The organism is Embleya australiensis (genome assembly GCF_051903075.1).
Lineage (GTDB): Bacteria > Actinomycetota > Actinomycetes > Streptomycetales > Streptomycetaceae > Embleya.
The window spans coordinates 576,715-692,057 of sequence record NZ_CP182423.1 but is presented as its reverse complement, the minus strand read 5'-3'; the positions used below and the strand labels follow the sequence as shown (position 1 = coordinate 692,057).

88 protein-coding genes and 1 pseudogene (2 of these 89 only partly in view) are annotated in these 115,343 nt (G+C 70.7%); 46 read left to right on the top strand and 43 right to left on the bottom strand.

Translation table 11 applies throughout. From position 1 onward, the window contains the following. From ACMXN5_RS33270 to ACMXN5_RS33255, 4 genes are all read left to right on the top strand, one after another. On the top strand, nt 1-350 hold the final stretch of the coding sequence (locus tag ACMXN5_RS33270) for a FecCD family ABC transporter permease (protein ID WP_439678609.1). Its footprint begins 736 nt before the window's first position; the window shows 350 of its 1,086 coding nt (coding positions 737-1,086); its start codon lies off the left edge, out of view; its stop codon occupies nt 348-350. Next, on the top strand, nt 347-1,162 hold the full coding sequence (locus tag ACMXN5_RS33265) for an ABC transporter ATP-binding protein (protein WP_439678608.1): 816 nt from the start codon (nt 347-349) through the stop codon (nt 1,160-1,162). The genes ACMXN5_RS33270 and ACMXN5_RS33265 overlap by 4 nt, the downstream gene beginning before the upstream one ends. Next, entirely contained in the window at nt 1,159-1,911 is a 753-nt protein-coding gene (locus ACMXN5_RS33260) for a (2Fe-2S) ferredoxin domain-containing protein (RefSeq protein ID WP_439678607.1), read from the top strand. Before ACMXN5_RS33265 ends, ACMXN5_RS33260 begins: the two co-directional genes overlap by 4 nt. A gap of 207 nt (nt 1,912-2,118) precedes the next feature. After that, nucleotides 2,119-2,688 carry a GNAT family N-acetyltransferase gene (locus ACMXN5_RS33255; RefSeq protein ID WP_439678606.1) on the top strand — a complete coding sequence of 190 codons (570 nt, stop codon included), beginning with the start codon at nt 2,119-2,121 and terminating at the stop codon, nt 2,686-2,688. A 71-nt stretch (nt 2,689-2,759) separates the two neighbouring features. On the opposite strand, the gene ACMXN5_RS33250 is transcribed toward ACMXN5_RS33255, so the two are convergent. Further along, the gene (locus tag ACMXN5_RS33250) at nt 2,760-3,410 is read right to left on the bottom strand and encodes an SDR family NAD(P)-dependent oxidoreductase (protein ID WP_439678605.1); all 651 of its coding nucleotides are present in this window, start codon (nt 3,408-3,410) and stop codon (nt 2,760-2,762) included. 346 nt (nt 3,411-3,756) lie between these two features. Here ACMXN5_RS33250 and ACMXN5_RS33245 point away from each other — a divergent pair, with 346 nt between their 5' ends. Both ACMXN5_RS33245 and ACMXN5_RS33240 read left to right on the top strand, forming a co-directional pair. Then, the gene (locus tag ACMXN5_RS33245) at nt 3,757-4,719 is read left to right on the top strand and encodes a LysR family transcriptional regulator (RefSeq protein WP_439678604.1); all 963 of its coding nucleotides are present in this window, start codon (nt 3,757-3,759) and stop codon (nt 4,717-4,719) included. A gap of 298 nt (nt 4,720-5,017) precedes the next feature. Beyond that, entirely contained in the window at nt 5,018-5,482 is a 465-nt protein-coding gene (locus ACMXN5_RS33240; RefSeq protein WP_439678603.1) for a GNAT family N-acetyltransferase, read from the top strand. Between the two features lie 94 nt (nt 5,483-5,576). Here ACMXN5_RS33240 and ACMXN5_RS33235 read toward each other — a convergent pair whose 3' ends face one another. Then, nucleotides 5,577-6,362: a TetR/AcrR family transcriptional regulator gene (locus ACMXN5_RS33235; protein WP_439678602.1), complete on the bottom strand. Its 786-nt coding sequence runs from the start codon at nt 6,360-6,362 to the stop codon at nt 5,577-5,579. A gap of 71 nt (nt 6,363-6,433) precedes the next feature. On the opposite strand from ACMXN5_RS33235, the gene ACMXN5_RS33230 reads away from it, so the two are divergent. Both ACMXN5_RS33230 and ACMXN5_RS33225 read left to right on the top strand, forming a co-directional pair. Next, nucleotides 6,434-7,294: an SDR family oxidoreductase gene (locus ACMXN5_RS33230; protein WP_439678601.1), complete on the top strand. Its 861-nt coding sequence runs from the start codon at nt 6,434-6,436 to the stop codon at nt 7,292-7,294. Between the two features lie 479 nt (nt 7,295-7,773). Beyond that, entirely contained in the window at nt 7,774-8,379 is a 606-nt protein-coding gene (locus tag ACMXN5_RS33225) for a dihydrofolate reductase family protein (RefSeq protein WP_439678600.1), read from the top strand. A 369-nt stretch (nt 8,380-8,748) separates the two neighbouring features. Here the strand turns inward: ACMXN5_RS33225 and ACMXN5_RS33220 are convergent, their stop codons facing one another. Together ACMXN5_RS33220 and ACMXN5_RS33215 are read right to left on the bottom strand one after the other, a co-directional pair. Then, nucleotides 8,749-9,438 carry a hypothetical protein gene (locus tag ACMXN5_RS33220; RefSeq protein ID WP_439678599.1) on the bottom strand — a complete coding sequence of 230 codons (690 nt, stop codon included), beginning with the start codon at nt 9,436-9,438 and terminating at the stop codon, nt 8,749-8,751. A gap of 1,017 nt (nt 9,439-10,455) precedes the next feature. Continuing rightward, entirely contained in the window at nt 10,456-11,253 is a 798-nt protein-coding gene (locus tag ACMXN5_RS33215; protein WP_439678598.1) for an SIR2 family NAD-dependent protein deacylase, read from the bottom strand. A 905-nt stretch (nt 11,254-12,158) separates the two neighbouring features. On the opposite strand from ACMXN5_RS33215, the gene ACMXN5_RS33210 reads away from it, so the two are divergent. From ACMXN5_RS33210 to ACMXN5_RS33200, 3 genes are all read left to right on the top strand, one after another. Next, a complete protein-coding gene (locus ACMXN5_RS33210; RefSeq protein WP_439678597.1) occupies nt 12,159-13,085 on the top strand; it encodes an endonuclease/exonuclease/phosphatase family protein in 927 nt (308 codons plus the stop codon). 1,066 nt (nt 13,086-14,151) lie between these two features. Continuing rightward, on the top strand, nt 14,152-14,364 hold the full coding sequence (locus tag ACMXN5_RS33205; protein ID WP_439678596.1) for a DUF1737 domain-containing protein: 213 nt from the start codon (nt 14,152-14,154) through the stop codon (nt 14,362-14,364). Between the two features lie 297 nt (nt 14,365-14,661). Continuing rightward, entirely contained in the window at nt 14,662-15,882 is a 1,221-nt protein-coding gene (locus ACMXN5_RS33200; RefSeq protein WP_439678595.1) for a HEAT repeat domain-containing protein, read from the top strand. Between the two features lie 263 nt (nt 15,883-16,145). Here the strand turns inward: ACMXN5_RS33200 and ACMXN5_RS33195 are convergent, their stop codons facing one another. Beyond that, nucleotides 16,146-16,337, bottom strand: a complete 192-nt coding sequence (locus tag ACMXN5_RS33195) for a hypothetical protein (RefSeq protein WP_439678594.1) — start codon at nt 16,335-16,337, stop codon at nt 16,146-16,148. Nucleotides 16,338-17,447: 1,110 nt separating this feature from the next. On the opposite strand from ACMXN5_RS33195, the gene ACMXN5_RS33190 reads away from it, so the two are divergent. Beyond that, nucleotides 17,448-18,023 carry a hypothetical protein gene (locus ACMXN5_RS33190; protein WP_439678593.1) on the top strand — a complete coding sequence of 192 codons (576 nt, stop codon included), beginning with the start codon at nt 17,448-17,450 and terminating at the stop codon, nt 18,021-18,023. A 101-nt stretch (nt 18,024-18,124) separates the two neighbouring features. Here ACMXN5_RS33190 and ACMXN5_RS33185 read toward each other — a convergent pair whose 3' ends face one another. After that, nucleotides 18,125-18,349 (bottom strand): hypothetical protein, encoded by a 225-nt coding sequence (locus tag ACMXN5_RS33185; RefSeq protein WP_439678592.1) that lies wholly within the window; start codon nt 18,347-18,349, stop codon nt 18,125-18,127. Further along, complete coding sequence (locus ACMXN5_RS33180) at nt 18,343-18,549, bottom strand: DUF6229 family protein (RefSeq protein ID WP_439678591.1); 207 nt, start codon at nt 18,547-18,549, stop codon at nt 18,343-18,345. The genes ACMXN5_RS33185 and ACMXN5_RS33180 overlap by 7 nt, the downstream gene beginning before the upstream one ends. Nucleotides 18,550-19,073: 524 nt before the next feature. Between ACMXN5_RS33180 and ACMXN5_RS33175 the strand changes: the two genes are divergently transcribed. From ACMXN5_RS33175 to ACMXN5_RS33160, 4 genes are all read left to right on the top strand, one after another. Then, the gene (locus tag ACMXN5_RS33175; RefSeq protein WP_439678590.1) at nt 19,074-19,631 is read left to right on the top strand and encodes a hypothetical protein; all 558 of its coding nucleotides are present in this window, start codon (nt 19,074-19,076) and stop codon (nt 19,629-19,631) included. A gap of 127 nt (nt 19,632-19,758) precedes the next feature. After that, nucleotides 19,759-20,145, top strand: coding sequence for a hypothetical protein (locus ACMXN5_RS33170; RefSeq protein WP_439678589.1), 387 nt, complete (start codon nt 19,759-19,761; stop codon nt 20,143-20,145). 262 nt (nt 20,146-20,407) lie between these two features. Beyond that, nucleotides 20,408-21,397: a phospholipase gene (locus tag ACMXN5_RS33165; protein WP_439678588.1), complete on the top strand. Its 990-nt coding sequence runs from the start codon at nt 20,408-20,410 to the stop codon at nt 21,395-21,397. 327 nt (nt 21,398-21,724) lie between these two features. Further along, the gene (locus tag ACMXN5_RS33160; protein ID WP_439678587.1) at nt 21,725-21,967 is read left to right on the top strand and encodes a hypothetical protein; all 243 of its coding nucleotides are present in this window, start codon (nt 21,725-21,727) and stop codon (nt 21,965-21,967) included. Between the two features lie 884 nt (nt 21,968-22,851). Here ACMXN5_RS33160 and ACMXN5_RS33155 read toward each other — a convergent pair. Beyond that, entirely contained in the window at nt 22,852-23,856 is a 1,005-nt protein-coding gene (locus ACMXN5_RS33155; protein ID WP_439678586.1) for a YdcF family protein, read from the bottom strand. A 46-nt stretch (nt 23,857-23,902) separates the two neighbouring features. Here ACMXN5_RS33155 and ACMXN5_RS33150 point away from each other — a divergent pair, with 46 nt between their 5' ends. Continuing rightward, nucleotides 23,903-24,025 (top strand): hypothetical protein, encoded by a 123-nt coding sequence (locus ACMXN5_RS33150; RefSeq protein ID WP_439678585.1) that lies wholly within the window; start codon nt 23,903-23,905, stop codon nt 24,023-24,025. 186 nt (nt 24,026-24,211) lie between these two features. On the opposite strand, the gene ACMXN5_RS33145 is transcribed toward ACMXN5_RS33150, so the two are convergent. Both ACMXN5_RS33145 and ACMXN5_RS33140 read right to left on the bottom strand, forming a co-directional pair. Further along, nucleotides 24,212-25,012 carry a hypothetical protein gene (locus ACMXN5_RS33145; RefSeq protein ID WP_439678584.1) on the bottom strand — a complete coding sequence of 267 codons (801 nt, stop codon included), beginning with the start codon at nt 25,010-25,012 and terminating at the stop codon, nt 24,212-24,214. 287 nt (nt 25,013-25,299) lie between these two features. Continuing rightward, nucleotides 25,300-25,938, bottom strand: a complete 639-nt coding sequence (locus ACMXN5_RS33140) for an ATP-binding protein (RefSeq protein WP_439678583.1) — start codon at nt 25,936-25,938, stop codon at nt 25,300-25,302. A gap of 445 nt (nt 25,939-26,383) precedes the next feature. Between ACMXN5_RS33140 and ACMXN5_RS33135 the strand changes: the two genes are divergently transcribed. The 6 genes from ACMXN5_RS33135 (at nt 26,384) to ACMXN5_RS33110 (ending at nt 33,460) form a co-directional block, all read left to right on the top strand. Next, nucleotides 26,384-27,253: an RNA polymerase sigma factor SigF gene (locus ACMXN5_RS33135; protein WP_439678582.1), complete on the top strand. Its 870-nt coding sequence runs from the start codon at nt 26,384-26,386 to the stop codon at nt 27,251-27,253. Between the two features lie 263 nt (nt 27,254-27,516). Continuing rightward, the gene (locus ACMXN5_RS33130; RefSeq protein ID WP_439678581.1) at nt 27,517-29,052 is read left to right on the top strand and encodes a hypothetical protein; all 1,536 of its coding nucleotides are present in this window, start codon (nt 27,517-27,519) and stop codon (nt 29,050-29,052) included. A 225-nt stretch (nt 29,053-29,277) separates the two neighbouring features. Continuing rightward, entirely contained in the window at nt 29,278-29,880 is a 603-nt protein-coding gene (locus tag ACMXN5_RS33125) for an RNA polymerase sigma factor (RefSeq protein WP_439678580.1), read from the top strand. Continuing rightward, nucleotides 29,877-30,872 carry a hypothetical protein gene (locus tag ACMXN5_RS33120; RefSeq protein ID WP_439678579.1) on the top strand — a complete coding sequence of 332 codons (996 nt, stop codon included), beginning with the start codon at nt 29,877-29,879 and terminating at the stop codon, nt 30,870-30,872. Before ACMXN5_RS33125 ends, ACMXN5_RS33120 begins: the two co-directional genes overlap by 4 nt. 379 nt (nt 30,873-31,251) lie before the next feature. After that, entirely contained in the window at nt 31,252-32,217 is a 966-nt protein-coding gene (locus ACMXN5_RS33115) for a PDR/VanB family oxidoreductase (protein ID WP_439681330.1), read from the top strand. Between the two features lie 37 nt (nt 32,218-32,254). Next, a complete protein-coding gene (locus tag ACMXN5_RS33110; RefSeq protein WP_439678578.1) occupies nt 32,255-33,460 on the top strand; it encodes a cytochrome P450 in 1,206 nt (401 codons plus the stop codon). Between the two features lie 51 nt (nt 33,461-33,511). Here ACMXN5_RS33110 and ACMXN5_RS33105 read toward each other — a convergent pair whose 3' ends face one another. From ACMXN5_RS33105 to ACMXN5_RS33085, 5 genes are all read right to left on the bottom strand, one after another. Continuing rightward, nucleotides 33,512-34,522: an aldo/keto reductase gene (locus tag ACMXN5_RS33105; RefSeq protein ID WP_439678577.1), complete on the bottom strand. Its 1,011-nt coding sequence runs from the start codon at nt 34,520-34,522 to the stop codon at nt 33,512-33,514. A 163-nt stretch (nt 34,523-34,685) separates the two neighbouring features. Continuing rightward, nucleotides 34,686-35,393 carry a helix-turn-helix transcriptional regulator gene (locus ACMXN5_RS33100; RefSeq protein WP_439678576.1) on the bottom strand — a complete coding sequence of 236 codons (708 nt, stop codon included), beginning with the start codon at nt 35,391-35,393 and terminating at the stop codon, nt 34,686-34,688. Between the two features lie 578 nt (nt 35,394-35,971). After that, nucleotides 35,972-38,713: an amino acid adenylation domain-containing protein gene (locus tag ACMXN5_RS33095; RefSeq protein ID WP_439678575.1), complete on the bottom strand. Its 2,742-nt coding sequence runs from the start codon at nt 38,711-38,713 to the stop codon at nt 35,972-35,974. Nucleotides 38,714-38,953: 240 nt separating this feature from the next. Then, nucleotides 38,954-39,778 carry an SDR family oxidoreductase gene (locus tag ACMXN5_RS33090; RefSeq protein WP_439678574.1) on the bottom strand — a complete coding sequence of 275 codons (825 nt, stop codon included), beginning with the start codon at nt 39,776-39,778 and terminating at the stop codon, nt 38,954-38,956. A gap of 18 nt (nt 39,779-39,796) precedes the next feature. Next, entirely contained in the window at nt 39,797-40,495 is a 699-nt protein-coding gene (locus tag ACMXN5_RS33085; RefSeq protein WP_439678573.1) for a thioesterase II family protein, read from the bottom strand. Between the two features lie 491 nt (nt 40,496-40,986). On the opposite strand from ACMXN5_RS33085, the gene ACMXN5_RS33080 reads away from it, so the two are divergent. The 8 genes from ACMXN5_RS33080 to ACMXN5_RS33045 all read left to right on the top strand — a co-directional run bounded on the left by ACMXN5_RS33080 (nt 40,987) and on the right by ACMXN5_RS33045 (nt 69,239). Further along, the gene (locus ACMXN5_RS33080; RefSeq protein WP_439678572.1) at nt 40,987-47,442 is read left to right on the top strand and encodes an amino acid adenylation domain-containing protein; all 6,456 of its coding nucleotides are present in this window, start codon (nt 40,987-40,989) and stop codon (nt 47,440-47,442) included. Beyond that, on the top strand, nt 47,439-63,329 hold the full coding sequence (locus ACMXN5_RS33075; RefSeq protein ID WP_439678571.1) for an amino acid adenylation domain-containing protein: 15,891 nt from the start codon (nt 47,439-47,441) through the stop codon (nt 63,327-63,329). Before ACMXN5_RS33080 ends, ACMXN5_RS33075 begins: the two co-directional genes overlap by 4 nt. A gap of 119 nt (nt 63,330-63,448) precedes the next feature. Then, a complete protein-coding gene (locus tag ACMXN5_RS33070; protein WP_439678570.1) occupies nt 63,449-63,943 on the top strand; it encodes a toxin-antitoxin system HicB family antitoxin in 495 nt (164 codons plus the stop codon). A 44-nt stretch (nt 63,944-63,987) separates the two neighbouring features. Further along, nucleotides 63,988-64,866 carry a DUF4097 family beta strand repeat-containing protein gene (locus ACMXN5_RS33065; protein WP_439678569.1) on the top strand — a complete coding sequence of 293 codons (879 nt, stop codon included), beginning with the start codon at nt 63,988-63,990 and terminating at the stop codon, nt 64,864-64,866. Between the two features lie 2 nt (nt 64,867-64,868). Further along, the gene (locus tag ACMXN5_RS33060; RefSeq protein ID WP_439678568.1) at nt 64,869-65,795 is read left to right on the top strand and encodes an ABC transporter ATP-binding protein; all 927 of its coding nucleotides are present in this window, start codon (nt 64,869-64,871) and stop codon (nt 65,793-65,795) included. 211 nt (nt 65,796-66,006) lie between these two features. Continuing rightward, a complete protein-coding gene (locus ACMXN5_RS33055) occupies nt 66,007-66,855 on the top strand; it encodes an ABC transporter permease (RefSeq protein ID WP_439678567.1) in 849 nt (282 codons plus the stop codon). Between the two features lie 252 nt (nt 66,856-67,107). Next, nucleotides 67,108-68,709, top strand: a complete 1,602-nt coding sequence (locus ACMXN5_RS33050; protein ID WP_439678566.1) for a tryptophan halogenase family protein — start codon at nt 67,108-67,110, stop codon at nt 68,707-68,709. Next, nucleotides 68,706-69,239, top strand: coding sequence for a flavin reductase family protein (locus tag ACMXN5_RS33045; protein WP_439678565.1), 534 nt, complete (start codon nt 68,706-68,708; stop codon nt 69,237-69,239). Before ACMXN5_RS33050 ends, ACMXN5_RS33045 begins: the two co-directional genes overlap by 4 nt. 82 nt (nt 69,240-69,321) lie before the next feature. Here the strand turns inward: ACMXN5_RS33045 and ACMXN5_RS33040 are convergent, their stop codons facing one another. From ACMXN5_RS33040 to ACMXN5_RS33010, 7 genes are all read right to left on the bottom strand, one after another. Next, nucleotides 69,322-70,071: an AfsR/SARP family transcriptional regulator gene (locus ACMXN5_RS33040; RefSeq protein ID WP_439678564.1), complete on the bottom strand. Its 750-nt coding sequence runs from the start codon at nt 70,069-70,071 to the stop codon at nt 69,322-69,324. Nucleotides 70,072-70,234: 163 nt separating this feature from the next. Continuing rightward, the gene (locus tag ACMXN5_RS33035; protein WP_439678563.1) at nt 70,235-71,278 is read right to left on the bottom strand and encodes a methyltransferase; all 1,044 of its coding nucleotides are present in this window, start codon (nt 71,276-71,278) and stop codon (nt 70,235-70,237) included. Between the two features lie 36 nt (nt 71,279-71,314). After that, nucleotides 71,315-72,508, bottom strand: a complete 1,194-nt coding sequence (locus ACMXN5_RS33030) for a cytochrome P450 (RefSeq protein ID WP_439678562.1) — start codon at nt 72,506-72,508, stop codon at nt 71,315-71,317. Nucleotides 72,509-72,596: 88 nt separating this feature from the next. After that, complete coding sequence (locus tag ACMXN5_RS33025; RefSeq protein ID WP_439678561.1) at nt 72,597-73,790, bottom strand: cytochrome P450; 1,194 nt, start codon at nt 73,788-73,790, stop codon at nt 72,597-72,599. Between the two features lie 1,314 nt (nt 73,791-75,104). Continuing rightward, entirely contained in the window at nt 75,105-76,301 is a 1,197-nt protein-coding gene (locus tag ACMXN5_RS33020) for a barstar family protein (protein WP_439678560.1), read from the bottom strand. After that, nucleotides 76,234-78,009 (bottom strand): tetratricopeptide repeat protein, encoded by a 1,776-nt coding sequence (locus tag ACMXN5_RS33015; RefSeq protein WP_439678559.1) that lies wholly within the window; start codon nt 78,007-78,009, stop codon nt 76,234-76,236. The genes ACMXN5_RS33020 and ACMXN5_RS33015 overlap by 68 nt, the downstream gene beginning before the upstream one ends. Nucleotides 78,010-78,587: 578 nt before the next feature. Next, nucleotides 78,588-78,770 (bottom strand): hypothetical protein, encoded by a 183-nt coding sequence (locus tag ACMXN5_RS33010; RefSeq protein WP_439678558.1) that lies wholly within the window; start codon nt 78,768-78,770, stop codon nt 78,588-78,590. 679 nt (nt 78,771-79,449) lie between these two features. Here ACMXN5_RS33010 and ACMXN5_RS33005 point away from each other — a divergent pair. Next, a complete protein-coding gene (locus tag ACMXN5_RS33005; protein ID WP_439681329.1) occupies nt 79,450-79,866 on the top strand; it encodes a DUF4232 domain-containing protein in 417 nt (138 codons plus the stop codon). A gap of 9 nt (nt 79,867-79,875) precedes the next feature. On the opposite strand, the pseudogene ACMXN5_RS33000 reads toward ACMXN5_RS33005, so the two are convergent. Both ACMXN5_RS33000 and ACMXN5_RS32995 read right to left on the bottom strand, forming a co-directional pair. Further along, nucleotides 79,876-80,259: pseudogene (locus ACMXN5_RS33000) on the bottom strand (DUF6283 family protein); the annotation flags it as partial. A gap of 1,021 nt (nt 80,260-81,280) precedes the next feature. Then, nucleotides 81,281-82,546 (bottom strand): phosphatase PAP2 family protein, encoded by a 1,266-nt coding sequence (locus ACMXN5_RS32995; protein ID WP_439681328.1) that lies wholly within the window; start codon nt 82,544-82,546, stop codon nt 81,281-81,283. A 1,246-nt stretch (nt 82,547-83,792) separates the two neighbouring features. On the opposite strand from ACMXN5_RS32995, the gene ACMXN5_RS32990 reads away from it, so the two are divergent. Then, nucleotides 83,793-84,068, top strand: coding sequence for a peptidoglycan-binding domain-containing protein (locus tag ACMXN5_RS32990; RefSeq protein WP_439678557.1), 276 nt, complete (start codon nt 83,793-83,795; stop codon nt 84,066-84,068). Nucleotides 84,069-84,143: 75 nt separating this feature from the next. On the opposite strand, the gene ACMXN5_RS32985 is transcribed toward ACMXN5_RS32990, so the two are convergent. Then, entirely contained in the window at nt 84,144-84,488 is a 345-nt protein-coding gene (locus ACMXN5_RS32985; RefSeq protein ID WP_439678556.1) for a LysM peptidoglycan-binding domain-containing protein, read from the bottom strand. A gap of 1,013 nt (nt 84,489-85,501) precedes the next feature. On the opposite strand from ACMXN5_RS32985, the gene ACMXN5_RS32980 reads away from it, so the two are divergent. Genes ACMXN5_RS32980 through ACMXN5_RS32970 form a run of 3 tightly spaced genes read left to right on the top strand, consistent with a single transcriptional unit; the run spans nt 85,502 to nt 87,393 of the window. After that, entirely contained in the window at nt 85,502-86,167 is a 666-nt protein-coding gene (locus ACMXN5_RS32980) for a heavy metal-binding domain-containing protein (RefSeq protein WP_439678555.1), read from the top strand. Next, nucleotides 86,145-87,008: a heavy metal-binding domain-containing protein gene (locus ACMXN5_RS32975; protein WP_439678554.1), complete on the top strand. Its 864-nt coding sequence runs from the start codon at nt 86,145-86,147 to the stop codon at nt 87,006-87,008. The genes ACMXN5_RS32980 and ACMXN5_RS32975 overlap by 23 nt, the downstream gene beginning before the upstream one ends. After that, the gene (locus tag ACMXN5_RS32970) at nt 87,001-87,393 is read left to right on the top strand and encodes a hypothetical protein (RefSeq protein WP_439678553.1); all 393 of its coding nucleotides are present in this window, start codon (nt 87,001-87,003) and stop codon (nt 87,391-87,393) included. The genes ACMXN5_RS32975 and ACMXN5_RS32970 overlap by 8 nt, the downstream gene beginning before the upstream one ends. A gap of 115 nt (nt 87,394-87,508) precedes the next feature. Here the strand turns inward: ACMXN5_RS32970 and ACMXN5_RS32965 are convergent, their stop codons facing one another. From ACMXN5_RS32965 to ACMXN5_RS32945, 5 genes are all read right to left on the bottom strand, one after another. Continuing rightward, nucleotides 87,509-87,664 (bottom strand): hypothetical protein, encoded by a 156-nt coding sequence (locus tag ACMXN5_RS32965; RefSeq protein WP_439678552.1) that lies wholly within the window; start codon nt 87,662-87,664, stop codon nt 87,509-87,511. A 113-nt stretch (nt 87,665-87,777) separates the two neighbouring features. Then, nucleotides 87,778-89,502, bottom strand: coding sequence for a thiol reductant ABC exporter subunit CydC (gene cydC, locus ACMXN5_RS32960; protein ID WP_439678551.1), 1,725 nt, complete (start codon nt 89,500-89,502; stop codon nt 87,778-87,780). Next, nucleotides 89,499-91,148 carry a thiol reductant ABC exporter subunit CydD gene (cydD, locus tag ACMXN5_RS32955; protein ID WP_439678550.1) on the bottom strand — a complete coding sequence of 550 codons (1,650 nt, stop codon included), beginning with the start codon at nt 91,146-91,148 and terminating at the stop codon, nt 89,499-89,501. Before cydD ends, cydC begins: the two co-directional genes overlap by 4 nt. 129 nt (nt 91,149-91,277) lie before the next feature. Next, the gene (locus tag ACMXN5_RS32950) at nt 91,278-92,351 is read right to left on the bottom strand and encodes a cytochrome d ubiquinol oxidase subunit II (protein ID WP_439678549.1); all 1,074 of its coding nucleotides are present in this window, start codon (nt 92,349-92,351) and stop codon (nt 91,278-91,280) included. Between the two features lie 190 nt (nt 92,352-92,541). Then, entirely contained in the window at nt 92,542-93,837 is a 1,296-nt protein-coding gene (locus ACMXN5_RS32945) for a cytochrome ubiquinol oxidase subunit I (protein WP_439678548.1), read from the bottom strand. A gap of 283 nt (nt 93,838-94,120) precedes the next feature. Here ACMXN5_RS32945 and ACMXN5_RS32940 point away from each other — a divergent pair, with 283 nt between their 5' ends. The 3 genes from ACMXN5_RS32940 (at nt 94,121) to ACMXN5_RS32930 (ending at nt 96,885) form a co-directional block, all read left to right on the top strand. Beyond that, a complete protein-coding gene (locus ACMXN5_RS32940; protein ID WP_395795312.1) occupies nt 94,121-95,044 on the top strand; it encodes a LysR family transcriptional regulator in 924 nt (307 codons plus the stop codon). 255 nt (nt 95,045-95,299) lie between these two features. Next, complete coding sequence (locus ACMXN5_RS32935; RefSeq protein WP_439678547.1) at nt 95,300-95,623, top strand: 2Fe-2S iron-sulfur cluster-binding protein; 324 nt, start codon at nt 95,300-95,302, stop codon at nt 95,621-95,623. Nucleotides 95,624-95,631: 8 nt separating this feature from the next. Then, entirely contained in the window at nt 95,632-96,885 is a 1,254-nt protein-coding gene (locus tag ACMXN5_RS32930) for an NAD(P)/FAD-dependent oxidoreductase (RefSeq protein ID WP_439678546.1), read from the top strand. Between the two features lie 1,119 nt (nt 96,886-98,004). Here the strand turns inward: ACMXN5_RS32930 and ACMXN5_RS32925 are convergent. Beyond that, nucleotides 98,005-98,175: a DUF5670 family protein gene (locus tag ACMXN5_RS32925; protein WP_380002274.1), complete on the bottom strand. Its 171-nt coding sequence runs from the start codon at nt 98,173-98,175 to the stop codon at nt 98,005-98,007. A 368-nt stretch (nt 98,176-98,543) separates the two neighbouring features. Here ACMXN5_RS32925 and ACMXN5_RS32920 point away from each other — a divergent pair, with 368 nt between their 5' ends. Beyond that, on the top strand, nt 98,544-99,074 hold the full coding sequence (locus tag ACMXN5_RS32920) for a phosphatase PAP2 family protein (protein WP_439678545.1): 531 nt from the start codon (nt 98,544-98,546) through the stop codon (nt 99,072-99,074). A gap of 197 nt (nt 99,075-99,271) precedes the next feature. Next, nucleotides 99,272-99,592 (top strand): hypothetical protein, encoded by a 321-nt coding sequence (locus ACMXN5_RS32915; RefSeq protein WP_439678544.1) that lies wholly within the window; start codon nt 99,272-99,274, stop codon nt 99,590-99,592. Nucleotides 99,593-99,810: 218 nt separating this feature from the next. Here ACMXN5_RS32915 and ACMXN5_RS32910 read toward each other — a convergent pair whose 3' ends face one another. Continuing rightward, complete coding sequence (locus tag ACMXN5_RS32910; protein WP_439678543.1) at nt 99,811-100,362, bottom strand: hypothetical protein; 552 nt, start codon at nt 100,360-100,362, stop codon at nt 99,811-99,813. Between the two features lie 509 nt (nt 100,363-100,871). On the opposite strand from ACMXN5_RS32910, the gene ACMXN5_RS32905 reads away from it, so the two are divergent. Further along, complete coding sequence (locus tag ACMXN5_RS32905; protein ID WP_439678542.1) at nt 100,872-101,267, top strand: hypothetical protein; 396 nt, start codon at nt 100,872-100,874, stop codon at nt 101,265-101,267. A 37-nt stretch (nt 101,268-101,304) separates the two neighbouring features. Here the strand turns inward: ACMXN5_RS32905 and ACMXN5_RS32900 are convergent, their stop codons facing one another. After that, nucleotides 101,305-102,153, bottom strand: a complete 849-nt coding sequence (locus ACMXN5_RS32900) for an SDR family NAD(P)-dependent oxidoreductase (protein ID WP_439678541.1) — start codon at nt 102,151-102,153, stop codon at nt 101,305-101,307. Between the two features lie 104 nt (nt 102,154-102,257). Here ACMXN5_RS32900 and ACMXN5_RS32895 point away from each other — a divergent pair, with 104 nt between their 5' ends. The 3 genes from ACMXN5_RS32895 to ACMXN5_RS32885 all read left to right on the top strand — a co-directional run bounded on the left by ACMXN5_RS32895 (nt 102,258) and on the right by ACMXN5_RS32885 (nt 104,184). Next, a complete protein-coding gene (locus tag ACMXN5_RS32895; RefSeq protein ID WP_439678540.1) occupies nt 102,258-102,863 on the top strand; it encodes a CGNR zinc finger domain-containing protein in 606 nt (201 codons plus the stop codon). Continuing rightward, nucleotides 102,835-103,398, top strand: coding sequence for a hypothetical protein (locus ACMXN5_RS32890; protein WP_439678539.1), 564 nt, complete (start codon nt 102,835-102,837; stop codon nt 103,396-103,398). The genes ACMXN5_RS32895 and ACMXN5_RS32890 overlap by 29 nt, the downstream gene beginning before the upstream one ends. A 240-nt stretch (nt 103,399-103,638) precedes the next feature. Then, complete coding sequence (locus tag ACMXN5_RS32885; RefSeq protein WP_439678538.1) at nt 103,639-104,184, top strand: hypothetical protein; 546 nt, start codon at nt 103,639-103,641, stop codon at nt 104,182-104,184. Nucleotides 104,185-104,633: 449 nt separating this feature from the next. On the opposite strand, the gene ACMXN5_RS32880 is transcribed toward ACMXN5_RS32885, so the two are convergent. Then, nucleotides 104,634-106,010 carry a VWA domain-containing protein gene (locus ACMXN5_RS32880; RefSeq protein ID WP_439678537.1) on the bottom strand — a complete coding sequence of 459 codons (1,377 nt, stop codon included), beginning with the start codon at nt 106,008-106,010 and terminating at the stop codon, nt 104,634-104,636. A 232-nt stretch (nt 106,011-106,242) separates the two neighbouring features. On the opposite strand from ACMXN5_RS32880, the gene ACMXN5_RS32875 reads away from it, so the two are divergent. Next, nucleotides 106,243-106,416, top strand: a complete 174-nt coding sequence (locus tag ACMXN5_RS32875; RefSeq protein ID WP_380005935.1) for a CsbD family protein — start codon at nt 106,243-106,245, stop codon at nt 106,414-106,416. Nucleotides 106,417-106,527: 111 nt separating this feature from the next. On the opposite strand, the gene ACMXN5_RS32870 is transcribed toward ACMXN5_RS32875, so the two are convergent. The 9 genes from ACMXN5_RS32870 to ACMXN5_RS32830 all read right to left on the bottom strand — a co-directional run. Next, nucleotides 106,528-108,174, bottom strand: a complete 1,647-nt coding sequence (locus ACMXN5_RS32870; RefSeq protein WP_439681327.1) for a SpoIIE family protein phosphatase — start codon at nt 108,172-108,174, stop codon at nt 106,528-106,530. Beyond that, on the bottom strand, nt 108,174-109,949 hold the full coding sequence (locus ACMXN5_RS32865; protein WP_439678536.1) for an ATP-binding response regulator: 1,776 nt from the start codon (nt 109,947-109,949) through the stop codon (nt 108,174-108,176). Before ACMXN5_RS32865 ends, ACMXN5_RS32870 begins: the two co-directional genes overlap by 1 nt. A 2-nt stretch (nt 109,950-109,951) precedes the next feature. Next, on the bottom strand, nt 109,952-110,950 hold the full coding sequence (locus ACMXN5_RS32860) for an ATP-binding protein (protein WP_439678535.1): 999 nt from the start codon (nt 110,948-110,950) through the stop codon (nt 109,952-109,954). Between the two features lie 68 nt (nt 110,951-111,018). Further along, nucleotides 111,019-111,453 (bottom strand): anti-sigma regulatory factor, encoded by a 435-nt coding sequence (locus ACMXN5_RS32855; protein WP_439678534.1) that lies wholly within the window; start codon nt 111,451-111,453, stop codon nt 111,019-111,021. Further along, nucleotides 111,450-111,848 carry an STAS domain-containing protein gene (locus ACMXN5_RS32850; protein WP_078980827.1) on the bottom strand — a complete coding sequence of 133 codons (399 nt, stop codon included), beginning with the start codon at nt 111,846-111,848 and terminating at the stop codon, nt 111,450-111,452. Before ACMXN5_RS32850 ends, ACMXN5_RS32855 begins: the two co-directional genes overlap by 4 nt. Next, a complete protein-coding gene (locus tag ACMXN5_RS32845; protein WP_439678533.1) occupies nt 111,845-112,729 on the bottom strand; it encodes an STAS domain-containing protein in 885 nt (294 codons plus the stop codon). Before ACMXN5_RS32845 ends, ACMXN5_RS32850 begins: the two co-directional genes overlap by 4 nt. Before the next feature lie 145 nt (nt 112,730-112,874). Next, nucleotides 112,875-113,708 carry a DUF1295 domain-containing protein gene (locus ACMXN5_RS32840; RefSeq protein WP_439678532.1) on the bottom strand — a complete coding sequence of 278 codons (834 nt, stop codon included), beginning with the start codon at nt 113,706-113,708 and terminating at the stop codon, nt 112,875-112,877. Between the two features lie 103 nt (nt 113,709-113,811). Continuing rightward, on the bottom strand, nt 113,812-115,086 hold the full coding sequence (locus ACMXN5_RS32835; protein ID WP_439678531.1) for a class I SAM-dependent methyltransferase: 1,275 nt from the start codon (nt 115,084-115,086) through the stop codon (nt 113,812-113,814). Further along, on the bottom strand, nt 115,083-115,343 hold the 3' end of the coding sequence (locus tag ACMXN5_RS32830; protein ID WP_439678530.1) for a DUF1365 domain-containing protein. 522 nt of this gene lie beyond the right edge of the window; 261 of the gene's 783 nt are visible here — the last part of the coding sequence; its start codon lies off the right edge, out of view; its stop codon occupies nt 115,083-115,085. The genes ACMXN5_RS32835 and ACMXN5_RS32830 overlap by 4 nt, the downstream gene beginning before the upstream one ends.

Genomic DNA, 115,343 nt, shown 5'->3' with positions numbered 1-115,343 from the left:
CCGCGGCCCGTTCCGTCGGCGTCCACGTCGAACGCACCCGCTGGGCCCTGGTCGCCGCGGCCGCGCTGGTGACCGCGTGCCTGGTCGCCAACACCGGCGTCATCGGGTTCGTCGGTCTGGTCGTACCCCACGTCGTCCGCCTGGTGTGCGGCCCGCGCCATGCCCTGCTGCTGCCCATGTCCGCGCTCGTGGGTGCGTCGCTGCTCGTGGGCAGCGACATCGTGGCGCGCTCGGTGCTCCCGGACCAGGAGATCCCCGTCGGCGTCGTTACCGCCGGGCTCGGAGCGCCGTTCTTCGCCTGGCTGCTGTGGCGCCAAGCCGCCGGGCGCGCGGCGGGGGACCGGCCGTGATCGTCGCGAACCCGGTGCGGCTGCGGGCCGAGAACATCGGGGCACGCGTCGGCGGCGCGACACTGCTGACGGAAGTGACGCTCGGCTTCGCTCCCGGCAGGACGACCGGCCTGCTCGGGCCCAACGGCGCCGGCAAGACGACGCTGCTGCGGACCCTGGCCGGCCTGCGCCGGCCACAGAGCGGCCGAGTTCTGCTCGACGGCGACGACCTGTACGCCCTCACCGCCCGCCGCCGCGCGCGACGGGTGGCCTTCATGGAACAGCAGGCCGACACCGCGCTGCCGCTGACGGCCCGCCAGGTCATCGACCTGGGGCGCACGCCGCACCGCGGTCGATGGCCCGTACTGCCCGGCCCGGCGACCACCCACGAGCAGTCCGTGCTCGCCGAGGCCGTCGCCGCCACCGACGTCGACGCACTGCTCGACCGGACCTGGTCGTCCCTCTCCGGCGGCGAGCGCCAACGTGTGCAACTCGCGCGCGCCCTGGTGCAGGAACCCGGAGTACTCCTGCTGGACGAACCCACCAACCACCTCGACCTGCGCCACCAACTCGGTTTCCTCGAAACCGTGCGCGGACTCGGCATCACCACCGTCGCCGCCCTGCACGACCTCGAACTGGCCGCCGCCTACTGCCACGACGTCGCGGTGCTGCTCGACGGCCGCCTGGTGGCCCACGGGCCCGTCGCCGAGGTGCTCACCTCCGCCACGATCGCGCGCGTGTACGGCGTCGACGCGACCGTGGAGCGGCACCCCCTGCACCACCGCCCGCACATCCGGTGGAACGGCCTGCTTCCCGAGAGGATCGAGTCATGAACCAAGACCGTGCCGGCGCCCCCGCGAAGCCCGCTTCGGGCCGGGCGACGGTCCTGGTCGGCATGTCCGTCACGGAGGCCGACCGCCGGCCCGAACTGCTCGCGGCCGCCGCGCCGTCGAGCGCCACGACGGCGTTCCTGCAACAGGGCGAGCCGTCCCTGTCGGCCGAGTTGACCAGACTGGCCGACGCGGGCACCGAGACCGTCGTTTTGATCGGAGTCCGCCTCGGGCCGACCGGCCCGGGACACTCCTGGCTGCGGCGGATCGCGGCGTACTGGTGGCGGGAGCGCACCGGCCATCGCCCCGAGGTGCTCGTCGCCACCCGGCTCGCCGACTCCGCGGCCGCCGTGAGCGCGGCGGCGGCAGCCGTCACACCGATCACCGGGGAGGAACCCGGCCTGACCTCCCCGGCCTGGGAGGAGGTCCCCGGCCACCGGCACCAGGTCCTGGTATGCCGCGGGCCGCGCTGCACGGCCAAGGGCGCGGACGAGAATCTGCGCTCACTGGCGCGGCAGCTCATGGAACACGGCCTCGGCGACGACGATGTGCTCGTGCTGCAAACGGGATGCCAATTCCCTTGCAACCAGGCCCCATTGGTCACCGTGCAGCCCGACGACGTCTGGTACGGCCACGTGGACCCGCCGACGATCACCGCGATCGTGACCGACCACCTCATCGCCGACCGCCCACTCACGACCCACCGCCTCCCACGCCACCGAAAGGCCCCGAGAACCCACCCGGAAACCTGACCCGCCCGCACGACGAGCGGCGCCCGACGGCAGCGGCCTGGATCCGGTCGTGGGGAACCGCGTCGCGGTGGCCGGGAACACCGTCGCCGGTGACGACCCGGACGGCGTTGCCGCATCCCGCCCGGCTTCGGGCTCGGAGTGGCCGGCCGCGGTCGCAAGCGGCGAAATGCGGTGGACGGGCGGGCGGTTGTCGCCGATGATCCGTGGGTGACCAACCCCGATGACGCCGTCCGACCCGTGTCCGTCACCCCCGAGCGGCAGATTCGCTGGGTCTCGTTGACGGGCCGACCGCTGACCTGCCTGGTGGCCGGCGATCTGGTCGGGGCCCGCGCGCAAACCGGTCTGGTCCTGCCCGAGTTCTTCGTGTCCGAACGAGCGCGCCGCCTGTGGCGAGAGCGCTTCGACCAGGTGACCGCCGACCCGGCGAGCGCCCCGTGGGTGGCCCGGGCCGCGGTCTCCGAACCGGACGGTGCGGTGGTCGGCTACGCCGGCTACCACGGCCCGCCGAACAAGGACGGCATGGTCGAGATCGGCTACACGGTGGTACCGGAGGCCCGCCGCCGAGGCTACGCCAGGGCGATGCTGCGCTCACTCCTGGTCCGCGCGGCCGAGGAGCCCGGCGTGCGCGTCGTCCGGGTCACCATCTCTCCCGACAACGTCGCATCGCTCGCCACCATCCGAGGCTTCGGCTTCGTCGAGACGGGCGAGGACATCGACGAGAAGGACGGCCTCGGGATCATCCACGAGGTACCGGCCGACCACATCCTGGGAACCTGACCGATCCCGCTCCGTGCCGCACCGCGCCGTCGGTGAAAGGCGGTCCGGTCTCGGCCGGTCTCGGTCCGGACTCAGCGGGCGAACAGGACCACGCGTTCCCACTGTTCGGGCGTGCGCAGGTGCAACTCCCAGTAGGCGTCGGCGATGAGATCCGGGTCGTACGGTGTGCCGGGTTCGACCATGTCGCAGACGGTGACCGTGGTGACGTGGACGCCAGCCGGGCCGAACTCCCGGCCGATCAGTTCGGTGGCCGTACGAACCCCGGATTTGCCGAGCGACAGGCTGATCCGGGCCGCGTCCGGTTCGCGCATGCCGCCCGTGAGGATGATCGTCCCGTGTCCGGCCTCGGCCATCGCCGGACCGACGTGTGCGGCGGTGGCGAGGGCACCGACCACGTTGATGGCGAAAGTGTCCAGGAGTTCGGCGGAGGACAACTCGCCCAGGCGATCCGCGCGGATCACGCCCGCGTTGTAGACCAGTGCGTCGGGGACGCCGTGTGCTGCGATCGCCGCGTCGAGCGCGGTGTGCAGGGACGCCTCGTCGGCCGCGTCGGCGGTGAACCCGAGGGCTCGACCACCGTCGTCCCCGACGGCGGCCACCACTTCGTCGACCGTGCCCTGCCCGCGTGCGACGACGGCGACGGGCAGGCCCTCGCGCGCGAAGCGACGTGCGACCGACCGTCCGATGAGTGGTCCGGCGCCGACGATGATCAGTCCTGCCATGGGGCGTGCCTCCGTGTCGGGGGTGGGCGACGCGGGCGGGCGAGACGGCCCGCGCCGACGATGGCGAGAGACGGCTTCGCGAGCCCTGTGGGGTGCGGAACGGATGTCGCGGCGCCGAACGACGTCGCGACCTCTCGGCCGACGACCGCCCCGGCTTCGCGGCCAAGCGGCCACGCGAAGCGCGACCCTCCGGCCACACGGCCACACGGCCACAGGGCCATACGGCTTTGCGTCCGGGGGAGTTCGCGCATTCCCGGCGGGTGTGCCATCTCTCGGAGACAACGGTCGTCGACCCCGATGCTTAAGGCAAGCGACAAGATCTTCACACCACGTTAAGCTCGACTGCATGCTCGATATACGGCGGATGCGGGTGCTGCTCGCGGTGATTTCGGCGCAGTCGATCACCGCGGCGGCGCGCGGTCTCGGCTACACGCCCTCCGCGGTCAGCCAGCAGATCGCCGCCTTGGAGCGCGAGGCCGGGCTGCCCCTGCTCGAACGCACCCCGCGGGGTGTGCGACCCACCGAGGCCGGCCGGGCGTTGAGTGCCTACGCGGCAGACATCGGCGTCCGGATCGACGAGGCGGAGGCGGTGCTGGCCGACCTGCGGGCGGGGCGTTCCGGGCGCGTCGCGGTGCGCTACTTCGCCGGCGCCGGCGCCGTGCTGGTGGCCCCCGCCGTGGCCGCGCTGCGTCGGGAACGCCCCGGGATCCACGTGGACTTGCGGCTCACCGATCCCGACGACCCGCTGCCCGAGGTACGGGAGGGGCGGGCCGATCTCGCCCTGGTGCTCCGGGCCGGGCCGACGCCGGTGGTCGAGGGCGTACGGTTCACTCACCTGTGCACGGACAACTTCCGCGTGGTGCTGCCGGACGCACACCCCCTGGCCGCCCGCGACGACCTCGAGCTCGCCGACCTGGCCACCCACCCCTGGGTCGGCAGTGCCCCGCCGGGGCCCTGTCTGGACGCTGTCCTCACGGTCTGCGCCGCGGCCGGTTTCAGTCCCGCGTTCGCGGTCCGGAGCGAGGACTACGTCACCGCACAGGCATTCGTCGCCGCGGGCCTGGGCGTCAGCCTCATCCCCGGCCTGGGGCTGGGCGACCGCCCGTACCCGGGGGTGACGGTGCGCGACCTGCGCGACCCCGGGGCGGTTCGTGGCGTGTACGCCGCGATGCGCGACCGCGCCCCCGCCCAACCCGCCTCGACCGCGATGCTGGAGGCGCTTCGTGCCGCCGCCACCCGGGGTAATCGGCCGGGCGTCGACGGATCGAAGTCTGCGGTAGCGGAGGGCCCCGCGGGATCCCCGTCGTAGTCGATGCGGCCCAGCAGGAGGCCCGCGGAGTCCCGCCCGGCCCCGGGGCGTCGACCCGCACCGCATTGGGGAGTTCGCCGCTGAGCGGGCCGGACCCCCGGCCGATTCGGGCGGTAACCCCTCCGACCTCCCGCCCCACCCGCCGGCTGCGTCCGCCGCGCGACCCGCACGTGGCCGAAGGGGCGTGAACCCGGTACGGGTGGCATTCACCGCCGGGGCTGTCCCGATGGTGACGTTTGCACTGGTCACCGGCCCAAATAGGGATGCCCATCCACCCGGAGGCTTGTATGAATACCCCATGTCGATTCGAGTGCAGCTCGCCGACCTGGACCACGCGAACTGGGAGGAGGTGGCCGACCTGACGGTCTCCCGGGAACAACGCGACTTCATCGCACCGAACGTGTACTCGATCGCGGAGAGTCGTTTTCTCCCCGGCTTCGTGACCAGGGCGGTGCTGCACGAGGGGCGTGCGGTGGGTTTCACCATGTACGGACCCGATCCCGACGACGGGGAGATCTGGCTCTACCGCCTGATGATCGACGAGGCCCACCAGGCGCGGGGGTTGGGACGTGCCGCGCTTCGGGAAGTCGTCGCGCACGTGGGGGAGATGTTCTCGGCACCCCTGCTCCGGCTCGGTGTCCGTGCGGACAACGTCGCGGCCAAGGCGCTGTACGTCTCCGCCGGATTCGTCCCCACGGGCCAAGTCTTCGGAGACGAGGAGATCCTGGACCTGCGCCTCTCCGATGAGCGTGGGGCCCACTGAACCGTCGCGTCCCGTGTGGGTATGACCGTGCCGGCCGGGATGTGGACGTACACGATCGTTTCGTCTCGCGGGTGAGTTCACCGCGTCGGTCGGGTCAGTCGCGTCTTCCGTGCCGACCGTCGTGCCGGTGTTCGTCGTCGGAGGCGATGGCCGTGATGCCGTCGAGCAGGGCGCGCAGGCCGAGGTCGAAGGCGTTCGCCCTGGCCTGGGCGGCGTCGCGGTCGAAACCGCCGTCGGCCCACGACCGGGCGATGGCGGGGTAGCGGGTCGGGTCGAAGACCTCGTCCCAGAAGACCTGCCGGGCGGACCACCAGTCGTCCTCCGACTCGCCGCTCACGGCCGAGGCATGCGCGTGTTCGGCCCGGGCTGCCGCGGCGGCGTCGACGAAGGTGACGATCGCGTCGACCGCGGCCGATACCTCGGGTGGCGACAGGTCCGTTCGGGAGAGTGCGGCCAGCAGGTGGTTCTGCCGGGCGAACAGGCCCGGGCCCAGGGGTGGGCGGACGGTGGACACACTGCGGAGCCACGGGTGTCGGGCGTAGAGCGCGAGGGTTTGTTGCGCGTAGCGCGTGACCCGGGCACGCCACGAGCCCGAGTCGTGGAGGTCCAGGGACTGCCAGGCCGCGTCGACCATGAGGTCGATCAGTTCGGCCTTGCCGGGGACGTGCGTGTACGGCGTCATCGTGCCGACGCCCAGGGCGGCGGCGACTCGGTCCATGGTCATGGCATCGATGCCGTCCTCGTCGGCCACCGCGATCGCCGTGGCCACGATCGCGGGCAGGGTGACCTTGCGTGGCCTGCCGCGGCCCGACCTGGCCCCGTCCTGGTGCCACAACAGCCGCAGGGTCTCGCGGGGATCGCCCTGGCCGCTGCGTTCCATCGCGCCTCCTCATTTTCCGTAGAGTGTACGATAATCTTTATCCGTAGGACGTACGGAAAAAGAGGTGGAAGATGCGAGTACTGGTGACGGGTGCGACGGGGACGGTGGGCCGGCTGGTCACGGCCGGACTGCGAGACGCCCGGGTACAGGTCAGGGTGATGACGAGGGATCCCCGAAAGGCGCCCGCCGGAGTGGACGTGGCGAAGGGCGACCTCACCCGGCCCGAGGAGCTCGGGCCGGTATTGGCCGGGGTGGACAGGATGTTCCTCTTCCCGGAACCGTCCACGGCCGAAAAGGTGGTCGAGGCCGCCAGGCGTGCAGGCGTGCGAAGGATCGTCGTGCTCTCGTCCGGCGCGGTGACCGGCGGCTTCGACACGACGTTCCACCCGGTCGTGGAACAGGCCGTCGAACGGTCCGGTCTGGAGTGGACGCACGTTCGGCCCGGCGAGTTCGCGGCGAACAAACTTGCGCTCTGGGGCCCGTCCATTCGCGCGGAACGCGTCGTGCGGGACACGAACCCGGACAGCGGGTGGTTTCCGGTACACGAGCAGGACATCGCCGACGTGGTGATCCAAGCGCTGCTGGAGGACGGACACACGGGGAAGGCCTACGACATCAACGGTCCCGAACTGATCAGCCTGCGCGACCAGGTGCAGGCGATCGCCGACGCGCTCGGCGAGGAGGTGCGCTTCGAGGAACTGACCCCGCTGCAGGCCCGCGAGGTCTATCGGGCGATGGGAGGCTTCGCCGCGGAAGCCGCAGACTTCCTGCTGGGCTTCACCGACTACGACGGGAACCCCGCGGACCCCTCGGACAACGCGGACTTCGATCCGTCGACGCTGGGGCCGTTGCCCACCGCGCAATCCGTGACGGGCAAGCCGGCACGGACCTTCGCGCAGTGGGCACGGGACCGCGCGGAGGACTTCCGCTAGCGCGTGTCTTCGAACTCCCTTCGGGCTCCGCGGCGGGAACGCGGCGAGGAGCCCGAAGGGCGGACGCCGTGCGTCGGCGCTGCCCACGCGGGCCGCGACCGGCCCGCGCCATCGCTGTAGCCGATCTCGGCGGCGATCCGCCGAATCGTCACGGCCGGCCATCGGCTCGCCATGCGACCGGCGGCGTCCAGGATCTTGGAATCCCCGGCCCGTCAACGGGAGTCGAGAAGCATCGAAGACAAACCGACACTCACGAACGTGCGCGCAGGCGCCCCTAGGTTCGTTCGAGGCGACCGTCGGGTGACGCCGCCCGTCGCGGGGAGTGCCCATGTGGGGCTCCTGGCCCTTCGAAGCAGCGCCGATACGCCAACCCGAGCGGCAGCGGGGTCACGGATTTTCTCGATATCCCACGGCGCGGCCGATGAGTTTGTGGCTCCCGGCCGGTCCAAGCTCGTGACACCCTGAGAAAGGACACCACCATGTCGGAGCTTCTCGTCGACTTCATCACCTCCCTCGACGGCTACGCGTCGGGGGAGGGATGGCCCGGATTCTGGGGCCTCGAAGGCCCGGACTACCTCGCGTGGCTCAGCGAGCAGCCCAAGGCCACCTACCTGATGGGAGCGAACACCTACCGCCTGATGTCGGGCTTCGCCGCAGGCGAGGTCCCCGACGACCAGGCCGAGTTCAGGCCCGAGGAAGAGGCGTCCGTCGACGAACTCACACAAGCGTCCAAGGTGGTGTTCTCCTCCTCCCTCGAGAACCCACTGACGTGGGCCAACTCCACTCTCGTCCGCGACGACGCCGTCGAGGCGGTCCGAGCCATGAAGTCGAGCGGCTCGGGGCTCCTCAGCACGATCGGCAGCCTCAGCCTGTGCCGGTCCCTGCTACGAGCCGGACTCGTCGACCGCTTCCGGGTCGTGATGTTCCCGGTGATCACCGGGGCCACGGGCGAAGAACGCATCTACGACGGCTATCCGGACGTCGCCCTCGAGATGATCGATCACCGCACCTTCGACGGCCGCATCCAACTGGTCGAGTACAAGCCCCGCGTACTCGACCACCCCCCACTCGGCGCCCCCGCGTGACCTCACGCCGTCCCGGTCCGGACGCCACCGGCCCGGCACCGGCGCCCGCGAAGCAAACCGTGTCGCCCGGTGCGGACGCGCCGGGAAACCGGCCGACCTGCCCCGCCCAGCGGGAGCGGCAAATGCGCCCCCGGCGACTTCGTCGACGACCCGCTCGACGGTGTGCGGCCTGGGTGGCGCTCTCCAAGCGTTCCCCGCGACTTGGCACATCGCCCGGCGGGCAGCGGTCGCCCGGACGCTCGCGCTTTCGGGGAAGCATCCGCCGACGTCGCGCAGCCCACGTCCACGAGCCCGGGTGCCCGTGACGAGGCCGGGGCCGGATCCGTACGCCGAACGGGCAGACGGCGGCCGGGGTGGCGCGGACCGATCCTAGGCGGGCCGGTAGGGCCGGACCAGCCGTCCCGGCCGCGAGGGCAGAGGATCGCGCAGCCTGGCCACGTACCGCCGATAAGCCCGTGCCTCGGCCGATTCGCCCACGACGGCGGCGAGGCGGTCGGGGAACATCACGCTTCCCGCGTGCAGTTGGGTATTCGTCCCGAACCGGTTGCCGTGCAGGCGGCCGGTCACCAACCGACCCCGGTGCCAAGGGGTCAACCTGGACCCGCCGGCCACGACCGGGCCGCGGTTGACCTGGAACCAGACCTCACGCCGGTTGCCGAACAGCACGACGCTCTCCCGGAGATCACGCACGTCGGTGTACACCTCGAAGTCCCAGTCGCCCGGAGCCGCCCCCGAGCCGTAGCAGCCGCGAAGGTGGTGCAGGAACCGGGACAACTCGACAGGTGCTCCGAACGGAATCACCGCGTCGGCACAGGGCTCACCGGCGCTGAAATAAACTCGGAACTCCAAGCCGTACAGCCGCCCTTGCACCTTCCTCCGGACCCAGAGCGAGAACATGTCCGCGTCGTCACGACTGGACCGGCTCACCGCACGGACCCGCCGACTCAGGTGCTCGAACGACAGCGTCTCACGATCGACCAACAGACCGGGGATACGATCGATCGAGCCATGGAGCAGATACAGACACATCAGGTCCACCGGATGTGTCTCGTGTGCCACCCGGGTAAAAAATCCGTCGGAAAAACCGTCCCGCACACCTGTCTCCAGCCGTCCCGCCCGCGGCCGCGTCGTGGGCACGGGGTGAATCTACGGCGCCCAGCGCCGCCCGCGCGGTCGGAGCCCCCAGCCGCAACACCGACCGACCCAACCCCACCCAGCCCTGGGACTGTTCCCCCCGCAGCGCCTCCGATAGCGGCCCGCTTCGCCCTTTCGAGCGCATCCGCAAGACTCCACCGCTGCTCGCCCCACGGCTCGGCGAGCACCACGTACGGCCGGCTCCGGAGTGTCGGGCCCGGTCCACGAACACCCCGATCTCGGCCTTGGCATCACCCTAGGCTTCTTCTCGGCCACGGGCTCGAGCGGACGAAGGCCCACCTCACAGCCCACCCGTCGCCGTCTGCACCGGTGGTGCTGAGCCGTCTGCGGGAGCTCGAATCGGAGGGCGCGTTCGAGGGTTTCTCGGTGCAGGAGCTGTCGGCCGGCTACGACGGGTACTACCAGGACGAGTGAGCTCGGCGGGTGGCTCGCTCGCTCCTGATCGGGTCGGTCTCCGCCGGCTCGACGCCCGCGCCGGGGCGGAGGAGTCCATCCCGGTCGAGAAAGGGGACGTCCGCGGAACTCGCCGCCTCGCGCCGGTGCGCGAAATGCCCCGGCCCTCGGGAGCGCCGCGTCGATCGGGACGTGCGGCGTTCACTCCGGTACCGGGCGGCGGCCGGCTCCGACCCGACCCCCGGAGTGGTGCTCGACGGTGCATCGCCACGGCGGGACCGATGACGGCCCGGCGCCCGCCGGCCCCGGTTGCCGATCGGCACCACCCGCGTTCTCGATCTGCACAGCCATCCTCCACGGGCGACGCCGACCAACACACCGCCTCCACCGTCCCGGTCGACATCACCATGTGCCTCGCGCGCATCCCCACGCCCGAATCCGCCCGCTGCCCACCGAGCTTCGAGCGCGGTTCACCGATCGGATCGTCGTCGGCCGACGGCGTGGCCGGGCCCGGTGGACGCGGCCGGCTCACCGGGTCGGCGCTCCGCCGGCCACGAGCGCGGTCACCAGTCGCGGCACGAGCACCTCGACGTCGCCCCGCAACACGGTGCCTGCGGCGTCGTCGTACGGTGTGGGTTCGGCATTGACGATCATCAACTCGACACCGCACGCGATCGCGGTGGCGCACAGGTCGGCGGCCGGCCGCACCCGCAACGACGTTCCGATCACAAGCAACACCTCGGCCGCCCGCACGGCGTTCGCCGCACGCCCGAGGAGGTCGCGGTCAGGGTGTTCGCCGAACAGGACCACATCCGGCCGCAAGGTCCCCTTCCCACACGCCGGGCACGGAGGCTCGTGCACTTTGGCCCGGACCGCGCGCAGCGCGTCCGCCATCGGCACCCGGCATCGGCATCGCACGCAGCGGGCCCGAGCCAGGCTTCCGTGCAGTTCGAGCACGCACTCGACGGGGCTGCCCGCCATCCGATGCAGTCCGTCGACGTTCTGTGTGGCGACGACCGCCCGAAGCCGGGCGAGCGCCCGGTGCGCCGCGCCCGGTCGGGCGTGGGCCACACCGGTCGCGGCCAGGTCACGCCACACACGTGCGCGCACACCCGGGTCGGCGGCGTACCGCTTGCGGTGGGTGTCCTGTTCCCGCGCCGGATCACGGGTCCACACGCCGTGCGGACCACGAAAGTCGGGGAGACCGGAGGCGGTGGAGATGCCCGCCCCGGTCAGCACGGCGAGCCGGCGCACCCCGCGTCGCCCCACCTCGTCCATCCGGCCGCCGAGTTCGTCCCCGTCGGACTCGATTGCGATCGTGTTCACGATTACGAACTCTCCCTGATGAGGCGGTCGACGAGGAGACAGGGACCACGCGTGAAAACCGGATTTCGCCGGACCCGCCGCGCACGAACGGCGTCGGTGGGCATCTCACGTGTCGCGGTGCGGCGATGTATTCGCGCAGGACGGCCGATGGCGCGGTACCCGCCCGAGTCTGCTCATCGAGCGGCGCCGGCGCATCCGAAATTCCGGCCGGGCGGCGCAGACCCCTACGTCGTGTGCGTTCCTCCACCGCGAAGTCGCCGCCCGGCGAGGGAACTACGAGAGTGGCCGAAGACTGCCCTACCGCGACGAACTCCACTGGCCCCGAAACCTGCGCGCGACCCCCAGGCCGCACGGCACTCTCGAACAGGTCCTACATGGCGCCGACCGCCACCTACACGTCGGACACCTGGTTCGCCTCGTCGGACCCCTGCCCTGCCTGCTCGCAATCGTCGGCGAAAACGACCGCGCTCCGCGCTCGCTACGCCGACTCCCGGACCTCCCGGCGGCCGAACCGACACGGCAAAGCGCTGCCCTTCGATCGCTTCTTGGCCGGCCGGAGTCGACTGCGGGCCGGTGTGGGGACCGCAGCCCCGGTGGCCGACCCCATCCCGTCGCGGGCTGCCGCGAACAATCCGCCGGCGGGCCCCACCGCCGACGGTAAGGATCGCGGCAGGTGGCGCGTGGTGCGTGGTGCGTGGCGCTCGGCGACCAATGTCCCCGGCGGTCATCGTTCGTCGCATGGTTGTCGGTCGCGCCTGCACGGAATCCGGAAATGCTCGTGTGATCATCAAGGGAAAGTCGATGGGTCGATGTCCTCGCCGGCGACGTCGAGACAACCGACCGTGTCGCGAACTCCGTGTGTCCCAATGTCGGTTGCCGGCGAAGTGCGCCATGAAAGGACATCCGTGCGCGCCAGACCGCTCGTGCTCGCCGTATTGGCGCTCTGCCTGCTGCCCGGATTCTCCGCAACCGCCGCACAGAGCCCCACCACAGACACCCGACCTCCCCTGCACTTTCTTCAATACAACATCTGTGGTGGCTGGAGCGGTTGTACCGAGGATCCCTCGATAGGGGGAGAGGTCACCCGCCGAGTCGCGAAGGTCGAACAAGAGATCACCTCCTGGAACAGCGACGCGGTGTTCCTGAGCGAGGTATGCGGTGTGCAGTTCGAAACCCTCCTGGCCGACCTCGGTCCACGCGGCTACACCGGCGTCTTCCATAGCCAACTGGACGAGGGTTCCGGCTGTCGGCCCGACAGCCGAGGCGAATCCCCCGAAGGCATCGCGGTTCTCGTCAAAGGCCCGGTCGGCCCGGGTACGTTCCACAACCTGACGACCCCGAACACCACACGCGAACAGTTCGGCCTGCTGTGCACCGACACCGCGCTGCGAGATCGCCGCGTCCACGTGTGCAGCGGACATCCCAGCCCCGACGACGTCGGCGTGGAACAGAACCGAAGGCTCGCCGCAATCGTCGACGACGTCGTGCGCTCGGGCATGCCGGTGATCGTCGGCGGGGATCTCAACCTCACGCCCGACCATCCGGGCCTGGACGGCATGTACTCCCACACCGGAGGCCACGGGCGATTCGTCGAGGTCGACGACACCAACAAGGCGTACTACACCCCGAACTGCCCGCCCACCGCCGCGCAATGCCGCAGCGGCGCGCCCACGTTCGCCACCGCGAAGGCCACACCGGTCAAAATCGACTACGTATTCGTCAGCGCCGCGCACTTCGTCGACCGCGCCGGCACCGTCACCGGCCACGACCCCACAATCACGGATCACGACGCCTTGCGCGGCCAGGCCGCGTGGGCCCCGACATCAACGTAAGCGATGGTCGACGACCGCCGGAATCCGAGCCCACACACATGCCGACGAACCGCACCACCCTCGTCGTACACACCCTCCCCAAAGTCCGGCTCTGGGACTGCAACCCAACCTCGGCACAAACCTGCTCCTTGATCGACGGCAGGATCATGGCGGCCCCGACCGAGATCTCTCACATGTGCCTCGACCGGTCCTTCGACACGGACCCACCGGCGAAGGCGAGACGTTTCAGCGTCGCCCACGGGCGTGCTTCCTCGACGCCCGTATCCGTCACACTCATCGAACCGCGCCCCAACCGCGCCCCCACCACACGCCGGACGCCGTCGAGGCCCGCCGGCACACGGGGTGGCGCCGGGCCCGCCGACGGGCCGATACTCGCCCGGCTGATCAGCGGATGTGGCACGATGCCGGCGTCACATGGCACGAGTACCCCTGGCCGACTGCCGGACGGCGTTCATAGCCTCCTCGCATGGCGCATGGACTTCTCACTGGACCTTCTTCACCCCTCGGCCGAGGGTGTCCTCGCCACCGCGCACGCGCCCTCGCCGCACCCGAGCCGGGACGGATGTGTCGACTTCGCGCACAACGTGGAGACACCGTCGCGGAACGGGAGAGCCGACCCACGGGCAATATCCATTCATGGGCCCGTCCCGGCCGGTCGTCGACGCGAACGTCGAGCCCCCGGCCCGGTCCACCGCATCCATATCCTCGCCCCGAGCCAAATGATCGACCCGCCACCGTGACCGTCCCGCCACCCCGGCCCCTCCCACACGGCGAACAACGGGAATCCGCCCCGAAGCCGCACCCGCGAGCCGCCCATGGGCCTGAGGGCAATTCCACGCACCACCACAGCCGATCCCGAAGCCACGCCCGCCCCGCTCGTCCCTCCTCGTCCAACCCGAGAGAAAGCGAGACCCCCCACCGTGAGCATCAGCCATCGCCCTTCACACATTCGCGCGACCGCCCCCGAGCCGGCCGTGGCACCTGCCCAGCGCCCCGGGAAGCCACGACATCGGGACGGACCGTCCCACCGAATCGGTGGGCGGGCACGCCGGGAAGGTTCCTCCTCATGAGCACGCCGCCCGACGGATTGCCGATCTATCGCGTCATCACCGGGCCGGACGACGTCGGGTTCTGTCGGCGGGTGAGCGAGGCCATAACCCTTGGCTACGCGTTGCACGAAGGGCCCGCCGTCACCTTCGACGGCGAGAATGTCATCGTCGCCCAGGCATTGCTCTGGCCGACAGAGACAGCAACGAATCCCGAAAAAGCCCCGCAGTAATCCCAATCGGCAGGCGACATACAAACGGGGCCACGGCGGCGAGGCGCCGGAGGCTCGCGCCGTCTGGGGATCCCTCCAGCCGGGTTCGTTCGGCTTCACGCGAGCGGATGGAGACATGAGAAGAACTCGCCGAGCCCGGATCCGCTGGGTATCGTGCTCGAACTCGGGCCCGGTTCCTTGCTGTGTGGTGCCGACGCGGAGGAAGAGCCGAGCCGATCCGCCGGCATCCTGGTTTCGGTCCCGAGCATGTGGTGGGTTAAGGATGCGGCTTGTCGAAGCGGAGGGGAATCCTTGGGCGTGGAGCCACTGATAGCCGCGGTGCGCAGTGGGGACGCGAGGCTGACGGGCGCGTTGTTGGACGCGGGTGCCGATCCCGACGCTGTCGACGAGCGCGGCACTCCGGCGTTGTGCCTGGCGGTGGACGCCTTCGACCTTCCCATGGTCGACGTGCTGCTCGCGCAGGCTCGTCCGGACCACGCCGGGCCGGACGGTCGCACGCCGTTGTTGCGCGCGATCGACCGGGGCGCCTGCGAGATCTTGGACAGTCTCATCGGGGGCGGTGCGAAGCTGTGGGTCGCGGATGCCGAGGGGCGTGACGCCCTTGCGTTGGCCCGGTACTGGCACGAGACGGGCGTCGAGACGGAGTTGCGCCGCAGAAGCGGTTCGGCGCAGGTCGCGCGCAGAACCGTTCGGCGGTTGTACTCCGGGACGTCCTGTGCGGAACTGTCGTCGGGGGGCCTGACGGTCAGGGACGGACACACCGCCGTCCTCACTTCGTTGGAGCCGCTGTACGGGATCCGTCCGTCCTTCGAGGAGTTGCTCTCGCGTGCCCTGGCGGAACCCGATGTCGACCACGAGGTGTGGTGGGCGACGGTGTACACGCTCGTGAAGCGTCACGACCCGACCGTGTGGGACGCCGCCATCGGCCTGTGCGACCGATCGGACCCGTTGGAGCGGCGCTTCGGCGCGGACGTGCTCCGCTGCACGAACCTGTTCGACGAAGACGAGGGCACCCCGTACGACCGGCCGCTCGTCGACCTGTTCCTGCCCTGGGCGGCACACGAGCCGGATCCCCGCGTGGCCCGGATCCTCACCGCCGGCCTGGTCGACACCCAGGACCCACGCACCGACGAGGCACTTCGCGTACTCTCCCGCCACGTCGACGCCGAAGTCCGGTGGCGGGCGACGAACGGCCTGGGCACCGCAATCGAAAGGAGGAGCCCCGAAGCACTGCCCGCGGTGATGGAGCGAATCAAGGACACGGATGCGACGGTCCGCCAACTGGCCTGCCGCGCCCTCGCCTTCGCCCCACCGGACACCCCCGACATCACGGATCTGCTCGCGGCACGCCTCACCGACCCGGTCGAGTACGTACGTGTGGAGGCTGCGGCACGCCTGGCCCTGCGCGACGACCCCCGCGGCGACGAGACCCTCCAGCGCCTGGATCCCGCCGACGAGGACTCCCCTTACCACTGGCTGCTCTACGACGTGTACCGACACCGCGCCGGATACCGCTGACCCCGTTGCGACCCTCGGCCACCCCGAAGGCCGGCTGGTGGTCCCGCGGCGGTCACGGTCGCCTCGAATGGGGGAGGAGCCGTATCCGTAGCGGCCTATCGTGGCGTCGGCCGCGGCGACGGGAGTCCGAGAGCTTGGCAAGAGCGCCCTCCGCCGCGTTCGCGTACTGGATCCGCCGGCTCACGATCCCTCCCCATCGGACGGCCGTACCGGATCCCCCAGACCGTCGGTCACCCCGGTGTAGTCACCGGCCCTGATCCCGATCAGGTCCTCCTCGGACTCGGCGTGCGCCTCCGCGGGCGGGTGGCGATCTCGTAGACGGCCAAGTGCGGTTGGGGGGAGCGCAGGAGGGTGTCGTCGGCGGCGAGGTTGGTGACGGGTCTGGGGAACCAATCGGTCTCCGTCCCGGATTCCGCGTCGAAGGTCCTTACATCGTCGAGCAGTTGCTCGTCCACGCCGAACCCTCAGACCGCGAGCCGTCGGGCGTCGAGCCAGACTCGGGGGCATCCCAGGACTCGAGCCTGGAGGCGAGTTCACGGCGGGTGGGGTGCAGTCCGGTGGCGGCCTCGGTCGTTGCGTCCACGTCGCGGGTCGGTTCCTCGATTCGGGTTGCTGCGCCGGGAGTTGGTTGCGCCAGCGGGGGTGGCCGGGTGCTCGAGAGGGGATGGCGCCGGGGAGCCGGAAGGCGGTCGTGCGGGGGCGCCGGCGGGCGCGTCCGCGGTGCCGTCCAAGACGCCGGAGGGCAAGTCCATAGGGGAGTACAAGCCGGACGACTTCGACCCGAACAAGAACAAGAACAGCGACGTGCCGCGCGACAAGGCGTTGGGCACCGGGGCGTCCGGGTCGACGCTGTTCGTCTTCGGGCACCGCCGTGAAGATGCTGGACATCGCGACGGGACGGGGGATCGGCAAGGTCACGCCGCCGGCGCCGGGCCTGAAGCCATGTGCGATGACCAAGGGCGTCAACAAGGACGGCGTCGGTGGGATCGCGTGGACCGTGTACGACGACGGCACCGGCACGGGCGTGTGCAAACAGCTGTCGTTCGTGGATACCCGGAAAGGCGGGAAGGTCCTGCGGACCGTCGAGTTCGCGGGCAGGAAGCGCAAGGACGGCAGCCCCTGGTACTGGTACTCGGCGTCCGTCGGATTCGTCGGCGACGACCTGGTCGCGGTTGTCAGCGACTCGAACCAGCGGGGTTCGAGCGGCCGGGCTCTGACTGGGTCACGCGCCGACCGGCCCCGGCGAGGGATCACCACCCGCGCGCCCCGATCCGGGAGGCAGCCCGGTGGGACAGGTCGAAGCAGGCGCGTAGGGGCGGTTCGCCGGGCCGAGTTCGGCCGGGCCGTCCAGATCAGGAGGGCGGCGATGCGCGGCGCGAGTGGCGGGCCGGCGATACGCGACGCCCATGACGTACTTGCCAAGAATCGACTGTGTGTCCGAACTCCTGTGCCTCGTCGATCCGTTCCACCACACTTGGCGCCCTGCGACGAGAGTCGGCGAACGATCCGCCCCGCACCACACCAGGCCGAGGCGGAAACAACCCATCCGATGGAAGGGGAGGCAAGTGACCACGAGCCACGAGTGGAACGACCACACGATCGTGCGCATCGACGCGGAGGACGACCGCGTCCGGACCGCCGACGGATTCGGGTACGACGCGTACCTGCGAAAGAACCTGCCCGAGTGGGACGACGCGGTCGACGACGTGGGCGAGTTCGTCGCCTGGGCATGGCGCGTGGCGACCGAACCGATCATGGAACCGGGGTACGTCCGGCTCCGCCCCGACATCGCGCAGATCCGGATCGAGGTCGACTACGAGGAAGGCGGACCGATCGCCGTGGCCGTGCTGCCGATCCGTCACCAGGCGTTGGCCCGCAGGCCCCGCGCCGGAGACTGGGCCGTCGACGTGCACGACGCCGGAGCCGGGCCGTATCAGTCGGTCGGCGAACCGAGCCGCAAGAGCCCGGTGGTGGTCGCGACCGCGACCGTCGTCGTCCCCGCGGGCGGCTGGGAACTGCCGAGGCTCCCCCGAAAAGAGGATCCCGGTGTGTACACCCGGGCCCGCGAGGCGATCGACGCCCTGGTTCGAGGCATCAACACCGACCTGGCCCCGCTGGTCGCCGACCTGTACGCCCCCTGACGACGAACACCCACCGCGTCACTCGTACGCGGACGCCGCGGCGCGCGTGATCGCGTTGATCCGGATGCTCAGGTCGCCATACTCCGGCGCCACGGCCTCCATCAGACCTTGGAGCGCGCTCGCCGAGTAGGCGGCCCCGGCGGCCGGACCACGTCCACCGCCGAGGAGGACGCGACGACCACGACCCCGCCCCCGCGGGCGATCAGGTGCGGGATCTCGTACTTCATCGCCGGGAACACGCCGCGCGCATTGATCGCCGGTACGTCGTCGAACGTCGTCCGGGACGCGGCGACGATCGTGGTGCGGAGATCCGTCCGGTTCAACAACACGTGTGGGTACGGGAGACCGAGCACACCGTGCCGCAGGTCTGGGCGGCGACGTCGATCTCGGTCAGTGCGCGCTCGGTCGCCGAGCCTCCGACGTAGCGGGAGCCGGCCGGGTTCGGCAGACCCCGGGGCGCTTCGGCACCCCTGCGCCAAGCGTCGATGATCTCGCGGACGGGGATCTCGTTCGATGTCGTGCGCATGGCGACACCTCTCATCCGATCCGAAACACAGTACGGAAACCACACCGTAACGCCAGGACACGATGGAAAGAACCTCGGACGAGCGGGAGTCGACGGCGAGGTCGTTTCGCCTCCCGGGCGCTCGACCGTGCCGGCATCCGGCCCGTCACCGTCGTCCGGCACCCACGCAGCCGCCCCCCGCCCATCCGGACCCGTCCGTCATTGCGCACGACGCCGCCGGCGCGGACGTGTGCCGGGAGTCGGGCGCGGCCACCGGCGGTCGTCACGCGCCGGACGGCTTGCCGGATGCCGCGGACGTCGCTCGGTGACGTTGCGTGTGCCGTCCTCGTCGTCCCGCGGCCGGCGGCCCGTACACCGCTTCAGCCTTTCGGGTGATCAGCCGTAACTCCCCTCCGGGTCCGCGTCGTTGCACGACTGCGGTGTCCGCCGCGAACCGACGATCCACGTGTCCGCGCCCGAGGATGGCAATGGTGGGGCCGGGCCCCTCCGCCGCCACGGACACATCCCATCTGCGAGGTTGACCCATGAACCGCACACGACTTCTGGGCCTGGGGCTTCTCGGTCTCGCGGCCGTGCCGGCGTTCGTCGTGGCCGGCGTCGCGAGTCCGGCCGAATCCGCCGCGCGCGCACTGCCGGTGCCCGTGGTGCAGACCTGTACCGGGTTCCAGACCGAGACGTTCACTCCGGGGTTGAACTCGACGCTGCGTCAGGTCGAGGGGGAGGGCAGTGGCGAGTTGACGTCCTGCCTGCCGTTCGGTGGCGCGCTGCCCGCCTCGGGCCGCGTCACGTCCACCCTGTCGGGGTTGATGAGCTGTGACGGGGGCACCCGCACGCGCACGACGACCATCACCTGGGACGACGGCGGCATCAGCACGCTCGAGGAATCCGGCGGCGTCGAAACCCCGGTCGGCGGGGGGCGGTCGGCGGTCTTCAGGGGCAAGGTCCGGTCCGGACGTTTCGCCGGCGACACGACGGTCACCACTCGGACGCTGTCACCGTTGCCCAAGCCACAGTGCGCGACCGAAGCGGGCCTCACCGAAGCCGGCGGGCCACTCGTGGTGGAACTCACCCACCTCTCCTGATCCGCCGGCAGGCGCCACGGCCTCCGCCGGTGCCGCGACGCCGGGCGACGTACCGGGCGCGGTCGGTCTCCTCCGTGACGGTTCACCGGCCCTTGACCTCAAGTGAACTCGAAGTTGCAGTCTCGCCATGAGTACCGAACACACATATGTGCGGCGGCTGTTGACGGCCATCGCGTTGGCCGTCGCGGTGTTGGTCGCGGGATCCTCGGCGCCGACGTCGGCTGCGGGTACGCGGCCGGTTCCGGTCGAGGTGACCGCCTCGGCGACCGAACCGAGTCTCCCGGAGGCGGGCGCCGTACGGCCGGGGACGACGACCTTCCGGGTGCGCAACGTCGATTCCGAGGAGCGCTGGATCGGGCCGGCCTGCGGTCCGGATTCACGCCGGAGACGTTCGTGGACCGGATGCGGCGGGCCGTGCACGCTCCGGCCCCGGATCTCGTCGACCGCCAAACTGCTCGTGGTCAATGCCATGGGCCGCGGCTCCCGTCGGGAACGGCACGGCGGCCGTACGTAATCCCGATGCAACCTGAAGCGTGACCGCGGCGTGACGTTTGTGGATGCTCGCGTCGAGAACCCGGCGCCGGCAGCCGACTCGTCAACTGCCCACGAGGTTGCGGTGATCACGATTGGGACCCCGATCGGCTCATCGAGCGAGCGTTTTCGCCGCACCCCACGGCAGCCGATCCGGCGCGCCCCGCGCGCGACGCCGACGCCGACGTGAATGTCGACGACCCATGGTTGTGCGCTTCGGCAAGCCGATACGAAGGAGTGGTTTCTTGACCCCCCACCTGTGGCGTGTCACCCGCCCACGGACGTTACTGGCGCTGATGGCCGCCCTGTGTGCCCTCCTCGCCACCACCGCACTCGGGACGACTCCGGCGGCAGCGGCCGATCAGCGTCAGGCGATCTATGACATCGCGCATCGCGTCGACACACTCGACGGCGTGGACGCCGCGATCAACCACGGTGCGAACGCCATCGAGATCGATGTCTGCGCCTGGTGGAATCCGAACGAGTGGCGTGCCTGGCACGACTGTTCGTCGGCCGGTGAGAATCGGTTGGGCCCCAGTTTCGACTCGATGATCGACCGGATTCTGTCCAACGCCAATCGTGGGCGCCGGCTGGCGCTGGTGTGGCTGGACATCAAGGACCCGAACTACTGCGGGGAGGCGCCGAACCGCACGTGCAGTGTCGCCGGACTGCGGGACAAGGCGCAGCGCCTGACTGGGGCCGGGATCCAGGTGCTCTACGGCTTCTACGAGTACCACGGCGGCAACACCCCGGACGTCGGCGGCAGGGGCTGGAAGAGCCTGGAGGGCAGGCTCGGCCCACTGGAGGGCATCACCACGACCGGGACCCGCGACCAGGTCCAAAACGCTTTCGCCCGATCCGGTTCCGGATTCCCGGCCGGCCGGCGGGCGATGGACTACGGCGACAGCGACATCTCCAAGGGGTTCGGCAACTGCACCGAGGCCACCTGGAACACGTGCGCCGAATTGAAGAAGGGCGCGGCGGACCGCGCGGCCGGACGCCTCGCGGCCACCCTGTCCTGGACGACCACCTACAACGACCCTTGGTACGTCGACAAGCTCCTGGGTGACGCACGCGTGGACGGCATCATCGCGGGTTACGGGGCCTACACGGGGGTGCGCGACTACGACGACAACTGGCAGTGCGGCAACGCCGTGAAGATGGTTCGTGACTGGGTGAACGCACACAGCGGCACCCATCGCATGGCGAACAGCAGCGATCGCATGTTCAGGTAGCACCATGCGGTCCGGGGCCGGACGAATACCGTCGCGCGCCCCCGGACGGGCCGTCGGCCGCCATCCGGCCGACGGCCCTCCCGAGCGCCGATGGGTGGCGGGATCCATGTGCGGCACCGGTCGTGGCGGCTCCGGCGCCGCGCGAGGCACCCGCCGTACCGGACGCGTGCCGCCGCGCCGAATTCTCCCGATCGCGCGATTGGCGAACACCCTTGCGGGACAAAGCGCTTGGCCGTCGGCCAATTTGCGTGATTGCTTGCCCCCGCTTTCCGCCCACATGAACCATGAGTGCGCACGAGTGCCCGATCACGAAAGGAAGCGGTGGACATGTCGAGCCTGAAGCGACGTACGGCGGGCCTGCTCCTCACGGCGACGGCCGCCCTCGGAGTGGTCTCCGCGGCGGCGAGCCCGGCCCAGGCGGGCGGCGGCGTGTACGTCGCCACGTATCGCTATCTGTACGAGTGCCAGAACGAAGGGAACCTGTACATGCACTACATGGGGGCAACTTCGTACTCGTGTCCCGGCAACGGGGCGAACGGTTTCTCGCTGTACGTGTACTACGCGGCCTGACCGACTCCGAACCCGTCGCGAGCGCCTGCCGCGAGGGTGATCCTCGGCACGTCCGTGCGACCGGCCACCCAGGCGGTGATCGCCGCGTCCGGTTGTTCAGGGCGAGGTCGCCCTCGCCGCACACCATGGGCCCCCAGGAGACGTCGAGTCGGTCGTTGCCGACGCGAATCACGTGAGCATGAGCAGACGCCTCGGGTTCTGGTGGTGGGCCGCGCCGACGTGGCGCGGATCGGTCTCGCGCCGGTCCCCGGCAGGGATTTCCTCAGGCGTTCCTCGAGGCGAGCGCCGAGCCCCCGAGCTTGCGATGGCGGGAACACGCGGCGGCATTGCGAGCGGTGTCCATGGGCGGGTCGGGCGCCGGATGGACCACCCGAGGCACTCCTCCCCACCGTGCTCACCGAAGCCTCACGCCAATGGCATTCCGGATACGACGGCCAACTCCTCCCACCGTCAAGGCCCACCTCGCCGGCGGGCGTCCGCCGACAGGCGGCCTGATCGCAGTGCTGCGGCGGATGGCGGAGGTCCGGTACCTGTACAGCGACGAACTCGCCCGGCTGCCGGCGCGTGTGGACGGCCCCGTACTCAGTCCGGGCGAGGCGTGGGCCGACTTGGTGATGGCCGACGGCGAGGCGTGGGAGCGAACCGGTCGGGACGTGCCGGCCGAGGTCGGTGTGGACGCGGCCACTGCGGCCATCCTGCGGTGGTTGGCGCAGGTCGGGCGCCCGCGCACCCTCATGTTGGTGACACCGCATGGATGGGACGTCAAGGGGGAGGCTGTTCCCCGACGACGGACGCGTGCTCCTCGTCGCGGACGAGGCACGCTCGCACTGCCCGACGGCGGTACCGACGACGGGGCGACGTGTAGCGCGCCCTCCGGGCGTCGGTCAGCGCCACAGCCACGCGGCGACTCCGGAGACCGCGATGAGCAGGCACACGCCGAGGTTGACGACCTTGTAGGTCAGGAACACCGCGACGAACTCGCGGATGGTCGCGCTGGGTTGGAAGTACTTCGCCGTCGGCGCGCCGACCACCTGGCCGCGGACTCCGGTACGTCGGGCGGTCAGTGCGGCACGGAAGACGTGGAAGTTGTTGGTGATGATCACGCACCGGTAGTCGGGATCGATCTTCGTCATGATCGTCTTGCTGAAGCGCAGGTTCTCCTCGGTGTTCCGCGAAAGGTCCTCGCGCACGATTCGCTCCGCGGGTACGCCTTGGGCGATGAGATAGTCGGCCATCGCGTGCGACTCCGGCAGATCTTCGTCCGGGCCCTGGCCGCCCGACGTGATGAGCATGGGCCGGTTCCCACGCGCGACCTGGGCGTCGTAGAGCCTTCGCGAGCGATCGAGTCGGGCGGCCAGCAGGGGCGGGACCGTCTTGCCGCCGACCAGGCCGGAGCCGAGTACGACCACGAAGGCCACCGATCGGCGCACCCGCAACCGTTCGTAGAGGAAGGCGTAGCCCAGGAAGCACAGCAGAAGGAAGGACACGTAGCCGACCACCAGCACCACGGTGCCGGCGATCACGATCAGGGTGCGCGAGCGGATGAACAGGGCGGTCACGAGCAGGACGATCACGCCGACGATGGTCAGCCCGGCGAGCAACGAGAGCAGGTTCGCGAGACGAACTCCCTCCTTTCGCACCATCGTTACGCCGTTCGACACCAGCGCGCCGGCCAGCAGGAGCAGGCCCAGGGCCGGTAGGAACAGGAGCAGGAGCGTCACCACGTCGGCGAAGCGCTCAGGCATACGATGCAGTTCGCCGAGCAGCCCGACGATCAGGGCGACGACGGACAGGCCGAGGAGAACGGCGTTGCCGAAGCGGCGTCGGTCGCGGACGACTCCGACGAGGCAGAACAGGAAGAACAGCGCGGCGAGAAGGTAGGCGAGCACCGCCGAAGCCTACGGACGAACGCGCCACGGTTGCGACGAGGTCGCGGTGTACAAGGCCGTGGACATGTTCGACGACCCTGATGCCGCGGCCCGGCTGCTTCGTGCTGCCGACGCCGACGCGGAACTCCTCGGCCCGACCTTCGGCGCGCCCCTGGGGTCTGTGGTCTGACGCGGGCGCGGTCGGCGGCCGACCGCGCCCGCGTCAGCCGGCCCAGTCCGTGAACCCGACCGTCGACGGCATCGTGTCGCCGCCGTGCGCGATCTCGCCCCCGCGCTCCGCGAGCACCGGACCAGGGCCCCGCAGGCGACCTCGTGTCGGGCCTCTCCGCGAAGTGTTCGACCGCGCACGCGGGGCTCAGCCCGCGGCGGGGGTCTCACCGGTCAGGGTGGGCAGGTTGACGGTGGTTTCCGGGCCGGGGGCGGTGACGGTCACCGGCTTGTTATGTTCGCTCCAGTCGATCGTTCCGCCGTCCGTGGGGCTCTTGTTCTCCATGCGAACCGGAGCGGGATCGCCCTTCGCCGGAACGTACAGAAGAGTCTCGCCGTCCTGGGGATCAGTGTCGGCGAAAACGACCATCCGCTTGCCGTTCACGTCCGCTTCCGGTCGGCGCTGGACGGTGGGGCCCCAATCGCTCACGGTCGATTTGATGTCGCCCAGGTTCGCGATCGCGGTGATGTCCTTGAACCTGGGGTCGTCGGCCTTGAGCTTGACGTGCTTGTCCTGGAGCAGAGCGACCACGTTCGGGTCGCTCACCTTCGCGTCCTTGGTCCAGAAGTCCGCGCCGGCCTTGAGATACATGTCCGGCCCCAGCCGCATCACTTCGACGGTCCGACCCGAGGCGGTCAACGTTCCGGAGTAGTTTTTCGTGACGTTGTCCACGCGCAGGTCCAACCGGGTCTCCCCGTTCCGGCCGTGCACAGTGCCCACGGTGTGCACCGTCTTGGTCGCGCTTGCGGACGCCTGGACCTTCGTGCGCAGCGTCGCGTCGTCCAGCTTGGAGTTGTCGTCCTCGGCCGAGCCCGAGTTCTTTCCGGGATCGGTACTCGACGTGCCGGGTGGCGGTGCGGCGGTATCGCCCGCCGGGGCGGTCTTCTCGTCGTCCTTCGTGTCGTTACCACAGCCGGCGAGCAGCAGCAGTCCCGCAACGGAGGCCACCGCCAGTCCACGGGTCCGGGCATTGATATTCGTGTTCATTGCATCCCCCAGATCGATCGCATCTGATCGCAAGTAAGCCGTTGCTGCCCGCAGTTCGAGGATGTATGCCGACCGGTGAACCCGCTGCGGCGTGCAACCCGGCGGCGCTCGACGGTACTCAAGGGATGCCAGAGGTGCTCTTTGAGAGCCGAAGAGGTGGTGCGGTTTTGGCAAGCTCACCAACCGGGGCGGAGCCACCGACCGCGTACGCTGCTTTCGGCCCCGGCAGGCGTGTCCTCCGCGCGGGGTCAGAGCGCGGCGAGGACGTCCACCAGCATCAGGCGTGAACCGCCGCGCTGGATCCGCCGCATCGCCGCCGGCACCCACCCGCGCACCGAGGAGTCGCCGCGCCGCCGTACCCATGCCCCCGATCGACGTGGCACTGCCGCTCGGCGGGCCACCGCCGGACCCGCCCGACGCATCGAGCCAAGCGCCGCCCGGATCGTGGCGGCCCCGAGTCCGGCGCGCACCGGACGCGGATGCCGGCGCGCGTCGGGGTGGGGGGCGACCAAGTCGGCCCAGACGGTCTTGCCGCCCCGGTGTTTGCGAATGCCCCAGTCGGTGGTGATGGTATCGAGGATGTGCAGGCCGAACCCACCCTGGTGTTCGGGACCGGTGTCGCGTCGGGTCGGCGTCCGGGGATCGGTGTCGGTGACGGACAACCGCACCCCGCGCGCGGTCCGGCGCACGGTCAGGATCACTTCCCCGTCGGTATGCAACTGCGCGTTGGTCAACATCTCCGACAGGACGAGGACGGCTGTAGCCACACGATCCTCGTTCCAACCCCAGTCGGTGAGGGTGGCTCGTACATACCGACGGGCCTGGGCACAGGCCCCGGTGCGTCGCGGCACGCGCCTGCGGACGAGGGTTCGACGACGCCCGGGCATGACCTTTCTCACAGGGACGTGGGTCGATGGTGGACGGTGCCGCAGTGCGACCCCGGCCCACGCACACGGACAAGGACGCGGACGCGGAACGACTCGCCCACGTCCTTGTCCGGACGATCAACGAGCGCGGAGTCGAAGCAGGAATCCGCGGATCCATCCCAGAGCCCGTGACCTGCTCGTTCGTACACCATCGACCAACCTCTCCCCGAAATCGACACCGTCGTGCCCGCACACCTGCCCGGCCCCCGGCGCCTCAAGCGTCACCCGGTCGAGCGGTTCGGCACTCGGCGCCGTGAATGCCGCATTTCGGATGTCGGCCCCCGTGGGGCGAGGGACGCGGCACTGCCGTCGGCGCAGAATCCGGCCCCCTGAACGGGTGTACGTCCCGCAGCGTGGGGCACAATGCTCCGGCCCACCGCCGGTCCGAAAGCAGGAGGACGCCGACATGAACCGCACCGCCGCGACCGCCTTCCCGGTCCCCGACACGACTGCGACCGCCGCCGAGGACGGCGCGTTCGCCGAACTGCCGATCGTCGACGACCCCGGCAGCGTCTCGGCGACCGACGCGCGGGCGATGTCGAAGATCTTTTTCGACCGGCTGCGGGTGTTGGAAGAGGGCACACACGAATACCAGTACGTGCGCAACACCCTGATCGAACTCAACCTCCCTCTGGTGCGATTCGTCGCGGGGCGCTTCCGCTCGCGCCCGGAGACCGCGGAGGAAATGGTCCAGGTCGGCACTATCGGCCTGATCAAGGCCATCGACCGCTTCGATCCCTCCTACGACGTCGAGTTCCCGACCTTCGCCGTCCCCACCATCTCCGGCGAGATCAAGCGCTTCTTCCGCGACACCTCCTGGGCCGTGCACGTCCCACGACGCCTGCAGGAACTGCGTCTGGAACTGGCCAAGGCCCGCGACGCGTTCACCACCGAACACGACCGCGAACCGACCCCCGCCGAACTCGCCGACAAGCTCGGCATCGGCGTCGAGGAGGCCGTCGAGGGCCTGACCGCCGCCGCGGGCTATACGGCCGCCTCCCTCGACGCCCCGGCCGGCGACGACGGCCCCACCGAAGTCCACGCCTCGCGCGCCTCGTTCGTCGACCCCGGATACGACCTCGCCGAAAACCTGCACACCCTCAAGCCGCTGATCGCGGCGCTCCCGCAGCGCGAACGCGACATCCTGTCCATGCGCTTCGGCCAGGACCTGACACAGTCCCAGATCGGTGAACGCCTGGGCATCTCCCAGATGCACGTCTCCCGTCTCCTGTCCCGCACCCTCGCGGGACTGCGCACCCAACTCCTCGCCGACTGAACCCCCGCGGAGCGTGTGGCCCGCGCATCCGATCGCGGCCCGCCCGGCAGCCGGCCGGGGACCGACCGAGGAAACAAGTTCGACGGCGATGAGCTGCACCGCACACCCCCGTATCGCGAACTCGTCCGGCATGGGACGACGCTCCCGGCGGACCTCCGAGCCGGGCCTGCGCCGATGCTCGTGTTGTCGGTGCCTTCCGTCAGCATGACGCTCGGAGGCCCGAGTCGAGGACGCGCGGCCGGTGACGTTTCGGGGGAGGGTTCGTGCGGACGGTGTTCGAGGGTTCGGTGGACGTGGCGTACATGCAGATGTACGTCGACAGCCGCGCGCAGTGGTCGGCGATCGAGGAGGACCACTGTGCGGGGCAGGTCAACGGTCTGTGCGGTGCCGCGGTGGAGGGGTATCTGTTCCTGACGACCGGAATGCACACCGGCAGTGTGGGGCTGACCATCGAGGTCCACGACGGCCCGCCCGAGGTGGACGGGCGGTGGGAGGATGTGGTCGAGGCCCCCTTCACCCCGCAGAGCCGCACCGTGCGGCTGGCGCAGTGGGGCGACGCGGACGCGTGCGAGTTCGAACTCGACCCGGTCGACCATCGTGTGCGCTATTGCGCGATGGGGATGGACGAGGCCAACGCCCACGGCGTGGTCTTCGCCGGCGAACCGCCGGTCGACCGCTACCTCCTGCAGTTCTGGCTCGCGCCCGCGGAACCGGACCGCGTGGTCAGGCAGACCAGCGACCAGGCGGCCTACTGGAACAGGATCGCCCGGGACCGGCCACCACCGCCGACGCCCGACGAGCGGGCGGCGAAAGCGCGCGCGGCCCGCGAGGAACAGGCCCGCGAGAGGGCGGAGCGTGTCCGGGAGTACGAACTGCGCGAGTGGGCGGGCCGGTTGCCGACGGAGCGATTGCGGCGGGTGGGCGGAAACGTCCACGGCATGCGGATGCTCGACGTGCACCTCGTCCACGCCATCGCGCGCATCGACGACGGGACGCAACGCGCGATCGCCCGCTGGGCGGCCCATCGCGCCTATGCCCTGGCGGGGCTCGCCGACATCGACTGGATCGCGCCCGCGTTGGCGGCACTCGACGCGGGCGCACCGCTGCCCGCGCCGTTCGACGACCCGACCGAACCGTGGCGGCGCCTGCTCGAGGACCCGAACGTGCCACACACCACGATCACCCTCCCCGACGGCACCACCCACAACGCCCTCCAACAGGCGTTCGCCTTCCCGGCATTGCTCGGCGCCGCCGAGCCGGACTCCCTGCGGGCCGCCCTCGACGCGCTGAGCGCAGCAGCGTACGCACACGGCACCGACCACCGCGCCTTCCTGGACGAGGTCCGCGACACCTGGCCCGCCCTCGGCGTCGTACCACCCGCACCGGCGGAACCACCCCCGCCGCCGCTCCCGTTCCCGCCCATCGCCGAAGACGCGTCCGCCGATACCGCGCCGGCCCGCTGGACTCCGCCCGCCGAAGCGCCACCCACCGCTTCGGCGCCCGACCCGAAAGCCCCGCCACCCCCACCCGGACACCGCCCACCGACCACCCCTCCCGGCGCGCCCCCCAACGCACTGCGGCCGCCCCGCGGGGGCCTCGCGTCGCCGGTCCCGGCCCCAGGCCCCCGCCCCGCCGGCGCAGCCAGGTCGATGGACGGGGTTCGGATCGTCCTCGTCACAACGTCTGCGGAGCCGCCCGCAGCTGCCGAGCCGTCCATGAAGAACAGCCCGGCGGGCATCCCGAACAAGGACATCGACACCACCACCGGCGGCGAGGAAGAGCCCTACGACATCGACTGAACACAGGAGCGGATCTCTGCCGCTTCCGGCGCATCCTCGACATCGACATTCACGCCGGACGCGGGATCGATCGGCGACGCCCCGGCCCAGGCCCGCCCGGCCGCGAGTGACCTCGGCTTTCGTCTCCCTCGTCCTGCGCCGAACCTCCGACCACCTGCGGCCTTCGAGTACGGACGGTTGTGCGATCCTCGGGAACCCGAGGTGGCCCGTCGGACAAGACAGGGTGTGACCATCACCGCGATATCCGACCGCGAGTTGTGGGAGAGGGCGTGCGCGGGTGATCCCGAGGCGTTCGGGGTCATCTTCGACCGACACTCCCGTGCGATCTTCAACTACCTGTCCCGCCGTACCGCTTCGTGGGTCGAGGCCGAGGATCTGACGTCTGTCGTCTTCCTGCAGGCATGGCGTCATCGAAGCGCCGTCACCCTGGACCGGGACAGCGCGCTGCCGTGGCTGCTGGGCATCGCCCGCAACACCGCCGCCAATGGCGGGCGGGCTCGTCGTCGCTATCAGGCGCTCAAGGAGCGCCTTCCCACGCCGTCACCGGTCCCCGACCATGCCCAGGACGTCGCCGATCGCGTCGACGAGGAACGCGTCCTCGTCGCGTTGCGCGGATCCGTCGCCCGCCTGCCCGCGCACGAACGCGAGGTGATCGAACTGTGTGTGTGGAGCGGACTGGACCATCAAGCCGCCGCCACCGCACTGGGCGTGGCCGTGGGCACCATCAAGTCGCGTCTGCATCGCGCGCGCCGCCGACTCGGCGACGACCTGCGTGAACACGCACCGTCCTCCCGCAACACCCACGCCATCGCCGAGGAGACATCGTGAAGTCCTCGAACACGATCCCGGCCGAGCGGGAGCTGCCGCACAGCGCAGCCCGCCGCGCCGAACTGCTCGCCCTCCTCCCCCTTACCGACTCCCAGTCGTCGCGACTGCCCACGACCCGACGGCGAATTCAGGATCGGCTGATACCGCCGCGCCGGGTACTGCTGCCACTGGCCGCCGCGGCGACGGTCGCGGGCCTGGTCACCGGCGTCCTGCTCGGGATCTCCGGCGACGACCGGGCCACCCGGGTCCCGGGACCGGCAGGCTCGCCGTCGGCAGGGCCCTCTGCGACAGGCCCCGAGCCCTCCGTCGTGGGTCGCCGGCTGCCGCTCGGGCAGGTGCCTGTGCCCGCCGAGATCGCGGTGTCGGATGCCGATGCCGCCCGATTCGTCGCCGCGTGTGCCCTCTCCCGATCCACCCCCACCGCCGCGAGCGGATACCGCCCGTACTTCACGGTGCGCAGCCCGCAGGCCGGCGAGCCCGGGCACATCTACGCCGTCGCGGTCGACCCGGCCGGACGGCATGCGTTGCAGTGTTCGGGTTCGACGTCGCCCGTGGCCCAGTGGGCCCAGTCGGATTTCGAACTGCTGACGGGGACCATCGAGGTGGACAACAGCGGCGGTACCAAGTCCGGTTCCAGCTGGACCGATTACGCGGCAGGCCGCTACAACGCCCCCGTGGCGCGGATCACCATGGACCGGGGCAGCGGCGAGCGCGCGGCGATCATGTCGGGCGGCGTCTGGTACGCGGCGGAGACCGTCGGGTACACGCACGAGGCCGCCGACGCGTTCCAGGCCGGGCGAACTCCCCGGATCCGCGGCTACGACGCGGCGGGCAAGCTGGTGTGGGACTCCGACCGCGACATCCCGAAACCGGGGTCGGCGGAATGTGTCCGCACCCCCGATGGCCGGGTGCTCAACTACAAGGGCCGCGCCGAACCCGACCCGGCCACATGCCGCCCGGCACTGCCCTGGACCGCCGGCGACCGATCCTGACCAGGTGGCGGTCCCGCGCCTTGGGCGTCGCGCTCTCGTGGTCGACCGCGCTGCGGATGCGGCTCCCGCTCCCGTCGTCGCGGGGTTCCGCGGGTCCTGAGGGTGGGCGACTTCGCCCTCGAGCGCCGGCATCGCTACGCGACCATCCCGACGGACGCGAAGACCGGCGAATGGATCGGCGCCCTGCCGGTGGTCTACCGGGACGGCTTGCTCGCCTACCGACAAGGCACAGTAACGCGCTTGCGGAGTATGTGAGTTCGGGATGGCCCCTGCGCATTTCGGCCTTCGCGCGCACATCACCTGGCCCCGGCGTCCACGAGACAGTATGTTTTTCCAACCGACTTCTCGGGAGGAACATGTGCTCCGAACAACACAGTTGGTGGCCGAAGCCCCGACGGAATCCACGGCCGGGTCCACCGCGCTCGAAGTGGTCACCAAGGAGACCGTGGCGGACGGCGTGGTCGCCCTCACGTTACGCCGCCCCGGCGGCCTGCGGCTGCCGGATTGGGCACCCGGCGCACACATCGACCTCGTCCTGCCCGACGGCACCACCCGCCAGTACTCGTTGTGCGGGGACCGCTGGGACGCATACACCTACCGCGTCGCCGTCCTGCGCGAAGCGGACGGTCGCGGCGGATCGGTCCACGTGCACGACGGCCTCTCGCCCGGCGATCTCGTCGGCCTCGGCGGGCCGCGCAACCATTTCCCCCTCGTACCCTCCGAGCGCTACCTCTTCATCGCCGGCGGCATCGGGATCACCCCGCTGCTCCCGATGATCCGCCAGGCCCGGATCGTCGGCGCGGACTGGCGGTTGCTCTACGGCGGCCGCAGCCGCACGTCGATGGCCTTCGCCGACGAACTCGCCACGCACGGCGAGCGGGTGCACATCCGCCCGCAGGACGAGTACGGTCTCCTCGACCTGGACGCGTGGCTGGGCGAACCCCGACCGGACACCAGGGTCTACGCGTGCGGGCCCGCCGCGCTCCTGACCGCGGTGGAGAAGCGTTGCCGGGCCTGGCCGCCGTACGCGCTGCGCACCGAACGGTTCTCCACCTCGTTGTCCGCTCCCGTGCGCGACCTGCCCTTCGACGTCGAACTGCCGTGCTCGGGGCGCACCGTCACCGTCTGGCCGCAGGTGTCGGTGGTGGACGCGCTGCGCGAGGCGGGGGTGGACGTGCTCACCTCATGCGGCCAGGGCACCTGCGGCACGTGTCTGACCCCGGTCCTGGCCGGACGCCCCGACCACCGGGACACGGTGCTCACCGACGACGAACGCGCCGCCGGGGCCTGCATGTTGCCGTGCGTGTCCCGCTCCCTCGACGAGCGTCTGGTCCTGGACCTGTGACGCGCCGGAACCGATTCGACATCGAAGGAGAAATCCGGTGACCGACACCACCGCCGGCACGCTGCCCGTCGTCGACGACGACCCGTACGCCCTCGACGTGCTGGAGGCCCCCTCGCCCCTGCACGCCCGGCTCCGGGACGCGGGCCCCCTGGTGTATCTCTCCCGCTACGACGTGCACGCCGTGGCCCGGTACGCCGAGGTGCACGAAGTGCTCTCGAACTGGCAGGGGTTCGAGTCCGCCGCCGGTGTGGGCCTGAGCGACTTCCGGCACGAGAAGCCGTGGCGAACTCCCAGCCTGTTGTTGGAGGCCGACCCGCCGCACCACGACGCCCCGCGTCGGGTCCTGCGCAACGTCCTGGGGCCGCCGGCCCTGGCGGCGCTGCGCGAGTCCTGGCACGCCGAGGCCGGCGAACTCGTGGATCGGGTGCTGACCCGGACCCGGTTCGACGCGTTCACCGACATCGCCCAGGTCTTCCCCCTGCGGGTGTTCCCCGACGCGGTGGGCATCGGGCGCGACGGCCGGGAGAACCTGCTCCCCTACGGCAACATGGCGTTCAACGCCTTCGGTCCGCGCAACGACCTCGTCGCCGCCGATGCCCCCCGCGTGCCGGAACTCTCCGCCTGGGTGAACGCCGCGTGTGCCCGAGAGGCGCTGTCCGAGGATGGGTTCGGCGCCCGGATCTGGGCCGCGGCCGACCGCGGCGACATCACCCACGAGCAAGCCCCGCTGGTGGTGCGGTCGTTGCTCACCGCGGGCGTCGACATCACGGTGCACGGCATCGGCGCCGCCCTGCTCGCCTTCGCGACCAACCCGCGCGCGTGGGCCGCGCTGCGGGAGAACCCGCGACTGGCCCGCGTCGCGTTCGACGAGGCGGTGCGCTGGCACACCCCCGTACAGAAGTTCTTCCGCACCACCACGCGGGAGATGCGCATCGCCGGCACCACCATCCCCGCGGGCCGCAAGGTCCTCACGTTTCTCGGGTCGGCGAACCGCGACCCGCGGCGCTGGGTCGATCCCGACGTCTTCGACCCGACCCGGGACCCGTCCGGGCACGTAGGATTCGGCATGGGCCTGCACCACTGCGTCGGGCAGCACGTCGCCCGCCTGGAGGCGGAGGCGGTACTGACCGCCCTGGCCGCCCGCGTCGAGCACATCGAACTCGCCGGGCCGGTACGCCGCCGTCCCAACAACATCATGAACGCGCTCGCCTCCGTGCCGGTCACCGTCACCCTCGCCCGCTGACCCACTCACCGCCCGGTGGCACCCCGTCGCCGTCCCTCACTTCCGAGGGGTTCAGTATGCGGCGTCCAGTTTGGCGCGCTGCTCCCCGGTCAGCTCCAGATCCACGGCCGCCAGACTCTCCTCCAGTTGCGCCACCGAGGACGCGCCGACCAGGGGGATGACCCGTATCTCGCCGCCGATGAGCCAGGACAGCACCACCTGGTTGGGGGTTGCCCCGGTTTCCTCGGCCACCTGGTGCAGCGCGGCGAGGCGGGCGGGCGTGCCCGCGTGGTCGAATCCGGCGTCCAGGGGCTTGTCCCGGCGTACGTAGCCCCCGCCCAGCAGCGGGGAGTAGGCCACCAGCGCGAGGCCGGGCTCGGCCCGTACATAGCTGAGCAGGTCACCGGAGACCGTGCCGATCTCCCCGTCCGGGGAGCGCCTGCCGGGCAGGTCCCCCCGTCGCCGCAGGTAGCTGTGGTGGTACTGGAGAACCTCGTAGCCGGGCAGGCCGGCGTCGGCGGCCAGATTCCTGACCCGCTCCACGCTCCACGCCCAATGGTTGCTGGCACCCAGCAGGCCGACCGTGCCGTCTGCGACCAGTGCGCCGAACGCCTCGACGATCTCCTGCCACGGCGCGTCCGGGAACCCGATGTGCGCATACAACAGGTCGAGCCTGTCCACGCCGAGGCGCTCGCGACTGGCGGCCGAGGCCTCGCGGATCACCTTGGCGTTCACCCCCTCGACACCGTCCGAGGGGACCAGCCTGCTCGTGGAGCCGGTCGGCTTCGTGGTGGCGGTCGGCCGGCCGCCGAGCTTGGTGGCGATGGTGATGTCCTCGCCGACGCCGCGGCTGCGCCGCCAGCGGCCGAGCAGCGCCTCGCTTTCCCCGCCTCGACTGCCGGTGTTCCAGTACGCGTAGTTGTTCGCGGTGTCGATGAACGTGCCGCCCGCCTCGACATACCGATCGAGAATCGCGAAAGACGTCTCCTCGTCGATGGTCGTGCCGAACAACATCGCGCCGAGACCGAGCACGCTCACCTCACGCCGCGTCGCCGGATCGGCGCCGATGGTGCGGTATTTCACGGGAGTTCCCTCTCATTCGGCCTGGCCGGTGGCACCGTGGACAGCACTTCCGCAACGTGCTCCGGATCGAAGGCCGGAGAACGCAGCGGCGGTTGTCATGTTGATGATCATCACGGAGTCGTGCCGCGGCGGCGTAGAAGATTCTTGTGCGCATTCAGCGTGTTCACTCAACCGGGCCGGCCGGTCTCAGCATCGCCCGGACCGCGCTTGGCACCTGTCCCGTGTGCTGCTTGAACACGCGGGTCAGGTGGGCCTGGTCGGCGAAGCCGTAGTCGGCGGCCAGTGTCCGCAGTGAGGAGTGTCCCTCGGCGAGGTCTTCGACCACGGCGCGGACCCGTAGCTGGTTGCGGTAGTGGTTGAGGGTCTGCCCGGTGACCCGATGGAACACCCTGCTGAGGTGGAAGGGGGAGCAGCCCACCTGGCGGCCGAGTTCCTCCAGGCTCACCGTCGGCGGCCCGTCGATGAGCACCGCCCGCGCGTGTTCGACCAGCCTGCGGTGTGCCCGGACAGTGGCGGCGCGCCGCCCGGTCCGTGCCGGAGCGTGCGGGGTGGGGGCCGTGGCGAGCAGGTGATGCACCCGCTCGGCGACCTCGAAGCGGTCGATCCCGGCCCGGCAGGCGGAGACCAGTCGCCGGTGGGCCAGATCGAGCGCGGCGGTAACCGGTACGACGGGATTCCGGGCCGGTGGCAGGGGGAGGTCACCGTAGACGTCCTGGCCGAGATCGAGCATCGTGCTGATGTCGCGGGTGTGAGCCGGGTGGGCGAAGGCCACCTCATCGCCCTGGCGGAGCACAAATCCCGTGACCGGATCGGCGAACTCCTCACGGCCGTTGACCCGCGCCAAGAACCCACCGGAGCGAACCAGCAGCATCCGCGTGACCCCGGCTTCGGGCTCGGAAACCAAAATCGGCGGACGAAACGACCGCCGATCGTCACAACAGATGATCTCGACAACGCCGAGGGACGAACCCTCCGCCAAAGGACGTCCGATCCCCGGCCCGTCACCCAGGGTCTCCCGACACATGGCGGCCACCCGCCCCAGACCCTCGATCCCCTCGGCGCCACCCACGGATCCACACAGCAAGGGCCCACTCGGCCGTATTCCCCGGACGCCCCGGCCCGCGCCCGCCTGCCCCGCGGACCGCGGGTCCCCGAACGACGTGTCGGGGAAAAGCCGTGTGACGGAAGATGCCCTGGACGATATTGCCGGGACGGCCGAGTATCCGGGCGATCTCCGTGCAATTCGCAAGGGTTGTGGCGACGGCGCGGAATGGGCTTCTTCTCGGGTGTGTACTCGTGAACTCCCGGTGGTGCTTGTTCATCGACCGAGCCGGGCGTTTCCGGAACTCGGATTCACTCCGACGTTTCGATGCGGGCAGGACCGACTCGGTCCGGAACGGGCAGGTGGGCGGACCTCGCCATGAGCATGTCGTGCCCCTTTCCGGGGGCTTACACGGCGTCGGCGGGAATTTCCGGAGGGTTTGCGTGCGGGATCGCGTCGGGGTCGTGTCGTGACGCCTCGAGTCGTTGTTCGACCAGGGCGATGAACCGGCCGGCGTTCGAGTTTCTGTAGAAGTCGCGGGTCGAGACGCGGGGGAGTCGCCGTTCGCGCATCGAGGTGAGTACCTGGACCACGAGCAGGGAGTTGCCGCCCATTTCGAAGAAGTTGTCCTCCCTGGTCACCCGGGTCCTCAGGCAGCGGCTCCAGATGTCCAGGACCGCCGCGGCGAGCCCGTCGGGCTCGGCCGTAGGCAGGGGATCGGAGGCGACCGGGTCCGGCCGGTGGTCGGGGGTGCCGACGGTGGGTGCGGGGAGTCGGGCCAGGTCCGGCTTTCCGTTGTCGGTGAGTGGGATGGAGGGGATCTCGGTCAGGGTGGTGGGCGTCATGTAGTCGGGGAGGATGCGTTTGGCGCGATCGAGGACCCGGCGGGTGTCGGAGCCTGTCGTGAGGACGACGTAGGCGTCGATGCGACTGGTCGCCGGATCGCCGGGTGTGGCCTGGTTGACGACCACGACGGCCGCGCCGACCTCGGGATCGGCGGCCAATACCGAGCGAATCTCGTCCAGTTCGATGCGGTGTCCGCGAATCTTCACCTGACTGTCGAGCCGGCCGAGGTGGTCGAGTCGCCCGTCGGGACGCAGCCGGCCCTTGTCGCCGCTGCGGTAGAGACGCTCGCCCGTCACCGGGTCGAGAATGAAGCGCTGCGCCGTCAGATCCGGTCGACCCAGGTATCCGAGCGCCACCCCCGCTCCGCCGACGTGGATCTCGCCCGCCGGACCGGGAGGCAGCACCCGCCCGTGTTCGTCGCGCACCGACACCGACCAGCCCGGCAGCGCGCGGCCGACCGAGCGCGAGCCCGCCACGACGTCGGCCGGGGTGATCGTCTGCGCGGTCACATGCACCGTGGTCTCGGTGATGCCGAACATGTTCACCACGCGGCAACGGGTATGCGAATGACGCGCGAACCAAGGACCCAGTACGGCCGTGTCCAGGGGCTCACCTCCGAAGATCAGCAGTCGCACGGCCAGTTCGTCGGTCGCCCGTCGGTCCGTGCGGGCGAGTTGGGCGAAGGCCGAGGGGGTCTGGTTCAGGACGGTGACCCGCTGCTCGACCAGCAGTCGGTGGAACTCCTCGGTGTCGCGCGCCACCCAGTACGAGACGATGACCAGTCGTCCCCCGGTGAGCAGGCAGCCCCAGATCTCCCAGACCGAGAAGTCGAAGGCGCTGGAGTGGAAGAGCGTCCAGACGTCGTCCGGGCCCAGGGAGAAGTCCGCGGCGGTCGCGGCCAACAGGGCGGTGACGTTGCGGTGCGGGACGACGACGCCCTTGGGGCGGCCGGTGGAGCCCGAGGTGTGGATGACGTAGGCGGGGGCGTCGTGGTCGTGCGCCGTATGGTCGTCGTCGGGACCGTGGACGGTAGCGAGGTCGGCGGCGGCGATCACGTCCGCCGGTCGCCGCACCAGGACGTCGCCCTCGGCGGGGAACGCCTCGATGTCACCGGCCAGCACCACGCGCAGGCCCGCGTTCGCCACGATGTAGCGCAGGCGTTCGGGGGGATACCCGGCGTCCATCGGCACATAGGCGCAGCCCGCCTTCAGGACGCCCAGCATGGCGACCACGAGGTGGGTGTTCCGGTCCAGGCAGATGCCGACCATGCCGCCGGCCGTGATGCCCGACGCGCGCAATCCGGCGGCCAGGGCGTCGGCCCGCTCGTCGAGTTGACGGTAGGTCAGTTCACCGTCGTCGGCCACCAGAGCCACGGCGTCGGGGTGCCGCCGGGCCACCGTCTCGAACAGGCGGTCGATCCGAGGGGTATCGCCGGGGGGAACGCCCGCGCCGCCCAGTCGCAGGATCCGCTCGACGTGCGCCGGGTCCACGAGCGGCGGCGGGGACGACAACGGCGCGTCGGGGTCGGCGGCCGGCCCCGTGGCCAGGCGCACCACACTCGCGCAGAAGTCCTCGGCGACCTCCGGGGCGATCGTGCCTTCGTCGAACCGGCACCAGCCCTCGAACGAGCCGTCCGCGCCCTCGACGCCGTGTACGGTCATCGGGAAGGCCGGTGTCAGTGTGGGCAGATATGTGCGGTCCACGCGCGCGGGGGTGATCACCACCCCGACCGGCGGGAGCGTGCCGCCGGGGCCGGCGGGCACCTCGTCCGGATCGCCGATCTCGGGATCGGCCACCCCGCCGTATCCGGCCAGGGTGCGGGCAACCGCCGTACGCACCGCGTCCCCGCCCCCCGCGCCCGCGGGCAGCGCCAGTTGGCGCGAGCCGATCGTGCCGGCGCGGCGTGGATCGCCCAGTCCCCAATCCACCCTGGGCCACCGGCCGCTCGACGTCGACGCGTTCGTGGGCGGCGGGAGTGCTTCGCCCGGTTCGGCGTCCGACACGACCACGTCGGCGACCTCGTGCAGGGCCGCGAGCGAAAAGCGCCCGCGCGCCGCGACCAGGACCAGATCCGCGGTCGCGTCGGCATGGCGCACCAGTACGACGCGCAACGGGAACGGGCCCTGCCGCACCGGGCGCAGCGCCTCGCGCCGGACCCGCGCCCGCGCGCCGGGGGCCTCGCGCGGAACGGGTACGTTCACCTCGGCCAGGGGCAACCGATCCGGCGCGCCCCACCGCCGGCCCGCCCGGTCCAGTCGTCGACGGATCTCCTCGCCGCTCGGGACCGGGTCGCGCAGCCGCACGACCAGACTGTGACAGTCGCGTCCCGGTCGGGACGATGCCGACGACCCGGGTGCGTCGACCCGATCAGCCGTGGGCAGCGGTCCGTGCGTAGCTGTCGCCATCGTGCGGTTCTCCTGCCGTTTCCGAGTGTGGTTCGCGAATGCCGTCGTCGCGACCGGCGTGCGATTCGCCGTTGCGATCCGTGGCCGATTCGTGTGCCGAGGCCGGGAGTCGGTGCGCGCCGGGCCGTGTTCCCGGTGTCAGCGACTGGTGAAGCCCGCGTCGACGGTGAGGACGGTGCCGGTCACCCGGCGGGAGTCGGCGCCGGCCAGCCAGAGCGCGGCCCCCGCGACGTCGGCCGGTTCGACCAGTGCGTTCATCGGCTGATCGCGCAGGAAGATCTCCTCGTGTTCGTCGACCGGGACGTCGAGCGAGCGGGCGATCTCCGCCAGCATGCGGCCCTCGACCAGGGGATCGTCCCGTACCGAGCCGGGGCACAGCGCGTTGACCCGAATCCGGAAGGGGGCGTAGTCCAGTGCCGCGGCCTTGGTCAGGCCGATCAGGCCGTGCTTCGCGGTGACGTAGCCGGCGAAATTGCGGTATCCGACCAGGCCCGCCGTGGAGGAGACGTTGACGATGCTGCCGCCTTGCCGTTCGATCATCGACGGTACGACGGCCTTGATCATCCGCCACGCGCCGGTGACGTCGACGTCGAGCATCAATGCCCAGTCGGCCTCGCTCACTTCGTGCAGCGGCAGGCCGGACGGCGCGGCGATGCCCGCGTTGTTCACGAGCACGTCGATCGTGTGGAAACGTTCCAGCGCGGCGTCGACCGCGCCGCGCACACCGAGCGGATCGCGAACGTCCACGGCGGCGGGGAGCACGGCGGCGCCCTGTTCCTCGCACAACTTCGCGGTGTGCGCCAACTGGCTCGCGCTGCCCAGTGGATACCCCACCCCCGGCAGGTCCTCGGCGATGTCCAACAGCACCAGGTCGGCGCCCTCGCGGGCGAACCGGACGGCGCATTCCCGACCGAGGCCGCGGGCCGCCCCGGTGATGACGGCGGTCTTGCCGTGTAATGCCATGCCCGTGGTCTCCGTTGTTCAGGCCCCCACGATCGTGCGCAGCAGCGCTTCGGGGGAGTCGGCCAGATACATGTGCCCACCCGGCAGTTCGACGTATCGGAACTCGCGCTTGGTGACCTCGCGCCACTGCCGCGCGTGTTCGCTCGACACCAGGGCGTCGTCCGCGCCGCGCAGCGAGGTGAACGGGATGTCGATGGGCTCGTTCGAGGAGGGTCGGTAGTCCTCGTGCATGGACACGTCCGCGCGCAGTACGGGCAGCAGCAACTCGCGCAGATCGGGGTCGTCGAACGCCGCGTGTCGATATCCGGCGAATTCCTGTACGCGTCCCAGGAATTCGTCGTCGTCGAGCCCGGTCGCCCGACGGTCTCGGCCGCTCCACGGTCCCGGAGAGCCGCTGACATAGACGTGGTCGGGCCCCCGGTGACCCAGTCGGAGGAGTTCGCGGGCGATCTCGTGGCACAACACGGCCCCCAGGCTGTGCCCGAAAAGGGCGAAACGTTCCGCCCCTTCGGTGTGATCGACGACTCGGGGCGCGAGCCACGCCGCGGCCTCGAGCACATCCGTGAACGGCTCGTCCAGGAACAGCTCTTCGCGGCCGGGCAACTGCACCGGTAACACCTCGATGCCATGGGTCGGAATCTCCGCCCAGGCCCGGAAGAAGCCGGCTCCGCTTCCGGCGAACGGCAGACACACCAATGAAAACGGCTTTGCCGACATGGAATCCTCCTGCATTCCCGAACCGTCGACCGCGAACTGTGGGCACCGTTGGCCGGCGTCTGTCCCGTCGACGGGACGTCGCGTGGTTCGGCTGGTGGGACGGCCGGATCGGGCGGTCGATGGATTGCCCGACATCGGCAATCGATGATCCCGCGCGCATTCCGCACTGGCAAGGAACACCGGGGCCGACCAGTCGAATTGCGAACCGCGGGGTCGGCTTGACGTGCGCTTGACCCACGCGGACACAGGTACGAAGGTGAGAAGTCCGCAGAGTGCGACGGCGCGGTCTCTTTATCGGCGATATCGATGTGGGTGCGGCCCGATTCGGCCCCCGGACCGATGTCGTGGACGGCAGTGCGGCGGAAATCGTCGCCCCGGTTCACTTCTTCTTCGGATGGGTGATGCGTGTGCAGGGTCCGATGGAGCGGCACCTCGTGTGGAGGACATTCGACGAAACGGTCGAGCCGCTACCCGACGCGACGATTTCCACGATGTTCGAACGAAAGGCGGCTGCGGTACCGGACGCGCCCGCGGTGGTATGCGGCGACGTGTCGCTGACCTACCGCGAACTCGACGAACGCGCGAACCGGCTCGCGGGCGCGTTGACCCGGCGCGGCGTGGGACCGGAGTCGATCGTGGGCGTGCTGCTGCCGCGTTCGGTGGATCTCGTGGTGGCGCTGCTCGCGGTGCTCAAGGCGGGCGCCGCGTACCTGCCGGTGGACGCCACGTACCCGGCGGAGCGGATCGAGTTCATGCTGCGCGACGTGCGACCGGTGCTGGTGCTGACCGGGGCGGGAACCGCGGCGACCGTCCCGCCCGAGTTCGGCCCGACCGTGACAACCGACGAACTCCTGCGCAATACACCGCCGTTCGACCTCGCGGGAAGACAAAGCCAGTGGCCGGCGAACCTCCTCGCGTACGTGATGTACACCTCCGGCTCGACCGGCACCCCCAAGGGCATCGGCGTGACCCACCGCGACGTGGTGGGCCTGGCACTGGACCGACGCTTCCGCGGCGATGCCCAGCGCCGGGTGCTGCTCCACTCGCCGTTGGCCTTCGACGCCTCGGTCTACGAACTGTGGGTTCCGCTGCTCACCGGGGGACTGATCGTGGTGGACCCGGCGGGGCAACCGGACCCCGCCTCGCTGGCCGCGTTGGTGGCCGAGTACGACGTCACCGCGAGCTTCCTGACCGCCGCGCTGTTCGATCTGCTGGTCCGCGAGGACGCGCGGTGCCTCGCCGGCTTCCGGGAGGTGTGGGTCGGCGGTGACCGGGTCTCGCCGGCGGCCGTGCGCGCGGCCCGGCAGGCGTGCCCGCGGACGCTCTTCGTCAACGTCTACGGGCCGACGGAGACCACGGTGTTCGCGACATGCGCGTCGGTGGCCCCCGAGAGCGCGTTGGACGGGGAGATCCCGATCGGTCGCCCCATGGACCACATGCGAGCGTACGTGCTCGACGACACGCTGTCCCCGGTCGAGGAGGGCACGCCCGGCGAGTTGTACCTCGCGGGCGTCGGAGTCGCGCGCGGCTACCTCAATCGACCTTCGCCGACCTCGCAACGCTTCGTCGCGTGCCCGTTCGGACCGGCCGGCGAACGGATGTACCGCACCGGCGACGTGGTGACCCGGTCCGCCGACGGAGAACTGGAGTTCAAGGGGCGCGCCGACGCGCAGGTGAAGGTGCGCGGGTTCCGGATCGAGCCCGGTGAGGTGGAAGCGGTGCTGCTGGCTCACCCGAAGGTCACCCAGGCGGTGGTGATCGCCCGCGACGGGGTCGGCGGCGCCCGGCAACTGGTGGGATACGTGGTCCCGCGCGACGCCGGCGTCGACGACATCGCGTTCGACGCCGGGTTCGCCACGGGGGAGTTGCGCGAGTTCGTGGCCCGCAGGCTGCCCGAGTTCATGGTGCCCGCGGTGATCGTGGTGCTCGAACGCATGCCGCTGACCCCGAACGAGAAGCTGGACCGCGCGGCGCTGCCCGCACCGGAGTTCATCGGCACCACCTATCGCGCGCCGAGCACCCCCCGGGAGGAACTGCTCGCCTCGGTCTTCGCCGAGGTGCTGGGGCGGGCCCGGATCGGCGTCGACGACGACTTCTTCACCATCGGCGGGGACAGCATCCAGTCGATCCAGGCGGTCTCCCGAGCCCGCGCCCGGGGTCTGGAGATCAGCGCCCGCCAGATCTTCGAGTGCCGCACCGTCGCGGAGCTGGCGGAGGTGGCGACCACCGACGAGCATGCCGGCGCCGACCCGTTGCCCGCCGAGCCCGAGGACGGCGGCCTCGGTTGGCAACCCCTGCTGCCGGTGGCGCGCTGGATCGGCGAACTCGGGCCCGGTTTCGACCGGTTGTCCCAGGCGATGGTGCTGGCGCTCCCCGAGGGCATCGACCGTGCCGGGCTGGTCGCGACCGTGACCGCCGTCCTGGACCGGCACGACCTGCTGCGCGCGCGACTGGTCTCCGACGGACTGGTGGTCGCGCCCCCGGGCACGGTTGCGGCGGACCCGCTGATCCGCCGCGTCGAGTGCGCCGGGAACTGGGCGGGGCAGGAGTGGCACCGCCTGCTGGTTCGCGAACTGGACGCCGCCGCCGGGGAACTGGCCCCCTCGGCGGGTGTCGTCGCGCGGCTGGTGTGGTTCGACCCGGTCGGCTCGCCCGAACCCGGGCGGCTGCTCGTGGTGTTGCACCACATGGTCGTCGACGGGGTGTCCTGGCGCATTCTGCTGCCCGACCTGGCCGCCGCCTGGGAAGGGGTACGCGCCGGGAACACGCCGACGCTGCCCGCCGTGCCCACCTCGGCGCGCCGCTGGGCGCACGCGCTGGCGGACCAGGCGTCCTCGCCGGAGCGGGTGGCCGAACTGCCGGTGTGGCGCTCGATCGTGGCCGGCCACGACCCGCTCCTCGGCAGCCGCCGGCTCGATCCGGCGGTGGATGTGATGGGCACCGTGCACAAGACGCGCGTGCTGCTGTCCCCGACGGTCACCGAGGCGCTGCTCACCTCGATCCCCGCCGCGTTCCGCTGCGGCGTCAACGACGGGCTGCTGGCCGCACTGGCACTGGCGGTGGCCCGCCGCCGCCGGGACCGAGGCGGCTCCGAGACCTCGACGTTGCTGCGGCTGGAAGGGCACGGCCGCGAGGAGGAGACGGTCCCGGGCGCCGACCTCTCGCGCACGGTGGGCTGGTTCACCAGCGTGTTCCCCGTGCGCCTGGACGTGACGGACGCCGACCTGGACGAGGCGTTCGCGGGCGGTCCGGCCGCCGGCCGGGTGCTCCAGGCGGTCAAGGAGCAAATCCTGGCGATCCCCGGCAAGGGCATCGGCTACGGGCTGCTGCGCCACCTCAACCCCGACACCGCCGCCGACCTCGCCCCATTCCCTCTCGGGCAGGTCGGCTTCAACTACCTCGGCCGGTTCTCCGGCGCCGACATGCCCGAACACCTGAGCGGCCTGGGCTGGACGCAGACCGCCGAACTGGCCGAATTCGCCGAACTGGCCGAACTGGACGCCGGACACGACCCGAGGATGCCCGCGCTGTCCGAAGTGGACATCAACGCCGCGGTCGTGGACACCGACCGGGGCGCTTGCCTGGGCGCGCTGTTCGGCGCCCCGACCGGGGTGCTCGCCCCCGAGGACCTGCGCGAACTGGCCGACCTGTGGTGCGCGGCCCTCGAGGGCCTGGCCCGGCACGTCGCCCGGCCGGGCGCGGGCGGACTGACGCCCTCGGACGTGCCGCTGGTGTCGGTGAGTCAGGACGAGATCCGGACCTGGGAGCGGCGCCACCCGGGCCTGGTCGACATCTGGCCGCTGACCCCCCTCCAGGAGGGGTTGCTCTTCCAGACCCTGCTGGACGACTCCGCCGTCGATCCGTATCGGGTGCAGTACGCGCTGCACCTGTCCGGGCCGGTGGACCCCGCCCGGATGCGTGCCGCCGCGCAGGCGCTGCTCGACCGACACGCGGCGCTGCGCACCGCGTTCGTCCCCGACGCCGCCGCCGGTCCGGTCCAGCTGGTCGTCGAAGGGGTCGCGCTGCCCTGGCGCGAGGTGGACCTGCGCGATCTCGACGAGGCGGCGCGCGACGAGGAGTTCGCCCGACTGCTCGCCGAAGACCTGGCCGGGCGCTTCGATCCGGCCGTACCGCCGCTGCTGCGGCTGACGCTGGTCACGCTGGGGCCCGACCGCGCGGAACTGGTGCTGACCGCCCACCACGTGTTGTTCGACGGCTGGTCGTTGCCGGTGATGACCCGCGATCTGCTGCGGCTGTACGGCAACGGCTCGGACGCCACGGCACTGCCCCGCGCGCGCGGCTACCGCGACTTCCTGAGCTGGCTCTCCCGCCGCGACCGGGACCGATCCGCGCGCGCGTGGGCGGCCGAACTCGACGGGTTCGACGAACCCGCCCTGATCGCCCCCCGGGCCACCCCGGGCGCGGACACCTTCACCGGCATCGGTCAGGTCGACGTACCGCTGACCGGCGAGCAGGCGCGTGCACTCGCGCGGCGCGCGGCCGAACTCGGACTCACCCTCAACACCGTCGTGCAGGGCGCCTGGGCCGTCGTGCTGGGCCATGCCACCGGCCGCACCGACGTGGTCTTCGGCGCCACCGTGGCCGGCCGACCCCCCGCGCTCATCGGCGTCGACTCCGTGGTCGGCCTGTTCCTCAACACCGTCCCGGTCCGCGCGCGCTGGAGCCCGGGACAGAGCCTGGCCGCACTGATGACCCGCCTTCAGGAGCGTCAGGGCGCGCTGCTCGACCACCACCACCATTCGTTGACCGACATCGGCCGGGCGACCGGATCGAGCCCCCTGTTCGACACCTACATCGCCTTCGAGTCCTTCCCGCTGGATCGCTCCGGCATCACCGAGGCGGGCCGCGAGGCCGGGATCACCGTCACCGGACTGCGACCGGTCACCGCCACCCACTATCCGCTGACCGTGATGGCCTTCCCCGACGACTCGGCCACGTTGCGGCTGGTCCTGCAATACCGCCTCGGCGTGTTCGACCACGAGCAGGCCACACGCGTCGCGGCCCGCTTCGCGCGCGTGCTGCACCAGGCGGCGGCCGATCCCGAACACCCCGTCGACACGGTGGACCTGCTCGAACCGGCCGAACACGACCTGCTGCGCGGCTTCCACGACACGGGCGCGGCCACACCACAAACGACCATCCCCGAACTGTTCGAGCGACAGGCCGCCGCGACCCCGGACGCGATCGCGGTGGTGTCCGGCGAGACCTCGCTGACCTATCGCGAACTTCGCGAGCGGGCGCGGCGCCGCGCCGACGCGCTGATCCGCCGCGGGATCGGCCCCGGGTCGGTGGTGGCGGTGGCCCTGCCCAGGTCGGCCGACCTGGTCGTGGCACTGCTCGCGGTACTGCGATCCGGCGCCGCCTACCTGCCGATCGATCCGCAATACCCCAGCGCGCGACTGGAATTCGTACTCGCCGACGCCGCCCCGTCGCTGATCCTCGTCGACGCCCCGACCGAAACGATTTTGCCCCCCACGAACCTGCCCGTGCTGCGCCCGGAGCAGGCCGACCGGGAGGCCGACACCCCCGCGCGCGGCATCCCGCCGCGGCCGGACGACGTGGCCTACCTGATGTACACGTCCGGGTCGACCGGCACACCCAAGGGCGTGGCGATCACCCACAGCAACGTGACCAACTGCGTGCCGGGCCTGGTCTCGTGCCTCGGCGTACCGTCCGGGACGCGGATGCTGGCCGGAGCTTCGGTCAACTTCGACGTGTCCGTGTTCGAGATCTTCACCACCCTGTGCACCGGAGGCACCGTCGAGGTCATCCGCGACGTCTTGGTCCTGGCCGAACGCGACACCCAAAACCGCGATTCGGGCGTGGTGATCAGCACGGTCCCCTCGGTGTTCGCCGAACTGCTGGACCAGACCGCGGACCGGATCCGGGCCGAGGCCGTGGTGTTCGCCGGCGAGGCGCTGCCCGCCTCGCTGGTGCGCCGCACTCGCGAGGCGATCCCGGGCGTGCGGGTGGTCAACGCCTACGGGCAGACCGAGACCTTCTACGCCACCACCATCGCGCTGCCCGAGGACCGCGTCGGTACGGCCGGCGCGCCGATCGGCACACCGCTGGCGAACGTGCGCGCCTACGTGCTCGGCCCCGGGCTGCTCCCGGTCCCACCGGGCGTGCGCGGCGAGTTGTACGTGGCCGGCGCCACCGTCGGGCGCGGCTACCACGGCCGTGCGCGGTCGACCGCGGAGCGCTTCGTGGCCGACCCGTTCGGGCCGCCGGGCGCACGCATGTACCGCACCGGCGACCTGGCCCGCCTCACCGATCAAGGCGTGCTCGAATACCTCGGGCGCGTCGACGTCCAGGTGAAGATCCGCGGCGTACGGATCGAACCGGCCGAGATCGAGGCGGTGCTGACCGCGCACCCCGGTGTCGGCCACGCGGTGGTGGTGGCGCGCGCGGGCCGCGACACCGGCCGCGGGAGTCACCTGGTGGCCTACGTGGTGCCGAGCGCGGGCGTGGCTCCGACGAGTGGCGAACTGCGCGGCTGGGCCGCGAGCAGGCTGCCCGACTTCATGACCCCCACCGCGTTCGTCGTCCTGGAGCGCTTCCCGCTGCTCCCCAACGGCAAGCTGAACCGCGACGCGCTGCCCGAACCGGAGTTCCTCGGCGCCGAATACCGCGCGCCGCGCACCGCTTCGGAAGCGACGCTGTGTCGGCTGTACGCCGAGGTCCTCGGTGTCGACCGGGTCGGCATCGACGACAACTTCCTGGCCCTGGGCGGACATTCGCTGCTCGCGATCCGCCTTGCCGGCCGCATTCGCGCGGAACTGGGCGCCGACCTGCCGATCAGAACCGTCTTCATGACCCCCACGATCGGCGAGCTGTCCGGTGAACTCGCCACCGCCACCGCCACCACGGCCGGCCCCAGACCCCGGCTGCGCAAGATGACCGTTCGAGGAGTGGATGCCAGATGATCCCGTTGTCGTTCGCGCAGCGCCGGTTGTGGTTCATCGACCGGTTCGAGGGCCCGTCGGCCACCTACAACCTCCCATTCGTGCTCAGGCTCGAAGGCGCCCTCGACTTACCCGCGCTGCGTGCCGCGGTGCGCGACGTGGTCGATCGGCACGAGAGTCTGCGCACGGTGTTCGTGGTGGACGACGAAGGCGTGCCCACACAGCGGGCGCTGCCCTCGGCCGACGCGGCGCCGGAGGTGCCGGTCGTCGAGACGGCACCCGACGCGGTCTCCGCAGCGCTGGCCGAGGCGGTCGGTCACCGGTTCGACCTGTCCGCCGAGATCCCCATCCACGCCCGCGTGTTGCGCTGCTCCGCCGAGGAGCACGTGCTCGTCCTCGTCGTCCACCACATCGCCGCCGACGGCGAATCGATGGCCCCGCTGGCGCGCGACCTGACCACGGCATACCGGGCCCGCGCCGGGGGACGGGCGCCGCAGTGGCTCGAACTGCCCGTACAGTACTCGGATTACGCGCTGTGGCAGCGGGAGTTCCTCGGCGACGAGCACGACCCCGACAGCCTTCTGGCCCGCCAGCTCGGCTACTGGCGCGCCGAACTCGCCGGTGCGCCCCAGCAGATGCGACTGCCGACCGATCACCCGCGCCCGGCGAAGGCGAGCCATCACGGCGACGCGGTCGAGTTCGCGATCGACGCCGACCTGCTCGCCGCCGCCACCGAACTGGCCCGCACCAGGGGCGTGACGGTGTCGATGGTCATGCAGTCGGCGGTGGCCACGCTGCTCCACCACCTCGGCGCCGGCGACGACGTCACCATCGGCTCCACCATCGCCGGCCGCGGGGAAGAGGAACTCGCCGACATGGTCGGGTTCTTCGTCAACACCTGGGTGCTGCGCGCGGACCTGTCCGGAAACCCGTCGGTGGAGCGCGTGCTCGAACGGGTCCGGGACAAGGCCCTCGGCGCCTTCGACCACTCCGACGCGCCGTTCGAGCGGCTGGTGGAGGCGCTGAACCCGGAGCGGTCCACCGCCTACCATCCGCTGTTCCAGGTGATGTTCACCTGGCAGAACAACGCCCGCGTCGACCTCGACCTTCCCGGCCTGAAGGCGCGCCTGTCCGCCGTCCCGACCCGCACCTCGAAGTTCGACCTGGAGTTCAACTTCGCCGAGGACGCGGTCGACGCGGGCATGCTGTGCACTCTCGAATATGCGACCGACCTGTTCGAGCGGGACACCGTCGTCGCCATCGGCGAGCGATTCCTGCGGGTCCTGCGGCAGTTCACCACCGATCCGACCCGGCCGGTGGGCGCGGTGGACGTACTGGCCCCGAACGAGCGCGAATTGTGGGCCGCATACGACGACACGGCGATGCCCACCCCGGCGCTCGGCGTCCCGGAACTGGTGCGACGCACGGTCGAGCGGGTTCCCGACGCGATCGCCGTGGTCTGTGGCGAGCGGCAGTTCACGTACCGGGAGTTGGACACCCGGGCGAACCGGCTGGCGCACGAGCTGGTCCGGCGCGGCGCGGGTCCCGAGACGCTGGTGGGGCTGGCCCTGCCCAGGTCGGCCGATCTTGTGGTCGCCCTCCTCGGCATCCTCAAGTCCGGCGCCGCCTACGTGCCGATCGATCCCCGCTATCCCAGCCGGCGACTGGATCGCATCCTCGACGAGGCCCGCCCCGGGCTGTTGCTCACCGACGCCGACACCGCCCCGACACTGCCCCACGCGGACATCCCGCGCGTGCTCCTGGACGACCTGGCCCTCGACGGCGCCGACCCGGGCACCCCCGCTTCCGCGCCCCGACCGGACAACGTGGCCTACGTGATGTATACCTCCGGTTCCACGGGCACGCCCAAGGGCGTCGCGATCACCCACCAGGGCGTGGTCAACGGCGTGCTGCGGTTGGCGTCCTCGGTCGGAGTGGGCCCCGGCTCGCGGATGTGTGCCGGGACGTCGATCAACTTCGACGTGTCGGTGTTCGAGATCGTCACCACCCTCGGCGTCGGCGGCACCGTCGAGATCCTGCGCGACGTGCTCGCGCTGGGCGAGCGGCCGGCCGGGTCGGGCGGGGTGATCAGCACCGTGCCCTCGGTATTCGCCGAAATCGTCGATCACCTGCCGCCCGGCTCCACCGCGGACGCCGTGGTGTTCGCCGGCGAAGCCCTGCCCGCCACGCTGGTGCGCCGGGTCCGCGAGGTGTTCCCCGGGGTGCGCGTGGTCAACGCCTACGGACAGAGCGAGAGCTTCTACGCCACCACGTTCGCGATCCCCGGCGACATGGCGTGGCAGGCCGACGGGAGCGTGCCGATCGGGACGCCCCTCGGCAACATGCGCACCTACGTGCTGGGTCCGGGGCTGCGACCGGTACCACCGGGAGTGGTGGGCGAACTGTACGTCGCGGGCGCGGTCGGCCGCGGCTACCACGCTCGCGCCGCACTGACCGCAGAGCGCTTCGTGGCCGACCCGTTCGGTCCGCCCGGTCAGCGGATGTACCGCACCGGCGACCTGGCCCGGCGCGCCGCGGACGGCACCCTGGAGTACGCCGGGCGCGACGACGCGCAGGTCAAGGTCCGCGGATTCCGGATCGAGACGGGTGAGGTCGAAGCCGCCATCACCGCGCATCCGGGGGTCACGCATGCCGTGGTGACCACCCACGACCGGCCGGGCGGGCGGCAACTGGTGGGCTACGTGGTACCGGTGGGCGCGGGGGGCATCGGTACGGTGGACTCGCTCGGCGGCGCCGCGAGCCTGAGTCGGCTCGACGTCGACCTGACCGTGGGCGTCTCGGTCGCCGAACTGCGCGCGTTCGTCGCCCAACGGCTGCCGGAGTTCATGGTCCCCTCGCTCTTCGTGGTGCTCGATCGCCTGCCACTGGCGGCCAACGGGAAACTGGACCGGACGGCGCTGCCGGAACCGGTGTTCGCGGGCGGGGAATACCGCGCGCCCCGATCGGCCACGGAGTCGGTGCTGGCCGAGGTCTACGCCGAAGTGCTCGGGGTGGACCGGGTCGGCATCGACGACGACTACTTCGCGATCGGCGGGGACAGCATCCGCTCGATCCAGGTGGTCTCGCGGGCGCGGACGCGCGGCGTGGAGATCACCCCTCGGGAGATCTTCGAGAGGCGCACGGTCGCCGAGTTGGCCGCGCTCGCGAGCGAACGAGTCGGCTCCCGGGCCGTGTTCGAGGAGCCGGCCGGCGGCGGCGTGGGCCTGCTGCCGCTGCCGCCGATCGGCCGTTATCTGCTCGAACTGGGCGGCGGCATCGACCGGTTCTCGATGTCGATGGTGGTGGATCTGCCGTCGGACATCGACGAGGCGGGACTGCTCGGCACGCTCGGCGCGGTCCTGGACCACCACGACGTGCTGCGGTCGCGGCTCGTGGCGGACGGCCTGCGCGTCGAGGCTCCGGGGACGACGACGCCGGCCACGCTCGTGCGACGAGTGGTTCGCTCGGGACCGTGGCAGGAGCAGGCGGAGAAGGAACTCGACGCGGCCACGGGCCGGTTGGCTCCGACCGCCGGAGTGATGGCGCAGTTCGTGTGGTTCGAGGCGGGCGACCTCGAGGGTCCGGACCGGCTGCTGATCGTGCTGCACCACCTGGTGGTCGACGGAGTGTCCTGGCGAATTCTGCTGCCCGACCTGGCCGCGGCGTGGGCGGCGGTGCGCGTCGGCCGGGCGCCGGCGCTGCCTCCGGTGCGCACCTCGGTGCGGGGCTGGACGCACGCGCTCGTCGAGGAGGCGCCGCGCCGGGCCGAGGAGTTGCCGCTGTGGCGCTCCGCGGTGGCCGGCCCCGACCCGCTGCTCGGGGCGCGACCGCTCGACCCGGCGCAGGATGTGACGGCCACCGGGGACCACGTCTGGGCGCGGTTGCCGGTGGGTGTGACTCAGGCGTTGTTGGGTCGGGTGCCGATGGTGTTTCGGGGTGGGGTCAACGACGCGTTGTTGGCGGGGTTGGCGTTGGCGGTGGCGCGGTGGCGGCGTGGTCGTGGGGTGGTGGAGTCGTCGGTTCTGGTGCGTTTGGAGGGGCATGGTCGGGAGGAGCATGTGGTGCCGGGTGCGGATTTGTCGCGCACGGTGGGGTGGTTCACGAGTATGTTCCCGGTTCGGTTGGATCTGGCGGGTGTGGATGTCGAGGAGGCGTTCGCGGGTGGGCCGGCGGCGGGGGCGGCGGTCAAGGCGGTCAAGGAGCAGCTCCTGTGTGTTCCCGACAAGGGTTTGGGCTATGGGCTCCTGCGTTATCTGAACGAGGACACCGGTGCCGAGTTGGCGCAGCTGCCCGGTGGGCAGATCGCGTTCAACTACCTGGGCCGGTTCTCGGCGGCCGACATGCCCGCCGAACTGCGCGGCCTGGGCTGGTCGCAGACCCCGGGCACCGCCGAACTGGTGGCGACCCCCGACCCGGACATGCCCGCACTGTCGGTGCTCGACGTGAACGCGCTGGTCACCGAGACCGACGAGGGCGCCCGCCTGGACGCCCGATTCGGATTTCCCACCGGGGTGCTCACCGCCGAACAGGTACGCGAGTTGGCCGACCTGTGGTGCGCCGCCCTCGAGGGGTTGGCGCGGCACGTCGCCGATCCGGACGCCGGCGGCCTGACCCCCTCGGACGTCCCGCTGGTCACGGTGGGACAGGACGAGATCGAGACGTGGGAGCGCCGCCATCCGGGCCTGACGGACATCTGGCCGCTCACCCCCCTGCAATCCGGCCTGCTGTTCGAGTCGATGCTCGCCGACGCCGCCTACGACGCCTACCACGTGCAGTTCGTGTACCACCTCACCGGCAGGGTCGAACCCGAGCGCATGCGCGCCGCGGGTCGGGCGCTGCTCGACCGGTACGCCAACCTGCGCGTCGCGTTCGTTCCCGACGCCCGCGGCGAATACGTACAACTCGTCCCCGGCCACCTCGAACTCCCTTGGCAACACCACGACTTGACCCGCCATGACGAGGAGGAACTGGAGCGACTGCTCGCCGAGGACCGCGACGCGCGCTTCGACCCGGCGGTGCCCCCGCTGCTGCGGATGTCGCTGCTGACCCTCGACGCTGAGCGCTCGGAACTGGTCTTCACCGCCCACCACGCGCTGTTCGACGGCTGGTCGGTGCCACTGCTGATGCGCGACCTGCTGCGGCTGTACGCCTCCGGCGGGGACGAGTCGGTGCTGCCGAGAGTACGTGGCTACCGCGACTTCCTGGCCTGGTTGACCCGACAGGACCGCGACGCCGCCGCCCGGGCCTGGGCCGACGAACTGGCGGGCATCGACGAGCCGACGTTGCTGGCGGCCGGGTCTGCGGGCCGCACGGCCGCCGGGGACACCGGGCAACTCGACGTGCCGCTGCCGGCCGACCTCACGCACGGCCTGTCCCGGCGCGCCGCCGAGTTGGGCGTGACGCTGAACACGCTGCTCCAGGGCGCCTGGGGAGTGCTCCTCGGGCGGTTGACCGGTCGGCGAGAGGTGGTGTTCGGCGCCACCGTGTCGGGTCGTCCGGCCGCCGTCCCCGACGTCGACTCGATGGTGGGGCTGTTCATCAACACCCTGCCGGTGCGCGTGGATTGCGGCGCCGCGACCACCTTCGCCGAACTGTTGACCACGCTGCAGCGCCGCCAGGCCGCGCTGCTCGACCACCACCAATTCGGACTGGCCGAGATCCAACGCGCGGCCGGCGTGGGCGTGTTGTTCGACTCCGTCGTGGTCTTCGAATCCTTCCCCGTCGACCGGGTGGGCCTGAGCGAGGCCAACGCGGAATCGGGGGTGGCCATCAGCGGACTCACCCCGTTCAGCGGCACCCACTACCCCCTGGCCGTCACCGCCGACGCCGATCCGCAACTGCGCATCGCCATCCAGTACCAGCACCACGCGTTCGACCACGCCGCGGTGGCCGGCATCGGCGCCCGACTGGTGCGCGTGCTGACCCACCTGGTCGCGGATCCGCACCTGCCGTTGGCCCGCCTGGACGTGCTCGAACCCGCCGAGCTACAGCGGGTCCTGGTCGAATGGAACGACACCGCGCGCCCGGTCCCGGCCACCACCATCCCCGAACTGTTCCGAGCCCGCGTCGCAAGTACCCCCGACGCCACCGCCGTGGTCTTCGAGGACACCGCCGTCACCTACGCGGAACTCGACCGACGGGTCGACGCACTCACCCGACGACTTCGCGCGCGCGGGGTGGCACCGGAGAGCGTGGTCGCGGTAGTGCTGCCCCGCTCGATCGAAATGATCGTGGCCCTGCTCGCGGTACACCGGGCCGGCGGCGCCTACCTGCCCATCGACCCGGCATACCCCGCCGAACGCATCGCCTACCTGCGCGCGGACGCCCGCCCCAGGGTGACCATCACCCTCGCCGACACGCCCGGGACGGACGACGTCGAGACACTGGTGATCGACGAGCCCGACGGGGAGGAGATCGCCGGCGGGCGGCCCACCCCCGCGACCTCGGCGCATCCCGCCTATGTGCTCTACACGTCGGGCTCGACCGGCCGCCCCAAGGGTGTGGTGGTCGAACACGCGGCGATCGTGAACCGACTGCTGTGGATGCGCGAGCACTACCACGTCACCCCCGACGACCGAATCCTGCAAAAGACCCCGCTGGGCTTCGACGTCTCGGTCTGGGAGGTGTTCCTGCCGCTGATCAGCGGTGCCACGCTGGTCCTCGCGCGGCCCGACGGACACCGCGACCCGACCTATCTGGCGAATCTCATCCGGCGCGCCGGGGTCACCATCACGCACTTCGTGCCCTCGATGCTCCAGGCGTTCCTCCAGGAGCCCGCGGCGGCCGACTGCGCGAGCCTGCGCCAGGTCGTGTGCAGCGGCGAGGCGTTGAGCCCGGCCCTGCGCGACCGATACCACACGATCATGACCGCCCCGCTGGACAACCTCTACGGACCGACCGAGGCCGCGGTCGACGTCACCGCGACCCCGTGCCCGCCCTCGGAGCCGGGCCCGGTGACCATCGGCCGCCCCGTGTGGAACACCCGAGTCCACGTCCTGAGCCCCCACCTGACCGCCGTACCCCCCGGCGCGGTCGGCGAACTGTACCTCGCCGGAGACCAGTTGGCCCGCGGCTACACCGGCCGCCCCGGCTTGACCGCCGAGCGCTTCGTGGCCGACCCGTTCGGCACGCCCGGCACCCGCATGTATCGCACCGGCGACCTGGTCCGCTGGGACCGCGAAGGCCGGTTGGAGTTCCTCGGACGGGCCGACGACCAGGTCAAGATCCGCGGCTTCCGGATCGAACCCGGCGAGATCGAGAACACCCTCACCGACCACCCGGGCATCGAACAGGCCGTTCTGCTCGCCCGCGAAGCCCCCTCGGGCGACCGCCGGTTGGTGGCCTACGTGGTACCCGACCGAACGCACGCGCCCGCGGTCGCCAACGTGACCCGGATGCGCCGCGAGGGCCGGCTCGAGGGGGTGGAACTGCACGAGATGCCCAACGGGATGCTGGTGCACGCGCGCAACCGGTCCAACACCACCTTCCTCTACGACGAGATCTTCGAGCGTGACGAATACCTGCGATCCGGCATACGCCTACCCGAGGGTGCCTGCGTGATCGACGTCGGTGGCCACGTCGGTCTGTTCTCGCTGTACCTGAAGACCCGCCGGCCCGACTGCCGAATCCTCGCCTTCGAGCCGATCCCCGAACTCGCCGAGATGTTCCGCACCAACGCCGCCCTGCACGACATCGACGCCGTGGTCACCACCTGCGGCATCGCCGGCGAGCCGGGCCGCGCGGTGTTCACCTACTACCCGGACATGTCGCTGCTCTCCGGCCGCTTCGCCGACGAGGACGAAGAACGCCACATGCTCGAACAGGTCCTGCGCAACGAACGCGAGGGGACCGACCCGGCGACGGGGCCGGAAGACCTGACCGAACTGCTCACCGAGCGGCTGCACAGCGTGCCCGTCGAGGTCGAACTGCGCACTCTCTCAGAGGTGATCCGCGAGCACGAACTCACCGTGGTCGACCTGCTGAAGGTGGACGCGGAGAAGAGCGAACTCGACGTGCTGACCGGCATCGAGCCCGAACACTGGCCGATCATCCGGCAGATCGTCGCCGAGGTGCACGACATCGACGGCCGCCGCGACGTGATCGTGGACCTCCTGCGTGCCCACGGCTTCCACACCACCGTGGAGGCCTCCGCCGAACTCGCGGGCACCGGCATGTACTCGATCCACGCCATCCGCCCCCACCTGCCGGTCGAGCCGGCCGCCGGCCCGACCGTCGCCGAACAGTGGTACAGCCCCGACCGTCTCACCGCCGCCCTGCGCGCGCACGCCGAGGCCGAGTTGCCCGAATACATGGTGCCGAGCGCCTTCGTGGTGATGGACCGGCTGCCCGTGACGGCCAACGGCAAGTTGGACCGTGCCGCGCTGCCCGCCCCCGAACACACGGTCGGCGGCCGTGGACGGGCCGCGCGCACGCCCCTCGAAGAGGTCCTGTGCGCCCTGTTCGCCGACGTGCTCGGCCTGCCCGCCATCGGCATCGACGACGACTTCTTCGCCCTGGGCGGCCACTCGCTTCTGGCCACCCGTCTGGTCGGCCGGCTGCGCACGACACTGGCGGCCGACGTGCCGATCCGCACCGTGTTCGACGCGCCCACCGTCGCAGAACTGGCCGGCCGCCTGCCGATCGGCTCCCGCACCCGACCCGAACTGCGGCGCGTGCCCGACCGTCCCGCACACGTCCCGCTGTCCTTCGCGCAGCGCCGACTGTGGTTCATCGACCGCTTCGACGGGCCCTCCGCCACCTACAACCTCCCGCTGGTCCTGCGCCTGACCGGCTCGCTCGACCTGCCCGCGCTGGGTGCGGCGGTGCGTGACGTGACGGCCCGCCACGAGAGCCTGCGCACGCTCATCGCCGAGGACGAGCACGGCGTGCCCTACCAGCGGGTGCTGAGCGTTGAGGAACTGCCGCCGGACGCGGGCGTTGTCGACGTCGAACCGGCGGCCGACGCCGAGGCGATCGCGCGTGCCGCCTCCCGACCGTTCAACCTCACCTCGGAACCGCCGATCCGGGCGACCGTCTTTCGCCAGGGGGAGCGCGAGCACGTGCTGCTCCTGCTCCTGCACCACATCGCCGGCGACGGCGAATCACTCGGCCCACTGGTACGCGACCTGGGCGCGGCCTACGCCGCCCGGCTGCGCGGCGAGGCGCCACGTCTGCCGGAACTGCCGGTGCAGTACGTCGACTACACGCTGTGGCAGCGCGAACTGCTCGGCGACGAGGACGACCCGAACAGTGTGTGGGCCACCCAATCCGCTTTCTGGCAGCACGAGTTGGCTGGGCTCGCCCGGCCCCGGGAACTACCCGTCGACCGCCCGCGGACGCAAGAGGGCAACGGCCGGGGCGGCCTGCTCACCTTCGTCATCGACCCCGAACTGCGCGCCGCGGTCCGCGCATTCGCGGCGGCCAGGGGCGCCACCGCGCCGATGGTGCTGCAAGCGGCGCTCGCGGTGCTGCTGCGCCGACTCGGCGGCGGCGACGACATCACGATCGGCTCGCCGATCGCCAACCGCACCGACGAGGCCCTTGCCGACCTGGTCGGATTCTTCCTCAACACGTGGGTGCTGCGCGTGCGCCTGCCCGGCGAGCCCTCGTTCGGTGAGGTCGTCGACCAGGTACGCCACCGGGCGCTGGCCGCGTACGACCACCAGGACGTGCCCTTCGAACGGCTCGTCGAACTGATCGACCCCGAGCGTTCCTCCCCGGACCAACCCCTGTTTCGGGTCATGTTGGCCTGGCAGAGCATCGCGCACGACGACGTCGAACTCCCCGGTCTCGACGCGACCCTGGAGCCGACGCACACCGCGACCACGAAGTTCGACCTGTGCTTCAACATGGCCGACATCGCGGACGTCGGCGTGGTCGTCAACCTCGAGTACGCCGCAGACCTGTTCGACCCGAGCACCGTCCAGGACATCGTCGACCGGCTCCTCGCCACCCTGCGCGAGTCGATCGCCGACCCCGACGCGCCCATCGGCGCCGCGATCCCGACCACGGTGGACCCGGAAGCCGAGGTGCTCGTGCGCGGCAAGCCGGTCGACCCGGGCGAGATCGAGACCGTGCTCACCACGCACCCCGGCGTGGTCCACGCGGTGGTGGTCCCGCACGCCGGTCGGGGCGCGGGGCGGCAACTGATCGCCTACGTCGTGCCCACCGAATCCGGCGACGACGGCGCCGCCCTCGACTTCACCGCCGCCGGTGTCTCACCGGCCCACCTGCGCCGCTTCGCCGCGAAGCGACTGCCGGACTTCAAGATCCCGTCCGTGTTCATGATCGTCGACCGGATTCCCCGCACGCCGGAAGGTGAACCGGACCGCGCGGCGCTGCCGGAGCCGGTGTTCACCGGCGGCGTCCACCGGGCACCGCGCACCTTCGCCGAGTCGGTCCTGGCCGAGGTGTACGCCGAAGTACTCGGTCTCGAACGGGTCGGTGTCGACGACGACTACTTCCTGATCGGCGGGGACAGCATCCGCTCCATTCAGGTGGTCTCCCGCGCCCGGGCCCGGGGCGTGCGCATCACTCCCCGGCAGATCTTCGCCCTGCGCACCGTGGCCGAACTGGCCGTCGCCGCGGACACCAAGGACGCCGCCCAAGCCGCGCCGGTCGAACCCGACGGCGACGGCGACGGCGTGGGCGTGATGCCGTTGCCGCCGATGGCGAAGTACCTGTTGGCACCCGGCGGCGGGATCGACCGGTTCGCGATGTCCACGTTGGTGGAACTGCCGCCCGGGATCGACGAGAACGGGCTCGTCGCCACGCTGAACGCGGTCCTGGACCGGCACGACGCGTTGCGCTCGCGCCTCGACGCCGACGGGCTGTGCATCGCCGCCCCCGGCTCGGTCGACGCGCGCGGGTTGCTGCGTCGGGTCGCCGCCACGGCCGACCCGCAAGGCGAACTGAACGCCGCCGCAGGGCGGTTGGCTCCATCCTCCGGGGTGATGGCGCAGTTCGTGTGGTTCGAGGCGGGCGCTTCGCACGCGCCGGGGCGGTTGCTGTTGGTGGTGCACCACCTGGTGATCGACGGCGTCTCCTGGCGCATCCTGCTGCCGGACCTGGCCGCCGCGTGGGAGCGGGTGCGGGCCGGAAGCGCCCCGGACCTGCCGCCGGTGCCGACCTCGGCTCGACGGTGGACACGGGCGCTGGCGGCGGAAGCCGTCGACCCGCGGCGCGTGGCCGAACTGCCGCTGTGGCAGGAGATATTGACCGGCCCCGATCCGCTGCTCGGCGCCCGGGACCTCGACCCGGTCGTGGACGTGCACGCGAGTACCGCCGGCGTGTCCGCGCGGTTGCCGGTGGGTGTGACTCAGGCGTTGTTGGGTCGGGTGCCGATGGTGTTTCGGGGTGGGGTCAACGACGCGTTGTTGGCGGGGTTGGCGTTGGCGGTGGCGCGGTGGCGGCGTGGTCGTGGGGTGGTGGAGTCGTCGGTTCTGGTGCGTTTGGAGGGGCATGGTCGGGAGGAGCATGTGGTGCCGGGTGCGGATTTGTCGCGCACGGTGGGGTGGTTCACGAGTATGTTCCCGGTTCGGTTGGATCTGGCGGGTGTGGATGTCGAGGAGGCGTTCGCGGGTGGGCCGGCGGCGGGGGCGGCGGTCAAGGCGGTCAAGGAGCAGCTCCTGTGTGTTCCCGACAAGGGTTTGGGCTATGGGCTCCTGCGTTATCTGAACGAGGACACCGGTGCCGAGTTGGCGCAGCTGCCCGGTGGGCAGATCGCGTTCAACTACCTGGGCCGGTTCTCGGCGGCCGACATGCCCGCCGAACTACGCGGCCTGGGCTGGACCGAGGTCCCCGACGCCGTCGGCCTCGTCGCGGCGCTCGACCCGGACCTGCCCGCCAAGTCGGCCGTGGACGTCAACGCGTTCGTCACCGACACCGAAGGGGGACCGCGCCTGGAGGCCCGGTTCGACTTCCCCACCGGGGTGCTCGCCCCGGCGGAGGTGCGCGAACTCGCGGACCTGTGGTGCGCCGCGCTCGAAGCCCTCGCGACACACGTCGCCGATCCCGGCGCGGGCGGCCTGACCCCTTCGGACGTGCCGCTGGTCACGGTGCGGCAGAGCGAGATCGAGGCGTGGGAGCGCCGCTATCCGGGCCTGGCGGACATCTGGCCGCCGACCCCGCTCCAGTCCGGCCTGCTGTTCGAATCCATGCTGGCCGGCGCCACCTACGACGCCTACCATGTGCAACTGGTCCACCACCTGACCGGCGAGGTGGACCCGACCCGGATGCGCGCGGCCGGCCGGGCACTCCTGGACCGGCACCCCAACCTGCGGGCCGCCTTCGTCGCCGACCAGGCCGGCGACCTCGTGCAACTGGTGCCCGAACGCGTCGAGTTGCCGTGGCGCGAGGTGGACCTGCGCGATCTGCGGGAGAGCGAGCGCGACGCGCGCCTGGCCCAACTGCTGGCCGAGGACCAGGCCGCCCACTTCGACCCGGCGGTGGCGCCGTTGTTGCGGCTGACCCTGGTGCGAACCGGCCGCGCGCGGGCCGAGTTGGTGCTGACCGCGCACCACGTGCTCTTCGACGGCTGGTCGCTGCCGCTGCTGACACACGATCTGCTGCGACTGTACGCCGCCGACGGGGACGCCGCGGCGTTGCCGAGGGTGCGCGGCTACCGGGACTTCCTGGTGTGGCTGGCGGGCCAGGACCGCGACGCGTCGGCGCGGGCGTGGGCCCGCGAACTCGACGGCTTCGACGAACCCACCCTGCTCGTCCCCGACGCGCGGGCCGACGTGGACCAGGGCCGGGTCGAACAGGTCGACGTCGTGCTGTCGGCCGACGACGCGACGGACCTGTCGCGACGGGCCGCCGAACTGGGCGTCACACCCAACACGCTGGTGCAGGGCGCGTGGGCGGTCGTACTGGGCGCGGTGACCGGCCGGCGGGACGTGGTCTTCGGCACCACGGTGTCCGGCAGGCCGCCCGCGGTCGCGGACATCGACGCGATGGTGGGGCTGTTCATCAACACCGTGCCGGTCCGCGTCCGACTCTCCCCGTGGGACACCTTCGGCGAGATGCTGACCGCCCTGCAGGACCGTCAGGGCGCGCTGCTCGACCACCACCACTGCGGGCTGACCGAGATCCACCGGGCCACCGGGGTGCCTACGCTGTTCGACACCGTCGTGGTCTTCGAGTCCTTCCCGGTCGACCGCGACGGCATCGACGACGCGAACACCGCCGCAGGCATCACGATCACCGGCGTCGACTCGGCGAACGGCACCCACTACCCGTTCGGTGTGGCGGCCACCGCCGACCCGCACCTGCGCGTGGTCATGCAGTACCAGTGCGACCTGATCACGAGGGAACGAGCCGAGGGGCTCGCCGAGCGGTTCGCCCGCGTGCTGCGCCGGGTCGCGGCCGACCCGCAGACCTCGATCGGCTCCCTGGACGGTCTCGAACTCGCCGAGCGGGCCCGGCTGTTGGCCGAACCGAACGAGGGCGTTCCGGACGAGATCGAGGCGACCGTGCCCGACCTGTTCGCCGCCCGGGTGGCCGCCGACCCGACCGCCGCCGCCGTGGTGTTCGGCGAGACCACGCTGACCTACCGGGACCTGGACGCACGCTCGGACGCGCTGGCGCACGAGTTGCTGCGGCGCGGTGTGCGCCCGGAGTCGGTGGTGGCGGTGGCCGTGCGCCGTTCGCCGGAGTTCGTGGTGGCCCTGCTGGCCGTCGTGAAGGCCGGCGGCGTGTACCTGCCGATCGACCCCAAGCTGCCGCGCGAGCGGATCGAGTTCATGACGGCCGACTCCGGGGCCCGCCTGATCGTCGTCGACGCGGCGACCACCACGACCCTCGCCGACCTCGACCTCGAGACCGTGCGGGTGGACCGGATACCGGCGCGCGCCGACGCCGACTTCGCGGCACCGGCGGTGACCCTGGACGGCGCGGCGTACGTCATCTACACCTCGGGCTCCACCGGCCGCCCCAAGGGGGTCGCGGTCACCCATCGCGGGGTGGCGAGCCTGGCCGCCGCGCACGTGGAACGACTCGCGGTGACCCCCGACAGCCGGATGCTGCAATTGGCCTCGGCGAGCTTCGACGTCTCGCTGTGCGAGTTGTTCACGGCGCTGCTGTCGGGGGCGTGCGTGGTGCAGGCCGACCCGGAACGGCTGGCCGCCGGCGATCCGTTGGCCGACACGATCGCCGCGCACGGGGTCACCCACGCGATGATCCCGCCCACGATGCTTGCCGCGATGCCCGCCGACTCGCTGGGCACGGTGCGTTCGCTGGTGGTCGGCGGGGAGGTGACCCCGCCGGAGTTGGTCGCCCGGTGGTCGCGGGAGCGGCGGATGGTCAACGTCTACGGACCGACCGAGACCACCGCCTGCGCCACGATGAGCGCGCCGCTGGTCGCCGGCGAGGTACTGCCGATCGGCCGGCCGATCCCCAACACCCGTGTCTACGTCCTGGACGCCGCGTTGCGGCCCGTGCCCGCCGGGGTGCCCGGCGAGTTGTACATAGCGGGCTCGGGGGTGGCGCGCGGCTATGTGGGTCGCCTCGCGCTGACCGCGCAGCGGTTCGTGGCCTGCCCGTTCGGTCGCCCGGGCGGGCGCATGTACCGCACCGGCGACATCGTGGTCCGCGGCGAGGACGGGCAACTGGTCTTTCGCGGACGCGCGGACGAGCAGGTCAAGATCCGCGGCTTCCGGATCGAGCCCGGCGAGATCGAGGCGGCGCTGCTGGCCCACCCGGGCGTCGACCGGGCCGTGGTGGTGGTCGACGACCGGCCCGGGGACCGGCGACTGGTGGGATACCTCGTACCGGCCGGCGGGGCGAACGAGGAACTGGTCGCCGACCTGCGCGGTCATCTGTCCGCGCGGCTGCCGGAATACATGATCCCCGCGGCGCTGATGACCATCGACGAGATGCCGCTGACCGCGAGCGCGAAGCTGGACCGGCGGGCGTTGCCGGCGCCCGACTACGGGGGCGCCGCCACCGGGCGCGCGCCGCGCAGCATCCGCGAGGAGTTGCTGTGCGGAGTGTTCGCCGAGGTGTTGGGGCTCGACCGGGTCGGCATCGACGACGGCTTCTTCGCACTGGGCGGGCACTCGCTGCTCGCCACGCGGTTGATCACCCGGGCGCGGACCGTGCTCGGCGCGGACATTCCGATCCGGGTGGTCTTCGATCGTCCCACCGTCGCCGAACTGGCCGCCTACCTGGAGGCGGACGGCGGCGCCGGCGCCGTCGCGGACCCGTTGGCGGCGGTCCTGCCGATCAGGTCCGAGGGAAACCGCGAACCGCTGTGGTGGGTGCACCCCGGGGGCGGCCTGTGCTGGCCGTATCTGGGCTTCGCCGGCCTGCTGCCCAAGGACCGGCCGAGCTACGGCATCCAGGCCAAGGGCTTCGACGGGCGGACCCGGTTGCCGGGATCGATCGAGGAGATGGTCGCCGACTACGTCGAGGAGATCCTGGCCGTACAGCCCGAGGGGCCCTTCCACCTGATGGGACTGTCCGGCGGCGGCACGCTGGCCCACGCGATGGCCGCGGAGCTGCAACGGCGCGGTCACGAGGTGCCGTTGCTGGCGCTGCTCGACAGCGTTCCGGGCAGTCGGCTGACCGGCGAGACGCCGCCCACCACGGCCGAGATCCGGGACTATTTCGCCGAACACCTCACCGGCGCGGCCGGGCGCGACGACGAGGCGTTCGTGGACCGCGCGGTCGCGGTCGTAGCGAACTACACGGCGCTGATGCCGGGGTTCGAGTCGCCGGTCTATCGCGGCGACGTGCTGTTCTTCGCGGCCGTGCCCAACCCGGAGGGCTCCTTCGCCGATCTGTGGCGACCGCACGTGCGGGGCACCGTGCGGCGCCACGACGTGCGGGGTGCGCACGAGGAGCTGTACCTGCCCGGACCCGCCGCCGAGATCTGCGAAATCATCGGCCGGGAACTCGCCGGAGAGTGAGCAAGCCGCCCGCGAGCTTTGGGCGGCGCCACATGGCGCCGCCCAAAGCGGCTTGCGTGGAAGGTGAGTTGGCAGAGCATGGACTTGCCGATGCGCCATCGAAACGCCATGATGGCGTCATGGACCTGACGCCCTATGTGGACAACGTCCGCCACGAGTTCCTCGCCGCCGCCGAGGCCGGCGGTGAGCGCAATCTCGCGCTCGCCGAGCGCCTGGTCGGCTCGCTCGACTCCTGCGTGCGACTCGCCCTGCTGGGCGCGCTCTCCAGTGCGGCCGGCGAGATCACCCGCGAACTCGCCCCGGGTTCGGTCGACATCCGACTGCGCGGGCTCGACCCGGGCTTCGTGGTCACCGCACCGCCACCCATACCGCCGCCGGAGCCGCCGGCCGACCCCGATCCGACGGCCGGCGAGGACGAAGGGCCCGTCGGGCGGATCAACTTCCGCCCCCCGGAACACCTCAAGGCCCGCATCGAGGAGGCCGCCGCCCGCGAGGGCCACTCGGTCAACGCGTGGCTCGTGCGCACCGCCAACGCCGCCCTGGGCGTCGACGCGGACCGCGCGGCACAGCGCCGGCCCGACGGCGGCCGGCGGCACACCGGCTGGGCCCGATGACCCGCCCCCTTCCCGCGCCCGACCCGATGAACGAGAGACCCGCCGTGGCCGTATTCGACACCCCCCACCCGATCACCGCGACGATCGCGATCACCGCGGGCGACATTCGCGTCGAAGCGAGCGAGCGCGGTGACACCGTCGTCGAGGTACGCCCCACCGACGCCGGCAACGACCTCGACGTCAAGGCCGCGCGACAGGTGCGCGTCGACTACACGCGCGGCCGACTCGCGGTCAAGGAACCCACCGGGCCGGGTCGGCGCTTCGCCACGCCGCACGGAGGCGGTTCGGTCGACGTGCGGATCGCCCTGCCCGAGGACTCGCACGTGCGCGGCGGTTCCGCGTGGGCCGCGTTGTGCGCCGACGGCCGGCTGGGCGAGGTCCGCTTCGAGGGCGTGCGCAGCGACATCCGACTCGAGCACACCGGCGCGCTGCGCGCGGTCACCGTCGGCGGCAACGTCTGGGTCGGTCGGGTGGTGGGCCACGCCGAGATCACCACCAGCTTCGGCGACATCCGGGTGGGCGTGATCGAGGGTTCCGCGGTGATCGGCAACGAGAGCGGCGACACCACGATCGACGAGATCATCGGCGACCTGCGCGTCGGCAGCACCAGGGGCGGCGTCGACATCGCCCGCGCGCACGCCGACGTCGAGGTCAAGGGCGCGCACGGCGACGTCCGCATCGGTGAGGCCGGCCGCGGTCGAATCCGACTCACCACCGTCTCCGGGGCGATTGCCGTCGGCGTCCGGGAGGGCAGCACGGCCGGCTTCGACGTGAGCACGGTCTCGGGCCGCATGCGCAACCTACTCGACCCGGTGCACGGTCCCGGACGTGCCGGCGAGGTCGTCGAGATCCGCGCCCGCACCTTCGACGGCGACGTGACGATCAGCCGCTCCCGAGCACCACTTGGACGACGAGGGGATTGACGATGAGCGAGAAGATCGTGCTCGAGACCGAGGGCCTGCGCATGCGCTATGGCGCGACCGAGGTCCTGAAGGACGTGAACCTGCGAGTCCGACACGGCGAGGTGCTGTGCCTGCTCGGACCCAACGGAGCCGGCAAGACCACCACATTGGAGATCCTGGAGGGCTTTCGCATGCGCTCCGCCGGCCGAGTCGAGGTGCTGGGCGTCGATCCGGCGCACGGCGACGAACGCTGGCGGGCCCGGGTCGGCGTGGTCCTCCAATCCTGGCGCGACCACGGCCGCTGGCGCGTACGCGAGTTGCTCGCGCACCTGGGTACCTACTACTCCTGCTACTCCACCGAGACCATCCAACGGCCCTGGGACGCGGACGACTTGGTCGCCACCGTCGGCCTGACCGAGCACGCCGACCAGAAGGTCCGCACCCTGTCGGGCGGCCAACGCCGCCGACTCGACGTCGCCGTCGGCATCGTCGGCCGCCCCGAACTGCTGTTTTTGGACGAGCCCACCGCCGGTCTCGACCCGGTGGCCCGCCGCGAGTTCCACGAACTCGTCGAGCGCCTCGCCGCCGAAGAGGAGACCACGATCGTGCTCACCACCCACGACCTGCACGAGGCCGAGAAGCTCGCGGATCGCATCGTGATCCTCGACGGCGGTCGGATCATCGCCGACGGCACCGCCCGCGAGCTCGCCCACAGCATCGTCGGCGAGGACGAGGTGCGCTGGTCGCACGAGGGCGAACGGCACACCCGGGCCACCAACGCCGCCGCCAAGTTCGTCTTCGAGCTCTACCGCGAATACGGCGACGCGATCACCGCACTGGAGGTGCACCGGGCCTCGCTGGAGGACACCTATCTGTCCCTGGTGCACCGGGCCGAATCCGCCCGCGCCGAGGCGGTTCACGCCAGCGCGCGCGAGGCGATAGCCCGTTGATCCGCGCCCGCCCCGAGGGGCGGCTGTCGCTCTGCCCGCCGGTGGTCGCCGGCCGAGGCTTCGGGTGGGTTCCCACGCGCGGGGCCGGGCCCGGCGCGGGTACGGCGCAGCGCGTTCCGCCGCGGCGGCGGGACGGCTTTTTTCCGTGCCGCTCCGCACGAGCTTCGTTTCCTCCCCGGACCGACACCGGGGCATCCACGAAGGAGCCGAGATGAACCCCACCACGACCGCACTGCACGCGGGCTGGTCCCGCGGTGTCATCGAACTGCGCCAGTCGTTCACCAACGTGGGCGACCTGTTCAACCACTTCTTCTGGCCCGTCCTGATGCTGATCGTCACGTTCTCGCTGCGTGACGTCTCCTTCGGCGACAGCGGGTTCGAACTGGGCACCCTGGTGTTGCCCAGCATCCTGGGCATGAACGCGGCGATGGCCATGGTCACCGTGAGCCAACAGCTCACCGCCGAACGCGAGGACGGCACCCTGCTGCGCGCCAAGGCCACCCCCAACGGCATGGTCGGGTACCTGGTCGGCAAGATCGTCTCGGTGTCCGGCGGCCTGGTCGTCGACCTCGCGATCTTCCTGGTGCCGGGCATGCTGATCATCTCCGATCTGACCGTCGGCAGTTCCGGCGCCTGGGTGACGTTGATCTGGGTGCTCGCCCTGGGGCTGCTGGCGACCCTGCCGATCGGCGCGGTGCTCGGCTCGGTGTTCACCAGCGCCCGCAGCCAGGGCGTCCTGTTGCTGCCGATCCTCGCCATGATCGGGATCTCCGGGATCTTCTACCCGATCACCTCGATGCCCGACTGGGTGCAGTGGATCGCGCAGGTCTTCCCCGTCTACTGGCTCGGCCTGGGCATGCGCGCCGCGCTGCTGCCCGACAGCGCGGTCGACGTCGAGATCGGCGATTCCTGGCGTCAATGGGAGACCGTGGGGGTGCTGGGCGCGTGGGCCGTGGTCGGCCTGGTCCTCGCGCCGATCGTGTTGCGCAAAATGGCCCGGCGCGAATCGGGGTCGAGCGTGGCCGAGCGCCGCGAGCGGGCCATGCAGCGCGTCGGCTGAGCACGTCGGAAGGCCCCGGTGGGCGGCTTGTGCCGGCCACCGGGGCCTTCGCACGTCGCCACCACGCCCCCGTTCCGACCCGGTCGAGTTTCGACTCCACCGCGCCGGCGGGGGCTTCTCCATTCCGGGTACCCGCGAAATCCCCAAAACCGCGCGCATTTTCCGGGAAAATGCTGCCGTCGTAGCCACGATATAGAAGACGGATAGTCGCGAAGGTCATGGTGGTTGGTATCGGGCGGACGCCCGAGCCGCATGGAGGCCGACGCAGCGAACCGAGGTATTGACGTGAATACGAAGAACCCCGACAAAGTCGTTATCGTTGGTGGCGGAACCGCGGGTTGGATGACCGCCGCATATCTGAAGGCGGCGTTCGCCGACCGCATATCGATCACCCTCGTCGAATCCGGCAGAATCGGTACGATCGGGGTCGGCGAGGCGACCTTCAGCGACATCCGGCACTTCTTCGAGTTCCTCGACCTCAAGGAAGAGGATTGGATGCCGGCCTGCAACGCCACCTACAAGCTGGCCGTCCGGTTCGAGAACTGGCGCAAGCCGGGGCATCACTTCTATCACCCGTTCGAACAGATGCGCTCGGTCGACGGGTTCCCCCTGAGTGACTGGTGGTTGCACAACGGCCCCGGCGAACGCTTCGACACCGACTGCTTCGTGATGGCCAACCTGTGCGACGCCGGCCGCAGCCCCCGGCACCTGGACGGCAGAATGCTCGAACAGGAGTACACCGGCGCCGAGGAGCCCGTCGGCCTGACCATGTCCGAGCACCAGGGCAAGACCCAGTTCCCGTACGCCTACCACTTCGAGGCCGCGCTGCTCGCCAAGTTCCTCACCGACTACTCGGTGCAACGCGGCGTGCGGCACATCGTCGACGACGTCGAGGACGTCACGCTCGACGACCGCGGCTGGATCGCCAACGTGCGCACCAGGCAGCACGGCGACCTCGAGGGCGACCTCTTCGTCGACTGCACCGGATTTCGCGGCCTGCTGTTGAACAAGGCGCTCGAAGTCCCGTTCGTCTCCTACCAGGACACCCTGCCCAACGACAGCGCGGTGGCCCTGCAGGTACCGCTCGACATGAAGCGCCGCGGCATTCGCCCGTGCACCACCGCCACCGCCCAGGACGCCGGCTGGATCTGGACCATCCCGCTGTTCGGCCGGATCGGGACCGGCTACGTCTACGCCAAGGACTACTGCACACCCGAGGAGGCCGAGCGCACGCTGCGCGAATTCGTCGGCCCCGAGGCGGCCGACGTCGAGGCCAACCACATCCGCATGCGCATCGGACGCAGCCGGGAATCGTGGGCCAACAACTGCGTCGGCATCGGACTGTCCAGCGGATTCGTCGAACCGCTCGAATCCACCGGCATCTTCTTCATCCACCACGCGATCGAACAACTGGTCAAGTACTTCCCGGCCGCCGACTGGAACCCCAGGATGCGCGAGATGTACAACTCCGCGATCGCCAACGTGATGGACGGAGTCAGGGAGTTTCTGGTCCTGCACTACAAGGGCGCGGCCCGCGACGACACGCAGTACTGGAAGGACACCAAGACCCGGGCCATCCCGGACGCGCTCGCCGAGCGGATCGAGCGCTGGCAGGTGCGTCTGCCGGACAGCGAGACCGTGTTCCCGTACTACCACGGGCTGCCGCCCTACTCGTACATGTGCATCCTGCTCGGCACCGGCGGCATCGAGCTGCGCCCGTCGCCGGCTCTGGCCCTGGCCGACCCGACGGCCGCGCGCAAGGAGTTCGCCGCCATCCGCGACAAGGCCCGACACCTGGTCGAGACCCTGCCCAGCCAGTACGAGTACTTCGCCCGGATGCGCGGTCTGCAATGACCGAATCGCTCGAATCGATCGACGCGGTCACCCGATCGGACGGCCCCGCCATGCCGGAGGGATTTCGCGCGATGATGCGTGGATTCCCCACCGGCGTGGCCGTGGTGACGACGACCGACCCGGACGGCCGGCCGTGGGGCATGACCTGCTCGTCGGTGTGCAGCGTCACGCTGGAACCCCCCACGCTGCTCGTGTGCCTGCGGGCCGCGAGCCCCACGCTGGCGGCACTGAGACGGCGCGGCGCCTTCGCGGTCAACCTGCTGCACGACGACGCGCAGGCCACCGCCGAACTGTTCGCCTCCGGCACGCCGGACCGCTTCGAGCGCGTCGAGTGGTACGCCGACCCCGATCACGAAAGTCCCCACCTGGCCGCCGACGCGCACGCCGTCGCCGACTGCCGCGTCGACCGGACCCTGCCGGTCGGCGATCACGTGGTCGTGTTCGGCGAAGTGCTCGGCATCACCCGACGGCGCGGCCGTTGGCCGCTGCTGTACGGGCTGCGGCGGTACATGCGGTGGCCGCGTACCTGAGCGCCGGCGACCCGCGTCCCGCACCCCGACTTCCGCGCCTCGCGTCCACGGGCGGGACGCCGCGGTCGTCCGCGTCGGTCCGTTACGCGGGACAGTGCAGGGTGGGGCTCGCGGTCAGGATGGCCTGGTGCACATCGCGCAGCAACACCCCGGGCTCGACTCCGAGTTCGTCGGCGAGCAGGCGCCGACCGCGCTCATACAGCGCCAGCGCCTCGGCCTGGCGGTCACACCGGTAGAGCGTGGTCATCAACTGGGCCCGAAAGCGCTCCCGCAGCGGGTACTGCCCCACCAGCCTGGTCAGTTCGGGCAGTACCCGCGCGTGCCGGCCCAGCGCCAACTCGGCCTCGACCAGGCTCTCGATCACCGAGGTGCGGGCCTCCTCGATCCGCGGCCCCTCCGCGTTGGTCAAATGCTCCGAGACATCGGCCAGGGCCGGACCGTGCCACAGCGCCAGCGCGTCGCGCAACAATCGGCCGGCCTCCTCGTAGCGCCGGGCCAGCAACGCCGATTGCCCGCGTGCGGCCAGCCGCTCGAACTCGAGGAGATCGAAGAAATCCTTGTCGATCCGCATCAGGTATCCCGGCGAACGGCGCGTGATGCTCAGACTGTGGCCGACCGTCTTGCGCAGCCGGGAGACATAGTTGTAGATCTGTGCCTTCAGCGTCGCCGGTGGATCGAACCCCCATAATAATGTGCTCAGTTCGGAGTCCGAGAGGAAACGCCCCTCCGCCAGGAGCAAGGCCGCGAGAACCGTGCGCTGTTTCACCCCGTCCAGTGGAATCCGGGTGCCGCCGTCCAGGATCTCGACCGGCCCCAGAATGCGATATTCCATCTCACACGACCTCACGGATACTCGGTCTCGGTCTGCTTCGCCACCGCCCCGCCCCGACAGGCCCTGCGGGTTGCCCGCACACCGGGCTCGGGCGAGTCCGCCGGCCGTGCCGCGAACTCGCCCGAGCCCGGTACGCGGGCGCGGGCGAGCGCGTCCGGCCCGGCTACGCGGTGGGCCTCGCCTCGATCAGGTGATAGTCGGGCATGCCGGCCGCGGTGGTCGGCAGGTCGAACACGGCGGTGAGGGTCAGGTCCGCCGAGGCCAACAATTCGCGATACTCGGCTTCGGTGCGTTCCCGACCGCCCGCGTAGACCAGGTTGTTGAGATCGGTGAGCCCGTAACTCGCGGAGTCCGCCGCGCCGGGCACCGCCGGCAGCATGGTCTCCACCAGCAACACCCGGGCGTTCGGCGCCGCGACGCGACGACAGGCGCGCAGCAGCGCTCGCGCGTGCTCGTCGTCGTGGTCGCGGATCACGTGGTTGAACAGGTAGGCGTCGACCGCGGGATCCGTGTCGGCGCCGGCCTCCGGAGCCGTGGCGAAATCGCCCGCGACGACCCGGCAACGGTCGGCGACGCCCGCCCGGGCCAGCGCGGCCGTCGTCGCCTCCACCGCCTCCGCCCGCTCGTACAACACCCCGCGCAGCGCGGGCGCGGCGGTCAGCACGGCGGCCAGCAACGCGCCCTCGTCGCCGCCGACATCGACCAGCATGCGCACCTCGGAGAAGTCGTACGCCCCGATCACACCCGCCGTGTACTCCCGGCTGTTCAGCGCCTTGGCCGCGCGGAACCGCGCCGCGTGTCCGGCGTCGCGCAGCGCCGCCTCGAACGCGGTCAGGCCGGTGTCGGGGTGCCGGGCGGTCGTGCCGGTACGGACGATCCGCGACAACTCGCCCCACGCCCACCACAACTCCGGCGTGGTGGACAGCAGGATGTCGTCGAGCGCCGACTCGGCCGCCTCGGCCCGCAGCGGATCGGCGAGTGCGGTCAGCGCGAACCGCTCCCCGTCCACCTGAACGAGCAGACCGAGGCCGGCCAGCGCGCGCAGCAGCCGACGCAACGCGGCCGGATCCGTACCGGTGCGCTCGGCCACCTGCTCGGCCGCGAGCGGGCCCGCCGCGAGCGCGTCGGCGACCCGGAGTTCCGCGGCGGCGCGCACAATCGCCGTGGGAATGTAACCGAATGACATCTGCGACAACGATTGATCCATGGTGAAGCGTTTCTCCCCGTGGTGTGGTCGGGCCGATCAGGCGGTGCGCAACGGCAGCGAGCTGACCCCGATCATGTCCGGAGTGGCGAAGAATTCCGGCGGATTCGCGGGGTCGGTACGCAGGCTCGGAAATCGGTCGAGCAGCGCGTTCAGCGCGATGCGCCCCTCCATCTGGGTCAACCCCGCGCCGATGCAGTAGTGGATGCCCCGTCCGAAGCCCAGGTGCGGGTTGGGGTCGCGCTCCGGTCGATAGATGCCCGGATCGGCGAACACGCCCGGGTCGCGGTTGGCGGCCCCGAGCCACAACATGAGCATTCGGTCCTTGGGGATCTCGACCCCCGACAGCGCGACGTCGACGTTGGTGGCCCGGGTCATCGCCGTCGAGGGCGGCAACATCCGCAGGGCCTCCTCGATGGCGCCCGGGACGAGCGATCGATCCGCGCGCACGCGGGCGCCCTGCTCCTCGTACGCGTCCAGGCACAACACCGTGTTGCCGAGCAGCATCGTGGTGGTGATGTGCCCGGTGACCAGCATGATGTTCGCGACGTTGACGACCTCGTTGTCGGTGAGCCGCTCGCCGTCGATCTCGGCCGTGGCCAGGTGCGTGAGCAGATCCTCGCGCGGGTGCCGCCGACGCTCGGCCACGTGCCCGGCCAGGTACTCCAGCAGCGGCCGGAGCTGCTCGGTCGCGTCGCTGATGTCCCGGCGGCCCTGCTCGCTGTCGTCCAGGAAGGAGAAGCCGCTGAAGCTCGCGATGATGTTGTCGGCCCACTTCTTGAACATGTCGCGATCGCTCGCCGGAACGCCGAGCAACTCGGCGATCACGATGACCGGCAGCGGGAAGGTCAGGTCGGCGACGAGTTCGAGTTCGGGCTTTCCCTCCACCCGATCGAGCAGCTCGGTGGTGATCTCCACGATCCGCGTCTCCATGCCGGCGATCAGCCGAGGGGTGAACGCGCGGCTGACCAACTGCCGGAACTTGCGGTGCTGGGGCGGGTCCATCTGGGACATGTCGCCCTCCATGAGCGACGGGTCCACGGTGACCGGAAGCAGCCGCGCGGTGTGCGAGGAGAACCGCGCGGCGTCCCCGAGCATCTCCAGGCACTCGGCGTAGCCGTAGACGTTCCACACACCCTGCGCCTCGTCGAACGTGATCGGCGCGTCGGGCCGTTCCCCACGCAGCCAGCGGTGATCGGGATGGATGTTCCACCGGTCTACGACCGTCGTCATCGTGTTTCTCCTTCGTCACGGAACGCGTGCGGGAACTCGACCGAACGGGCCGGGCGTTCGGCCCGGACGGTGGGGGTGGGCGGGGTGCTCACCGGGTCAGCACGGGCATCGATTCCAGGCCGCTCGCGTCGATCACCCGGAAGAACGTCGGCGCGTGGTCGGGGTCGGTGCGCAATGCGGGAAAGCGGTCGAGCAGCGCGTCCACCGCGATGCGGCCCTCGGCTCGGGCCAGCCGCCGGCCCAGGCAAAAGTGCACGCCCCGGCCGAAACCGATGTGCACATTGGGGGAGCGGGCCGCGTCGAAGGCGTTCGGGTCGGGGAACTGGCGCTCGTCCCGATTCGCCGCGCCGCACCACACCATCACCATCTGGTCCTTGGTGAAGTGATGTCCGCCGATCTCGGTGTCCTCGGCGACCACGCGCATGATCCCGGAGAGCGGACTGAGGAAGCGAATGGATTCTTCGATCAGACTCGGCATCAGCGACCGGTCCGCGCGTACGCGCTTTGCCTGATCGGGGAACGCCTCCAGACACAACATCGTGTTGGCGATCAGCATGGAAGTCGTGTGGTGCCCGGCAATCAGCAGCCGGTTGGCGATATTGAATATCGCCCCGTCGGAGAGTCGCTCGCCGTCCAATGTCACGTGCACGAGGTGGCTCAGCAGATCCTCCCTCGGCGTGCGCCTGCGATCCGCGGCGTGTTCGCTCCAGTAGTCGCGCATCTCGCGCAACAACGCGAATCCTTTCTCCAGTTGGGCCTCCATCTCCTCCAAGGTCTCGGGCGGCGCCAACTCCTCCGCGCCGTCGAGCAACTGATGCATCCAGTTCCGGAACAGCCCCCGGTCGCTGCGCGGTACGCCCAGCAGGTCGGAGATGACGAGCACGGGCAGCGGGTTCGCGAAGTCGGCCACCAGGTCGAACCGATCCCGATCCGCGATGTCGTCGAGCAGTTCCTCGACTATCCGATGCACGCGCGGCTGCATGTCGGCCACGAGTCTCGGGGTGAAGGAACGATCCACCAGACCGCGTACCTGACGGTGCTCGGGCGGATCCATCTGGGCGAAGTCGCCCTCACAGATGGCCGGGTCGATCGGAATGGGGGACAGGTGGGCGGAATCGTTGGAGAAGACCTTCGGCCGGCTGAGTATGTTGACCGACTCGGGATACCCGTAGATGTTCCACATCTGTAGTTTTTCGTCGTACTCGACGATCTTGGCGGGTCGTTTGCCGTGCAACCAGAAATGTTCCGGGTGAATATTCCACTGATCGACGAGTGCGCTCACAGGAAGTTTCCTTCCGTAGAAGTCTCAAGTACCCCGAGCCGTAATTGATGATCCGGCTCTCGGCCGCGTATGATCGCTCTGTGGCCGGCCCGATGAAGGCGCTGGGACGCCGGTTCGAGAAAACGACCGGATACCGATCCAGCTCCGTTCGAGCCTTTCAGCGGCACCTTCGAACTGTCAAGGTCACGGTCCCCCGACGAACCACGCCGCCCGGAACGGCGGTCGCGCTTTCCTTTCGACGCGACCGACATATCCCGAGCCGGGTGCGATGCGCGATGATTCGAGGATGTCCTGCCGACGGGACATCTCCCGACGCACACACCCCGAGTGCCCCGATCGACTGTGGGTTCTCGGGAATTCTTTGTACGAGTCCGGGGTTCGACTCGTGGGCCCGGTGATTCGGCCGGAGGGACGGGTGTTTGCCGGTCGCACCGGTCATACCGGTCGTGCTATCGGCGTCGGGCGGATCGGGGGAATGTGCGAGTCGCAGCGCCGCGACGATTTCCGGGGTCGCGCGACCGTTCAGGGCGAGCACGAGTGCGTCGGGACACGACTCGTACACGTCGCCCCGCCGTCGGCGCGCCTTGTCGTCCCGGACCCGATGGCCGCCGGTTACTCCCCGGCGCATTCCACCCCGGAGTGCCGCGAGGCACCACGCGGCCTTCGGTCAGGCGCCTGCGCACCAAAACCCTGCGCAAACACGAATTCGCCCCCAGCGGTGGTTGGTCGTCAGCCGGGTTGATGCGGGCTACGGGTGCTTATGTGCTGGTCGGGGTATGAATGACCGTGATCGTTTCGACTGCCACAGGTGAACCATCGACTGACGTCGGGTGCCTGACAGAAGCAGGTTGTTCTGTCATGGAGTTGCCGATTCCTGTGTCAGACCCGGTCTTCGAACTGCCCCTGAAGTGCCCGCCGCGCCGCCCAGTTGCGCGGGCAGCGCGGCGCGGACCGCGTCCGGCACATCGTCCCTGCGGGCATCCCGCCGGCCGATGTGCCGTGGGCGATCGACGGCTGACCGACTTGTACTCGGCGGCAGAGCGGACGAGGAATTCTCGGGACGCGTGGGGCGCATAGTTGAAGCCGTATCGCCACGGGAGAACCCGGTGGGTACCCCGAGCGGCCCACCCGACACCGAGTCGTCGTTACCCCCGACGGGCGACGTCGCGCCGAGACCGCCGTACAACCTGCTCGCCGTCCCGGCCCCCATCGTCGGGACACCGGACTGCGTTTGACGCGTCCATCCGAAAGGTAGGCGGAGTTGCGTCTGGTGCATCGACTCCGCACGGGGGCGGGTCGGGCGCCGTCACCGGTTCACCGGAGTACGACGGTGACGCCGTACTCGCGCAGGAGGTTCACGGTCGCCTCGAAGTAGGACTCACCGCCGAGGTGGTGCAGGATGTGTCCGGCGAGGGCGCGGCGGGCGATGTCGGCATGGTGCCAAACGAGGGTGAACGGGGGGATGACGGAGGGCCCGCCGCACAAACAGTCCATTACCGAGTCAAGGCATGTCCCGTAATTGGCGCCGGGGCCGAGCAGGGCTTCGCCGAGCGCCAGGAGCAGGCCGGTCCTGTCGGTGACGTGCTGTCCGTCCAGGTGGTACGTCCCGCCGGAGAGGCCGTCCGGCCCGTACGGGCCGACGCGGGTGAGGTCCAGCCACTCGGATCGGCCCTCGGCGTCGAACCGTGCCCACTGGTTGGGCCTCGTGGGAACACCGGCGGACCAGATCTCCCAGACTGCGCGAGCGGCCGGGGTGGGGCGGTCGTCACCGGGGTCGGTGACGGTGACGTCGATCAGGGCTCCGCCGAGGACGGATGGGCGTGCCTCGACGGTCTCCGGGTCGAGACGGTACCCGGTCATCGTCCGGCCGTCGCGATCGAGGCACCGGAGCGTGATCGGTTCGCCCTTCTGCGGAGCGGGGCGACACAGCAAGGTCAGCAGCGGTTCGGCGGGTTCGCAGCCGATCAGGTGCACGGGCCGGCTGGGTCGCCGCGGGCGCGGGGTGAACAGCCCGTCGACGGAACGGCAACCGCCCGATGGGCCATCCCCCCGGATCGAGGGGAACCACAGGTCGAACCGCGGACTCGAAGGCAGCCGCTTGCCGCCCCGGAAGTCGTCCTCCCTCCTGACGCCGGTGCCCACGACGATGTCCACGCGCCCGGGATCGCCCGGCGTGGGCCACTGGGCCAGGACAGCGGTGTCCTGCAGGTCCCAGAAGCGGGCCGGCCCGTCGTTTGAGGCATCCACCGGCTCGATCGAGAGCATTCCGTCCCCCAGCAGCCGCACCGTTTCGGCGCCGGCCGCCACGGCCCGCACCAGCGGGCTCTCGCGCGGGCAGCCGCGCAGCGTCAGGACCTCACGCGGCAGCGCAGGCGCGTCCACGAACAGGCCCTCTACCTCCGTGCACCGCCCCCACAGCACACCCTCCTCCTCATCGCCGACATCACCCTGAACCAGGAGATACCGGACGGGGAAGTCCCGCTCCCACCCCACATGTTCCTCGGACCGCACGCTTGTCCCCTGCCACCAGGCCGTCTCGGCGGGCCAACCCTACGGCTCGCCGACGCCGAAGCCCTCCGAATATCACTTGCCTGGAATGACGCTCCCCGCGGGTCCGCCGAGTACGAGGCGACGGCCGGCCGGGCGTTGTGGCCGCCCGGACCCTCGATACGGGGCGTGCGTGAGGTGTCGCGAACGCGGTTTCCCGGCAGGTGTGTTGCTCGCGGTGACCGGGTGCACCGGGCACGAGGACGCCGGGCGGGCGCCGGTCACGGTGCCGAGCTCGCATGAGCGGCGCCACGCGCGGATTGCGAACCCGATCGGGCCCATCGACGTCGGATCCGGGCGGCGGGGGCCTCGCCTCTCGGCGGCGCGCCCGTCGGGCATTCCACCGGGCGGGCAACCTCGCACCGGGCCGGGGCGTCGCGGTGTCGTGTGCGCACCCGGTCGACGACGCGGTGATGGCCGGCGTGCGGGTGTTGTAGACCAGGCCTCGGGCGGGTTCGCCGATACGACAATCCGCAAGGTCCCGGACATCGCCGAACCTCGACCATCCCTCACTACCGCTCCTCCGGAGGCGGGGGTTCCACGGCGGGGCGCCCCAGGGATCGTCTGCCGGCCACGGAACGGAGGGTTCCGGCAGCTGGTGCATCGCGACCGCGTCCTCGACCCGTCCCTGTCCGATCAACATGCGGGCCAGTCGCGCGCGGCCAAAGCCGGTGTCTGCGGCGTACTCCCACAGCGCGGCGATCGCCTCGTCGACCCTGCCCTGCGAATCCAGCAGTCGGGCCAAGTCCTGGACGGCATGCCGGTCGTCCTCGTTCTCGTTCCGGGCGACGACCTCGGCGATCGCCTCCTCCGCCCGTCCGGCCTCGGAGAGCAACCACGGCCGCAGACTCCTCGCGTACTCCGCGACGTGCGGATTGCGCTCCGCCGTTCCGGCCAGGTCCAGAGCCGCCGCCGCACCGCCGCCGGCGACCAGGACCTCCAGGAACCCGTACATCAGGCACCCGCAGTCCGCGTCGTCCAACTCCGGGTGCACCGCCTCCACCGCCTCGTCCAGGCGACCGATGCGCGCGAGCAGCAGCGCCAACGAGCCCGCGGCGTACGGAACCTGCTCCCGGGCGGCGCGGCGCAGCACCTCCAACGCCTCGTCGACGCCGCCCGACTCCTCCAGCCGTTTCGCCAGGGCCGCGACGACCCAGCGGGCGTGCCGACCGTCGGCGAGCAGCGGTAGTTCGTCCAGGCGGTCGTGCCGCGCCAGGATCGCGGTCCATTCCTCGACGTCGTTGATCGACGTCCACTTGGCCGCGTCGATCCGCGCGCGCAGTACCTCAACGGCCTCGTCCACCCGGCCGCCACGCTCCAGCACCCGCGCGAGCACGATGCCGGCGTTCGAGGGCCCGTTCCCGTGGTTGAGCGGCCGCAGCAGGTCGACGAGCAGGGCATCGCGTCCGCGGCCGTCGCAGACCTCGACCAAGGCGTCGAGGTGGTACCGGTTACCCAGGCGCGGGCGCAGCGCCTCGATCGCCTCGTCGATACGGCCGTTGTCGGCCAGGAGCCGGGCCAGGATGTTCCAGGCGTCACGTTCGCCGCCCTCGGCGTGCGCGCGCACCATCGCGATCGCCTCCTCGCCGCGCCCGAGGGCGTGCAGGACCGGGGCGGCTCCCGGACGGCCGACCAGCGACCCGTCGTCACGAACGGGGCGATCACCTCCCACGCCGGCTCCGGTTCGCCGAGCGCCAGGAAATGCGTCACCGCGCCCCGAACGCAGTCCCACTCCCCTCGGCGCGCCGCCTCCACCACCGCGTCCACGTGTCCGCGCTCGAGCAGGAAAGCGACGGTGTTCGGCGGTACCCGGTGGAACAACTCCTGCGGCCGGTCGGCATGTTCGATGTCCATCCGCCGCACCGTAGGGGCCGGTGCCGACAATCCATCCCGGTCTCCCGGCCCCTGTGCACACAGCCGCTTCTCGTCTCGCGGACCGCTTCACCAACCCGCGCCACCCGTTTGGTGGGGTGCGTGAGAAGCACGCACACCGCGCACGCAACCCTCAGATCGAGGAACGACGTTCGTGCCGAACGAGGCGTGAGGCGGAGGGCCGATGGTTCACGTGTCCAGCTCCTCGCGTGTGCGTGTCGTTGTCGTCGTGTCCGGGCGCGGCGGCCGAGCAGGACCTCGTGGCCGCGCCTCGCAGAACGTGCGGGTTTCGAGAGGACTTCTGCGAAAGCCCACCTGCGGAAACGGACCAGGTTCCGGATCTCTCGCGGAACTCTCACATATGGTCGATCGTGCGAATCAGGCGGGAGGTTGATTGCCGTCGACCCAGCGGCGGACTTCCCGCGCCTCCTCCTCACGCCCCGGCACATCGAGCAACACCGCCTGAAAGCCCCGCACTCGGAGCAGCAACGGCAGGACGGACGGCAGCGTGGCCACGTACCGCTGGTAGCTCTCGACGGATTGTTCGGTCGCGGTCAGCACCTCGGCTCACCGCCCCACCTGCGACAACTGGACGCCGAGGTTGGACAGCGAACGGGCATGCGCCGTTGCCCAATGCACGTTTCCGGTAAGACGGTAGACACGTGGAGGGTGTTGTAACACTGTCGTCCGGGACGACCCGTCACGGCCGTGAGCAGGCAGGACGTGGTGTTTCGGGGATGTGGGGCGGGGCGAACAGGCGTGGTTGTCGTTCCTTCTCGTGACCATGTCACCGGTTGGCGACAGCGCTGTTGTGGTGCGACGACCGGGGTGTTGGCGGGGTCGGCGGGGCGGCCATGGTGGTGGGGAAGGCACCGAGGGGTCGAGTGGGTTTCGGTCCCAACCACCGGCTATCAAGGGGTCGTTCATGTTCCGCAACCGTCGCACTGCCCTTCTCGTTTCCGCGGCCGTTCTCGGCGGCGCGATGTCGATGACGGCGTGCCAGGGATCGGACTCGAACTCGAACGCGGGGGCCGCGCAGGGCTCCTTGCCCGTCGCACCCCCGGCGGCCCCGCTCGCGTCGGCGGCCACCGGCGGCAACCTGGTCGGCAGCGGAGGGGGGACCGAGTCGGCCGGCAAGGTCACCTCCGGGAAGGACTCCTCCGCGAAGGAGCCCACCGGGAAGGGTTCCGGGGGATAGGGCTCGACCGGCGCGGGCAAGGGCGGCGGCAACGACGGTTCGATCGGCAAGTGCCGCACCGACGACCTGCGGGCCACCGCGCAGGACGCCACCATCGGCGGCGACAACGAACTCACCGTCGCCGTGACCTTCAAGAACATCGGCCACAACTGCACGATGTCCGGCTTCGCCGGCGTCGACCTCCAGACTGCCCAGGGGCCCCTGTCCGCCAAGCGCGTCGGCACCCCCGCCGACCCCTTCACCCTCAAGAGCGACACGTCGGTGTCCTTCGGCATCACCTACCCTTCCGGCGCCACCGACCCCTATGGCGTCAAGATCACCGGCCTCCAGGTCAGCCCGCCCGGAGAAACCAAGACCATCACCCTGAACTGGCCCGGCACCCCCACCGTCCCGGTCGTCGACGGCGCCGGTTCCCCGATCGACGTCGGCCCCATCGGCAGCGCCGGCCAAGGCGGCTGACCCCCACGACGCGCCGGACCGGCGAAGCGGCACCGGGGACGTGTACTCGATCGCCGCCCGTTGGTTGTCGGCGTCGATGCGGTCGTCGAGCAGGGCCAATCGCAGCGCCGGGAGGTCGTCACCGCCGTGGCAGCCCACCCATCCGGCACAGACGCGGGCGCCCGGCACGTCGCGGTCGATCACGTGGCATTGCCACAGTGCCGCCGGCTGAGCGGGCGTCGGCGCATCGTACGGAGGGAGCTTGGCGTACTGCTCGGGCGCCCGGATGCCCGAGGGCACGTCGGGCCGATACGGGCAGGTGTCGAAGGGACGGGCCGCGGGCGGGCCGCAGGTGGGCGCGACACCACGCCCGGCCTCGCCGTCGACGGCGGCTTCGCGGCCCGACCGGGTGATTCGCGGCGGACCCGGGATGCGCCCCGCCGGGATGGTGCCGGAGTTCGGGCGTCAACATGCCCGGCCGGCGGGCGGGCGCGGGAGAGGCCGTCGCGGGGCACGGGCACTTCCACGGGCGGTTGCCGCCTCAGGGCCGCGGCGAATGGGAGGGCGGGCGGATCAGCCCGTTCGTGTTCTCGTTCGTGCCGCGTTGCCAGGGGCCTGCCGGGGTGGGCGAGGAAGACGCCTTCGGTGAAGTACGTCGCGAGTTCGGGCCGCGTCCGCCCCGGCTGCGGACGGTTCGCCCGATCCCGAATCGGCGCGGGTGCCCTGGTCGACGATGGAGGTCGTCACGCCGCACGATTCCGAGGCCCGGTTCTGCCACAAGGCCGGCAAGGCCGCGTGGGTCGGCTACCGCGCCCACCCGACCGAGACCTGCGACACGGGCGCGTCGAACGTCGCCACCGCGCCCGCCGCGGAACAGGACATCGAGGCGCTCGACGACATCCACACGGCTCCCGTCGCCCGCCGACCGGCCCCGCCGAGTACCTGGTCGACGCCGGCTACGTCAGCGCGGAGACGATCCGGCACGCGGCTGCCACGCACGGCATCGACCCGACCGGCCCGATCCGGGTCGATCCACGCGCCCTCGACCGACCCGGTTTCGCCAAGGCGGACTTCACCTTCGACCGGGACAACCGCACCGCGATCTGCCCGCGTGCGATCACCAGTCCACCGTGGAAGCCCACCCTCGGCGATCAGCAGCCCCGATTCGTCGTGGCCGCCGAGACCGTGGTCATCTCGGCGCGGAGCTCGACTCGTATCCATGGCGGCTGCCGGCGGCGCCCGGCCGATCTCGCGACGGTCGGACGATCGACCTGGGTCGACTTGATGGTCCGCCGTTTCGTGTGGACGACGACATCGTGCTCGCGCAGGACGGGCGTCGAGCAGACATCCGGGCCGACCGAGCCGTTCGGCCGACGAACCTCGCCGCTTCGCCAGGCTCTGGACACGGTCGCCCCGGTGGATCGGAGCACTCCACTCACGAACTGCCTCGGCGAACCTCTTGGCGTACTGCGGGGAGATGCTCCGCCGGCGCGGCCTTCGGGTCCCACGCATTGGTGGTCTGCACATAGGCGTAGATGACCGAGGCCATCGCCAGAATAAGCAGTGGTCCGAACACCCACGGATATTCGGCCATCTCCATCGGCAGATAGCGGTACGCCACCAGAAGCACAGCGAAAACCGTCGCGCCGTGGATGACCAGACGAATTCCCTGCCAATCCCAGCCACGGTCGAGCGAGCGCGTCGCGGTCTCGATCGTGAGCGCGAAGACCACACCGGCCACGAGGTCCACGCCGTAGTGGTAGCCGAATCCCAGCGTGGCCGCGAGCGTGGCAATCAGCCAGAACGTTCCTGCGAATCGGATGAACCGCGAGCCCTTGCGCGAGTGGACGAAGATTATGGTGGCCCACGCCGTGTGCAGGCTGGGCATGCAGTTGCGAGGGGTGATCTCGTCGAACCGCATCGAGAGTGGAGAGCCGATCGGCGGCGGCGTGTTCGGCCACAGGTCGGCCACCGCCCAGGACCCGCCGTCGGGGCCGTAGGCGAAGACCGGACCGACCACCGGGAAGAGCATGTAGATGCTCGGCCCGAGCAGGCCGATGGCCAGGAAGGTGCGCACCAGATGATGGCCCGGGAAGCGGCGCTCGACCACTACGTTTCGAAGTTGGTACAGCGCGACGATGGCCGCTGCCAGGGGAAGTTGACCATAGACGGTACCGAGGACATGGGAGCTGATCGGGTCGGTGGCCGCGACCAGCCGGCCGGCCGCCCACGACGGGTCACCCAGTGCGTGATCGGCAGTCGCCACATACTGGTCGAGCACGGCCGGGCGGGTCTCCGACGTGATGAGCAGCCAGGTGGCGCCGGTCTTGTGGCCTGCCACCAGCAGCAGCCCAAGCCCGGCGCCTTTCAGCATCAGGACGCGTTCCCGGCCGGTGCGGCGCGTGAGAGCAAAGATCGCACAGCCGAAAATTACCCACAACGCGCCGTTGCCGTAGTTCATTTCGGCGCCGACCATCGATCGCACCAACCAGAAGGCGATGTCGATGCCGATTGCCGCACTCACAACAATAAACCGTTGCCGCCAGGTGAGTACCACCATCATCAACGTCAAACCGGCATACAGCAGCTGCCCCGAACGGGGAGCGAGTATCATCTCGCGTGCCTGGCTGGTGATCGGCCCCGGTAGACCGTAGCGACGCGCGAACACCTCCATGGTGACGAGAAATCCGAGGATCGCCATTCCGAGTGCGACCAACGGGATCGCCTGTGGCCTGCGCTGCACGACGACCGTGATTCTGCGACTTATCTGCGGTATTATGAATGTCAATTACTTGGCCAATGTGTCAGAGTTTGGTAACGGATCAGAGTCCACCAGGGCGCTGAAGCCGTGCCCCAGTATCGCGGCCACGGCCGGCCCCGGGTTCTCGGGGGCTTTAGGTGAGGCGCGCACATCGGTTGCGGGCCCCGGTCGTTGGTCGCGTTGTTGTGATTCGCCGATCACGCCCCGTGGCACAGGCGCTCGACGGCGCCGCCGGACGGGCCGTTGCACGAATACGTTCCGGTCGGTCCCGGTGGTCCTTCCGACAGCGACGGACACCACGTCCACGGCGGAGGCGCGAACGAGGATGACGTCCTCCGTCGCGAAGACACGACGCGTGCGGGCGGGGCGAACAGGCGGGGGAACGCGGCACCGCGTCGGCGCGCTGTCGCGACAGCGCGTCCCCGTGCGCGGATGAGCCGAGATGAGCGCGGTGGCCATCGTGAACGGCCCACTCGCGCTGCGTCCTTCCTCGTCGACGACCAGGCGCAGTGCACAGTCCCCGGTGGTGCGGTCGGTGCCCCAGGGCATGACGATCACCGCGCCCGGCCTCGCCGGCTCGATCCACGCCACGGGGATACGGCGCACGCGGCGGTGAGCCGGACCCGGTCATAGGAGCCTGTGTCGGGGTGTCCGAGGGTTCCGTCGCCGCTGACGACGCCGGCCGTCGTCCCACTGGGTCACCAACGCCCGGTCCGCATACACCGCCGCCAGGGAATCGGATCCGCCGATCACCGTTCTGCACGACGCCCGCTGGGCCCGCGACCTCCTGCACACCGCCCACGCCACCCGCCCCGGGGAACGGGGATGACACGCTTACGCGAAACCGTGCGGTGGGAGGTGGGACCGTTACCCGGATGCCCTGCGGGGCGGCCTCGTCTCGGCCGGAAGGCTGAGCGACGCGGCTGGGTTGGGTTCGTACCACGATTGGCGCAGAGTACGGAATGCGCAGGCGTGCGTCGGCACATGGTGTGGCGCCCGAGGCGCTCGCCGCATCGCCGGATTGCTCCCCTTGCCGGTCACTCCTCGCAGCGTGCCGTTGACATGCGGTTCATACCGCCCTGTGTTCCGCTGGGATGGGCGCCGGCGATCGTGATCGAACCGAACGCGCGACGCCCCCTTGTCGCGCCGAGCGACTGACAAACCGCGCCACGCGAAGGAGCCGAACATGCCCGGCGACATCACTCAGCCCTGCAATTTCACCGACACCAGGCCCACGATCAAGCGTGGCGCCACGGGGGACGCGGTCAAACAGGAGCAGTGTTACCTCAACAACTCGTTGACCGGGACCAAACTCCTGGAGGACGGAATCTTCGGTCCGGTGACCGAAGCCGCCACGCGCAGATTTCAGACCTGCGCGAAAATCACCATCGACGGTATCTGCGGCCCGCAGACCTGGTCGTTCCTTACGTTCTGGGCCAACTCGGCGGACTTCGTCTGCTGAACCCCTGGCATACGCGTCGAACGGCTGCGGGTGAACGGCGGTTGGCATGCCAACCGCCGTTCACCCGTGCTGTCCTCAGGCCTGCACCGGTACCGACTTGGCGACGATCAGCCGCTGCGCGACCTTGATCACGTCCGGGTCGGGAATTCCATTCCACTTGACGAGTTGATCGATCGTCGTGCCGAACCTGTGGGCGATGGCCGTGAGCGTGTCACCGGACTTCACCGTGTAGAAGGTGTCGTGCGGTGTGTCGGACTCGTTGACGATGAGTTTCTGACCGGTATTGATCAGATTCGGGTTGGAAATATTGTTCCACTTGACCAGCTGATCGATGGTCGTCCCGAACATGTTCGCGATGACCGTGAGCGTGTCACCGGACTGGACCACGTAATGGGTGAAATGCATTGTTTTCGTCGACATAGTGGTCACGGTAACCCAGACATCCCGCCATCGCGCGGAGGAGAGCGCGCACGCGCGTCGGTGCCGTTGTGTCGTTCGCCCCCATGGGGGCAACCTTCAGGCCCCCTGGGTCTTTCACCCCCTGTCCTCCACGCCCGAGGCACCCACCAGCATCCTGGTGAACGGGTGCCCAGGCTCGGTCAGGACGCGCCGCGCCGGGGGCCCTGTTCGACCACCCGCCCGCCGTCCAGGACGGCGATCCGATCGGCGAGCCGACCCGCTGCCGCCACATCGTGGGTGATGAACACCAGGCTCGGTTCGACGTGTTCGCACCATCCCGCAAGGACGTCCAGGATCCCCTGTCGGGTCGACGCGTCCAGGGGGAGTCGCTGTGGTTCACGGGCCGAACCCGGCCCAGACTTCCGACACTTCGTTCGCGCCGTCAGGGCACCCGAGGGCGGGCGGGAGGGGGTATCGCCGCGTCGGGCCCGAGCCGCGATCCCGGCCGTTCCCGCCCTTCGCGTCTCCTCCCGCCGTGTGGCTTCCCGCTTCCGCGTGTTGTGCCCTGCGTGTTCACGAGACGCGTCGCGCGGGCGGTCGGTGCGGCCGGTTGCCGTAGGGGCCGAGGCCGCGTGCGTGCGCGCCTCGGTCTGGGCTCGGTCACCGAGAAGCGGGTGGCCGGGCGTACCCGCGTGTGGGCGGCCCGAAGACGGCGCTGCTGATCCTCGGCGATCGATGTCATACGCTGCTGAACAGGCGATGTGATCCGTACGGTGAGCTGAGAGGTTCATGGCACGGGAAGCGATGGCGCACGGGCGAGACGCCGGTCCGTCGGGCGGCGCCGCCGACGAGTCGGAAGGGCTTCGGGGAGGCAACGCCTGGGATTCGGCGCTGTCGGCCCAGGAGTTCGCCGCGATCAAGGGCGTCGGGTTCGACCCGGTCGGGCAGGTCCTCGGCACGGCCGTCTTCAACATCGGGTACACCGGCGTCTGGGGCTGCCCGGGTGCGTGGGGTCGGCCACCGGCGACGCGCCCATGCCGTCCTCGCGGTGGGCGCCGTCCTTCGCGCCGTTGGTGGGGACGTTGTACGAGGCACGCAGGCTGGCACTGTCCCGCGCGGTGGCGAAGTGTCGCGCGCTCGGCGGCGACGGGATCGTCGGGGTGAAGCTGCGGGTCGGCCGGTTTCCCGCCGGGGGCACGGAGTTCACCGCGCTGGGCACCGCGGTCCGGGCCCGCTCGCGCATCAGGCCGCACCGACCCTTCACCTCACATTCGAGCGGCCAGGACTTCGCCAAGCTCGTCCGGGCGGGATGGATCCCCACCCAACTCGTCCTGGGCATCGCCATCGCGACCCGGCACGACGACTGGCGTGGCGGCCGGATCGTATGGGCCGCCGGGAATCAGGAGATCGACGGCTACACCCGACTGGTCAACCAGGCCCGTGGGGACGCACGGCGACAACTGGCCCTCGACGCCGCGAAATGCGGTGGCGAGGGGGTGGTGATGGACGATCTGGAGTTGACGGTGCGCAAGACCGTGTGCCCCTCGTCGGACAGGTCGCGCGACCTCATCGCGGAGGCGGTCTTCGTCGGCACCTCGATAACCCGGTTCCGCCGCTCCGAGCAGCCCGCCGGTCCTGGGACACCGACCATCATGAGACTGGAGCGTGAACGCCGACATGAGCGAGCGAACGGGGCGTGAACCGGCCGAGGAATCCGTACAACCGGCCACGGAGGGCCTGTCCGAGGACGCGATGCGGCGGCTCGCGCAGCTGCGACCAGGGCAGAAGGGCTCGCTCTTCACCTCCGACCTGACGGTGAACGAGTTCCTGCTGGTGCGCGAGGCCGGATTCCGACCGCTCGGCCTGGTTCTCGGCTCCTCCGTCTACCACGTCGGCATCCAGCTCGCACGCTGGTCGAAGAACCAGGAGCTGACCAAGCTGTCGCAGGCCATGTACCACGCGCGCGAACTGGCGATGAGCCGGATGGAGGGGGAAGCGAGCGTCTTGGGGGCCGACGGCATCGTCGGTGTGCGGCTCGCCATCGAATTCGCGGACTTCGGCTCGGACATTGCCGAGTTCATCGCGGTCGGCACAGCGGTGAAGGCGGATGGCGCGGACCCGGGGCCGGGTGGGACGTGGCTCAACAACAAGGGCAAGCCGTTCACCTCGGACCTGTCCGGCCAGGACTTCTGGACACTGATCCGGGCCGGATACGCGCCGCTGGACATGGTCATGGGGTCGTGTGTCTACCACGTCGCACACCAGCGCTTCGGCCAAGTGCTCAACACGGCGGGACGCAACGTGGAGATCGAGCCGTTCACCCAGGCTCTCTACAACGCGCGCGAGTTGGCGATGAGCCGCATGCAGGCCGAGGCGAACCTTCTGGAAGCCGAGGGCATCGTGGCGGTCCGGCTGCAGCAGCACTCGCATACCTGGGGGTCGCACACCACGGAGTTCTTCGCGATCGGGACAGCTGTGCGTCCGCTCCGCGACGACCACGTCATCGACCGGCCGACGATGGTGCTGAGCCTCGATGCCTGAGATGGAAGTGGAACTGCTGGCCGCGGCACTGCGCCGGGACAGCGCCGACCTGAACCTCTACGCCAACGTGCTGTCGGCGAATCTGGCGGACTGGCTGCCGCCCGGTGCCGTGCGGGTCACGCGCAGACGCTCCGTTGCGGAACGGCTGGCCGGGCGCGCGGGTTCGGTCGCCGAACTGGACGTCGCGTTCGGAGAGCAGCGGCTCGCGCTGCGGATGGACGGGGGCCGGGCCGTCGGGGAGATCCGCCACGAGGTCCGGGGCATCGTGCTCTCCCGGCGCCACGTGGACCTGGGCGAGTGGATCGAGACCCTGGCCCGGGTGCTGGCCGGTGCCGCCGCCTCCAACGCCCGTGCCCGCGAGGCCGTCGAACGCTTTCTGACCTGACCCATCGGCACGCACTGGCGCGTGGTCTTCGTTGAGCGGTCGGGGTGTGGGATCTGCCGGCGCGGGACTGTGTCGCGGTTCGAGGGCCCGCTCGGTGCGGCGTCGGATCGGTCGGTCATGTCGTGTGTCGCGCGTGCCGGCGGCGGGGGCAGAACCGGCAGGCCACGCCGGAGAAGTCGCATGTGGCGTTGGTGACCGGGTCCTTGAGCCCGAAGTAGAGCGTGAGTTCCTCGTGTGACTGCTGGGGCCGGGCCCAGGTGGCGGTCGCCACCGTGGTGGCGTACCGCGCGATGCGACCCTCGGTCGCGGCCTGATCGCGCGCCGCCCGTCCCCGCCTCCACCGCACCGGGGCGGGGACGGGCGGTCGGTACAACGGCGGGATCGTCACCGGGTACGGGGTGCGGCCCCGGCGACCACCCCCGACCAGCCCTCGCCCACCGGGGTGAGCCGACCGCCCGTGAGGTCGAAGACCTCGTCCACGGCCGTGAGGGCGGCCTGATCGTGCGTGACCAGAAGGGTCGTTCGGCCGCGAGTGGCGTCGAGAACGTCGGCGAGGACGTCGGCCGCGGTGTCCGGGGCGAGGCCCTCGGTGGGTTCGTCGAGGACGAGGACCGGCGGGTCGGCGAGCAGGGCACGGGCCAGGAGCAGGCGTCGGCGCTGGCCGCCCGACATGGTGGCGCCGTCCCCGCCGATCACCGTTTCCCAGCCGTGGGGCAGGGATTCGATCCAGTCGAGCAGCCGGGCCCGGCGAGCCGCGTCGCGCAGCTCGTCGTCGGTGGCGTCGGGGTGGGCCAGACGCAGGTTGGCCCCGATCGTGGTGTGGAAGACATGGGCGTCCTGGGTCATGCCGGTGACGACGCGGCGGATGTCGGCCCCCGCGCACTCGCGCAGCTCGCGGCCGTCGACCCGGATGGTGCCGCCCTCGTACGGCACGAACCGCATCAGCGCCGCGATCAACGTCGACTTGCCGGAGCCGCTGGCGCCGATGACGGCGACCCGGCGGCCGGGTGGCAGGTGCAGACTGACGCCGTCGAGGACCACGGGCCCGTCGGGACGGTGCCGGACCCGCAGGTCGTTGATCTCGACGCCGAGCGGGCCGTCGGCGCGAAGCGGGACCGGGTCCGTGGGGTCGGCGACCGGCGGCGGTGTGTCCATGAGGTCGGCGAGGCGGCCGGCGGAGGCCCACACGTCGGCGAGTCGGCGGGCGGCGGCGGGCAGGCCGGCCAGGGCGTCGAAGGCGACCAGGGCGAGCACCGCGAGGACGGTGAGGTGCACGGCGGGCAACCGTCCGTCGGCATGGGCACGCAGGCCCAGCAGGACGGCCCCGACCGTGGCGGCGGCCTGGAACATCAGGATCACCGCGGACGCGAGCGACGTGGTCAGCGCGCCCCGACGTTCCAGGGCGGCGATCCGCGTGATGGCGCCCTCGACCCGCCCGTGCGCACGATCGCGAGCCCCGTACGCGGCGAGGTCGGCCGCCCCGGCGGTCACATCGACGGTGAGCGCCGCGAGTTCGGCGCGAACCGCCTTCCCCGCGCGGCCGGCCCGGCGGGAGAGCACGAGCACCAGCGCGGGCACGAGCAGGCCCGCGACGGCCGCCAACACCCCGATCAGCAGCCCGGCCGGCGGCAACAGCACCAGGGCGGTTCCGGTGGCCGCCACCGCGACCAGGCCGGCCGCAGTGCACGGGATGAGCACACGCAACAGCAGATCCTGCGCGGAGTCGACGTCGTGCACCAGACGGGTCAGCAGGTCGCCGCTGCGAAACGCCGGACTCCCGGCCGGAGCGAGCGGGAGGAGCGACTCGTACACCCGCGCGCGAAAGCCGGCGACGGCGCGCAGCGCACCGTCGTGGCCGAGCAGGCGGTCGACGTAGCGCAGGGTGCCCCGGCCGAGTGCGAGGGCACGCACGGCGACGATCGCGACGGCGACGGCGGAGAGCGGCGGCCGCTCGGCGGCCCGGGTGATCAACCAGGCGGCGGTGGCCGTCAGGGCGGCGCCGGCGAGTTCGCTGCCGGCGGCGGCGAGGGCGGCGGGCAACAGGCGGCGCCAGTACGGCAGGAGGGGGCGCAGTACACGAACCATGGGGCGGGAGGCGACGGCGCTCATGTGAACACCGGCCGTCCGGCGGCCGGGGCCGGCCCGAGTACGCCCGCGTGGACGGTGACGACCCGGTCGGCGTGCGGCAGCAGGCTCCCGCGGTGCGCGGCGACGATCGTGGTGCGTCCGCGGACGAGGTCGACGGTCGCCCGGGTCACGGCGGCCTCGCTCACCGGGTCGAGATGCGCGGTCGGCTCGTCGAGCAGCACGATCGGCGCGTCCTTGAGGAACGCGCGGGCCAGTGCGATGCGTTGCCGCTGCCCGGCGGACAACCCCGTGCCGCGTTCGCCGAGCATCGTGTCGTAGCCCTGGGGGAGCGCTTCGGTGAAACCGTCGGCGCACGCGGCCCGGGCGGCCGCGCGAACCTCCGCGTCGGTCGCGTCGGGGCGGCCGAGCCGGATGTTGTCGGCGACGGTCGCGGCGAACAGGTGCGGGCGCTGTGGCACCCAGGCGATCCGCGCGAGCCACGCGTCGGGGTCGAGCGCGGCGAGGTCGACGTCGCCGACCAGGACCCGCCCCGCGCCGGGGGAGGTGAAGCCGAGGAACAGCGAGATCAGGGTGGACTTGCCGGCGCCGCTCGGTCCCACCAGGGCGAGGTGTTCGCCGGGGTGGACGGTCAGCGAGACGTCGTCGAGCGCGGGCGTGGCCCGGTCGGGCCGACGGACGGTGACCCCGTCGAGGCACAACCGCGCGGTCCGGGCGTCGGGGACGGGTACGGGCCCGACCGCGGGCACGTGTACGGCTCCGGTACGCGCCGCTGCGGGTTCCTCTTCGTCCAGTACGGCGAAGACCCGCTCGGCCACCACGATGCCCTCGGCGCTGTCGTGGAACGCCGCGCCCGCCGCGCGCAGCGGCAGATATGCCTCGGGCGCGAGGAAGAGGACGACCAGGGCGGTACGCAGGTCCAGTTCGCCGGCCGACAGACGCAGACCGACCGGTACCGCGACCAGTGCCACCGACAAGGTGGCGACCGTTTCCAGGACGAGGGAGGAAAGGAACGCCACCCGCAGGGTCCGCATGGTGGCCCGCCGGTGGGCGTCGGCCATCTCCCGCACCACCGCGGCCTGATGACGCTCGCGACCGAACGCGCGCAGCGTCGGCAGGCCGGCGACGACGTCCAGGAAGTGGCCGCCGAGCCGGGCGAGCAGTCGCCACTGCCGGGCGGTGCGCCGGGCGGTGTGCATTCCGACGAGCGCGCCGAACACCGGGATCAGTGGGAGGGTGATCACCACGATCAGCGCGGACGTCCGGTCGGTCCACCACAACCACCCGACGACCACGAGCGGAACGACGGCGCAGGCGGCCCTGGTGGCCAGGTAGCCGGTGAAATACGGATCGAGGGCGTCGAGGCCGCGGGTGAGCAGGGTGGCCGTCTCACCATGCCGGCGGGCGGCCAGGCGGTGGGGGCCGGTGCGCCGGAGGCGGGCGGCGAGGCGCTCGCGCAGGGCGTGCTCGGCCTCGGCGGCGGCGCGTTGGGCGAGGGCGCCGCGTGCCCAGGCGAGCAGGGCACGCAGGGCGAGGACGGCGGCCAGGGCGACGAGACCGCCGGAGTGCGCACCCTGTCCGGCGAAGCCGTCCGCGAGGAGGCCGGCGAGCAGGTCGGCCTGACCGACGACGAGCCCGGCGCCGAGCAGGGCGAGTCCGGTCGAGGTCATCAAGTACCTTCGCACCAGGGGCAGTTCGCGCCACAAGCGGCGTTCGATCGGCTTCATCCCGTGCTCACTTCCGGGGGCATCGTGCGGCGCGGACGGATCGCCGCGGGTCGTGGGGCCGGTCGGCGACGGTCAGAAGTAGCCGGCGTGCCGCATCCCGGTACGGCCGCGGAACGCCCACCAACTCCAGGTCTGGTACGCCAGGATCAGCGGGAAGATCACCACTCCGAAGCCGATCAGCAGTTCGAGCGTGGCGTGGTCGGCGGCGGCGTCGTGGACCGTGATCCCGGCGCCGGACGAGGCGGTCAGCAGGTACGGGTACTGGCCGGCCCCGATCAGCGGTACCGGCAGCGCGGTCGCGACGCAGGTGGCGGTGAACGCCAGGGCGTCGCGGCCCCGGGACAGGAACCGCCGGCCGGCCGCGAGGGCGACGGCGACGAGCCCGAACAGCACCACCGACGTGGTCGTCCTCGTCGTCGAGGCGCCCGCCCCGAGCAGTGAGAGCACCAGCGCCAGGCCGCTCGCCGCACCCGACCCGGCCAGCAGACGTACACCCAACCGCCGTGCAATGGCCGCGAGTTCGACGTCGGAGCGCAGTGCGACGAAGGCCGCGCCGTGCCCGGCGAAGAGCAACGCGACGGCCACGCCGCAGATCAGCGGAAACGGCGCCAACACGTCGCCGACACCGACGTGGAAGGAGTTGTCGGCCCGGCGGGGCACGCCGTGCAGCAACAGGCCCACCACGATGCCCCAGCACACGGCGGGCAGCACACCGCCGAGCACCACTAGCACGTCCCATCGGCGCAGCGCTTCGGGATCCCTGGAGCGGCCACGCAACTGGACCGCGGCGTTGCCGAGCACCAGGCCGACCAGGATCGCCACGAACAGCGGGTACAGGCCGGACAGCAGGTTGCCTTCAAGATGCGGAAAGGCGCCGAACATCGTGCCGGCGAAGGCGACGAGCCACACCTCGTTGCCGAGGAAGAACGGGGCGATCGCGTCGAGCGCGGCGTTGTGCCGACCGGGGACGGTATCCGGGGCGGGGTCGGTATGCGTCACCGGGTCGGCGGTACCGCCGACCGGATCGGTGCCCCGTCCACCCAGGAACGGGGACAACATCTGCACGCCGTAGTCGTAGCCGCCGAGCACGAAGTAGCCGGCGAGCAGCAGGCCGAGCAGGGCCAGCCAGAGGATCTCCAGGCTCATGCGGCACAACCTTCCGTCGGGTCGGGGAAATCGTCGAAGTCGAGGACATCGGGGAAGTCGGGATGGCCGGGAAGGCCGGGAAGGCCGGGCCGACGAGTTCGGCGAAGCCGAGGCGGCCAAGGCGGCCAAGACGGCCAAGACGGCCGGGGAAGCGGGGAAGTCCGTCTCGATTCACGATCCATCGCCGTCCTCAGAACACCGCGATCGCCTGCCCGGCCTCCGCGCCACCCGCGTCGCGCGGATCCTCGCCCGGTGGGTCGTCCGCGCCGAGTTGGGCGCCGTCCGGGCCGCGCCGCGCGAAGCGGGCGATCAGCGTCCAGTTGGTCGCCGCCAGGGCGACGAAGATGGCGACGAACAGCGCGCAGGAGACCGCCAGGGACCCGGTGCCGACGTCGGAGACCGCGTCGTCGACGGTCAACTCGCCGTACACGAGCCATGGTTGGCGCCCCATCTCGCGCACCACCCAGCCGCCGACGGAGGCGATGAAGGGCAGCGGGATGATCGCGGTCATCAGGTAGGCGAGCCAACGTTTGCGTACCAGCAGGTCCTTCAGCAGCAGGAAGACCGCGATGAACATGACGGTGGAGACGGTGTTGCCGAGGATCGTCATCAGATCCATCGCGTTGCGCACCCAGCCCTGCCAGGGCACGTAATCCCCGGGACCGTACCGGGCGACCAACCGGGCCTGCTCCTCGCCGACTCCGCCGCCCTCGATGACGGCGGCCTTCATCGGCTGGGTCCGTCGGATCACCGGCATCTGCAGGTTGCCGACGATGATGACGAAGAACGACGCGAGCATGCCCACCCACACGCCCAGCCGCAGTGAACCGCGGAACAACGCGGTCTCCCGGGTACCCTTGGCGAAGTGCCAAGCGCTGATTCCGGCCACGAAGATGCCGCCGGCAGTGAGCGCGGCCAGTGCGACATGGCCGAGCGCGACCAGGGCGTTGGCGTTGGTGAGCAGCGCGCCGAAGTCGGTCAGGTGCGCCGTGCCGTCGCGTACCTCGTAGCCGACCGGGTGTTGGAGGAAGCCGTTGGCGATCAGGATCCAGAACGCCGAGGCGTACGCGGTGAGCGCGACCAGCCAGATCAGCGTCACGTGCACACCGCGGCGCAGACGACCCCAGCCGAAGATCCACATACCGAGGAAGGTGGACTCGGCGAAGAAGGCGATCAGGGTCTCCAGGGCCAGTGGTGCGCCGAAGACGTTGCCGGCGAACCTGCTCAACCCGCTCCAGCCGAGTCCGAACTGGAACTCCATGACGAGGCCGGTCACGATGCCGACCGCGTAGTTGACGACGTAGAGCTGACCCCAGAAGCGGGTCATGCGTTCGCGCATCGCGCGAGTGGCCGGGTCTCGGGTGTACGCGGCCCGGGTGTGCATGAACGCCACCAGTGGGACCAGTCCCATGGTGAGGATGACGAACAGCCAGTGCACGCTGGTGGTGGCCGCGAACTGGAATCGGGCCAGGTCCACAGCGCTCATGATGCGACCTTCCTGGGGGCGATCGGCCTCCGGGGCGGCGGACGGTGGGTGGTAGGGGAGTCGGTCGGGAAGCCGAACCGAAAACCGAACCGAAATCCGAATCGGCGAACGGGGACGGCGGACGGCGGACGGGTTCCTCGCCTCGCGTATGCAGCCGGCCGGCGTTGCCACCCGCCGGCTGTGCGACGAACCCGCCGACGACGCTAGGCGACCTCTGCTTATGCAATCCAAGACCGGTTTTGCTATGTATTGATGACTCGTCGGACATCAACAGAGGTCAACCGTGGATTTGCTGCAACTACGCCACTTCCGGGTCGTTGCGCGTCTCGAGCACATCAGCCGCGCCGCCGAGGAACTGAACGTCGCCCAGCCCTCGCTGAGTCGCACGATCGCCCGCCTGGAGGCCGAACTGGGTACGCCGCTCTTCGACCGGGAGGGCCGGCGGATCCGGCTGAACCGGTACGGCGCGGTGTTCCTGGCCCACGTCGATCGGGCGCTGGGCGAACTGGACGCCGGGCGCCGGGCGTTGCGGGAGGCCCGGGAATCCGGGCTCGGCCGGGTCGCCGTCGCCTCCGAGACGTTGCTGACCGTCACCCACCTGATGGGCGGCTTCCGGGCCGCCTTTCCGGGTGCCGAGGTGCGGCTCTTCCAATCCAACGTGGAGGAGATGAACCGCCAACTGCGCGCGGGGGAGGTCGACTACTGCGTGGCCTCGCAACCACTGGCGGGGCCGGACCTGGAGTCCGTGGAACTGCTCCGCGAGGAGGTGTTGCTCGCCGTCCCGCGCGGACACCGACTGGACGGCCGGGAGAGCGTGACGATCGCCGAGATCGCCGACGAGCCGTTCGTCACGACCCGCCGCGGCCACTGGCAACGCACCCTGCTGGACCGCCTGTTCGCGGCCGAGGGACGCTCCCCGCGGTTGTCCTGCGAGGGGGACGAGCCGGGGGCCAGCCAGGACATGATCAGCACCGGACTGGGCATCGGCCTGATCCCGGCGATGTCCCGGACGGCCGGCACCGACACCCACGTCCCGGTGGCCTGGGTACACGTGGCCGCGCCGAACTGCCGGCGAGTGCTCGAGCTGGTTTGGAACCCGAAGGCCCATCACTCCGAAGCCGCCCGCCGTTTCCGGGAGTTCACCGTCAGCAGGCCGCTGATGACGCATCGTCGGCCCGGCCCTCGGACACCCCGCGAACGAACCTGACCGCCGCCGACGCCCATGACCGACCCTGGCGCGACCCGGGACGCTGCGCTATCGTCCGACCCGTTGCCGTTTTCCCGGCCCAGGGCGTCGCGTGCCCGAACGGTCGGTACGAGACGGCGGGTCGGCGGGGGAACACGCTCTGCGGCACCCGTCGGCGGCACGGTTCGTACACATTCCCACTCATGCGACCGGCGTTCCGTGGTCCCGCGCCCTGTTGCGCGCCCGGACACCCGGACGCCCTCGAGGAGTTCCGCCATGCCCGAAATCACCTATGTCGCCGTCGATACGACGGAGCACATCATCGACGTCCCGGTCGGTACGAGCGTCATGCGCGGTGCCGTCTTCAACGACATCGACGGCATCGTCGCCATGTGCGGCGGCAACCTGCAGTGCGCCACCTGCCACGTCTACGTCGACGAGACGACGCTCGACAAGCCGGAGCCGATCCGGGCCGACGAGCACGCCATGTTGGACTTCACCGCCTGCCCGCGTCGCCCCGGCAGCCGGTTGAGCTGCCAACTCAAGGTGACCGAGGCCTTGGACGGCCTGATCGTGCACCTGCCCGAGCGGCAGAAGTGATGGCGCACATGATCGACTCGGTGCTGATCGTGGGTGCCGGGCAGGGTGGCTACCAGGTGGCCGCCTCGCTGCGCGGGCACGGCTACCAGGGGCGACTGGTGCTCATCGACGCCGAGGGTGAACTGCCCTACGAGCGGCCCCCGTTGTCGAAGTCGTACCTCCACGGTGAGACGGACGAGGAAGGGCTTCGGCTGCGGCCGGCAAGCTACTACGCGCGCCGCTCGATCGAACTGGTCGCAGGTTGGGCCACCGCGATCGACCCCGCCGCCCGCACCGTGCGCTTGGTCGACGGCCGGGTGTTCCGATACGACCACCTCGTCCTGGCCACCGGGGCCGGCCCGCGCACGCTCGGCGTACCGGGCTCCGGACTGCGCGGCGTGCACACGCTGCGCACCGTCCGGGACGCCGACGCGCTGCGGTCCTCGCTCGGCGCGGCCCGACACGCGGTGGTGGTCGGCGCCGGATTCATCGGCCTGGAGTTCGCCGCCGCGGCCCGACGGGCGGGTCGCGACGTGACCGTCGTCGAAGCCCTCGATCGCCCGTTGACCCGGATGGTCTCCGCGCGGACCGCCGAATACGTCACCCGGCTGCACCGCCGGGAGGGCACTCGGCTGCTGTTCGGCCGAGGCGTTGCCGCCGTGCACGGGGACGACCGGGGTCGTGTCGCGGAGGTCGAACTCGACGACGGCGACCGCCTGCCGGCCGACCTGCTGCTGACCGGCATCGGAGTGATTCCGCGTACCGATCTGGCGGCGGCGGCCGGCCTGCGAGTGAACGGCGGCATCGTCGTCGACGCCCACCTGGTGACCAGCGATCCCCACGTCTTGGCTATCGGCGACTGTGCGGCCTTCCCGCAGGTGCGCTCGGGTAACCTACGGCGCCTGGAGTCGGTACAGAACGCCGTCGGCCACGCCGAGACGGTGGCGGCGCGCCTGACGGGGACGCCGAGCGCCTACACCGAGCCCCCATGGTTCTGGAGCGACCAGTTCGCGACCACCGTGCACATTGCCGGCCTCGCCGAGGCTCCCGACACCGAAGTGATACTCGGTCACGACGACCCGAACGCGTTCTCGGTACTACGGTTCCGCGCGGGCGAACTGCAGGCGGTGGAGTCGATCAACCGCCCGACCGACCACGTGGCGGCCCGGCAACTCCTGAGCGCGGGCACTCCCGTGAATCCGACCGATGCGGGTGCGCCCGGCTTCACCCTCCACGCCCATCTCGCCCACCATCGCAACAACCCCCCGATCCCCACAGCCTGACCAACCACGCCCTCCGCCCCCGCCATACGGCCTCAAACGCCGGCCGAGCTGTTCGGCCGGCGATCGAGGCCACACGGCGGGGATGGGTGGAGGGTCTGTGCATCGAACGGTTCTGTCTTACCACTCGGTGGTAACGGACGGTGAGTCCGTGATCATGTGCGGATTTCGAGTGCGAACGCGCTTGTGGGCGTGGTGTTTTCGGGTCTGATTCCGCTGGTGGATGAGGAGATTGTGGACAACGACGCCTCGCCGCGGGTGATGACGGACGGCCTGGACCCGACGCCGGGACGAAGGCATGTCCCGCCGACTTCGCGCAAGCGCGTCTCGCTCTCGGGGAACTCGCGTCATGCTGTGCGCCCGGCAACCGCCGGGGCGGGCGCGGTCCGGACGCCACGGGGACGGCGGTCCGGGCCGCGCGTTGACCCCCCCGGACCCACCGCCTTGTCGGGTGTCGAGGATCCGTCGACGCAGGCCGGCGTCGACCGCCCCCGACCTCAGAGGTAGGCGTATCCTCTGGGCCCGGGCGTCAGGCACCATTTTTCGTTGCCTTGACCGCCGGCCCACGGCCACGTGATGACCTTGGCGACGTTGTGGGGCGCGGCATCGGGTCGTTCTTCCCCGAGGACCCGGTGCCGCGCCCGCTGTGTTCCTGCCCGCGCGTGGACTTGCCATGGGTCGCCCGTTCGGGTGAGTTCCGCCGGCCGCGCCCTGGAACGAGGGCCCGCCGGTGCGCGAGGTAGCTGGTACTCCGTCGGAACGGCCGAAGGTTTGCGGGGTGCCCGGGTCGGTCTCCGGGTGCTCGTTCGGCTCGTGGGGACCCCTGGTGTGCGCTGTCCAAAGACACGGGGACCGGGGCGGTCGTGTGGAGGTGCGAATGACTCCCTGCATTCTTCACGACCGTCCCGGCCTGTTTTATCCATACCCGGAGAGTTGGTTTTCATTTCGAGACGCGTGACGTTTTCAGGGTTCCTGACGATCGAGGGATGACCTGTGTGCATACGCGAGAAGGGTGGGGGTGTGGTTCCGACCCGAATTACCGGGTCGGAACCACACCCCCACCCTTTTGACGATACGGCGAAACGTGGCTCGGAGGCCCGTGGTGCGCCGTGCCCCGCAGGTTTACCAGCGGTACCACCGGCCACGCCGACCGCCGGCGCCTGCGGAGCGGAATACGAAGCCCAGAGCCCATACGACCAGGACGATGACGGCTATCCACCACAGGGCCTTGAGTGCGAAACCGGCACCGAAAAGTATCAGAGCGAGAAGCAGAACGACCAGAAGGGGAATCATTGTTTTTACCTCCGACCCACGCCTGCCCCGCCCGAGAGAGCGCATTCCCCGAAACCTGTGCGTTTCGCGCGCACTTTCCCGGAAAGAATCCGCCGTCCGCTCCTTCCCCCGGCAGATGTTGTCCCATGGGCACGCGGCGGCGGTGGTCGACTCGTCGGGACGGTGCGCGGGTCCGGGCCGGCGGGACCACCGAGCACGCTTACCGGGGGGCGGAGCGCCGAACACGGTATCGGCGTCGATCACTGTCGACGTCCACGACGATCAACCGCCATGGGGTCGGCGGTGGCGACGGGCTCGGGGATAGCCGGCGGGTCTGCGGGGATGCACAGGACATGAGGTTGCCGGGATGGTTGCGGGAGAGTGATCGTGTGGGGACGCAGGAGGCTGCGTCACGCATCCCCGCCGGGGTGGGCAGGCTGCTCTCGGGTGTGGAAGAGGTCGCGGAGAGTTCCAAGCTGTGGGTCGGCGCAGCCACAGTGATGGCGATCGTCGGAGGGGTACGCGGTCGGGTGGCGGCGGCGGCCGGGTTGGTGGCGCTCGTGACCGCACAGGTTGTGGCGAACGGCGTGTGCAAGAACCTGGCGGACCGTCCCCGACCGCCGAAGGAGTGGATTGCGCACGACGAGGTCGACGACCGTCCCGATTCCTCGTCGTTCCCCTCCGGCCACACCGCCGCCGCCGTCGCATTCACGGCGGCGGTCGCTCCCACGTGGCCGACCGCTGCGGCCCTGTGTGCGCTGCCGGGCGCGGTGGTCGCCGTCGAGAGGGTTCAGTCCGGTGCCCACTACCCCAGTGACGTCGTCGCGGGCGCCGCCATCGGCCTGGCGAGCGCCTGCTTCATCCGCCGCGTCCCGCGCCTGCTGCCGCGCGGATGGCTGCCCATCCGATTGCCATCCTGAGGAAGGGCCGTCCCCATGGCCAAGGGTCCTGCGGCGGCGATGATGATGTGCGCGTCCGTGCAGGAGGAGGGTCGTCGTCCCGTCGCGAACATCCCGCGGCCAGGCATCCGGCGATGCGCGCGACTGCCGGAGATCGGCGGTGTGGTCGAGCGGGGCCCGACGCGGAGCCCGTCGGCCGATGCGCGGCCTCCGAACGCGTGGCAGCGCTCACCGCCCTCGACCCCGCCCGGGCGACGCCACCTCGCCCCGGGAGACCTGGCCGTCCCGTCTGGACGCCGCCCGGACCTGGCGCACCGAACATCCCGAACACCACCGACTCGACGTGCCCGCCCCCGCCGGCCGCACGGCTGATCCGCCGCCGTAACCACAACCGCGGCATCCTGGACCACGAACGCGCCCGCGCCCTGGCCGAACTCGGCATGATCCGGGACCCGGCCGACGCCCGTCGGCAGGCGGGCCTGGCTGCCGCCCGCGCCTTCCACACCCGACACGGACACCTGCGCGCCCTCGCCAGGTGAGCACCTGTTCCGTCGGCGGAGTTCCGTCTGGGTCTTCGTCGTTCCGGTGGGCCCGCCATCCGCCTCCCGGCACTGCCGCGACCACTCGGTCCGCCCATTCGGGGTGGGAGACGTCCTCGTAGTCGGTGACCGAGCGGAGTGCGCCGCGCTTGGTGTCGACCACGAGGGCCGTGCCGGACGCGAGTCGGTCGAGGGTCGGGAGGGGACTTCGGGAAGGGTCAGCAGTAGTTCTGGATGTACCAGACCGGGGCCCAGTTGCCGTGCGGATCGCCGTAGGGCGCACCCGGGGTGGTGTAGATCCAGTTCTTGCTCTTCCCGTACATGCCCGTCGTGAAGTTGAGGGTTTGGTTGTTGTACCAGGAGCCGCCGCTATTGAGCCCGTCGGGAATCTCCTGCATGTAGCAGTCCTTGTAGCGGAACGCCAGGTTCTTGTAATTGGCGTTCTTGTACCCACAGAAGTAGCCCGGGGGGCAGTCCGAGGGCGCTGCGGTCAGCCGAGGGTGAGCCGTGGCCGACTGTGGCTGCGCCGACGCGGTGTTCGTCGTTCCGACGAGGCACCCGGCCGCGATCGCCGTGGCGGCGATACTCGTGAGGATCCTGCTCTTGACGGCCATGCGAATGGGTCCTTTCTCGACCGTGTGGTGGTCCCTGTGACCGGTGGATGTGGGTTGTCCGCGCTCGATGTTCGGCGGGTGAACACGTTCCTGCCGCATCGGGTCGCAGTCCGAGACGCGGGTGTCGTCGTCGGACGCGAGGCCGCTCGCGGACACGGAACCCGGGAGGGTCGGCCGTCGTTGGTGACGTCGACCCGCCGCGCAACAGCCGTGTGGAATCCGGGTGTTCTGTCGCCCCTGAGCTCGCCGGTGCGGTCCGAGTTCTGGTGCTCGTCCGCCCGCACGCTGCCCGCGTGTCGTCTCTCCCGATCGTCGGTCGGTGTCCGGATGAACACCGGCGTGTGCATCGCTGCCTGGGTCGGAACAACGAGTTCCGTCGGCCCACATCCATGCTGCTGTCATCCCTCCCGCGTGTCATTGGCGCAGAGCGACCTGGCGTAGGCCCACAGCGCACAGCACACGAGTCGAGCCGGAAGGCACACCCTCGGGTCAACGACACGGCCAACCGAAAGGTGAGTAAGGGTGTGTCCCCTCTCACTGCGCAGACGCGACGCGCGGTCGGACCAGGTGTTGCACGGACCAATGACACCGAGCTGCCGGCCGTCTCGGTCGCCGGGGCTCACCCGGGCATCCAGGCCCGGCGGCCGTGGTCGCGGTTTCCGCACGTGTTCGGCCCCGGCGCGGAGATCGCCGAGGTACTGCGACGGCTGCGCTCGGCGGACGCCGCGACGACGCTCGAGGTGATCCGCGGACTGTGGGGGAGCGTGTGTTACGCGGGACAGTCGTCCGCTGCGGGCGTGTTGGCGGTGCCGTTCGTGCTGCGCCCGGCCGCCGATCGCTCGGCGCATCACCGGTCGGAGATGTTGTGGTTGGCGGGTCGGATCGCCCGCGGTCGGGACAACCGCGGTTTCGGGCGCGAGGACCTGCTCATGGCCGGCTACCCGCAGGACGAGTGGGCGTTCGACGCCGCCGGGTACCTGCAGAACTGGACGATCGACGCGGCGCGCGCCGCGATCACCGCCGACGCGCGGATCGTCGTTGCATGCCCGTCTGCGCCATGACCAGTTTCGCGGCGGGATCCGTGGTGTACGGCGCGTACTACCTGTCGACGGCGTCGGTCACACGCTGCCAGTGGTCGAGGTCTGCGATCCGTGCCTCCAGAGCGGGGCGTATGCCTGCGGCGCTTGAGGTGCCGAGTGCCAGACGCAGTGGAGGATTGGGGCTGTCGACCGCGGTCCGGATGCCTGTGGCGATCCGCGCCGCGGCGGAGAACGCGGACGCGGGCAGCTCTCCGATGCCCTTCTGCACCACGCGGACCGTCTGGTCGTAGTCGTCCAGGCCGGCCGCGACATCGAGGTTGGCAAGGAAGGGGGTCGCGGTCATCCCGGGCTGGATGATCGTGACCCTGATGCCGAGCGGTGCGACCTCGGCGACGAGCGCGTCCGTCAGCCCCTCGACCGCGTACTTGGTGGCGGCCAGCAGACCCACGCCGGGATGGGCGGACTGCCCGTAGACCGACGAGCCCTGGAGGATGTGCCCGGACCGCTGGGCGCGGAGCACCGGCAGCGTAGCGCGGAGCACATTGAGCACTCCGAAGACGTTGGTGTCGAACACGGCGCGGGCCTGCGCGTCGGAGGCCTCTTCAACGGCTCCGAACAGTCCGTATCCGGCGTTGTTGGCGACGACGTCGATACGGCCGAACCGTGCGAGCGTGCGTTCCACTGCGTCCCGGACGGCTCGCTCGTCACGTACGTCCGACTGGACGGGGAGCAGGCGCTCACCGTGCGCCGGTACGAGTTCGTCCAGGGAGGAGGTGTCGCGGGCAAGGGCGGCGACGGTGTCGCCGTTCTCCAGCGCTTGGAGCGTCAGTTCGCGGCCGATGCCGGAAGTTGCGCCGGTGATCAGCCATGTGCGGGAGTGGGCCTGGTGGTTGGATGTCCCAGTCATGTTGCGACCGTAAGGCGATAGATCGCAACGAGTCAAGCGAAGTCGCGCGAAGAGGTTGCTCACTAGTCGGATTAGCGCCGCTCACGCTGAGGTAGTGTGGGGGGATGACCACTTCGGCAGCCGGATCCCCCGAACACAGCCCGCGCACCGTCACGCCGGCGGTGGAGACCGTTCTCGCATTCGTGAACACCCGCTCGGACGGGGCCGGTCGGCGGGAGTTGTTCGCGGACGGGGACTCGTTCGCGGCATGGCTGGCGCAGTACGAGGAGTTCGGTGGCGCAACCGTGGCGACCGACGCCGACGCCGCGGTCGCGCGCGAGCTTCGCGATGCCCTGGTGACCGTGCTGCTTGCGCACTCGGGCGACGAGGAGAGCCTGGGTGAGCCGCTGGTGCGTGCCGAGCGGCACCTGCAACGCGTGGGTTCGCTCTACCCGCTGGCCACGGTGGTCACGGCCGGCGGTGTCGAGCTGGCCTCGCCGCAGGCGGGGGTGCCGCGCGTGTTCGGAACCGTACTGGCGGCGGTGACGACGTTCGCGCAGAGCAGTGACTGGGGGCGCATCAAGGCATGCCGGAATCCCCCCTGCCATTTCGGTTTCCTCGACCGCACCCGCAATGGGAGAGGGCTGTACTGCACTCCCGGCTGCGGCTCCCAGGTGTCCATGCGCAAACACCGCCGACGCCTTGGCAGCGGTGCGCTGTCCGAGGCGTGAGACCGCCTGGGCCGACTCCGTTCGACAGGAGCCGGAGAGCGACGCGATCGCGTATGGCAAGGCGAGGGCCGGGATCGGGGACGAAGTCCTCTCGCGCGACGCGCTCGAACACCGGCCGCCACCCGGCCGGGAGAATGTCCTTGTCGACCAGGAGCGCCGCGAGGGAATCGGGCCTGATTACGGTCACGTTCGTGGGTGTCCGGTTGGAGAGTTCGGCGCGCAGCCGCCGGCCGACGTCGGGCAGTGCGAGGGCGAACGCCTTGGCCTCGGCGACGCGGTGGTGGAACGTGATGACGGTGCGCACGATGTTCTCGTGCGCGGTCTTCAACAGCGCGGTCTGCAACGCCGCGAGGCGTTTCCCGTGCCAGGCCTCGGCCGGCTTCGGCGCGTCGGGGCTCTCCTCGTCGAGGGCTTGGCGCGCGTCGCGTACGAACGTGCCGGTTTCCCGTGTTTCGGCGCGCGGACCTGCGTTGTGCCGTTCGGCGTCATGGTCGGGGTGCGTGCCTGGGGTCGACGATGCGGTGTCCGTCGATGAGCAGAGGGGCGCGCCGTAGGCGGAGGCGGTCGACGGCGGAGACGGTGTCGGGTGGAACGAACCGCTGTCGGCCGTGGCGCTGCACCCTGTCGAGGTCGACGGCGAGGGAATCGAGTGCGTCGGGCTCGGCGTTGGGGACGGGACGATCGAACGCTTCAAGGAGCAGGTGGCGTCGGCGACCAGGGGGCGGTGAGCGGGGACGGACGAGGGGAGGCCTCAGGGTGCCGGTAGCGTGGCGGCATGGAGCGCGGCCCGCTGGACGAATGGCAAGCGATGCGTCGCGTTGTCGATGGTGTTCGGCGCGACGGCGCGTTTGAAGCGCGGACCTCCACGAAGGCCCTCGTGGCCATTGCCGGCTGCACGGTGCCGTTGCTCGCGGCGATGGCGGGGTCGTTCGCGAGTCCGAATCCGGACATGCCGAAGGTGCTCGTCCCGGTTGTGGCGGTGCTGCTGGTGCCCGTGGTCGCATGGATTGGCCTGCTGGTTGTGCCGCGCGTGCGGCTGCGGGTCGACGCGGACGGCATCGCGGTCCGCGGGCGGCGCGTCGTGGCGTGGGAGGAGGTGACCGAGTTCCGGACCGGGATCGCCGCGGGGCGGGCACCGCAAAGCTACGTGCTGGTCGAGCGCGCCGGCGCCGCCGGCCCGCTGCCGCCGGTGAAGCTGCCGATTCTGCTCGACGTCGACACGGCGATTCTGCGCGCCGCACTCAACACCCTCCTCGTCGAGCGGCGCGAAGGAACACGGCCCGGCCCCGGGCCCGTTTGGCCGCGCCCGAGCCGGCCCTGATGCCGTCCACGGCCCTACCCGGGGTGGTTGCGCCGGGCCGCGATCTCCGGCTCGGGGGGCGCCGGCTCGGCAGCCCGGTCGGGAGCCGACACCGGTTGCGGGACGTAGGCGGGCAGTTCGATACGCGCGATTCGCGGGCGGCGCGTTCGTCCTGGGCGCCCATCATCTCGACGGTCGCGTCGTGGCGGACGGTGCGCAGGTCAGGTCGGGCCAGATACGGGCGAGGAGGTCGGGGTCGCGAAATTCGGGGATGAGCGTCGGCGTGGACCCGCGCCTCGGGTCGCTCGTACCGGTCGCGGCCGTGTCCTGGTGGGCCGCCGGCACCCGAGGGCGCGACCCGTCCCGGCGCGGCGGGGATCGTCCAGGCGGGCACGGGGCGCCCCACCCCGACCGTGCCGAGCCGGCCGGGCCTGGTGCGGTCGGTCGCACGGGGGCGGGGTGCCGGTGGTTCAGCCGAGCAGCCGTGCCGCGCGGGCGGCGACGAGCCATACGGGGAACTCGCCGAGCAGGCGGTCGTACAGGTCGTCGTCGGTGACCGAGTCGATGTCGTCCAGGGCGAAGAAATTGCAGTTGTCGACGACGCGGCCGGGAAGGGTGTCGAGGCGTTCGAGGATGCCGTACTCGCTGCTCCCCAGTCCGAGGAACTGCCAGAACACGGGGTGTTCGGCCGCGGAGGTGAGTATGCGGGCCATCTCCTCGTCGGCCCACACGTCGCCGTCGGTCACGAACAGGACGAGGGTGGGCAGTCCGTCGGCGCAGCGGTGGTAGGCCGACATCAACTCGCGCATCACCACGGGTTCGTCGTTGCCCACGCCGACGGACTCCGGCCGCTTGCGGAACTGCCGTATCCAGCGTTTGAGTTCGGGGACGCGCAGCGGGTCCCGTAGCCGCTGGTGGTGGTCGGCGTACAACCACACGTCCATGGCACCGTCGTCGTCGAGGCGGGCCGCGACCGGCGCCAGGCGCTCCAGCATGCGCGCGACGGTGCCGTTTCCGTACACGTCGTACATGGACCCGGAGGCGTCCAGGACGAGCACCACGTGTGCTCGGACGCCGCGGAGTCCCTTCTTCTCCAGACACACGGCCACCTGCTCCTTGCGCAGGTCGACCCGCCGAGCGAGATCGGCGGGCAGGGCCGAGGTGTCACCGGCGGTATCCGCGACCGCCGCGACGGGCGCCGGCGCGGGAGCCGGTGCGGGCACGCCCGCGATCGGCACCGCGGCGCCGGCGGCCGTGTGGGCGGCTTCCGACTCCGCCGATTCGCCGGCGACGTCCACCCCGTAGTCGGTGGCCAGGCCCGCCAGACCGGAGGCGTACCCCTGCCCGACGGACCGTAGCTTCCAGCCGCCTTGGCGGCGATAGAACTCGACCACGACCAGCAGCGTCTCCGTGCCGCCGCCGGGGCTCGGGCACCGCGCCGCGAACGCGCCCGCGCCGGGTGGCTTTTGCTCGTCGGCCGACGCGACGTACGTGACCAGGTCGCCGACGTCGCCGAATCGCCCGCCGTCGATCGACGCCGCCACCAGCACGCGTTCGACGTCGGAGGGCAGGTCGCCGAGCGCAATCCGCACGCCCGCCCCTTCGCCTTCATCCCCCGCCGCGCCGATGCAGCGCACCGCGCCACCGGCGCCCGACGGCTGGTTGTAGAAGACGAAGTCGGCGTCCGAGCGCACTCGTCCGTCGGTACCCAGCAGCAGCGCGCACGGATCCAGAGCGGGCGTGCCGGGCCCGGGCGTCCACGCCAGGGTGACGTCCATGACGCCGGTGGGCACGGTCGTGTTGGCGCCCGGGGGCAAGGGCTGGGGCGGGATGGGTATTTGATGCATCGGCTCATTGTGGCCGCCTCACCGTGGGTGGCCGGCACCGGCGTCCCCGGAACTCGATGGTGGATGACACGGGCCGGTAGGAGCAGACAAGAGTGCCGCCACAGGTCGTGGGCTGCCCAATAGCGCCGGCATGCGTGGGGCAGGGGGGCCGTGTTCCGGCGTCTCGACCGGGGTGTGGATCGGGAAGGTCGGGGCAGGCGTGGGACGTCATCGTCGATCCGGAGGAGTACGCATGAGCGCCGCGAACAAGGCCGACAACATGGCCGACAAGGTCAAGGGCAAGGCCAAGGAGACCGCCGGACGCGCGGTCGGCAACGAGCGGCTCGAAGCCGAAGGCCGTGCGGACCAGGTCAAGGGCGACCTCAAGCAGGCAGGCGAACACGTCAAGGACGCCCTCAAGGACTGACGACGCACCCGAGCGACCCGGGGCCGGCGCCGAGACCCATCGGCACCGGCCCCACGCACGTGCGGGCCGGCGGCGGGGGAGCGGGGCCGCCGACCGCCGCCTGCGGGACGGCTACCCGGTCCTGCGCAGCAGGAGAAGGGCGATGTCGTCGCGTTCGTCTCCTTCGAGGGCGGACAGGAGATGGTCGGCGAGGGCGTTCAGGTCGGTGCGGAAGGACTCGTCCCGGAGTGTCTCGGTACGCAGGCGTGCCATGCCCGCGTCCAAGTCGCTGGTGCGTTCCTCGATGAGGCCGTCGGTGTACAGGAGGACGGTCGCCTTTGCGGGCAGTTCGTGGCGTACGGTCTCGGGCCTGGGCACTTCCAGTCCGAGCAGTGCGCCGGCGACCGTGAGGTAGTGCGCATCACCGTCCGTGGTCACGATCAGCGGGGGCAGGTGACCGGCGTTGGCGATGTCGATCGTTCCGGTGCGGGGGTCGAGCATCAGCACGCACACCGTCGCGGTCTCGTACGGGTGAAAGCGCATCAACATCGCGTTGAGGCGTTCGAGGATCGTGTGCGGTTCGTGGCCCTCGCTCGCGTAGGCCCGTAGTCCGTGGCGTAGTTCGCCCATGATGGTCGCCGCGTGCAGGGAGTGTCCGGCGACGTCGCCGATGGTGACGAGCAGGCGGTCGCCGATCGGGACGGCCTCGTAGAAGTCGCCGCCGATCTCGGTCTCGTCGGACGCGGGACGGTAGCGCACCACGATGTCCACCGAGTCGGACGAGGGCAACCGGGACGGCAGGAAGGTGCGTTGGAGCGACAGCGCGAGCGCGTGCTCCTGGGCGTGGGAGCGGAACGCCTCGACGGCGAGGGCCCCGGTGCGCGCGAGTTCGCGCAGCGCCCGCTCCTCCTCCGGATCGCGGGTGGCGATCGCGGGAACGGCGAGGGCGGTGGGCGGGCGGCTGGCCTTGGTCCGGCAGATCGCCAGACGGACGTTGCCGTCGGCGAGACTGTCCGGGAGCGTCCGCAGCCAGTTCTCGGCACTGATCACGACGGATGTCGAGCCTGTGCTCTCGTGGAGATTCGTGAGACGCGAGAGGGCGTCGAACAGTGTCGGCGGAACGTGCCCCTGTCGGGGATCGAGGCCGAATTCGCTGATCACGGTGCGGCGGGCGACGCCGCCCTCGCCTTGGACATAGGAGGCGGCCGGCCCTCGACTGATCAGGGAGGCTCCCGTCGCGATGGCGTCGCCGAGTTCCTCGAGGGTGGAGGCGGCGTTCACGAGCATGGTCGCGCGAGCGAGTTCGGACAACACCGCCGCGGTGTGCTCGGCACGACGGCGCGCACGCGAGTAGCGCAGCGCGGACTCGAGGGTGGCCAGCAGTACGTCGGGATCGATGGGGTCGACGAGGTAGGCGTCCGCTCCCCGGTACAGGCCCTGGGCACGCTCGCCCACCGTGATGGCGGAAGCGGAGACGTGGACCACCGGCACGGAGGCGGTACGGGCGTCGGACTTCAGCCGTTCGCACACCTCGAAGCCGCTGGCGTCCGGCAGGCGTACGTCGACGATGGCCGCGTCCAGCGCGTCGCCCTCGTCGGCGGCGGCGAAGGCCAGGGCCAGTGCCTCGGCGCCGGTCGCGGCCTCGACGACGCGGTGCCCGGCCCGCCGGAGCCAACTGCTCAGGATGTAGCGCTTGGTCTCGGTATCGTCGACGACCAAAACGGTGGCGGCGGCCTGGGGCGCGACACGGTGATCCACGGCCGTCGCGGGGGGTCGCATCACGTGCTGCCTCCGTCGGCGTGGTTGGTTCGCGACACGTCGAGGGCGTGGGCGATGTCGTCGGTGGTCAGTCCGGTTTTGGGGAGGCTGTACACCGCCGCGACGCGTTCGTGCAGCATCGATCGATCGAGCGAGGTCACCACCACGACCGGTACGCCCGAGAGTGTGGGGTGCGCCGCGAGCCGCCGCATGACCTCGAATCCGTCGGGCTCGGGCATGTGGAGGTCGAGGAAGATCACGTCGGGCGGATCCTCGGCGGCAAGGGCGAGGCCGAGGGTTCCGTCGCCCGCCTCGACCAGCCGGGTGACGAGCGGCCGAGCAAGCGCGCGAAATACCTCCCGGAAGGCGGGATCGTCGTCGATCACGAGTGCGTGGCCGACCTGCGGCGTGTGCTCCCCCGAGGGCGCGGAGGCCGCGGTGGGCAGGGGGAGCCGAACGGTGGCGGTGGTTCCGACGCCCGGGGTGCTCTCCAGGGTGAGCGTGCCTCCGAGCAGGCGGGTGAGGCTGCGGGCGTAGGGCAACCCGAGGCCGGTGCCGGCCGACCGCGCCTGCAAGGGGCCGGGGATCTGGTAGAACTCCTCGAAGACCTGCGCGAGATGGTCGGCCGTGATGCCGACGCCGGTGTCGCGGACGGTCAGCACCAACTGCCCGGCGAGCGGGTCGCGGCCCGCGACGAGCACGACCTCGCCGCGTTCGGTGAACTTCAGTGCGTTGGACAACAGATTGCGCAGGACCCGGGTGAGGACGACCTCGTCGCTGACCACCGTGGGCGGATGATCGCCGACGTCCAGGCGGAACGTGACGTCGGGGGCCGCGACCGGGTGCATCACGCCGTGTATGTGGGTGAGCAGTTCGACGAGATCGACCGGCGTCAGGTGCGCCTCCATGCGTCCCGACTCGGCCTTGGCGATGTCGAGGAGTTCGTTCACCAGGGTCGAGAGCGTGGCGCCCGACGACTCGATCAGAGTCGTCTGGCGGCGCTGCTCCTCGGTGAGCGGGTCGGCGGCGGGATCCAGGAGCAGCCGGGCGAGGCCGATGACGGAGTTGACCGGCGTGCGCAGTTCGTGGCTGACATTGGCCCAGAACCGGGTGCGGGTCTCGGCGATCACGTGCAACTGCCGGGTCTTCTCCTCCAGTTCGGCGTAGAGCGCGACCACGCCGGTGTTGGTGTCCGCGAGTTCCTGGGACAGTTCCGCGTACAACGCCAGGACACCCTGATTGGTTTCCTGGAGTTCGTCATTGAGCCGCAGCAGGTCGTCCTGGCGGGCCTGGAGGTCGTCGAGCGCGTTGAGCAGTTCCTGGTTCTGGGAGCGGAGTTCCTCCAGTGCGCTGCGCGGACTCGAGGCGGCCACGGCCGCTCTGGCCGGTTCCACGTCGCCGGGCCGGAAATCCACCAGCCGTTTGCGGACCACGATGCGGTCATCGAGCCGCTCGACGTCTTCCACCAGGCGTTCCGCGGCGCCGACCGTGGGCGGCATGACGCCCACGCCCTTCGGACCCGGTGTCTCCCAGGCGATCTCCACCACGAGAGAGGGTCCGACACCGTCGAGTTCGACGCCGAACTCGACGACGGCCGGGCCGACGACGTCGATGATTTCGCGACCGATCTCGCTCAAAGCGGTGGCCACCCGCACGCGGTCCTGGCGGCCGAGACCGACGGCCTCGGCGACATTGCGCGCGAGTTGCCGCACGACGAAGACATCATGGGCGTCGCGCAGCGGACACCTGGTCAGGGGCGTGATCGTGGCCCGCCATCGTGTGTGTCGGTCGTCCACGATCAACCGGTCTTTCGGGGCGCCCTGACCGCCACGACACACGCGTCGTCGGAGCGAGTGCCCGCGTCGCGCAGCAGCGTCGCCGCGACCACGAGCGGTGTGTGTGACGTCAGACCGGGAGCGTCGGCGGCGCGTCCGCGTTCGGTCAGTCCGTCGGAGTGCAGCACGACCATCGCTCCGGCAGGCAGGTCGTACTCGAATACGCGCCGGGTGCGCGCGTGCTGGCCGGCGATGCCGGGCAGGGAGACCATGCCCCGGCGGGGCCCGTCGCTCAGGATCGTGCCGGAGACGTTACCGATGCCGCAAAAGCGTACGACGCCGCCGGCCGCGTCGAGTTGTGCGACGGAGAGCGCGCCGCCGCGGGTGCCGCTCATCGCCCGATGCAGGTGATCGGCGTAGGCGTCGGGCCGTCCCGGGGGAGCGGCCTCGAAAGCCTGCACGGCGACGTCGGAGGCGCGTGCGGCCATCGGGCCGTGCCCCAGACCGTCGCACAACATGACGGTGGTCGTCCCCTCGTCGACACGCACGGCGTACGCGTCGCCACACACCGTCTCGCCGCTGATCGGCCGCGTCAGTCCGGCCACCTCGTCCCAGGCCGCGTCACTCGCCGCCCGGCTCCGAAAGCGCAGGGCCAGCGTGACTCCACGACCGGGGAGCGAGAACAGGTCGGCGTCGTCCGCCAGGCGCAGGATGCCGCCCAGGCCGATACCGAGGGTGCCGCGGCTCGAGTTGCCGTCCGTGCTCGCCCACGCGATGTCGGAGATCCCGGGGCCGCTGTCGACGGCCACCACCTCGATCGCGACGCGCGCGCCCGAATACACCGACCGCAGCAGGATGGTGCCGTCGTCCGCATGCCGGTGCAGGTTCGTGGCGGCCTCCAAGACCACGATTCCGATTTCCTCGGAACGCACGGCGTCGAAGCCCAGGCGGTGCGCGAGCGCGGTCGCGGCGCGCCGCGCCGCGGCCGGCATGCTCGGATCGCCGTGGCGAAACCAGGACACGTCCGTCGCTCGTGCGGGCCTTGGCGACGTGCTTTTCTCGCGGTCCGCAGGTCCGTTCGTACCGGTGGTCATCGCGACCACTTCACGATCTCCACGCGCGTGCCGTCCCCGACCTCGGTGTCGATGTGAAAGTCGTCGACGAGTCGACGTGCTCCGCTCAGTCCCAGACCCATGCCGTCGCCACTGGTCCAGCCGTCCGTCAGGGCCTGGTCGAGGTCCGGGATACCCGGGCCCTCGTCGACGAACCGCACCCGCACCCCGCGCCGCCGACCCTTGTCCACGACCCACAGGTAGGCCGTGCCTCCGCCGCCGTGGATGAGCGTGTTGCGGGCGAGTTCGCTGGCCGCCGTGACCAGTTTGGTCTGGTCGACCAGGGACAGGCCGATGCGCTGCGCCGACTCCCGCACCGCCTGACGGGTGCGCACCACGTCGTCATTGCCGCGGATCGGTTGGATCTGGGCCTCGGTATCCCCGTCCGTGGGGCCGGCGCTCGGCGTGGTCATCCGCCGGACACGTCGATCGAGGCGTCGCCGAACAGGTTCGCCCGCCGGCGTGCCAGCAATGCCAGACCCTTCTCCAGGTCGAGCGCCGTGTGCACCCCACCCATCGACAGCCCCAGTTCCACCAGCGTGATCGCCACCGCGGGCCGCATGCCCACCACCACGGTCTCCGCGTCGAGCATGCGCGAGACGGCCGCGATCGTGGCGAACATACGGCCGATGAAGGAATCGACGATCTCGACGGCGGAGATGTCGATGGCGACGCCGTGCGCACCCGTCCGCACGATGCGTTCGGACAGGTCCTCCTGCAACGCGAGCACGCTCTCGTCCTGGAGGTCGACCTGGATCGACACCAACAGGACGTCACCGATCTTCAGGATCGGCACACGTTCCATCACGACCTCCGGGCAGGCGAGGAGCGAGGCGCCTCCACCCCGCTGCGGCGCAGTGCGTGGGACAGCGCGTCGGCGAGCGAGGCCTTCGTGGCGATGTCCCCGAACTCGATGCCCAGTGCGACGATGGTCTGCGCGATCTGCGGGCTGATTCCGGAGATGGTGCACTCGGCGCCCATCAGGCGCGCGGCCACGACGGTCTTCAACAGATGCTGGGCGACCTGGGTGTCGACGGCCGGGACACCGGTGATGTCGATGATCGCCTGTTCCGAGCCCGTGTCCACCAGGGCTTGGAGCAGCTTCTCCATTACCACCTGGGTGCGCGCCGAATCGAGAGTGCCCACCAAGGGCACCGCCACGACTCCGTCCCACAGCTTCACCACCGGGGTGGACAACTCCAGCAATTGTTCCGTCTGGTCGGAGATGACCTCCTCGCGTGCCCTGGAGTAGGTCTCGAACGTGAACAGGCCGAACGCGTCCAGCAGTCGCGCGAGCCTTTCCGCGGTCTGGTAGTTCGCCAGCGACGGCTGCTCGCTCGCGACGAGGTCGAAGACCACTTCCTTCAGCCCGAACACACCGATGGCGGTCTCGGACGGCGTGAAGCCCTGCCGGGCCCGATTGCGGGACAATTCCGACAATAGGGCTCGCAACTCGCCGAACGACTCGCTCCCGGAGCCCTCCAACTCGTCGTCCCGGGTCCCAGCCTCGAGTCCGGCGAGCAGCGCCGAGAACAGGTCGCGCAACTCGCCGGTGACCTCGGCGCCGGACACACGTCCGCGCAGGCTCCCGGCCACTTTCGCCGACCAGCGCTCCGTCAGCGCGGTCTGGTTCGACTTCAACAGGTCCAAAACCCTGAGGCGAACCCCGATGCCGCCCTGTTCAGCCACCAACGCGCTCCCCTTAAGCATCCATTGTCATACGACAATGAAGCTTAGGTCATGGGATGAGCCGCCCCGAAGGTACCCGGGACCAACCGCCGCCCAGGCCCGCCCACCGGCCGGTGCGCATGCGGTGGGAGCGAGTCGTCGAGGATCACCGCCGCGGCTTCCGGGGTGTCGTGGTGGCCGGAGCGCGGCGGGGCGGCAGCGGCAGGAAGCCGCTGGTGCGGTCGGCATACTCGATCCAACCGGGTCGCTCAGCGGCCAGTTGCCGCTCGAGCATCGGCTTCCCGCTGCCGAAAGCGAGCAGATAGGTCATCAACAGCGGACTGAGGACGAAAGCCCAACCGACGGCCGTGTCGGCGACGAGCAGGAACAGACCCCACCACACACATGCGTCGCCGAAATAATTCGGGTGGCGCGTATAGCGCCACAGGCCGCGGTCCATGATGCGATCCCGGTTGGCAGGGTCGGACTTGAATCGCGCGAGCTGCCGGTCCCCCACCCCCTCGAAGAACAGGCCGACCGCCCACAGGGCCACACCCGCCCAGGCGAGCGCGCCGGGCGCGGACGGAACGTACTGCGCCGCCTGGATGGGCAGCGAAACGAACCACACGATGGCGGCCTGGAGCAGGTAGACCATCCGCAGCGCGTACCGGGTACGGGCCGGGCCCTCGGGTGCCCGCGAGAGCATGCGGGCGTAGCGGCGGTCCTCCGGTGCGCCCCTGGCCCGCCACCCGATGTGCGCGGACAATCGAGTCCCCCACAGCACGACCAACACGGTGGCCAGTCCTCGACGCGTCGGGTCCCCGTGCCCGGCGGACAGGACGTACCCGGTGGCCGCCACGGCGATGAACGCCAATCCCCAGGCGACATCCACGCCGCGGTGTCGCCCGGTGCGCGCACCGACGATGAACGCGGCGAGGAATACGCCGAGGGTGACCGCGGCGGTGACGGCGAGGTTGGCGGAGAAGGCGGCCTCGTTCACGGTGGCTCCTCATATCGACGGGTGGCGAGAACTCGATGCCCGGACGGCGTGGACGATGCGCCCGGTCGAGGCGTCGGTGCATCGCCGAGCACTGTCGCCGGGTTCATGGCGTCGATTCCTCGCGGGTCAGTACGAGTTGGTGGACGTCCAGGTAGCCGCTGCGGAATCCGGCCTCCGAGTAGGCGAGGTACAGCTCCCAGGTGCGGCGGAAGACCTCGTCGAAGCCGAGGGCGGCGACGTCGCGCGCGTGTGCGGCGAAGCGCTCGCGCCACAACCGCAGGGTCTCGGCGTAGTGCGGGCCGTACGCCTGAGCGCTCACCACCCGCAGCCGGGTGTGGTGGGCGGCGCTCTCGACGATCGCCCGCCCGGACGGGATGAGGCCCCCCGGGAAGATGTACTTGAGGATCCACGTCTGGGTATCCGCGGTGGCGAGCATCCGCTGATGCGGCATGGTGATCGCCTGGAGGGCAACCCGGCCGCCGGGTGCCAGTCGACGGTCGAGGGCGGTGAAGTAGTCGGGCCAGAACGGCCGGCCGACGGCCTCGATCATCTCGACGCTGACCACGGCGTCGTAGGTGCCTTCGGCCTCACGGTAGTCGCAGAGCCGGATCTCGGCCCGGTGTTCCTGTCCGGCGTCGGCGATCCGCCGCCGGGCCAGGGCGAGTTGCTCCTCGGAGAGGGTCAGGCTGACCACCCGGGCGCCGCGGGCCGCGGCGCGCATCGCGAGTTCGCCCCAGCCGGTGCCGATCTCCAGCACCCGGGTGTCGCGGCCGACGCGCGCGAGGTCGAGCAACCGGTCGATCTTGCGGTGTTGCGCGGCCGGCAATCCCGCGAAGCCGGCCATCGGCCTGCCGTCGGGCCCGGTCGGAAAGAGCGCCGAGGAGTAGGTCATCGTCGGGTCGAGGAACAGGGCGAACAGCTCGTTGGAGAGGTCGTAGTGGCGGTGGATGTTGCGTCTGGCGTTCGCGGCGGTGGGCAGGTCCTCGCGCGGCGGCCGTCGAACGTGCAGTCGCCTCAGCCGCTGCGCGAATCCCGGCACGAGGGTCTGCGGGTCGGTGGCGAGCGCGGTGAGGAGGGCCACGAGGTCGGGACTGGCCCAGTCGCCGGCCTGGTAGGCCTCGCCGAAGCCGATCAGGCCGCTCTCGCCGACGCGATGCGCGAACGCGCGCGGACGGAGCAGACGCAGAACCGGTGCGCCGGGCGGGGCCGGGCGCAGGACACGGCCGTCGGGGCCTTCGACGCGCAGGGCGCGGCGGGCGGCGACGCGGTCCAGGAGGCGTTCGACGACGGCCGCGCGCAGCGGAGCGTGCGGCACGCGGGCGACGTCGGGCCAGCGGTCGGGATGGACGACAGGCGTCGGCGAGGCCTGTGTGGTCACGGGACGGGCACCTCTTCGGGGGGCGTGGGGTTCACGGCCGATGGATCGGAGCCGGGTCGGGGATGGACGGTAAGGCCGCGCAGCCACAGACGCACGCCCCGGTAGCGGATGTGCAGGCTCACGGCCCACGTGGCGAAAGGGTGGGTGAGCGCGGCACGCAGCAGGGCGATGGGGCTCGCGGGTCGACCGGTGCCGTGGACGGTGGCGGTGAAGGCCCGAACGCCCGCGTGCTCGAAGTGGACGGCCAGGTCCAAGTG

Coding starts and splice junctions, on each gene's coding strand:
- ACMXN5_RS33260 (WP_439678607.1), top strand. CDS start 1,159: ATGAACCAAGACCGTGCCGGCGCCCCCGCGAAGCCCGCTTCGGGCCGG.
- ACMXN5_RS33250 (WP_439678605.1), bottom strand. CDS start 3,410: ATGGCAGGACTGATCATCGTCGGCGCCGGACCACTCATCGGACGGTCG.
- ACMXN5_RS33245 (WP_439678604.1), top strand. CDS start 3,757: ATGCTCGATATACGGCGGATGCGGGTGCTGCTCGCGGTGATTTCGGCG.
- ACMXN5_RS33240 (WP_439678603.1), top strand. CDS start 5,018: ATGTCGATTCGAGTGCAGCTCGCCGACCTGGACCACGCGAACTGGGAG.
- ACMXN5_RS33235 (WP_439678602.1), bottom strand. CDS start 6,362: ATGGAACGCAGCGGCCAGGGCGATCCCCGCGAGACCCTGCGGCTGTTG.
- ACMXN5_RS33230 (WP_439678601.1), top strand. CDS start 6,434: ATGCGAGTACTGGTGACGGGTGCGACGGGGACGGTGGGCCGGCTGGTC.
- ACMXN5_RS33225 (WP_439678600.1), top strand. CDS start 7,774: ATGTCGGAGCTTCTCGTCGACTTCATCACCTCCCTCGACGGCTACGCG.
- ACMXN5_RS33205 (WP_439678596.1), top strand. CDS start 14,152: ATGAGCACGCCGCCCGACGGATTGCCGATCTATCGCGTCATCACCGGG.
- ACMXN5_RS33180 (WP_439678591.1), bottom strand. CDS start 18,549: ATGCGCACGACATCGAACGAGATCCCCGTCCGCGAGATCATCGACGCT.
- ACMXN5_RS33175 (WP_439678590.1), top strand. CDS start 19,074: ATGAACCGCACACGACTTCTGGGCCTGGGGCTTCTCGGTCTCGCGGCC.
- ACMXN5_RS33170 (WP_439678589.1), top strand. CDS start 19,759: ATGAGTACCGAACACACATATGTGCGGCGGCTGTTGACGGCCATCGCG.
- ACMXN5_RS33160 (WP_439678587.1), top strand. CDS start 21,725: ATGTCGAGCCTGAAGCGACGTACGGCGGGCCTGCTCCTCACGGCGACG.
- ACMXN5_RS33140 (WP_439678583.1), bottom strand. CDS start 25,938: ATGCCCGGGCGTCGTCGAACCCTCGTCCGCAGGCGCGTGCCGCGACGC.
- ACMXN5_RS33135 (WP_439678582.1), top strand. CDS start 26,384: ATGAACCGCACCGCCGCGACCGCCTTCCCGGTCCCCGACACGACTGCG.
- ACMXN5_RS33100 (WP_439678576.1), bottom strand. CDS start 35,393: ATGCTGCTGGTTCGCTCCGGTGGGTTCTTGGCGCGGGTCAACGGCCGT.
- ACMXN5_RS33090 (WP_439678574.1), bottom strand. CDS start 39,778: ATGGCATTACACGGCAAGACCGCCGTCATCACCGGGGCGGCCCGCGGC.
- ACMXN5_RS33085 (WP_439678573.1), bottom strand. CDS start 40,495: ATGTCGGCAAAGCCGTTTTCATTGGTGTGTCTGCCGTTCGCCGGAAGC.
- ACMXN5_RS33080 (WP_439678572.1), top strand. CDS start 40,987: ATGTTCGAACGAAAGGCGGCTGCGGTACCGGACGCGCCCGCGGTGGTA.
- ACMXN5_RS33075 (WP_439678571.1), top strand. CDS start 47,439: ATGATCCCGTTGTCGTTCGCGCAGCGCCGGTTGTGGTTCATCGACCGG.
- ACMXN5_RS33070 (WP_439678570.1), top strand. CDS start 63,449: ATGGACCTGACGCCCTATGTGGACAACGTCCGCCACGAGTTCCTCGCC.
- ACMXN5_RS33060 (WP_439678568.1), top strand. CDS start 64,869: ATGAGCGAGAAGATCGTGCTCGAGACCGAGGGCCTGCGCATGCGCTAT.
- ACMXN5_RS33055 (WP_439678567.1), top strand. CDS start 66,007: ATGAACCCCACCACGACCGCACTGCACGCGGGCTGGTCCCGCGGTGTC.
- ACMXN5_RS33050 (WP_439678566.1), top strand. CDS start 67,108: ATGGAGGCCGACGCAGCGAACCGAGGTATTGACGTGAATACGAAGAAC.
- ACMXN5_RS33045 (WP_439678565.1), top strand. CDS start 68,706: ATGACCGAATCGCTCGAATCGATCGACGCGGTCACCCGATCGGACGGC.
- ACMXN5_RS33040 (WP_439678564.1), bottom strand. CDS start 70,071: ATGGAATATCGCATTCTGGGGCCGGTCGAGATCCTGGACGGCGGCACC.
- ACMXN5_RS33035 (WP_439678563.1), bottom strand. CDS start 71,278: ATGGATCAATCGTTGTCGCAGATGTCATTCGGTTACATTCCCACGGCG.
- ACMXN5_RS33030 (WP_439678562.1), bottom strand. CDS start 72,508: ATGACGACGGTCGTAGACCGGTGGAACATCCATCCCGATCACCGCTGG.
- ACMXN5_RS32995 (WP_439681328.1), bottom strand. CDS start 82,546: ATGGCGATCCTCGGATTTCTCGTCACCATGGAGGTGTTCGCGCGTCGC.
- ACMXN5_RS32990 (WP_439678557.1), top strand. CDS start 83,793: ATGCCCGGCGACATCACTCAGCCCTGCAATTTCACCGACACCAGGCCC.
- ACMXN5_RS32985 (WP_439678556.1), bottom strand. CDS start 84,488: ATGTCGACGAAAACAATGCATTTCACCCATTACGTGGTCCAGTCCGGT.
- ACMXN5_RS32980 (WP_439678555.1), top strand. CDS start 85,502: ATGCCGTCCTCGCGGTGGGCGCCGTCCTTCGCGCCGTTGGTGGGGACG.
- ACMXN5_RS32975 (WP_439678554.1), top strand. CDS start 86,145: ATGAGCGAGCGAACGGGGCGTGAACCGGCCGAGGAATCCGTACAACCG.
- ACMXN5_RS32970 (WP_439678553.1), top strand. CDS start 87,001: ATGCCTGAGATGGAAGTGGAACTGCTGGCCGCGGCACTGCGCCGGGAC.
- cydC (WP_439678551.1), bottom strand. CDS start 89,502: ATGAGCGCCGTCGCCTCCCGCCCCATGGTTCGTGTACTGCGCCCCCTC.
- cydD (WP_439678550.1), bottom strand. CDS start 91,148: ATGACCTCGACCGGACTCGCCCTGCTCGGCGCCGGGCTCGTCGTCGGT.
- ACMXN5_RS32950 (WP_439678549.1), bottom strand. CDS start 92,351: ATGAGCCTGGAGATCCTCTGGCTGGCCCTGCTCGGCCTGCTGCTCGCC.
- ACMXN5_RS32945 (WP_439678548.1), bottom strand. CDS start 93,837: ATGAGCGCTGTGGACCTGGCCCGATTCCAGTTCGCGGCCACCACCAGC.
- ACMXN5_RS32935 (WP_439678547.1), top strand. CDS start 95,300: ATGCCCGAAATCACCTATGTCGCCGTCGATACGACGGAGCACATCATC.
- ACMXN5_RS32930 (WP_439678546.1), top strand. CDS start 95,632: ATGATCGACTCGGTGCTGATCGTGGGTGCCGGGCAGGGTGGCTACCAG.
- ACMXN5_RS32925 (WP_380002274.1), bottom strand. CDS start 98,175: ATGATTCCCCTTCTGGTCGTTCTGCTTCTCGCTCTGATACTTTTCGGT.
- ACMXN5_RS32900 (WP_439678541.1), bottom strand. CDS start 102,153: ATGACTGGGACATCCAACCACCAGGCCCACTCCCGCACATGGCTGATC.
- ACMXN5_RS32895 (WP_439678540.1), top strand. CDS start 102,258: ATGACCACTTCGGCAGCCGGATCCCCCGAACACAGCCCGCGCACCGTC.
- ACMXN5_RS32885 (WP_439678538.1), top strand. CDS start 103,639: ATGGAGCGCGGCCCGCTGGACGAATGGCAAGCGATGCGTCGCGTTGTC.
- ACMXN5_RS32880 (WP_439678537.1), bottom strand. CDS start 106,010: ATGCATCAAATACCCATCCCGCCCCAGCCCTTGCCCCCGGGCGCCAAC.
- ACMXN5_RS32875 (WP_380005935.1), top strand. CDS start 106,243: ATGAGCGCCGCGAACAAGGCCGACAACATGGCCGACAAGGTCAAGGGC.
- ACMXN5_RS32870 (WP_439681327.1), bottom strand. CDS start 108,174: ATGCGACCCCCCGCGACGGCCGTGGATCACCGTGTCGCGCCCCAGGCC.
- ACMXN5_RS32855 (WP_439678534.1), bottom strand. CDS start 111,453: ATGACCACGCCGAGCGCCGGCCCCACGGACGGGGATACCGAGGCCCAG.